A 111,944-nucleotide genomic window follows, 5' to 3' on the forward strand; every position below is an offset into this window, starting at 1 on the left:
CGATTCCGAGGCGCGTGACCGCGACACCAAGCCGCACAAGTACGCCCGCGCAGGCATCGAGCACTACTGGCTGGTCGACGCCTCCGAGGGATGGCACCACCCCGTCGTGCAGGTCTTCGAACTCGACCACGACAAGCGGGTCTACAACCTCGCAGGCGTCTATCACGACCGCCTGGTACTCAGTCGGCCGTTCCCCGTGGAGATCGACCTCACGGCCATCGATCAGCTGTAGCTTTCCGGTCCGGGGCGCGATGCGGGACACTTGGGGTTTGGCCATCGCCCGGCACCGGAGGAGAGACGTACGTGAACGACGGGCCGCTGATCGTCCAATCCGACAAGACCCTGCTGCTGGAGACCGGTCACGCCGACGCCGACGCCTGCCGGCGCGCCATCGCGCCGTTCGCGGAGCTGGAGCGGGCGCCCGAGCACGTGCACACCTACCGGGTGACGCCCCTGGGCCTGTGGAACGCGCGTGCCGCCGGGCATGACGCCGAGCAGGTCGTGGACGCGCTGGTCACGTACTCGCGCTACCCCGTGCCGAACGCGCTGCTGGTGGACGTCGCCGACACCATGGACCGATACGGCCGGCTGCAGCTCAGCAAGCACCCCGTGCACGGCCTGGTGCTGACCACCACCGACCGGCCCGTGCTGGAGGAGATCCTCCGGTCGAAGAAGATCATGCCGCTGGTCGGCCAGCGGCTGGACCCGGACACCGTCGTCGTGCACCCCTCCGAGCGCGGCCAGATCAAGCAGGTGCTGCTCAAGCTCGGCTGGCCGGCCGAGGACTTCGCGGGCTACGTGGACGGCGAGGCGCACCCGATCGAGCTGGACCAGGACGGCTGGGAGCTGCGGCCCTACCAGGAGCAGGCCGCCGAGGGCTTCTGGCACGGCGGCTCCGGCGTCGTCGTGCTGCCCTGCGGCGCCGGCAAGACGCTGGTCGGCGCGGCCGCGATGGCCAAGGCGAAGGCGACCACCCTGATCCTGGTCACCAACACCGTCTCCGCCCGCCAGTGGAAGCACGAGCTGGTCAAGCGCACGACCCTGACCGAGGACGAGATCGGCGAGTACAGCGGCGCCCGCAAGGAGATCCGTCCGGTCACCATCGCGACGTACCAGGTCATGACGACCAAGCGGAAGGGCGTCTACCCGCACCTGGAGCTGTTCGACTCGCGCGACTGGGGCCTGATCGTCTACGACGAGGTGCACCTGCTGCCCGCGCCGGTGTTCAAGTTCACCGCCGACCTGCAGGCCCGCCGCCGGATCGGCCTGACCGCGACGCTGGTGCGGGAGGACGGCCGCGAGGGGGACGTGTTCTCGCTGATCGGGCCGAAGCGCTTCGACGCCCCGTGGAAGGAGATCGAGGCGCAGGGCTACATCGCTCCGGCCGACTGCTGCGAGGTGCGGGTCACCCTCACCGACCACGAGCGGCTCGCGTACGCCACGGCGGAGCCGGAGGAGCGCTACCGCTTCTGCGCCACCACGGCGACCAAGCGGCGGGTCACCCAGGCGCTCGTCGAGAAGCACCGGGGCACGCCCACGCTGGTCATCGGTCAGTACATCGACCAGCTGGACGAGCTGGGCGAGGCGCTCGGCGCGCCGGTGATCAAGGGCGAGACGACGAACGCGCAGCGCGAGAAGCTGTTCGACGCCTTCCGTGAGGGCGAGATCAGCGTGCTGGTGGTGTCCAAGGTCGCCAACTTCTCCATCGACCTGCCCGAGGCGACGGTGGCGATCCAGGTGTCGGGGACCTTCGGGTCCCGCCAGGAGGAGGCCCAGCGGCTGGGCCGCGTGCTGCGTCCGAAGGCGGACGGGCACATGGCGCACTTCTACTCGGTCGTGGCCAGGGACACCATCGACCAGGACTTCGCCGCGCACCGGCAGCGGTTCCTGGCCGAGCAGGGCTACGCCTACCGGATCATCGACGCGGACGACGTGCTGTAGCGGGCGTGCGGTAGCGGGCCGGTCGGTCGCCGGCCGGCTGGTCAGTCCTTGTGCAGGAGGTCCTCAGGGAGGCCGTCGTTGCCGAGCAGGACGACGGAGAAGGCCGTGGTGGCCACGATGCCGACGCCTCTGGCGCAGGCGGCGAGGGGGTTGCGCGGGCGCCGTTCAGCCCTCGTGGCGCCACGGGCGACGACGGGAGGGTGACTGCGGACGCGGGGCTGGGGACGGGTTTCGACGTGTGCGGTAGCCATGTCTCCACCGTAGATTTCGGGCCCCGCGAAGTCGTCAGACCACGGATCGAATCCCCGGCCCCCACCAGCTCATCCCCGAGAGGTACCGCACCTCATCCGTCCATCAGGGTTACCCCTGATCTGCTCGGAATAAATGATTCGCCTGCCACCCAGGCGCGGGTATAGGGTTTCCGGTCTGCCGCCTCCCTGGGACGCACGTGGGGAGGCGCCGCCCGGACGGCAACCGGGCGGCTCTCAAATTCCACCGCAGACCTTTTGAGACCGCTGCGCGCCGGGCACCCCCCGGTCCTCGCGCAGCCGGGAAGGCTTCTTCGTGCCTGCGCACTCCCCTGCAACCGCCAATCCCCTCGACCGCGAGCGTGCTCACCTCGCCTCCTCCCGCGCCGCGCTGCGCGCCATGCGCGAGGACGTCCAGGCGCTCGACATCCGCGACGTCACCGGCAACTGGGTCAACGCCGCGATCCTCGCCCGCGAGATCGACGACCGGATCAAGGCCCTGGCCGACCTCGCCGACACCCCGCTCTTCTTCGGCCGGCTCGACTTCCTCCACGCCCCCGGCGCGGACCTGGCCGAGGGCAGCGAGGGCGAGCGGTTCTACATCGGCCGCCGCCACGTCCACGACCACGACGGCGATCCGATGGTCATCGACTGGCGCGCGCCGGTCTCCCAGTCGTTCTACCGCGCCAGCAAGAAGGACCCGCTGGACGTCGGCCTGCGCCGCCGTTTCGGCTACACCGGCGGCGAACTCACCGCCTACGAGGACGAACACCTCACCGACCCCGAGGAGCAGACGGGCACGAGCGCGCTGCTCGCCGCCGAGATCGAGCGCCCCCGCGTCGGCCCGATGCGCGACATCGTCGCGACGATCCAGCCCGAGCAGGACGAGATCGTCCGCGCCGACGTGCACGGCACCGTCTGCGTCCAGGGCGCCCCCGGCACCGGGAAGACGGCCGTCGGCCTGCACCGTGTCGCCTACCTGCTCTATGCCCACCGCGAGCGGCTGGCCCGCACCGGCACGCTGGTCGTCGGCCCGAACCGCTCCTTCCTGCAGTACATCGAGCAGGTGCTGCCCGCCCTCGGCGAGCTCGACGTCGCGCAGGCGACGGTCGAGGAACTGGTCGCGCACGTGCCGCTGCGCGGGCAGGACAGCCCGGAGGCGGCCGGCCTCAAGGGCGACGCCCGGATGGCCGAGGTGCTGCGACGGGCGGTGCGTTCCGGCATCACGATGCCGACGGAGGGCTGCGTCGTGGTGCGCGGCTCGCGTCGCTGGCGCGTCGCCTCCTACGAACTGGAGGAGATCGTCCGGGAACTGATGAACCGTGATATCCGCTACGGCGCGGCGCAGGCGGCCCTTCCGCAGCGGATCGCGCACGCCGTCCTGGTGAAGATGGAGCAGGCGAGCGAGGCCCCCGACGACCGCGTCCAGGACGCCGTCGCGCGCAGCGCCTCCGTCAAGGCGACGGCCAAGGCGCTGTGGCCGCCGGTGGATCCGGCGAAGCTGGTGCTGCGCCTGCTCTCGGACCCGGAGTTCCTGGCACGGTGCGCGGAGGGGCTGCTCACGCCGGAGGAGCAGGCGGTCGTGCTCTGGCCCAGGCCCGGGCGCAGCGTGAAGACGGCGGCGTGGACGCCCGCCGACGCGGTGCTGGTCGACGAGGCGCGGGACCTGGTCGAGCGGACGCCCTCGCTCGGTCACGTGGTGCTGGACGAGGCGCAGGACCTCTCCCCGATGCAGTACCGGGCGGTCGGCCGCCGCTGCACCACGGGCTCGGCGACGGTGCTCGGCGACATCGCCCAGGGCACGACGCCCTGGTCCACGGACACCTGGGCGACGGCCCTGGAGCACCTGGGCAAGCCCGGCTCCCGCGTCGAGGAGCTGACGACGGGCTTCCGCGTGCCCGGCGAGGTCATCGAGTACGCCTCGCTGCTGCTTCCGGAGATCGCACCGGACCTCGCCCCGGCCACCTCGATCCGCGACACTGCCGACTCGCTCGCGATCCGGCGCGTGGCCCCGGTGACCGGCGCGACCGGTGCGGAGGACGCGTCGGCGCTCGACGCGGCCTGCGCGCTGGCCCCGGCGACGCCGCCGGCGCTGACGGACGCCGTCGTGGAGGCCTGTGTCGCGGCGCTCGGGCACGAGGGCTCCACCGGCCTGATCGCGGCGGACGCGCGGATTCCCGTGCTGGCCGCCGCGCTGGAGGCGGCGGGCCTGCCCTTCCTCGACCCCGGCTCGGAGACCTCCGCGGACGCCCGACTGACCCTCGTCCCCGCGTCGCTGGCCAAGGGCCTGGAGTACGACTACGTGGTCCTGGACGAGCCCGCCGCGATCGTGGACGGCGAGGCCGACCTCCGCACCGGGCTCCGCCGCCTCTACGTCTGCCTCACCCGCGCCGTCTCCGGCCTCACCGTCCTCCACGCCCGCCCCCTCCCCGAGGCGCTGGCCCTCTGAGGCTCCGGGCCGCCAGGGCCTTCAGCCGCCGACAGCGGGGAATCGCCTCGCAGTCCGGCCACAGGCTGCAGCCGCCTTCGGAGGCCCCACCGTGACCGGACTCCCTGGAGACCGAAAGGCCGCGGACCGGCCAGGGGCTGGGACTGGGGCTGGGACTGAAGCCCGAGGTCGGGGGCGAGGGGAGAAGTGAAGCCCGAGACGCAGACCAGGAATTCGGCCGGCGCCAAGCGCCGAAGCCGAAGGCCCGAAGCTTGGCCTTGAGCCGAACCGAAGGCCGGGCCGGGGCCCGGCCCGGCCCGAGTTCGGACGCCGAGGGGCGCCCCAGTCGGAGACGGCCCAGCCCTGGCCCCGGGCTCGGGGCCCGGCGGCCTGGGCTCGGCGCCGGGGGTCAGCGGAAGGCAGCGAGATGGCGGGCGGCCCAGTCGCCGAAAGACTGGGCCGGGCGGCCGAGGACCTGTTCGATGTCGCGGGCGGTCGCCTGCTCGGCCGGGAGTGGGCGACCGAGGATGTCGAGGGTGCCGCCGACGAGCTCCTGCGGCATGAACCGGGCCAGGTGCTCGGCGGCCTGCGCCTCGGAGAGCTCCACGAACGCGACCGGCTCGCCCAGGGCCGCGGAGAGCGCCGCGGCCTGGCCGCGGGGGCTGATCGCCTCCGGGCCGGTGAGCTCGTAGGTCCGCCCCGCGTGGCCGCCGCCGCGGAGTGCGGCGGCGGCGACCTCGGCGATGTCCGCCGGATCGACGACGGGCAGCGCCACGTCCCCGAACGGCGCGAGGACGGTGCGCGTCGCACGCACCGACTCGGCCCAGGCGAAGGCGTTGGAGGCGAAACCGGCGGGACGCAGGACGGTGAAGTCCACACCGGAGGCGCGGACCGCCGCTTCGAACTCCCTGAGCCTGGCATGCGAGGGGGCGTCCGGGCGGGTGGCGTTGATCTGCGAGGAGAGCAGGACGACCCGCTTCACCGCGGCCTGCTCCACCACGTCCAGCAGCGCCTGCGGGCTCTCGCCGCGGCCGTTCAGCTCCCCTCCGAGCAGGACGAACAGGGCGTCGGCGCCCTCCAGGACCGGCCGCATGCTCGCCGCCTCCCCGAGATCCGCCCGGGCATGGCGCACTCCGGCGGGGAACCCGGCCGGTCGCGACTGCCGCGAGACGGCCACGACCTCCTCCCCCGCCTCGGCCAGCAGCGGCACCAGCGTCCGCCCGACGTTGCCGGTCGCACCCGTGACCACGATCATGACGATCTCCCGAGAAATAAGTTAGTTGGCTGACTTAGAGAGACCGTAGCACGGCGAAGCGGGGCGCTGTCTATAGTTGGTTGGGTGACTGACTCAGTTAAGCCGCGGGGAACCCGGGCCGCGGACAAGCGCCGACGCCTCACCTCGGCGGCGGCCACGGTCCTGCACGAGCAGGGCGTCGAACGGACCACGCTCGCCGACATCGCGCGGGTGGCCGAGGTCCCGGTCGGGAACGTCTACTACTACTTCAAGACCAAGGACGAGCTGGTCCAGGCCGCCCTGTCGGAGCACCGCGCCCACCTGGACGAGCTCACCGGCGCGCTGGACGGGCTGCCCGACCCGCGCGAACGCCTGAAGGGGCTGATCGACGCCTGGGTCTCCCAGCGCGACACGGCCGCCCGCTTCGGGTGCCCCACCGGCACCCTCGCGGCGGAACTCGACAAGCGGCCCGAAGGCGGCCTGGACGCGGAGGCCGCCGCGGTGATCCGCAGACTCCTCGACTGGGCCGCCCGGCAGTTCCGCGCGCTCGACCTGCCGGACGCGGAGGACCTCGCGCTGACCCTCGTCTGCGGGTACCAGGGCATGTCCCTGCTGGCGAACGCCCTGCGCGACCCGGAGGTCATGACCCGCGAGGGCGCGCGCCTGCGCCGCTGGCTCGACTCGCTCTGAGGGGAACCGGCCGAGGACTACGCCGCGAGGGGCGCGGCGTCGAGCAGCCGACGCCACTGCTGGACGCGACCGGCGTCCAGCGGGCTGTTCCAGCCCGCCTCGCGGACCATGGTGCCGACGTGGAAGCCGTCGATGCCCGCGGCGCGCAGCCGCGGGACGTGCTCGGTCTTGAGGCCGCCGCCGACCAGGATCCGCGGGCCGTATCCCGGCTTGCCCGACCGCGCCACCTCGTCCTCGAGGACGTCCATCCCGGCGACCACGCCGGCCGCCGAACCGGCGGTCAGCACGGTATCCAGGCCGGGCAGCCCGTCGATCGCCGCACGGACCTCGTCACGGGAGACCGCGTTGTCGAGCGCGCGGTGGAAGGTCCACCGGCAGCCGGGGATCGCCTGCAGCACGGTCCGCACGGTCGGCAGGTCGACCGAACCGTCAGGGGTCAGGAAGCCCAGGACGAACTCGTCCGCGCCTTCCGCGCGCAGCGCCTCCGCGCGGGCGCAGAGCGCGTCGACGTCGCGCACCAGGAAGCCGTCGCCGTCCCGCAGCATCACCCGGAGTGGCACGTGGACCGCCGCGCGGATCCGGGCGAACTCGGCGAGGTCGGGTGTCAGCCCGTCGGCCGCCATGTCGGTGCACAGTTCGAGGCGGTCGGCCCCGCCCGCGGCCGCCGCTACGGCGTCCTCCGCGGATGTAGCGATGACCTCGAAAATCGCCCGATCACTCACAGTGCAGCCCTTCCGTTCCGCGCCCAGCCTTCGTCAACAGGTCTAGTCCAATACAGCCTAGTTGCTCAGGAGCACGAAACGCACCCCCGTGGTTGGCGCGAAGACCGCGCGGGCGCTCCCGTCCGTACCACAATGGCTGTATGCCCCAGCCGTCGCATCCCGACCAAGCCCTCGCCGATGCCCTGCTGTCCCGCTGGACCGCGCTCTTCGCCACGCCCGAGGCGGAGCCGTACGGCGAGCAGCTGATCCGCCGCTGGTCGGAGCCGCAACGCAGGTATCACACCCTGCGTCATCTCGCCGCGACCCTCTCCGTCGTCGACCGGCTCGCCGCGCACGCGGAGGACGCCGACCTGGTCCGCCTGGGCGCCTGGTTCCACGACGCCGTCTACGCCCCGGACCGCACCGAGAACGAGGAGCGCAGCGCCCGCCTGGCCGAGCGGGTCCTGCCCGAGCTCGGCGTCTCCGACGAGGCCGTCGCCGAGGTGGCCCGCCTGGTCCGGCTGACCGCCGACCACGACCCCGCCGCCGGCGACCGCAACGGCGAGGTCCTGTGCGACGCCGACCTCGCGGTGCTCGGCGCGCCGCCGGAGATCTACGCCAGCTACGCGGCGGCGGTGCGCGCCGAGTACGCCTTCGTGCCGGACGACGAGTTCCGCGCGGGCCGCACCGCGATCCTCGAACAGCTGCTCGCCCTGCCGGCGCTCTACCGCACGCAGGCGGGTCAGTCCGCGTACGGGGAGAGAGCGGTCGCGAACATGCGTACCGAGCTGGCGCGGTTGCGCGATAAGGTGCCGCCCATCGCATGACTCGACCGGGTGGGGCGCATGGATATCGAGGCCGATTTCGAGTACGCGCGCGGCGAGCTGCGCAGCCACTGGCTGCGCACCCGCGCCTGGGTCCACGCGCTGTGGCTGTCGCTCGGGCTGGCCGGCCTGGTGATCGCGCTGGCCTCGCATCCCGTCTCCGCCTCGCACGGATTCCTGGCCGCGCTCTCCCTGCTGCTGCTCGGCACGCACGGCCAGTCGCTGGAGCGGCGCCTGCGACAGCTGAACACCAGCACCGAGCTGTCGCTGCGGTTCACCGACGTCGGCCTGTCCTGGCGGAACCAGTTCGTCTCCCACCAGGTCCGCTGGCCGGCGGTGCGCCGGGTCCGGCGGAGCCGCGGCTGGCTGGTCTTCGAGGGCACCCGGGGCGTGGACGACGTGGTCTTTCCCGCACGGGCCCTGAGCGAGGTCCAGATCGAGGAACTCACGAAGTGGCTGACCGCGCAGAAACTCATGCGCTGATCCCCTCCGGGCGCGGGTCTCCGCTCGATTCACTGCGTGCGCGACAGGCCGCCCATGAGCAGGTGGCCTCCGACGCGCGAGGCCGTCCGCATTCCGTCGTTATTCGCGCAGTTCCTCGCGCCCCCGGAGGGCTTTCCTGCGGCGGAGACCCGCCCCCGTGAGCCGTGCGACGATCTCCCTGCTGCGGACCGGCGTCGCACCCAACTCGACCGCCGCCGCGTACAGCCGTTCCGGCACGTCGTAGTGGTCGCCGTCGAAACCTCGTTCGGGCACACCCAGGCGGCGCGCGAAGGCGTGCAGCTCGTCGAAGGACGCGTCCGAGACCAGGTGCGACCAGAGGCGGCCGTGGCCGGGCCAGCTCGGGGGGTCGATGAGGATCACGGGGTCAGCTCGCCGACCGCCGAGACCACGACGCCCTCCTTGCCGCAGACCCAGTGCGGGTCCGGGCCGAGCTCGGGCTCGACGCTCAGCGCGTGCGGGTCGCCGTCGGCCGCGCACACCGTGCAGAGGGGCCAGCGGCCCCAGCCCTCCAACAGGCCGTCCTGCACGTCCTGGGCGACCAGACCCAGGACGTAGTCCACCCCGTCCGGCCACTGCTCCACCCACCAGCGCCGCTGCGCGATCGCGTCCTCCAGCAGCGAGACGACCGCGGCGTCCGCGACGTCCCGCGCGGTCAGATCCCGCACCAGCGCGCTCCGCGCGCCGTGCAGGGCCGTCTCCAGTGCGTTCTCCATAGCGTCCAGTCTCCCGCATGCCCCCAGGGGCGCGAGGCTCTCCTGACATGCGCCTCGGGCGCGGGAGCGCGACAGGTGACGACGGAGGGCTGTTGACACTGTCCAGGGGCGCGGGGCTGAGCCGACATGCGCCTCCGGCGCGTGGGCGCGACAAGCCACCCACGCAGGTGGAGCCCCGAAGGTTCAGGCCCATCCGCATGTCAGTGGTTTTTTGCGCAGTCCCCGCGCGCCTTGGGCACTGCCTGGTTTCTCGCCTGCGCGCCGCTCCCCTGACGGTGCCGCCAAAGGCCGAAGGACGGCCCACCCGGCAGGGTGGGCCGTCCTTCGAACGTCAGGCAGGCTTTCCGATCCGTCAGGATCAGAAGTCCATGTCGCCGCCCGGCATGCCGCCACCGGCCGGGGCGCCGGCCTTCTCGGGCTTGTCGGCGATGACGGCCTCGGTGGTGAGGAAGAGCGCGGCGATCGACGCCGCGTTCTGCAGCGCGGAGCGCGTCACCTTGGCCGGGTCGATGATGCCCGCGGCGATGAGGTCGACGTACTCGTTGGACGCGGCGTTCAGGCCGTGACCGGCGGGCAGGTTGCGGACCTTCTCCACCACGACGCCGCCCTCGAGGCCGGCGTTGGTCGCGATCTGCTTGATCGGGGCCTCGAGCGCCACGCGGACGATGTTGGCGCCAGTGGCCTCGTCGCCCTCCAGCTCCAGCTTCTCGAACGCGACACCGGCCTGCAGCAGCGCCACGCCACCACCGGCGACGATGCCCTCCTCGACGGCCGCCTTCGCGTTGCGAACGGCGTCCTCGATGCGGTGCTTGCGCTCCTTGAGCTCGACCTCGGTGGCCGCGCCCGCCTTGATGACGGCGACGCCACCGGCCAGCTTGGCCAGGCGCTCCTGCAGCTTCTCGCGGTCGTAGTCCGAGTCGCTGTTCTCGATCTCGGCACGGATCTGCGCCACGCGGCCCGCGACCTGGTCGCTCTCGCCGGCGCCGTCCACGATGGTGGTCTCGTCCTTGGTGACGACGACCTTGCGGGCGCGGCCGAGCAGCTCCAGACCGGCGTTCTCCAGCTTGAGACCGACCTCCTCGGAGATGACCTGGCCGCCGGTGAGGATGGCGATGTCGCCCAGCATGGCCTTGCGACGGTCACCGAAGCCCGGGGCCTTGACGGCGACGGACTTGAAGGTGCCACGGATCTTGTTGACCACCAGGGTGGAGAGCGCCTCGCCCTCGACGTCCTCGGCGATGATCAGCAGCGGCTTGCCGGACTGCATGACCTTCTCCAGCAGCGGCAGCAGGTCCTTGATGCCGCCGATCTTGGAGTTGGCGATCAGGATGTAGGGGTCCTCGAACGAGGTCTCCATGCGCTCCAGGTCGGTGGCGAAGTACGCCGAGATGAAGCCCTTGTCGAAGCGCATACCCTCGGTGAGCTCCAGCTCCAGACCGAAGGTCTGGGACTCCTCGACGGTGATGACGCCTTCCTTGCCGACCTTGTCCATGGCCTCGGCGATGAGCTCGCCGATCTGGGTGTCAGCGGCGGAGATGGAGGCGGTGGAGGCGATCTGCTCCTTGGTCTCCACGTCCTTGGCCTGCTCGAGCAGCTGGGCGGAGACGGCCTCGACGGCCTTCTCGATGCCGCGCTTCAGAGCCATCGGGTTGGCGCCGGCGGCGACGTTGCGCAGACCCTCGCGGACGAGCGCCTGGGCCAGCACGGTGGCGGTGGTGGTGCCGTCACCCGCGACGTCGTCGGTCTTCTTGGCGACCTCCTTGACGAGCTCGGCGCCGATCTTCTCGTACGGGTCCTCGAGCTCGATCTCCTTGGCGATGGAGACACCGTCGTTGGTGATCGTGGGGGCGCCCCACTTCTTCTCCAGGACGACGTTGCGGCCCTTGGGGCCCAGCGTGACCTTGACGGCGTCGGCGAGCTGGTTCATACCGCGCTCGAGGCCACGACGGGCCTCTTCGTCGAACGCAATGATCTTGGCCATGGAAGCGGTCCTCCTGGACAGACTGGCTGCTTCGGACCGCGCTGGCGCCCGCGACGGACGGCACCGGCCTTCGGCGGTTCCTTCCCGCCGCGCCCAGAGCCTCACCGACTCGGCCCGTTGTCACTCTCTACCTCAGAGTGCTAACGCCAATGATTAGCACTCGACCCCCCTGAGTGCAAGCGACTCAGCATGCGACTCAGTACGCAGCCCGACGGCAGAACGGCCCCCACCCGTGCGGGTGGGGGCCGTTCAGGAAGACCTGCGTGGATGCATCGTTTCGCCGGGATGAGCTGGAACGAGCTCTGCGGGTCCTGATTCAGTCAGCGGTCGCCGGCTGCCGTGGGTGCGTTACGCGGTCACGCGGACCATGTCCGCCTGCGGGCCCTTCTGGCCCTGCGAGATCTCGAACTCAACCCGCTGGCCCTCTTCGAGCGACCGGTACCCGTCCATCTGGATCGCGCTGTAGTGGACGAACACGTCCGCACCACCGTCGACCGCGATGAAGCCGTACCCCTTCTCCGCGTTGAACCATTTGACGGTGCCCTGAGCCATTCCAAACTCCCCTATTGTGCTGGCCCTTTCACGGTCCGCACACCGCGAACCGGACCGGGCGGAACGCTGCGGGCTGCAGACGCCAAGCCCCGATCGACGCTGAATGTATCCACTCCGCTGCCCTGAGCAACAGAGCACAAGCCGGGGAATTCTCAGGAGAAGTTAAGAGACATTCGCAGCATCAACCCGCAAAGGGGAGCAATTCGGGCCGGACATATCGGACGGGTCCGACATATTGCCGCTCGAAAAAGAATGGATCGACCGCCTCGACGGACGGGACAGGAGCACTCTACTCCTCTTAAACATCAGGAAATGACGAAGTCGGTGCACCCCTGCCAGGGGTGCACCGACTTCGTGCGCCTGTCGGCGAAGCTGTCAGCAGCCGCCGGCGACCGCCGGGATGATCGACACGCCGGCGCCTTCCGGCGTGGCCGTCTCCAGGCCGTCGGCGAAGCGCACGTCGTCCTCGTTCACGTAGACGTTCACGAAGCGGCGCAGCTTGCCGTTGTCGTCCAGCAGCCGGGCGGCGATGCCCGCGTGGTTGGCCTCCAGGTCCTTGATCACCTCGGCCAGCGTGGCGCCCTCGGCCTTCACCTCGGCGCTGCCGCCGGTGTAGGTGCGCAGGATGGTGGGGATGCGGACGTTGACGCTCATGCGAGGCCTGCCTCTCGGAACGAGTCAAGGGTGGGGCGGATGACGGCGGTCGGGCGGGCGGCGTCCGCCACGGCCTCCAGGGTCTTCAGGCCGTCGCCGGTGTTGAGCACGACGGTCTCGGCGGCCGGGTCGAGCACACCGCTCTCGATCAGCTTGCGCAGCACGCCGACGGTCACGCCACCCGCAGTCTCGGCGAAGATGCCCTCGGTGCGCGCCAGCAGGCCGATCGCGTCGACGACCTGCTCGTCGTCGACGTCCTCGACGGCGCCGCCGGTGCGGCGGACGATGTCGAGCACGTAGATGCCGTCGGCCGGGTTTCCGATGGCCAGCGACTTGGCGATGGTGTCCGGCTTCTGCGGGCGGACCACGTCGTGGCCGGCCTTGAAGGCGGCGGAGACGGGCGAGCAGCCCTCTGCCTGGGCTCCGAAGATCTTGTAGGGCTTCTCTTCCACCAGACCGAGGGCGATGAGCTCCTTGAGGCCCTTGTCGATCTTCGTCAGCTGCGAGCCGGACGCGATCGGGATCACCAGCTGGTCCGGGATCCGCCAGCCGAGCTGCTCGCAGATCTCGTAGGCCAGCGTCTTGGAGCCCTCGCCGTAGTAGGGGCGCAGGTTGACGTTGACGAAGCCCCAGCCCTCGCCGGCCGGGTCGCCGATCAGCTCGGAGCAGAAGCGGTTCACGTCGTCGTAGTTGCCGTCGATGCCGACGACGTCGCCGCCGTAGATCGCGGCCATGACGACCTTGCCGGCCTCCAGGTCGTGCGGGATGAAGACGCAGGCGCGCAGCCCGGTGCGGGCCGCGGCGGCGGTGACCGCGCCGGCCAGGTTGCCGGTGGAGGAGCAGGAGAGCGTGGTGAAGCCGAAGGTGCGGGCGGCCTCGACGGCGATGGCCACGACCCGGTCCTTGAAGGAGTGGGTCGGGTTGCCGGAGTCGTCCTTGACGTAGAGGGAGCCGGTGACGCCGAGCTCGCGGGCCAGGTTGTTCGCCTTGACCAGCTTGGTCAGGCCCGGGTTGAGGCTGGGGCGCTCGGCGACGTCGGGCGAGACGGGCAGCAGCGGGGCGTAGCGCCAGATGTTGGCGGGGCCGTTCTCGATCTGCTTGCGCAGGCCCTCCGGGTCGCCGGCCGGGAGCTCGTAGGCGACCTCGAGCGGCCCGAAGCACTCGGTGCAGGCGAAGTCGGGGGCGAGGGGGGTGCGTGCTCCGCACTCGCGACAGGACAGGGCCACAGCGGGGCCGAAGGCGTCGGGGGCGACGGTGTGGCTGACAGGAGCCATGATGGCGAGAACCTCTCTCCTCATCTTCCCCGGGGCGCGTTTCGCCACGGGCCGGAATTGGCACCTTCCCGACCTGGGCCACGCGGCGTGTGTACGCTGCGGGGCGACCTGGCAGGGGGGTTGCCGGGACTTCGACGGGCCGTTCCCTCAGTCCCTCTGGATGAGCGCTATGGCGTCGCGCGTTCGCGCGCGGCGCATTTGTTCGAGCCGGACCCCAATGTGCGAGCGGTCCGCCTCGTCCTCAAGACTGTAACCGAAGGCCCACCGACCGCTCATTGCCGTCCGAGACGCGAGACGACGGACGCCGACCGGGCAGGATCACCACGAGAGATGGGGAGACCCGTGCTGGACCAGGTCGAGGACTGGCTGCGCCGCCGCTCGTGGAGCGCGGCCGACCGGCCCCTGCCCGAGTTGCTGGACGCGAAGCGACGCAGCGGGGCGACGGTCAGCGTGGTGCTGCCCGCGCTGGACGAGGAGGAGACCGTCGGCGAGATCGTCGCCGCCATCCGCCGCGACCTGATGGAAGCCCTGCCCCTGGTGGACGAGCTGCTCGTGGTCGACTCCGGCTCGGTGGACCGCACCGCGGCCGAGGCCACCGCGGCGGGCGCCAGGGTGGTCCACCGCGACGAGATCCTGCCGCGGCTGCCCGTCGAGCCGGGCAAGGGCGAGGTGCTCTGGCGCTCGCTGCTGGTGACGACGGGCGACATCGTCTGCTTCGTCGACTCGGACCTGCGCGCCTTCGACTCGACCTTCGTCTCGGGGATCGTCGGCCCGCTGCTGACCGATCCCGGCGTCTCCTTCGTCAAGGCCATGTACGACCGGCCCTTCGACACCGAGGCCGGCTCCATCCCGGCAGGCGGCGGCCGGGTCACCGAGCTGGTGGCCCGCCCACTGCTCAACCTGCACTGGCCGCTGCTGGCCGGCTTCGTCCAGCCGCTCGGCGGCGAGTACGCGGCACGGCGCTCGCTGCTGGAGAGGCTCCCCTTCCCGACCGGCTACGGCGTCGAGCTCGGCCTGCTGGTCGACGCGCTGGGGCTGGTCGGCCTGGACGCGCTGGCCCAGGTCGACGTCGGCGTCCGGCACCACCGCCACCAGGACGCGCCCGCGCTCGGCCGGATGGCGGCGACGATCTACCGGACCGCCCTGGACCGTCTCAAGACGCCGGACGAGCTGGTCACCCCGGAGCTGGTGCAGTTCCACCGCACCGCGGCCGGCTTCACCCCGAGCACCACCGAGGTCGCCCTGGTGGAGCGCCCGCCGGTGGCGACCGTGCCGGAGTACCGCCGTCGGCGGCCGCAGGGGGCCCACCCGGCGGAGTGAGGTTTGCCCGTACCCGTCCGAGGCAAGGTTGACTGACATGGCCCGAACCACGACCGCCACAGCCGCCACGACCGCGCCGATCGTGCTGGCGTCCAACCGAGGCCCGGTCTCCTTCACGATCGAGGACGACGGCACGCTGACTCCGCGCCGCGGCGGGGGCGGTCTGGTCTCCGGCCTGTCGGCGATCGGCACCGAGCAGGAGAGCATCTGGGTCTGCGCGGCCCTGTCCGACGGCGACCGCGCGGCGGCCCGGCAGGGCCTGACCGACCCGGACGTGCACATGCTGGACATCGATCCCGGCACCTTCACCCGGGCCTACAACGGCATCGCGAACTCGACCCTCTGGTTCGTCCACCACCTCCTGTACGACACGCCGACCAAGCCCGTCTTCGGCGCGAACTTCCGCCGCGAGTGGGCCTCGTACGAGGCGTACAACCGCGCCTTCGCGGACGCGCTGGCCACCTGCGCGGCGCCGGGTGCGGCGGTTCTCGTCCAGGACTACCACCTGTCGCTGACACCGAGCCTGCTCCGCGAACTCCGCCCCGACCTGCGGATCGGCCACTTCTCGCACACTCCGTGGGCGCCGCCGGACTACTACCGGCTGCTGCCGGACGACGTGGCGGCGCAGGTACTGAGCGGGATCCTCGGCGCCGACCGGGCCGGCTTCCTCACCGAGCGCTGGGCGCGGACCTTCGCCCAGTGCTGCGAGGCCGTGCTCGGAGCGACCGTCAGCGACTCACTGGCCGTCACCCACGAGGGCCGGACGACGCAGCTGGGCGTGCACCCGCTCGGCGCGGACGCGGACTTCCTGCGCGAACGCAGCCACAGGCCCGACGTGGACGCCAGGCTCGCCGGGCTGCGCGAGGCGGTCGGCGACCGGCGCACGATCGTCAGGGTGGACCGGACCGAGCTGAGCAAGAACATCGTCCGCGGGCTGCAGGCCTACCAGCACCTGCTGCGCACCCGGCCGGAGTGGCTGGACCGGGTGGTGCACATCGCCTTCGCCTACCCCTCGCGGCACGACCTGCCGGAGTACCGCGAGTACACGGCGGCGGTGCTGCGCACGGCCCAGGAGATCAACGACGAGTTCGGCACCGCCTCGTGGCAGCCGGTGATCCTGCACGTGAACGACGACTTCCCGCGCTCGCTCGCCGCGTACCGGCTGGCCGACGTGGCGCTGGTCAACCCGATCCGCGACGGCATGAACCTGGTCGCGAAGGAGGTCCCCGTGGTCTCCGACACGGGCGTGGCGCTGGTGCTCTCCCGCGAGGCGGGCGCCCACGCCGAGCTCGGCGAGGACGCGCTGACGGTCAACCCCTACGACGTGATCGCCACGGCGGACGCCCTGCACGCGGCGCTGAACATGCCCCAGGAGGAGCGGGCGGCGCGCACCAAGCGGCTGGCCGAGGCCAGCACGGCGCTGCCGCCCACCGGGTGGTTCCTGGAGCAGCTGCACGCCCTGACGGGCGATCAGCCCGAGGTGCAGGAGTAGTCGAAGGAGGTCGACGGCTTGATGGCGGGGTGGCCGAGCACCAGCAGGGTCGCCGTGCCGTGGAAGTCGCCGGGCCCGGAGAGGGTCCAGATCAGCGGCAGTTCGACCTGGTGCGTGCCGGAGGCGACGGTCTCGGTCAGGGTGCCGCTGTCGGTGCCGTCGCTGCGGAGCCAGTGGTACTGGAAGCTCCCCGCCTTGCCGTCGGTGGTGACGGTGGCGGTGATGGTCGCCTTGCCGTTGCAGGTCACGGCGGTGGGCTCGACCGTGATGCTCGCCCCGGTCAGTCCGACGGTGGACGGGGTGAGGAACCTGAGCAGCCACCAGGCCAGCAGCGCCAGAAAGACCAGCAGCACCGGCACCCAGAACAGCCAGGCCCGCTTTTTCCGCTCCTCGGTGGGCTGGGCGGCGGCTTCGGGCGCGGCCTGGCCCTTCCAGACGGCGATGGTGCGCGCGGTCTTCGGGTCCGGCACGCCGGGCCCGAAGCGGATCAGCCCCGGGTCGGCGGCGGGTGCGGCCTGCACCGCCGGTGCGGCCACGGCCTCCTCGGCCGCCGACGCGGCCATCACCGAGGCGATGTAGCCGACCGGCTCGGGCTCCGGAGCCAACGGCGGCACGCCACCGAGCCGCACGGTGCCCTGATCGGCCTGCGGCGGCACGTTCCCCAGCCGCACGGTGCCCCGTTCCGGCTGCTCGGGCACGTTCCCCAGCCGGACGGTGCCCTCGTCCGGCAGCGACGCGGCGTCCATCGGCGGCGCGTCGTGCGGCGGGAGCTTCAGGTGCATCGTGCCCTCGTCAGCGGGCACGGAGTCCTCGGGAGTCATGTGCTGCTGACCTCTCTGGCTAGCCGATGTTGCACTGGAGCGTGAGACTGATCTTCGTGTCCGGAAGCAGGTACTGGCGCGCGTAGGCGGGGCTCTCGCTGGTCACGACGCCGCCGTAGCTGCACGACGTCATGGTGATGTTGCCGGAGCTGAAGCCCGCCGCCACCAGGGCCTTGAACGCCTGCCCGCCGTCCGTGCCGGTCACGTAGGGGTACGCGATGCAGGTGTTGGAGGTCGCCGTCAGCTGGAACTGCGCCGTCGGCTTGGCCTTGCTGCCGCCCGCCGGGGTCTGGTCATGGACCGTGAAGATCTTCTGGCGAGCCGTCAGGCAGTCCGGGACCACGGTCACGTTGTTCGGGTTGAAGCCCGCGGCCTTGATCGCCGCGTCGGCCGCGGAGACGGTCAGGTTGAGCACGTTCGGCACGTTCAGCACGGCCGGAGGCGTCGGGGTCGCCGTCGGCGTGGGGGTCGGTGTGGGGGTGGGGGTCGGCGTCGGGGTGGAGCCGGAGGGCGGGGACGCCGAGTGGCCCGCTGTCGGTGAAGGGCTCGCGCTCGGGCTCGCCGAGGTGGACGGCGAGGCGCTGGCGCTCGGGCTGGCCGAGGCCGTCGGCGAGACACTGACGGGGCCGGTCGGGGTGATCGAGGTGACCGCGACCGGGGTCGGGCCGCCGGTGATCTTCGGGTTGCCCGCGTTGCCGCCCGCGAGGGCGACCCCGCCGAGGACGCCGACCAGGACGATGCCCGTCCCGGTGCCGACCAGGATCTTCCGCGGCAGCCGCCTCGGCGCGGACGACAGCACCGTGCGCGCCAGCGCGGTCGTGCCGCTGGTCGGCGCGCCGCCGCCGGCCGAGGGGAAGAGCAGCGGCAGCGCCGCCGCCAGCGCGGCCAGCTTCTTGCGGCCGCGCTCCTCCCACTCCGGGCCGTAGGCCGCGCCCGCGACCGCCTCCAGCTCGTCGACGAAGGCCGCCGCGCTCTCCGGGCGGTCGGTCGCGTGCTTGGCCAGGCCACGGCGGATCAGCGGACGCACGCCCTCGGGGGCGAGCTCGTCCGGGATCGGCGAGGTCGTGTGCTGGACGACCAGCTCGGCGAAGGTCACGCCGGGGAACGGACGCGAGCCGGTCAGGCACTCGAAGAAGGTCGCCGTCGCCGCGTAGACGTCCGCGGCGGGCGAGGCCGGGTCGCCGGTCCACTGCTCGGGGGCCATGTACGGAGGGGTGCCCGCGATGCCGCCCGCGTCGCCGGTCTTGACCGCGATGCCGAAGTCGACCAGCTTGGACGAACCGTCGGCCGCGACCAGCACGTTCTCCGGCTTGTAGTCGCGGTGCACCACGCCCAGCGCGTGCGCCGCCGCCAGGCCCAGCAGCGAGCCCTTGAGCACGACCAGCGCCGCCTCCGGACCCGTCGCGCCCGCCTGCTTCAGCAGCGCGCGCAGCGCGATCCCGTCGACCAGCTCCATCACGATCGCCGCGCCCGCCGGGCCCTCGACGTACTCGTAGAGCCGCACCACGTAGGGCGTCTCCAGGTCGCCGAGCAGCCGGGCCTCCTCGCGGAACTCCGCCAGGAAGTCCGGATCGGCACGCAGGTCGTCGCCCAGGTACTTCACCGCGACGGGCGTGCCCGTCTCCTCGTGCAACGCGAGCACCACGCGGCCGCTCGCGCCCGATCCCAGCTCCCGGGTGTGTCGGTACCCCGGAACGATCCAGTCCATCCCCGTCCCCCCTACTCGGTCAGAGAAAATAGCGCCGAACCGGGCGAAACGCAGCCGCTGTGACAGGCCGGTTACCTGCTTGGAGTGGAACGATGATGCTCCGCACACGCCCCCTTCGTGTGCCGACGAAGCCCGCCCGGGCCTGTTCGAACGAGGCCGGTCGGGCGGCGGGCACCGGCTATGGTCGTGGGCATGGGTATTCCCGAGCCGAGCACCCCCGCAGGAGCCGCCGGCCTGGCCGCGCTGCTCGCCGCGCCCCAACGCGCGGTCGTCGCCCTCGACTTCGACGGGACGCTGGCCCCGATCGTGGCCGACCCCGACCAGGCCCGCGCCCATCCCGGGGCGGCCCCCGCGCTGGCGCGGCTGGCGCCGCTGATCGGCGGCGTCGTCGTGGTCACCGGCCGCCCGGCCGCGCTGGCCGTGCGGTACGGCGGGTTCGCCGGGGTCGCGGGGCTCGAGCAGCTGACCGTGCTGGGCCACTACGGCGCCGAACGCTGGGACGCCCGCAGCGGTGCGGTCAGGGCGCCCGCACTGCACCCGGGGATCGCCGCGCTCCGCGGGGAGTTGCCCGGCGCGCTCGACGCGGCCGGGGCCTGGCAGGGCACCTGGATCGAGGACAAGGGCCGGGCCGTCGCGGTCCACACCCGCCGCGCCGAGGACCCGGACGCGGCCCTCGCCGCGCTGGAGGCGCCGCTGCGCGCACTGGCCTCGCGGCACGGCCTTGCGGTCGAGCCGGGCCGGATGGTGCTGGAACTGCGGCCGCCCGGCATGGACAAGGGCGTGGCCCTGGCCGACTTCCTGACCGAGCAGCGGGCCGGATCGGTTCTGTACGCGGGCGACGACCTGGGCGACGTGGCCGCGTTCGACGCGGTCGACAAGCTGCGCGCGGGCGGCCTGCCCGGCGTGCTCGCCTACAGCGCTCCGGCGACGGGCGAGCCGCCGCTGGCCGCGATCGCGGACCGCGCGGACCTCACCGTGCCGGGTCCGGCCGGGGTCGTCGCGCTGCTGGACGCGCTGGCGGACGCGATCAGCGCCGGGCCCGCTGCTGCTCCCGGATCCGCCGCAGCCGGTTGACCAGCACGGGCTCCTGCGCGAGCGCGGCCTCCCGGTCGAGCAGGGCGTTGAGCACCTGCGTGTAGCGCGTGGGCGACAGGCCGAGCTCCTCGCGGATCGCCGCGTCCTTCGCCCCGCGCGTCCGCCACGGACGCCCCTCGAAGGTCAGCACCGCGCGCTCCCGCGCGCTCAGCTCGTCCGCCACCCGTGCCCCTCCACTCCGACAGCTCCGGTCCGACAGCTCCGTCTACCCGACCATACGACTTGTCATTCTGCCGGTCCCCTCTGACGCACTCTGCTGCTCCCCCGCCCCACCTGCACGGACTACCGTCGGAACCATGACCAGTTTCGCCGTACACATCCCCGACGCCGAACTCGAGCCGGACCCGCTCGACCCCGGCCAGATCCTCTCCGGCACGCCGGAGGTCTCCGGCAAGGTCCTGTGGGAGTCGGAGGACGGCAAGCAGATCCGCGGCATCTGGCAGATCACCCCGGGCGTCGTCACCGACACCGAGGCCGACGAACTGTTCGTCGTCGTCTCCGGCCGCGCCACCATCGCCGTCTCCGGCGGCCCCACCTTCGACGTCGGCCCCGGCGACGCCTGCGTGCTCCGCGAGGGCGACGAGACCACCTGGACCGTCCACGAGACGCTCCGCAAGGCGTACCACATCACCCTGCCGTAGGACTGCGGCGGAACGACAGAGAGGGAGGGGCGGCCACCCGCACAGTGGCCGCCCCTCCCTCTCTGCATTGTCCCTGTGTCAGCTCATTTCACGGATCCGGCGGTGAGGCCGGAGACGACGTGGCGTTCGATGGAGGCGAAGAGGATGACGACGGGGATGATCGCGACGACGGAGGCGGCGAACATGTAGTTCCACTGGGGGTTGTAGGCGCCGATCATGGAGTCGATGCCGACGGTGAGGGGTTGTTTGGAGGGGGTGTTGATGAGGATCAGGCCCATGATGAATTCGTTCCAGGCCGTGATGAAGGTGAAGATCACGCAGGTGACGACGCCGGGGAGGGCGAGGGGGAGGGTGACCTTGAAGAGGGCGCCGATGCGGCTGGTGCCGTCGATCATGGCGGCCTCCTCCAGTTCGGCGGGGATGGAGGAGATGTAGGCGGACAGGATCCAGACCGCGAAGGCGAGGTTGAAGGCGGCGTTGGCGATGATCAGGGTGAGGTCGGAGTCCATCATGCCGAGCGAGGTGAATTCGCGGGCGAGGCCGACCTGGAGGGCGGCGGGCTGGAACATCTGGGTGACCAGGACCAGCAGGAGGAAGAGTTTGCGGCCGCGGAAGCGGATGCGGGCGGTGTAGTAGGCGGCCGGGAGGGCGACGAGCAGGGTCAGTGCGGTGGCGCCGGCGGCGACCAGGAGGGAGACCTGGAGGTTCTGGCCGATGGTGGTGTGGGACCAGACGTCGAGGAAGTTGCCCCATTGGAAGTGGTGGGGGAGGTAGCCGTTGTCGCGTAGTTCGCCGGCGGGGCGGACGGCGGTGAGGACCATTTCGGCGTAGGGGGCCAGGAAGGCCAGGGCCAGGAGCCAGGCGAGGGTGGCCAGGGCGGTCTTCTTGAGGGTGGCGGGCATGGTCAGCTCTCCTCGTTCCAGCGGCTGACCTTGAGGAAGAGCAGCACCATGGCGATGACGACGGCGAAGTTGACGACGGACATGGCGGCGGATTCGCCGACGTCGGTCTGGCCGAGGATGAACATGAAGACCGTCGAGGTGGAGGTGTCGGTGTTGGGTCCGCCCTGGGTCATGCCCCAGATGACGGGGAAGGAGTTGAAGACGTTGATGAGGTTGATGACGAGGGCGACCAGGAAGGAGGGGCGGAGCAGGGGGAGGGTGATTTTGAGGTAGGTCTGCCAGGTGGTGGCGCCGTCGACGCGGGCGGCTTCGTAGACCTCGCCGGGGACGGTCTGCAGGCCGGCGAGGAGGGTGTAGGTGGTGAAGGGGAGGGAGACGAAGACGGCGACCAGGATGAGCCAGGGTTTGGAGTGGGCGGCGTCGCCGGTCCAGTTCTGGGCGCTGTGGATGAGGTGGAGGTCGAGCATGAGGCGGTTGAGGACGCCGGCGACCTCGTCGAGCATCCAGCGGAAGCCGATGGAGGTGACGATGACGGAGGCGGCCCAGGGGATGATCAGGGCCCAGCGGGTGTACTTGCGGCCGGGGAAGTTCTGGTTGTAGAGCTGGGCCAGGGCCAGGGAGATGACCATGGTGAAGCCGACGACCAGGACGGTCCAGACCAGGGTCCACAGCATGACGGTGCCCAGGCGGGGGTCGCTGAAGAGTTTCTGGTAGCGGCCGATGCCGTTGAAGCCGAAGTCGATGCCGAGGCCGCTGATCTTGTGGGTCGAGGTCAGCACCATCTCGACGACGGGCCAGACCACCACCAGCAGGATCAGCGCGATGCACGGACCGATCCAGGGCAACGGACCCAACCGGGCCAGACTGTTACGCCCACCGGCAGCGGTGGGCTTGGCGGCCTTGGGCGCCTTTGCCGCCTTCGCGGACGGGGCCGCGGCGGGCGCGGCGGTCTTCTGGGACATGGGACGTGAGACTCCCCTGTGCGGAGATGCGAGGCGGATCGGGCCACCTGGGGCCGGAGGGACGGCCGCCCGACGGGGCGACGACGGGCGGCAGGCGAACGCGGCGGGACGGCGTGGGGGCCCGTCCCGCCGCGGCTCAGGTGACCGGCCCTCGGCGGGAGGACCGGTACCGGTGACTGCTTACTGGCCGGCCGAGGTGGCGGCGGTCTGCAGGGTGGTCAGGACGCCCTGCGGGTCCTTGAGCGCGCCGCCGATCTGGGTCTTGACCTGCGCGTTGACGGTGTCCCAGGCCGGGTTGGAGACCGGCACGAACTGCGCGGCGGGCAGCGCCTTCAGGAACGGGACCAGCGCCGGGACGTCCGAGCTGACCTGCGTGACAGCGTCGTTGGTGACCGGGAGGAGGTTGTACTCCTCGTCGAACTTGACCTGGTTGTCCTTCTGGAAGGCGAAGTCGAGGAACGCCTTGATCTGCGCGGCGTGGCCGCCCGACTTGAAGCCGTAGATCCAGTCGCCCACGCCCAGGGTCTGCGGGGTGCCGCCGGCCTGCGCGGTGGGCAGCGACGCCCAGGTCACGTCCAGGTTGTTCTTCTTGATGTCGTCCAGCTGGATCGGCATGCCGTTGAGCATGCCGACCTTGCCCGAGGCGAAGTCGGCGTACAGGTCGGTGCGCTTGACCGAGCCCGGGTCCTTCTCGGTCAGGCCCGCGTCCACCCACTTGCCCAGCTGCTTGAACGTGGCCACGTTCGCGGCCGAGTTGATCACCCACTTGCCGCTCGCGTCGACGTAGCCGCCGCCGTTGTTCATCTCCCACATGAACGACTCGGCCTGCGCCTCCTCCGAGCCCAGCGGCAGACCCAGCGGGATCGACACCCCGGCGGCCTTCATCTTGGTGGCGGCGGTCTCCACGTCGGCCCAGGTCTTCGGCGCGACGGCCTGGTTGCCGTTCATCGGCAGACCGGCCTTCTTCCACAGCGCGTTGTTGATCAGGAACGCGCGGGAGGAGGAGACGAACGGGACGCCGTAGGCGGTGCCGTTCTGCTGGCCGGCCTTGGCCAGCGCGGGGATCAGGTTGCTCTGGACCGAGGAGTCCAGCACGTCGTTGACCGTGTAGAGCAGGCCGCTCTGCGCGAAGCTCGCGTAGCCCGGGCCCTCGACGATGTCCGGGTACTGCTTGTTCTGGACCATCGTGGCGAGCTTGGTGGAGATGTCGTTCCAGTTGATCACCTGGAGGTCGACCTTGACCTTCGGGTTCGCCGTCTCGAAGGCCTTGACGACGCCGTCCCAGTACGCCTGGCTGGGGTTCTGGCCGTTGGACCCGTAGTCCGCGGCCACGAACTTGATCGTGGTGACACCGTCCGCGGAAGAGCTTCCGCCGCCGTTGCCGCTGCTGCTACAAGCCGTCAGCGCAAGGGCACCGACGACGCCGACTGCCGAGAGGGCGAGCATACGACGCTTCAACGCAACTACCGCCTTTGGTAAGCGAGCCCGGTCCTGGTCGGGCTGGGGGTGCGGCTTAGTCTCCCGACGGCCCAGCAAGAGGTCTACACCATTTATCGAAAAGCAGGACTTCATTGCATCCTGTGCAACGGCAATTCGGACAGTTGGTGATGAACCTCGCCAATTGTTCGCCCTTGATGAGGCATCAGATTTCCCTCGGTGATCGGGCGGGAAAGTTGACGTGAATATTTTCGCGAAGCCTCTTGCCTATTCGACTCCCCGTTGACCTGCGGTTCCACTTGGTCTAGACCACAAAGGTCCAAACCAATACATGCGTGCAGGTCAACCAGCCCAACGCCCCACGGCTACTCTCCATAGTGGCATGGGTCAAATCCGGCCAACCGGGGCAAACGAAGGGGTAGATTGAGCATGGACCAGACCAATCTGCAAACTGGACTAGACCTCTGTGCCCCAGAGGAGGGAGACTGCTGCGTCGTGAAGCACGTCATCGCTCTCGACGTCGGCGGGACCGGCATGAAGGCCGCCCTGGTCGCCCCCGACGGTTCTCTGCTGCATGAGGACCGCCGCCCAACCGGCCGCGACCAAGGCACCTCCGCCGTCGTGGCCGGCATCCTCGACTTCGCCGCGGACCTGCGCGACGAAGGACGGCGGCGCTTCGGCGTGACCGCCGAGGCCGCCGGAGTCGTGGTGCCCGGCACCATCGACGAGGCCGAGGGCGTCGCGGTCTTCTCCGCCAACCTGGGCTGGCGGGACCTGCCGATGCGCAAGCTGCTCGGCGAACGCCTCGGCATCCCCGTCGCGCTCGGCCACGACGTGCGCACCGGCGCACTCGCCGAGGGCCGACTGGGCGCCGGGCGCGGGGTCTCCCGTTTCCTCTTCATCGCGCTGGGCACCGGCATCGCCGGCGGCATCGGCATCGACGGGAGGATCGAGTCCGGTGCCCACGGCAACGGCGGCGAGATCGGCCATGTCGTGGTCCGTCCCGGCGGGCCCGACTGCGGTTGCGGCGCCCGCGGCTGTCTGGAGACCATCGCCTCCGCCTCCGCCGTGGGCCGTGCCTGGGCCGCCGCGTCCGGCGATCCCGCCGCGACGGCCGCCGACTGCGCCCGCGCGGTGTCGGCCGGGGACCCGCGCGCGGTGACCGTCTGGACCGAGGCGCTCTCGGCGCTCGCCGACGGGATCGTGATGGCCCACAGCCTTCTCGACACCGGCACCGTGATCATCGGTGGCGGGCTCGCCGAGGCCGGCGACACCCTCTTCGCACCCCTGCGCGTCGCGGTCACGGAACGGTTGTCGTTCCAGATGCCGCCCGCGCTCGTACCGGCGATGCTCAAAGACACCGCCGCTTGCCTGGGTGCGGGACTCCTCGCCTGGGATCTGCTCTCCTTGGAGGTGACCGCGTGAGCAACGCGGAGCGCACTGTGCTGGCCGGGGCCAGGCTCGTCCTGCCCACCGGCGTCGTCGAGAACGGGAAGATCGCCGTCGAGAACGGGACGATCACCGAGATCGCGGCTCCGGTCACTCCCCCCGACGGTGCGGCGCCCGCCCTCGACCTCACCGGCTTCACCGTGGTCCCCGGCTTCGTGGACATGCACGTCCACGGCGGCGGCGGGGCGTCCTACCACTCCGGCACCGCCGAGCAGATCATCAAGGCGGCGCGCACGCACCTGGAGCACGGCACCACCACGACGGTGGCCTCGACGGTCACCGGCGAGATCGACCACCTGTGCCGTCAGGCCGGGCTGCTGAGCGAGCTGGTCGAGGACGGCGTGCTGGCCGGGATCCACTTCGAGGGCCCCTTCATCAGCACCAACCGCTGCGGCGCGCACGAGCCCGACCTGCTGCGCGACCCCGACCCCGCGCTGGTGCGCAAGCTCGTCGACGCGGCGCGCGGCGCGGCGCGCATGGTCACGCTCGCCCCCGAACTCGAGGGTGGCATCGAGTCGATCCGCCTGCTCGTCGACCGAGGCGTGATCGCGGCCATCGGCCACACCGACGCCAGCTACGACAAGACGCTGGCCGGGATCGACGCCGGCGCGACCGTCGCCACCCACCTCTTCAACGCGATGCCGGGCCTGGCCCACCGCGCCCCGGGGCCGGTCGCCGCACTGCTGGAGGACGAGCGGGTCACCGTCGAGCTCATCGGCGACGGCGTCCACCTGCACCCGGCCGTGGTGGACCTCGCCTTCCGCGGCGCGGGTGCGGAGCGCGTGGCGCTGGTCACGGACGCGATGGACGCGGCGGGCTTCGGCGACGGCGACTACATGCTCGGCCCGATGGCCGTGAAGGTCCGCGAGGGTGTCGCCCGTCTCGCCGAGGGGGGCTCGATCGCGGGCTCGACGCTGACCCTGGACGTCGCGTTCAAGCGCGCGGTGAACGTCAACGGGCTGGCGCCGGAGGTGGTCAGCCGGATGCTGTCGCTGAACCCGGCCCGCCAGTTGGGGCTCGCCGACCGGCTGGGGTCGCTGGAGGTCGGCAAGCGCGCGGACCTGGTGGTCCTGGACGGCCAGTACGACGTCGTCGCCGTGATGCGCGAAGGCGTCTGGGCCGTGGGCGCCGACAAGCTCACGGACCGGGTGCCGGTGCCCAACTGACGCACCACAACCCCGGACATGACACCGGCCCGCGCTCCGAGGGGGAGCGCGGGCCGAGTCGTCGTTCAGGCCGGGGTCACCAGGGGCTGACCTTGTCGGTGGTCAGCGCGAGCTGGTCGATGGAGATCGGCGGCTGGCCGTCGTCGCCCTGGATGGTGATCTGCACCTGTCCGGCCGTCAGGTCCGGGGTGTTGTAGGTGCGGTACCAGGCGTTGGCCGGGTCGGTGGTGTCGCTGTAGGTCTTGAAGTCGATGTCACGGCTCTTCTTGCCGCTCACCAGCAGCGTGCCCTTGGCCGCCTTGTTGCCCGGGTTGTCGTAGCGGATCCAGAGGTAGTACTTGCCGTCCGCGGGGACGTTGACCGTCCAGGTGACGCTCTGGTTCGCGCCCGTCAGCGGCACCGAGCTGCCGCCGGCTGCCTTGGCGCCGGGCACCGTGGTCGTCGCCGCGGTGTTCTGCAGCGTCATGGTGGCCGCGTCCGCGGCGCCGGGCAGGGTGGACCCGGGGGACGAGGAGGCGGACGCGGAGGCGCCGCCCGTCGCCGCCGCGGTCTGCGTGGTGCCGGAGCCGGTGGCGGAGTCGTTCTTCTTGCCGGTGTTGCCGAAGAGGGCGAAGCCGATGCCGATGGCGATGGCGACGACCACGGCCACTGCGCCGATCATCACGCCGCGGCCGTTCCCGCCCGCGCCGCCGCCGGACCGGGCACCGGCGCGACCGCCGTCCACGGGCGGGGCCGGGGCGTCTGGTGCGGGACGGTCGGGTAGCCGTAGGCCTGCTGGGCCTGCGGCTGCTGCGGGTAGCCGGGCTGGGCCCCGTACTGGGTCCGGCCGACCTGCGTGGCCTGCTGGTAGGAGGTGCGCGGCACCCCGGGCATCGGCTGCGTGGGCGCGACGGCCTCCGCCCCGGCGGCGTCGCCCTCGGCGCGGTACAGATACGCGAAGGGGTCGTCGTCCTCGGGCACGCCGTTGTTCTCGGCTGTCATCGAGTTCTCAACTCCCGAGTGTGTTGCGTGGATGTTCGGCTTCGCGCCCGGATTACCGCACAGCAGGCACGCGTATCCACCGCACACTACCCCGACTGGGTGACGTGGCGGTAAGAGCGAGGGGTGCGGGTGTGACGGGTGATACGTGCGGGATCAGCCCGCGCGGCGGTGCGAGCGGGCGCCGCCACCCGCACGGGCGCGCTTTTCGACGTACATCAGCTCGTCGGCCGTGTGGAGTACCTCGTCGATGCTCATCCCGCAACCGGCCCAGCCGATGCCGATGCTCACGCCCACCCGCAGGGTGCGGTTCTCCCAGCGGATCGGCGGGGTGACCGCGGTTCTCAGCCGGTCGGCCAGGTCCTTGGCCCGCTCGCGGTCCACGCCGTCGGCGAGGACCACGAACTCGTCGCCGCCGAGCCTGGCGACGGTGTCGCCCTCGCGGACCACGTGCTGGAGCCGCCGGGCGACCTCGATCAGGGTGGCGTCGCCCGCGTTGTGGCCGTGGCGGTCGTTGATGCCCTTGAAGCCGTTCAGGTCGCAGAAGAGCACCGCCAGGGCTCTGCCGCCCTGAGCGGTGCCGTCGGCCTCGTCGGGGAGCACCGCGTGGACGTGGTCGTACCCACCGCCCTCCCCCGCGGCCGGATGCCCGTACGCGTGCGCCGCGCCGCCGTCGGGGAGGGCGACACCGAAGCCCGCGTGGTCCGCGAACCCGCCCGGGTCCCCCTCCTCGTAGCCGCCGTAGCCGCCGAACGCGCCGAGGCCGCCGGGGCGGTGGGCGACGGCGGGCAGCAGGACGTTCGGGTGGTCGCACAGCCGCAACCGCAGCCGGGCCTTGAGCTCGGCGGCGTTGGGCAGGCCGGTCAGCGCGTCGTGGCTGGCCCGGTGGGCCAGCTGCAGCTCGTGGCGCTTACGGTCCTCGATGTCCTCGACGTGGGTCAGCAGGTACATCGCGCCCTCGGTGGCGTCGGAGACCACGGAGTTGCGCAGGGTGACCCAGAACCAGCCGCCGTCGCGTCTGGCGAGTCTGACCTCGGCGCGGCCGTTCTCGGTCGCGATGCCGCGCAGCTTGGCCGCGTCCTCGGGGTGCACCAGGTCGGCGAAGGACTGCCGGTGCAGCGCGGACCTGGACCGGCCCAGCAGTCGGCACAGGGCGTCGTTGACCCGGGTGAGCCGCCCCCGCTGCTCGCCGTGCAGCTCGGTCAGCGCCATGCCGCTCGGGGCGTACTCGAAGGCCTGCCGGTAGCTCTCCTCGCTGGCGAGCAGCACCTGCTGCTCGCGCTCCAGCCGGATCAGCGCCCGCTGCATCTCCGCGCGCAGGCGCGCGTTGCCGATCGCGATGCCGGCCTGCTGGGCGAACATCTCCAGCGCCTCGCGCGTCCACGGGCCGGGCCGGCGCCCGTTGCGCGGCCGGTCCACGGAGAGCACGCCGAGCAGCTCGCCGCCGAAGCTGTACATCGGGGCGAGCAGCATGTCCTCGGGGTGCCAGGCGCCCTGCACGGCGTAGCCGGTCCCCCCACCCCAGGTGGGGATGTCCACGGATCTGGCCCAGCCGCGGTCGTGCGGGACGAAGACCAGACTGCCCCAGACGTCCCCAGCGTTGAGCAGCCGGTTCCACGACTCCCGCGAGCCGATCTGGCCCAGCAGGCTGTTGATGCCCTCCTCGGCCTGGCCCTCCGTGCCGATCTCCCAGACGGCGGCGACCACGAGCTCCCCGTCGGGCCGGACCATGTTCACCACGGCGCTGTCGAAGCCGAGACCGGTCACGGCTCCCTCGACGACGGCCTGGAGGGTTCCCGCGAGGCTGCGGGCGGCGTTCAGGTCGGCGATGATGCGGTGGAGGGTGCGCAGCGTCGCCAAGCGGACGTAGGGCTCCGGGTCGGTTTCCAACGCCTTGCCTCCCTCCCTCGATCGGAACCGCGTGCAGATGGTCCGACTGCCAGACAAACTGAATCACAGGGAGCACATCGATCGACACTCTGGGTCAGCAAATCGTTGTCACTTGTGACTCAACTCACACGCATGGCAGGTGTAACCCTTGATCGAACCACTGCCTCGAAGGCAACGTGAGCAATCAGACGTCCGTCCTACGCCCAAGGGCCGATGCGACCAGGGGCCCGCGAAGATAGCGTGACTGACGTGTACGACGCAGCGACCACCGCCACCACAGTCCCCGCGACCGCCGAGGCCTCCCCGGAGGAGTTCCGGGCCGCCCTCGGGCAGCTCGCCTCAGGCGTGGTCCTGGTGACCGCCCACGACGAGGACGAGGGGCCCCGGGGTGAGGACGTCGGCATGACCGCGACGGCGTTCCTCTCGGTGTCCCTGGAGCCGCCGCTGGTGATGGTTTCGGTCCGCGAGGACTCCCGGATGGAGGAGGTCCTCGGCCGGGTCGACCGCTGGGCGGTCTCCGTCCTGGCCTCGGACCAGCGGACGACCGCGGCGCGTTTCGCGATGAAGGGCCGCGTCTCGGACCGCCTGCTGTTCGCGGAGCTCCCGCATCGCCGCGGCGCGGAGTCGGGCGCCCCGCTGGTCGACGGCGCGCTGGCGACGGTGGAGTGCCGCACGGTGGAACGCATACCCGCGGGGGACCACGTCCTCGTCATCGGCCACGTCCTCTCCGCCCACGTCGGCGCCCCGACCGGCGGCCCCCTCACCTACTTCCGCGGCCAGTACCGCCACCTGGCCTGACACTCCGCGCCCGCGACGACGTCGCGACGGCGAGGCAGTTGCACCACCCCAGAGGCGCTTCGCGATGGCGGTCAGTTGCACGACCCCAGGGGCGCGGGGAACTGCGCGAGGAACCACCCAGTGCGGATGGCCCTGCGCGATGAGGACCATCCGCGCGCCAGTGGCTTGTCGCGCCCGCGCGCCGGAGGCGCATGTCAGCGGAGCCCCGCGCCCCTGGGTGTTGCAACTGGCCCTCTGCTGAGAAGTGCAGCGCCGGAGGCGCGCAGTTCCTCGCGCCCTGGATGGGTGCAACGTCAGTCGAAGGGGCGGCGGCGGGTCTGCTTCAGCAGCGACGTGCGGCGCTTGTTCTCGAGGCGGCGTTCGATCATGCCGCGGGAGGGCTTCGTCGCGCGGCGGGCGCGGGGTGGCGGTGCGACCGCCTCGGCGAGCAGCGCCGACAGACGGACGGCCGCCGCCTCCCGGTTGCGCCACTGCGACCGGTGCTCGCTCGCGTGGACCACGATCGCGCCGTCCATCAGCCGGTCCGCCAGCCGTTCCAGCGCGCGCTCGCGCCACACCGGCGGGAGCGCGGCGCTCGCCGCCAGGGCGTACCGCAGCTCGACCCGGCTGTCGCTCGTGTTCACGTGCTGGCCGCCGGGGCCGGAGGAGCGTGAGAAACGCCACTGCAGCTCGGCGTCGGGGACGACGACGCCCCTGACGGTGACGGCGACCGGGTTCGTGGACATGCGCCCATGATCCCGCCCAAGGCGTGAACCGGCGAACGCTTTTGTCACAATGGGGCGTGATCGAGCTCGGCTACTCCCTCTCCAACCGCTTTCCCGACCCGCCGCAGACGGACTACGCGACCGCGCCCGTCCGCAGCCTGCGGCACGACCTCTTCTGCGGGGACGTCTTCGTCGAGGGCGACGGCGGGGTGGACCTGTCCACCCGGTGGGGCTGGGTGCCCGTGCTGGACTTCGCCTGGGCACTCTGCGACATCGTGGAGCAGCTCGACGCCGTGCTGCCAGGACGACGGCAGCCGCGCGCCGAGCTGGACTTCACCGAGTCCAGCGACCGGCTGCGCTTCTCCCGGCGGGGCGACTGGGTCGAGCTGCACGCGGACTGGGTCCGCGACGAGCGGCCGCTGATCGTCGACCACGGCGTGCTGCGCCGCGAGGCGCGGGACTTCCTCCAGGACGTGCTCGCCGACCTCGCCGACCTGCACGACGGCCTCGCCGACAACCTCACGGTCTGGGAGCTCACCGCCCGCTATCCGCGCCTGCCATGAGCGTGTCGCGCCCGAGCACGACGAGGCCCGGCACCGGCCGGGCCAGCTCGGTGAAGCCGAGCCGGTCGTAGAACGCGCGCGCCGCGACGTTGCGCACGCCCATCCCCAGCTGCACCCGCAGGACCCCGCGCTCGCGCAGCGCGCCGAGGAAGGTGCGCATCAACTGCCGCCCCAGGCCCTGCCCCTGGGCCTGCGGCAGCAGGTCGATGTGCAGGTGGGCGGGGTACTCGTCGACGCCGGGGCCGAGCATGACCTCCGGGTGCCGCAGCTCGCTGCCGCGGCCGCCGTCGTCGGGGTAGCGGTCGACCACGCCGGGAAGCCACTCGGCGAGGTAGCGCGCGACGAAGCGGCGGGTGTCGGAGGTGCCGAGGATGTAGCCGAGCGCCCGGTCCTCCCCCGCTGTGTCCGCGACGACGAAGGCCAGTTCAGGCTCCTGGGCCAGGTACGGCCCGACGAAGATGTCCGGCAGGACGCGCGGGTCGGGGTACAACGAGGTCGCGTCCGCACCGTTGTCGCCGGTGCGGACGCAGATCTCGTACAGGTCCTCCCGGTCGCCCGGTCGGTAGGAGCGGATGCTCAGCTGCATCCGCTCAGGCTAGCCTCGGGCGCAGGCTCAGCCCAGGGACTCCCACTCGGGGCTGGTGACCAGAGCCTTGAGCTGGACCAGGCTCAGCACGGGAAGAGTGCGGTCCGCGTTCTCGCCCTGCCGCGCCTCGTTGAACTCCATCGCCGCCACGCGCAGGCCGTTCGGGTGCAGCACGTCGACGATCCACTCGACCACGCCCGAGCCGCCCTTCTCGCCGCCGGTCTGGTGCACGGCCACCTTGGTGCCGTCCGGCAGGACGGTCGCGCCGGCGTAGAGGTCCGCGAGGGTGGCCTTGTCCGAGACGGGGTTCCACTGCTGCACGTTGACCCCGATCAGGCCGACGCCGTGGTGACCGTCCTTCAGCTGCTCCTCGGCGTAGCCGTCCTGGCCGTTCTTGTTGATGCCGGTGACGCCGTGCGGCAGCAGGCTGTCGAGGACCTTGAAGATCGCGGCGCCGGTGGGGCTCGTGCTGGTGCCGCCGCTCTTCGGCCAGGCCTTCGGCGCTGGCATGGCCTTCAGCAGCGGATCCCAGACCGGGCTCTGCACCACGGCCTTCATCTGGTCGGCGCTCAGCGGCGGGGTCGCCCGGGTGACCGGCGAACCCTTCTCCGCCGCCGCGTTCCACTCGTACACCGACACCTGGGAGCCGTCGGCCCTGGTCAGGGTCCCGGCCCAGGCCTTGGTGCCGGTGCCCTTGGAGGGGTACTCGTAGCCCTGGTCCACCCACAGCCACGCGCCGCCGGGCAACCGGGTGACGTGGCAGACGTCGTTCGGCACGTAGGTGGGGTTGTTCGGGCAGCTGGGCAGCGTGATCTGGCTCGGCGAGGCCTTGGCCAGCGAGACCTCGATCTGGGACGCACCCCGGCCTTCGTCGTAGACCAGGGCCGCCAGCGGCGCGATGTCGGTGCGGCCGCCCGCGCCCATGCTCCAGCGCCCCTGCGCCTGAGTGATCTTTCCCTGCGGAAGCAGCCCCTCCAGCGCCGCGAGCATCTGCTTCGACCGCTGCGCGTCACCGACCGGCGCGTGCGACGACGAGGCGGCCGCCTGGGTGTGGCCCTGGGCCGCCGGGTCGGACTTCAACAGGGCGGGCGTCAGCGCGCCGCCGACCGCGATCAGGGCGAGGGCGGCCGAGCCGCCGGCGACGGCGGCGTTGCGGCGACGGCGGCGCTTGCGGCCGTCGGCGAAGCCCGCCGAGACGAGTTCGGTGATGTTGCCGTGGGAGAACTGCTCCCCCGTGTCGCGCAGGGTCTGCGCGACCTCTTCCTCAAAAGGCATGGGATGCCACCGCTTCCGGGTGTCGAAGGTGTCGGTGCGTCAGGAGCGGGCCAGGTCCGGCAGAGAGTCGCCGAGCACCTCGCGGAGGCGTCCCAGCGCGCGTGAGCTCTGGGTGCGCACGGCTCCGGCACTGATCCGGAGTGTGTGCGCGGTCTCCTCGATGCTGCGGTCCTCCCAGTAGCGGAGCACCAGCACCGCACGGTCGCGCGGGCGGAGCCGGGCGAGTGCGTCGAGCAGGGTCAGCCGCAGGGTGGCGTCCCCCTCGGCCGCCACCCCCTCCGGCAGCTGCCCGGTGGGATGCTCCGCCGTACTTCGTCTGCGGCGGTGGCTGAGAAAGACGCGCGCCAGCACGGTGTGCGCGTACGCGGCGGGGTTGTCGGCTCCGGCGACACGACGCCAGTGGACGTACATCCTCCCGAGCGTCTCCTGAACCAGGTCCTCGGCCAGATGCGGGTCACCGACGCTGAGCAGGCTCGCCGACCGGTACAGCGCGCCCGCCCTCGCGGCGGCGAACTCCAGGTAGTCCCGTTCGTCGTCCGCCTTCATCCGCGCCCCCACCGAAGTCCCGAATCGTTGCGTGCTTTCCGTTCCTGCCTCTTTGACGCCGATGGCCTGACCGGACGTTACAGGCCGCGCGAAAGAGCCCCCGCCCGGAGTCGGGCGGGGGCTCTGACGCTGCCGCGGCTCAGTCGTTGGGACGCAGCTGGGCCGGGTTGAGCAGCGAGAACGCGGTGGCCCCGTCGGTGGCCTCGCGCAGGAAGTCGGCGTGGCCGGCGTGCCGGCCGATCTCCTCGACCAGGTGCAGCAGGATCCAGCGGCCGGAGCGGCGGGCGCCCTTGGGGTTCCAGGGACGGTCGGGCAGCGGCACGGTGTCACTGAGGTCCGCGAGGCCGGCGACGATCTCGGCGGTCTCGGCGGCGACCTCGTCCCAGTGCTTCAGGACGTCCTCGATCTCCTCGCCGTCCAGCAGCCGGAAGGTGTCGGCCCAGTTGCTCTCGTCGGCCGTGGCCAGGGGCTCGCGTCCGGCCAGGACGACCCTGGTCCAGTTGCTCTCGACGAAGGCCAGGTGCTTGGGCAGACCGCCCAGCGTCAGCTCGCTGCCGGTGGGCCGCGCGACCAGCTGCTCCCTGGTCAGCCCGCCCACCGCGCGCCGCACGGCGGCCCGCTGGGCCTCGATGAACTGGAGCAGCGCGTCGCGCTCGTCGGTCTCGGCGTTGACGACGGTCGGCATGGGAACCACCTCTGCTTGTGGGCTCGTCGGCTTCAAGTGCTTGAGTGGTTCCCACGGTAGGCGGGATGTAGGACGGATTCGGTCCTATTTCAACGTGGCGGGGGAAGTCTGCTCAGGAACACCTCGAATGCGGTCGGTTCGACGTGGGTGACGCCGGTGAACGGGAAGTCCATCTCCTTGATCAGCAGCAGTGAGACCACCACCAGCGCGGTGAGCGTCAGCACCATCAGCCCGTGGGCCAGGGTGTTGGAGAGGCCGAAGAGGTAGGTGAAGCCGACGGTCAGCAGCGCGCCCGCGATCAGCGCCACCCAGAGGATCGAAGGGACCGAGTCCCCCACCTCGGTCAGCCGCTCCCGCCGCTCGGAGGCCAGCTCCTCGACGTGGGCGACGGCGTGCTCGTAGAGCACCTGCTGTCTGCTGTCGGCCGGGGTGTAGCCGAAGACCTCCGATCGCATGGCGTAGACGAGTTGGGTGGCCTGCGGACTGCTGCGGTGCTCCGCCATCAGCGGCCACTCGGTGTCCTGGACGGTGTGCGCGTACTCCAGCGCGTTGTGCTCCAGCTCCGCGCCGACCGGCAGCGGCATCTCGCGGGAGATCCAGTAGACGCCTGCCAGCGCGTCGGCCTCCTTGAACGTCGTCTGCCTGGCGGAGTCCAGGTTCTGCCAGACGGCGATCACGACGAAGGCCAGCAGCACCGCGTACATCACGCCGACCGCGGCGAAGATGAACCCCGCCACGTCGTTGTGCGTCTCCCGCAGCCGGTGCGGGACGAAGTGCTGCAGCAACCACAGCGCGACGGCGGACGCCGCGAGGGTGCCGAGCAGGATGAAGACGTCGGTCCAGCTCACGAGCCGAGCCCCTCTCCCCTCCCTCAGTCCCTCGGCCGCGCGACCTCGACGTTCTCCAGCACCCCGAGCGCGTCGGGGATCAGCACGGCGCAGGAGTAGTAGGCGCTGACCAGGTACTGGATCACGGCCTTCTCGTTGATGCCCATGAACCTCACCGAGAGGCCGGGCTCGTACTCGTCGGGCAGCCCGGTCTGGTGCAGGCCGACGACGCCCTGCTCGTTCTCGCCGGTGCGCATCACCAGGATCGAGCTGGTGTGGCCGCCGTTCACCGGGATCTTGTTGCACGGGAACATGGGCACCCCGCGCCAGGAGGGGATCCGGTGGCCGCCGATCTCGACCGAGTCCGGGTAGAGCCCCCGCTTGTTGCACTCGCGCCCGAACGCGGCGATGGCGCGCGGGTGCGCGAGGAAGAACTTGTTGCCGCGCCGCCGGGCGAGCAGTTCGTCCAGGTCGTCGGGGGTGGGCGGGCCGCCGTGGGTGTGGATGCGCTGGTCGTGGTCGGCGTTGTGGAGCAGGCCGAACTCGCGGTTGTTGATCATCTCGTACTCCTGGCGTTCGCGCAGGGCCTCGACGGTCAACTTGAGCTGCTGCTCGATCTGGTTCATCGGCTGGTTGTAGAGGTCGGCGACCCTGCTGTGCACCTGCAGCACGGTCTGCGCGACGCTCAGCTCGTACTCGCGCGGCGCGAGTTCGTAGTCGACGAAGGTGCCGGGCAGCTCCGGCTCCCCCTCGTGGCCCGAGGCCACGTCGATGGCCGCCTGCCCGTGCGAGTCCTGCGCGGCCTCGCCGGCGGCGACGTAGGCGTCGAACTGCGCACGGAGCTCGGGTGAGCGCCGCAGCAGGTCCGCGAAGGCCTCCCGCGGCAGGGTGAGCAGGGTTCCCGCGGTGGCGGCCTTGGCGGTGTACTCCCACAGCGCGTTGTCGCCGGTCAGCGACTCGTCACCGAAGTGGTCGCCGTTGGCGAGCACGCCGAGCACGGCGTGGGTGTCACCGAACTTTCCGGTGCCCACCTTGTGCACCTTGCCGTGGGCGATCACCAGCACCTGGTCGACGACCTCCCCGTACTCGGCGATCACCTCCCCCGGCGCGAACTCCCGCTGGGTGAAGCGGGAGGCGAGCTCGGTCAGCAGGGCGGCGTCGCCGAAGCCCCGCAGCAACGGCAACTCCGTCAGCGTGGGCGGCACGATCCGGGTCTCCGCCCCGGTCTGCGCGAACCCGAGCCGACCCCGGCCCGTGGCGTAACTGAGCCGCCGGTTCACCCGGTAGGTACCACCGGACACCTGCACCCACGGCAGCATCCGGAGCAGCCACCGGCTGGTGATGCCCTGCATCTGCGGCGGCGTCTTGGTGGTGGTGGCCAGGTTCTTCGCGGCGGCGGTACCGAGCGCGGACGGCGACTGCGGCTGCGCCGAGGAGTTCGACGAAGCGTCAATTCCCGCGTCGACGGTCATATCTGGGGTCCTCCCCTGGAGTTGATCGACCTCCCCAGAGTGACGGCGCGCCCACGCCCCGGACCATTCCCCGAAAGAGCGGGACTGCGGGGGCCCCGGGCCGGGTATCCGCGGCCTTCTGCCTTTCCCAGAACGGAAGTTGCACTCAGCTCAGGGACGCGAGGGCTGCTGCGCGCGGGCAAGTGCCCGGGGGCGCGAGGAACTGCGCGAGCAACCACCCACTGCGGATGGCCCTGCTCGGTGAGGACCATCCGCTCGTCAGTGGCTTGTCGCGCAGTTCCTCGCGCCCCTGGGGTAGTGCAAGTGCCCCTTCAATGCGAGGTGCCGCGACCGCGCGCCGGGGGCGGTCAGCCCTCGAGGGCCGTGCGGAGGTGGGGGAAGGCGGTGGAGGTGGGGTCGATGAGGCCGTAGTGCTCCATGTCGGGGAGGTCCACCACCGTCACCGCGTCCCCCTTGTCGCGCGCCATGCGCGCGTACTCGCGGGACATCGACGGCGGGACCGTGTCGTCGTCGCGGCCGTGGATCAGCGTCACCGGGACGCCCAACGGCAGCAGCGCGGCCGGGTCGCAGTCGGCGTAGCGGTCCCTGAGGGTGTCCACGGAGCCGCCCATCATCGCGCGAGCCGCGCCGTCGCCCAGTTGCCACTCGTCCGTCAGGCGGAGCGACGCACAGCCCGCCAGGGAGACCACCGCGTCCGGGCGGGTGTCCGAGCGCCACGGCGAGCCCGCCGGCAGACGGTGCCGACCAGCTGCCCAGAGCGCGAGGTGGCCACCGGCCGAATGGCCCATCAGGACCGTGCGGCGCGGGCGCAGCCCCTCCGCCGCCGCCATCATCGACAGCGCCTCGACGCAGACCGCCACGTCGTCGAAGATCTCCGGCCAGCCGTTCGTCCGGCGGTACTCCGGCACCGCGACCAGGTAGCCCTCGTTCGCCAGGGCCCGCGCCAGCGGCGCGGTGTGGTGGCGATCCCAGCGCGGACGCCAGTAGCCGCCGTGCAGCAGCACGACCATCGTCTTGCCACCCCCGCCCGGGCCCTCCCCGCTCGGCAGCAGGAAGTCCACGACCTGGTCCTGGTGCGCGCCGTAGGCGTGCGTGCGGTCCGCCGTCAGCCGGACCTTGCTCAGTTCGTCCTCGTCCATCAGGGTCCCCTCCCCGTTCACACCGGTTCGACCGGCCGCCAACGCACCGGACTCGAGAGAATCATCGTGCTGGACGGCTGCCCGTACTCGGCCAGCCGGTCGATCAGACCTTCGAACTCCGCCATGGTGGCCACGGCCACCATGAGCACGCAACAGGCGCCGCCGGTGACCCGGTGCAGTTGCAGCACCTCCGGCCACTGCGCCACGGCCGGATCCCGCAGCACGCAGCGCGGGCCGTAGCACTGCACCTGCACCAGCGCGCTGACCACCCGGCCGGCCCGACCCAGGTCGACCTCGGCGTGGTAGCCGGTCAGCACGCCCGCCGCCTCCAGGCGGCGGACCCGCTCGGCCACCGCCGGGGAGGAGAGGTTCACCCTCCGGGAGAGCTCGTTGTAGGAGAGCCGGGCGTCCTCCTGCAGTTCCGCCAGCAGGCGCCGGTCCACCGCGTCCAGCACGGCACTCCCCTCGTCCAACACGCTTTGCGATCGCAAACCCGTTTCTCGAATCTGCCTTTCCCAGACTAAGCCGGATGGCCCCGCGACCGCGCGTTGCCCATTCAGTCGGAGGCCGCTTCCACCGCAGAATGGCAGTGCCCCACCGCGCCTGGAGGATCACCATGCCTGCGACGCCCGCAAGCCCGACGCTCGACGAGGCGACCACACCCAAGGTCGACTTCGCCGAGGCCACCACCCCGTACGCCGCCTATGCCGGGATCGACACCCTGCACACCCTGCTGCAGCCCCGCAGCAAGGAGCCGGCCGAGACCTCGTTCATCGTCGCCACCCAGGTGATGGAGCTGCTGTTCGGCCTGATCAGGCACGAGTGGCTGCGCGCCCAGGAGGCCATGCGCGCCGACGACCTCACCGAGGCGAAGGCCGCGCTGCGCCGCGGCCTGGACGCGCAGGACGTGCTGGTCAGCTCCTGGGACCTGCTGGCGACCATGTCACCGGTGGAGTTCAGCGCGTTCCGGCCGGTGCTCGGCGAGGCCAGCGGCTTCCAGTCGTACATGTACCTGCACCTGGAGTTCATGCTCGGCAACAAGGTGGAGCGGCTGCTCCGGCTCTACGCGGGCCACCCGCACGTCCACGCCGAGCTGAGCCGGACACTGGAGGCGCCGAGCCTCTACGAGGACGCGGTCGCCGTGCTGGAGCGACGAGGGCTGGACACCACCGACCCGGTGGCCGCCTGGACCGCCGTCTACTCCGACCCGGCCACGCAGGACCTGCAGGCGCTGGGCGAGCTGCTGCTGGACGTCGCCGAGCGGGTCACCCGCTGGCGGCAGCGTCACCTCGCCTCGGTGAAGCGCTGCATGGGCTCGAAGCCGGGCACCGGCGGCTCCAGCGGTCTGAGCTGGCTGCGCCACGCCGCGGAGCAGGACGTCTTCCCCGACCTCTGGGCCGTCAGGAACGCCCTGTGACCGCGTCGGCCGCCGCGCCGACGCGCGAGGAGGCGCTGGCCCTCGACGCCGCGGACCCGCTGCGCAGCTTCCGCGAGCGGTTCACCCTGCCGAAGGACGTCCTCTACCTCGACGGCAACTCGCTGGGCGCGCTGCCGGCGCACACGCCGGAACGGCTGCGGCGGATGGTCGAGGAGGAGTGGGGCAACGGGCTGATCCGCAGCTGGAACGAGGCCGGCTGGTACGACCTGCCGCGCGGCCTCGGCGACCGGATCGCCCCGCTGGTCGGCTCCGCGCCGGGCCAGGTCGTGGTCTGCGACTCGACCTCGGTGAACCTCTTCAAGGTGCTGACGGCCGCGCTGCGGCTGCGGCCCGGGCGGACGACGCTGGTCAGCGAGCTGGGCAGCTTCCCCACCGACCTCTACCTGACCGAGGGCGTCGCCCCGGCCCGCCGCCTGCTGCTCGGCCGCGACGGCGACACCCTGGACGAGCTGCTCGACGCGGACACCGCCGTCGTCCTGCTCTCCCATGTCGACTACCGCACCGGCCGCCTGCAGGACATGGCGGCGGTCACCGAGAAGGTGCACGCCGCGGGCGCGCTGATGGTCTGGGACCTGTGCCACTCCGTCGGCGCGCTCCCGGTCGAACTGGACGCCTGCGGCGCGGACTTCGCGGTCGGCTGCGGCTACAAGTACCTCAACGGCGGCCCCGGCGCCCCGGCGTTCCTCTACGCCGCCGCCCGCCACCACGACGCCGCGCGGCAGCCGCTGACCGGGTGGTTCGGGCACGCCGAGCCGTTCGCCATGTCCCCGGAGTACACGCCTGCGGCGGGCATCGGCCGTTTCCTGACGGGCACCCCGCCACTGCTGAGCTTCGCCGGCCTGGACGCGGCGCTGGACGTCTGGGCGGACGTCGACATGGCGCTGGTCCGCGCGAAGAGTCTCAGCCTGACCTCGTTCTTCCTGCGGGCGACGGACGCGCTGGGTCTGCCGACGGTGACCCCGAGGGCGGAGTCCGAGCGCGGCAGCCAGGTGTCCCTCCGGCACGAGTCCGCCTACGCGGTGGTCCAGGCCCTGATCGCGCGCGGCGTGATCGGCGACTTCCGCGAGCCGGACATCATGCGGTTCGGCTTCACCCCTCTCTACGTCAGCCACGCCGACGTCCTGGACGCCGCCGACACCCTCCGCGACGTCCTCGCCTCCGGCTCCTACCTCGACCCCCGCTTCTCGACCCGCTCGGCCGTCACCTGATCTCAAGGATCTGGCTGCAGCCTCCAGGGGCGCGAGCAACAGCAGCGTCCGGGTGAGACGCCACTGTCGTTTCGGGGAAACCGCTGCGAGAATCGCAGCATGCACAGCCCTGCCTCCGCATCCGCGCGTTCCCATCGCAGTCTCGGCCTCAGCCTCGCGCTGGTCAGCGCCTTCGCCTTCGGCGGCTCCGGCGTGGCCGCCAAGCCGTTGATCGAGGCCGGGCTCAGTCCGCTGCAGGTCGTGTGGGTGAGGATGGCCGGATCCGCCCTCCTGCTGCTGCCGGTCGTCGTCCGCCACCGCGACCTGCCGCGGCGGAAGCCCTGGCTGCTGCTCGGCTTCGGACTGCTCGGCGTGACCCTCGTGCAGGTCTCCTACTTCTTCGCGATCTCCCGGGTTCCCGTCGCGATCGCCATGCTGCTCGAGTACCTCGGGCCGACCCTGCTGCTGGGCTACGTCCGCTTCGTGCAGCGACGCCCCGTGACCCGCGCGGCCGCGCTCGGCGCCCTGACCGCGACGGTCGGGCTCGCGCTCGTCGTGCAGGTGTGGACCGGGCTCGGCGGGCTGGATCCGCTCGGCGTGGTGTTCGGACTCTGCGCCGCCTGCTCGCAGGTGGGCTACTTCGTCATCTCCGAGAAGGCCGGTCGCGCCGGCGCCTCCGCCGATCCCGCCGACCACATCGACCCGATCGCCCTCAGCGGCTACGGCCTGCTGATCGGCGCCCTGGTGGTGACCCCGATCGCCCAGCCGTGGACGCTGCCCTGGCACGTGCTCGGCGGCGAGGCCGCCATGGGCTCGCGTCACGTGCCGGCGATCGGGCTCGCGCTGTGGATGGTGCTGGTCTCGACCGTGCTCGCGTACCTGACCGGGGTGGCCTCGGTGAGCCGGCTGTCCGCGCCGGTCGCGGCCGTGGTCGCGTTCCTGGAGGCCGTGGTGGCGACGGTGCTGTCCTGGTTCCTGCTCGGCGAGCACCTCTCCGGGCCGCAACTGCTCGGCGGCGCGCTCGTCCTGGTCGGCGCGTTCGTCGCACAGACCAGCCGTCCGTCCGAGCCCACGACCGTGGTCGCCCTCGGCGTCGAGCCCGTGGCCCCGCTCACCGAGCACGCGCCGCGCGAGCGGGCCACCGCGGACTGAACCCGTCCGGCCGCTTACCCCCGCTCCCGACATGCGGGCCGTGGCCACTGCGCGCATCGTGGTGCCATGACAGCTATGACCTCGTTCACCAACAACTTCCGGCCGAACGTCCGGCTCATCGCGGCCGGGGCCGCGTTGACGGGCATCGGCACTGTCGTGGCCGCCACCGGCGCGGCCCTCGTGGGTCTCGCCCTGGCCACGGCCGGTCGCCGCTGGTCCCAGACCTGGGAGACCCCTCCCGCCGAACTGGCCCAGCGCACCTACAACCAGGCCAAGACCGCCTCCCAGGCCGCCTCGCAGGCGGGCCTCGCCGCCTGGCGCAACGGCGCCCCCTCGATGAACTGACGCTCCCCGACGCGCTGCGACGACCCCCGGTCGGCGCGGCGCTTCGGCATGCCCGCGGCGCGCGCGTCCACGCGGCGGGTCGGCCTTCAGGGAGTATCAGAACGGAAATTGGCGGTAGCGGGGCGGTCTCGGTTCCAGTTCGATGAAGGGCGCGTTTTTGCTGGCTCCGTCCTGCATCTGGTCACCCTTGGCGCGCGATCCTGCGCGAGCGCGGAATCGGGCTGCACGTCATCGAGCAGGGCATCGACACCTCCAGCGTCGAGGGCCGCGCGATGTTCGGCATGCTGTCGGTGCTCGCCGAGCTCCAGCGCGAGCTGATCGTCGCCAACACCATGGACGGCCTCGCCTCCGCCCCCGTCGGCGGCCGGCGCCCCGCCTGAGCCCCGAACAGGCCTCACTCGCCCAGCAGCTCTGCGACGCCCGCGAGAAGACCGTCAACAGAGGGCCCGCAGCTCCTTGCGGAGCCCGTCGACCGTGCGATCGGGCTGGGGAGCGGAGTATTTCGCGGCTCAATGCCCTGCGGTGACGCCGTCAGGTGCGCAGTCGGTCCAGCAGGTTCCTCGTTGCCCGCTGGATGTGCGGGTCTGTTGTGACGGAGGTCCAGGCCGGTGTCGCGGAGGAGTGCAGTGTGGGGTTCCACCCGAGTGCGGGTGTCCAGCCGAAGGTGCCGGCGTTGAACACCCATGCCCCGCTCCTGGCCTGGTAGAGGCTGGTGTTCTGCACCAGGGTGCCCTCGGCGCAGGGGAAGGGGGAGGTGGAGAGGAGGGTGTGCTCGGTGGTCCCGCTGGGGCCGGGCATTTTGGCGGTGACGCCGTCGGCTTCGCCGGCGACCACGTCGGGGAGTCGGTCGCCCTCCGCGAGGCCGGTGCCCGTCCACAGCCAGTGCTTGGCCTCGCTGACCACCAGTGGGGTCCGCTTGAGCACGACGGCCTGGTACTGGGAACCGAGCAGCACCTGCTCGGCACTGCGGTGCTTCGCGGCGACGTCGCGCCACTTGCGGGTGGCGCCGGTGCCGTCGTCCGCCGGGTCGGGGTCGCTCTTGTAGCAGGTGACGGTCGAGAAGCCGGCTTGGTCCACTCCCGCGCGGATCTTCCAGTACACGCTGTTGCCGCCGAGGTAGGCCAGGCTGGCGCCCTTGGCGACGGCCGACTCGGCGGCGGTGCGCATCTCCTGCGACCAGTACTCGTCGTGGCCGCTGAACAGCAGCCCGGCGTAGCGGGAGAGGTCGACGCGGCCCTCGTGGAGGTCGAGGCTGCTCGCGTAGCTGACGTCCAAGCCCTGCGACTCGGCCCAGAAAACGAAGGCCTGGTCCAGTTCGAAGAACTTGGGCAGGCCGTCGTCGGAGTAGGGGCGGCGGAAGGAGACGGTCCGGGCGCGGTGCGGGTAGTGCCACCAGAAGGGGGAGTCCGGCATGCGGGAGACCGGATAGGTGTGGCCGTCCGGCGAGGTCTGGGTGCCGATAGCGGCGCGGTCGCCCTGGACGAAACCGTAGTAGAGGCTCTTCCCGGTCCGGCCGTCGACGGGGTAGGTGTTGTAGGCCTGGTAGGTGGTGAACGGCAGCACCACCAGGAAGTCGCTCGGGCGGTCGTCCCTGACCGCGAAGGGGACGGCCGTGCGATGGCCGTCGGCGGTGGTGACGGTGGCGAGGTAGAGGCCGGACAGCCACGTGGTGGGGACCTCGAGCGACCACGAGGCGTCCCAGGGGCAGCTGATCTCGCCCGTGGTGTCGGATATCACCGGGGCGGCCTGCGGTGAGGCGGCGAGCCGGGGGCTGGTGGTGAGGAGTCGGCCGCCGGCGCCGCGGTAGTGGCCGAGCCGGTGGACGGCGACGGTGCAGTCCTGGCGCCTGGCGGTGGAGAGGTAGAAGGTGATGCGCTCGCCGGCGGTGTAGCTCGACTTCGAGGCGAAGGCGGAGACCTGGCCGAGGGCGTCCTGGTTCGGTTTGGTCCCGTCCGCGGTCCGCATCCAGCCCTGTGTTCCCGCGGCCTGGTTCTCGTCCCTGACCAGGGTCGACGCGTGCGCGGGCCGAGGGCTGCGCGAGCCGCGCGCGGTCGGCACGCGTGTCTGATTGCTGCCGCAGGCGGCGGTTCCACCGAGCACGCCCAGCGCTCCGAGCGCCCCGCCGCCGAGCACGGCCCGCCGAGACAGCTGCCCCATTCCATCCGCCCTTTCGCGTCCCCGAGTGCAGGGAGCAACTATGCCATTCGAGCGCCCCAGGGTAGGCACACGGACGGCCAGGTCACGGACGGCTCTTACCGTCAGACCGCAGCCTTCGGCTGCGGCTGCGGGCACGACCTGCGACGGGAGTCTTGAGGCGGTCCGGTCCGGGTCAGGGGGAGGCGGGGCCGGCCGGCAGGCCGGGCCCTCGATACGTGCCCTGGTCTTCCCGACGCGGAAGCGGTTGGCGACGGTATCCGCCCCGCACGGCTGCGGATCCTGGGGTCAGAGCCAGCCTTTTTGAGCGGCTTTGATACCTGCTTCGAACCGGCTCGTGGCGTTGAGGCGTTCCATGATGGAGGCCATGTGGCGCTTGACGGTGCGGGAGGAGATGCCGAGTCGTTGGCTGGCGGTCTCGTCGGTGACGCCGGTGCCGAGCAGGCGCAGAAGTTCGCGTTCAGTGGCGCTCAGGCCGGTGGTGGGGTCGTCGGCGCGAGTGGCACCGAGGGGGACGGCGGTGGACCAGGCCTGGTCGAAGAGGCCGCACAGGGCGCCGACGATGCCGGGCTCGGCGACGTGGAGGGCACCCTTGCGGGTGTCGGCGGGATCGATGGGGACCAGGGCCTGAGTGCGGTCGAAGATGACCAGGCGCTGGGGGATGACGGGGGCGGTGCGGACCTCGCCACGCTTGCTGATCAGCCACTGGGCGAACGTGGTGGTGTGGGGGTCGTTCCGGGTCGCGTCCTGGTAGAGGACCTTCAACGTCACGCCGCGGGCCATGGCTTCGGTGTCGGCGGCGCGGCCTGCGGCGAGGTCTTCGGGGCGCTGCGCGGCGCCGGGGTGCACCCCGAGGACTTCGCTGGTGGCGCCGCGACCGAGGAGGTCGAGCCGTGTCTGGATGGCGTCCATGCCCAGGAGGCGTTCACCGTGGGTGGCACGGCTGTCGGCGCGGTCGGCGACCATGCGGGTCACGGCCGCACGGGAGGCGGCGAGCTTGGCCTGGCGGGCGGCCAGTTCCACCTCCTCGCGCACGAGCATGTCCGCGAGACCGATCTCGGGGGAGACGGCCCGCATCTGCCCGGGGTGCTCGGTCGACGCGCGCACCAGCATCAGCTGGGTGAGTTCGTCCAGGCAGTCGTGGACCTGCCCGGGTGTCAGATCGCACAGAGCCGCGAGCTCGTCGACGCCGTGGCCGGGATGATCGAGCATCGCCTGGTAGACGGCCCCGGCTCTCGCGTTCAGGCCCAGTGATTCCAGCACTACGGCGCACCCCCTGCTTGCAGCACCACCCCCCTGGCGGCCCTGATGCGTTCATGATCGCAGTCGGCCCGACCCCCTTCAAGATCGGCTATGTGGGTCTTCGCTGCAGCTCAGGGCATATGAACGGGGATTCCCATTGGCGGCTACTGGGCCGATTTCGTCGTTGTGCGCCCGCTCCGGAAACGGACTTCCTGATACATAGCAGACATGACAGGAACATGACAGCATGTCTTGATCACGCCTGGCCCCTTGGCGACATCGGGAAGCCCTTCCAGGCAGGTTGATCTGCGACGAAGCTATTGCCTGCCAGCAGGGAACAGCCCGAAGGCAACCGGACGAAGCGTCACCGCGGGATGCGAGACCGGAACAGGACACCCCGTCACTTCTCCAGCAAAGGACCACTGTCATGATCCGCACCCGTCTCGCCCAGGCCGCCGCGGTCGCCACCCTCGCCGTCGGCACCGTCATCCTCCTGCCCACCGCCGCCAGCGCCGCCCCCGCCGTCCAGGCCGCCGCCGCTTCGGCCCCCGTCCCCGCCGCCGGCGCCACCGCCTCCCCCGACGTCATCAACTGGGGCTAAGCAACATGGACATCGTCTACAGCAGCCTGACCCGCCGCTCCGCGGCAGGTCCGGACCCTGCGGCCGAGGTGACGGAAGTCGTCGACACCCTGTGGGCCCACGCCGTCCCCGGGGACGGCCTCGAACACGCCGGCGGCCGGACGGAACAGGACCGGATCGACCTGCTCCTGTTCCTGCGCACCCCCCACGGCCCCGATCCGGACGACGCACAGCGGCGAGCAGCGGCCCTCCTGCACCGCAGCCACCTCGCCTCACCCCTCCTCAACCGCCGCTACCTGCCCCCAGCCCCCCTGCCCGACCCGCCCCACACGCACGACGTCCGGCCGACCGGCCACCACTGACCCCGCCGCCGGCCGAAGCAGCCGGCCCGCAACACCGCGCACCGGCGCCACGCACGTTGACGACCGCTGTTCCTGCAGGACAGCCGTCCAGTCGAACCCAACTGCCCGGCCACAGGGGGACCAAGGCGGACCCTCTCACGCCTACCGAGCCGCCTCCCGCCCAAACGCGCAACCCGCCCCCCGCTCCACTGCTTCCTTCCCCCAGCTTCCGCTCGCGCCTTGCTGTCTCTTCCAGGACGACCGTTCCTGCAGGCCAGCCGTCCGGCCGGGCGCCCCGTCAGCGGATTCGAGCTGGGCCACCACTGATGCACCACCAACCGACCGCACCTCATCTTCAGGAGTCTGTCATGACCATGACCCGCCGCAGCCGCAAGTTCCTCGCCCTGTCCGTGGCTGTCGCCGCCACCGCCGGCATCGCCCTGGGCACCTCCTCCAACTCCTTCGCCGCCGACTCGGCCGGCACGAACACCGACGCGGTGGTCTCCTCCTCGACCGCGAACACGCTCACGGTGGGCTCCGAGGGGACCATCACCACGAGCATCGCCAACCCGGAGACCGCGACCAGCGCCCAGGTGGCGGCGGACTCGTCCTCCTCGGTCACCGACTCCACCACCACCAGCTCCACCGGCGGCTACCAGGCCTTCTCGATGTCGGACGCGGCCGTGACCAAGGACGGCAAGATCGACCGCGCCACGGTCCTCGCCCGGGCACAGTCGTGGGTCGACGAAGGAGTGCCCTACAACCAGGGCCGCAGCAAGACCGACCAGAACGGCACCTACCGCGAGGACTGCTCCGGCTTCGTGTCGATGGCCTGGAACCTGTCCTGGAGCCGCTCCACCGTCACGCTCGACGACCGCTCCGTCACCACCGTCCTCAGCAGCCGCTCCGACCTGCTGCCCGGCGACATCCTGGACTACCCCGCCGACCACACCATCTTGTTCGCGGGCTGGAAGGACCAGGCGGCCGGCACCTTCTACTACTACGCCGAGTCCAACCCGACTGTGCGCACGAACGAGTACGTCGGCAACTTCAACAGCAGCAGCGGCAAGATCGCGGGCTGGGCGATCGGGGACTACAAGTTCCTGCGCTTCAACAACATCGTCGACACCCCGGTCACCATCCCGCCGACCACCATCACCACCGGCACCCACACCACGCCCAGCTACCACGACGTCAACAAGGACTCCCTCGACGACCTGCTCGCGGTCAACGCCTCCACCGGCGCGCTGACCATCTACGGCGGCAAGGGCGACGGCACCTTCAAGACCCCGACCACCGTCGGATCCGGCTGGAACGGCATGGACAAGGTCTCCATGGCGGACTTCAACGGCGACGGCAACGCCGACATCGTGGCGACCAACGCCAGCAACGGAAACCTGTACCTCTACCTCGGCAAGGGCGACGGCACCTTCCAGGCGCCCCTCCAGATCGGCAACGGCTGGGGCGCCATCTCCAAGATGGTCGCCGGCGACCTCGACGGCGACGGCAAGGCCGACATCCTGGCCGTCAACGCCAGCAACGGCAACCTGTACTTCTACAAGGGCACTGGCACCGACGTCGCGTCCGGCGTCCAGATCGGCAACGGCTGGGGCGGCATGACCCAGCTCGGCATGGGCGACTTCAACAAGGACGGCAAGGCCGACCTGGTCGCCGTCAACGGCAGCAACGGCAACCTGTACCTCTACTCCAGCACCGGCACCGACGTCGCCAGCGGCGTCAAGATCGGCACCGGCTGGGCCAGCATGGACAAGTTCACCGTCGCCGACATCAACAACGACGGCATCGCCGACATCGCTGCCACCAACGGCCAGACCAACAACCTCTACATCTACGCCGGCACCGGCTCCGGCACGGTCAAGAGCGGCGTCTACGTCGGCGGCGGCTGGAACACGATGAACCGCCTCATCTGATCCCGACGGCCACCGCCCGCACGGGCACACCATCTGACCGCGCACCCTCCCAGTGCCGAACTCCGAAGGAATAACTGTCATGCCCATTGTCATGCCGCTCCTGAAGAAGTCCGCCGCCGCCACTGCCGTCGCCGCTTCCGCCGTCATCGGCCTGACCGCTCTGCCCGCACACGCCGACACCGGCTCACAGATCGTGCAGATCGCCCAGGCCAACCTCGGCAAGGGCCCCTGCGACACCAACAGCGCAGGCGGCGCCTCCTACGGGTCCTCCTGCACCGGCAACGGCGGCAGCCCGGAGTTCTGGTGCGCCGACTTCGTCAAGTGGGTCTGGGGTCAGGACGGCGTCAACGTCAGCGGCCTGACGCCGGCCGCGGGCAGCTTCGGCCAGTACAACGGCGGCCTGTCCAGCACCCCGCACGTCGGCGACGCGGTCGTGTTCAACTACAAGGGCGGCGGCGTCGCCGACCACGTCGCGATCGTCAGCCAGGTCAACGCCGACGGCACCATCGTGACCATCGGCGGCGACGAAGGCGGTGTCAGCGGGAACTGGGCCGCCACCGCCCACGTCCACGGCGACGGCCCCTACAGCGGCGCCATCGGCTACAGCTCCTACATGGGCATGAACATCAGCGGCTACGTCTCCCCGATCGGCGGGAACAGCGGCGGCACCGTCACCACGCCGGCCCCTGACCCCGTCACCACCGCCCACGTCTTCATGGTCGGCTCCGGCAACACCCTGTTCAACCAGGACGGCAACTACGCCAAGGGCACCTGGTCCGCCCTGCAGTCCGTTCCGGGCGGCGCCGCCGGCGTCACCAAGGTCGCGGCCGCTAGCACCGGCAAGATCACCCGCCTGTACGCCATCGGCTCCGACAACTCGATCTACACCAACGACGGCAACTACGCGACCGGCACGTGGGGCACCTGGCAGAAGATCCCCGGCACCACCGGGGCCCGCGAACTCACCGCGGTCGCGATCGGCAACACCGTCCACCTCTTCTACATCAACTCCAGCAACACCATCTCCAACGTCGACGGCGACTACACCAGGGGCACCTGGTCCTCCGTCAAGCAGGTCCCCGGCGGCGCGGCCGGCGTCCAGAAGATCGCCGTCACCGCCCAGGGCAACGCCGTCCACCTGTACCTCACCGGCTCCGGCAACACCCTCTACAACATCAACGCCGACTACAACGCCGGCACCTGGTCCTCGCTCATGGCCCTGCCCGGCGGTGCCTCCGGCGTGCAGAACCTCACCGTCGCCACCGTCGGCAGCATCGACCACCTCTACTACACCGGCGCCGGCAACACGCTGTTCAACCAGGACGGCGACTACGCCAAGGGCACCTGGACCGGCGTCATGACCGTCCCCGGCGGCGCCTCCGGCGTCGGCTTCCTCTCCGCCGCCGCCATCGGCTCCACCGTCCACCTGTACTTCACCGGCTCGGACAACACTCTCTACAACATCGACGCCGACTACAACGCCGGCAAGTGGTCCAGCGTCTACCACATCCCCGGCGGCGCGGCCGGCCTCGGCGCCATCACGACCAGCACCAACTGATCACGAGCAGGCCCACCCGAACCACGCGCTGTGGCCCTCCTGCCAAGGCAGGAGGGCCACAGCGCGTCATTCCCCACCCACGCTCCCACCACGGTGTCACCAGGGGACTGTCGAGACCCCATGTGCACGCAGCGAGCCGTCGGCCAGGACGCGCCGATCGACCTGACCGCCCACCGACCCAAGCGGGTCAGACTGACGGAGGACTGAGCGGTGACGCCGGAGGAGTACGAACGCTGGCACATCCGCACGTGCTCACGCTGCGGCCGACGGGCGGCGGAGTCCATGCGAGCGCACCAGTCCCGGAAGCCGGGTCTGCGCGAACCATTGACGGCCCTTCAGACCCCCGGCTATACCTTCCTGTGCACGACAGAAAGGAAAGTTTCCTAACAGGATTGCCGGAGGCCCCCACATGCGACCGTCCGTATCCCGCCGTCCGCTCCGCACCGCTCTCGCCACCTCCCTCGCCGCGCTCGGCCTGGTCGCCGGCGCGGCCGCGACCGGCGCCCCCACCGCCCACGCCGCGACGACCGTGCCCGCGCACCTCTTCGCCCCCTACTTCGAGGCCTACTCGGGCGACGACCCGGCGACCGTCGCCGCCCAGTCCGGCGCGAAGTGGCTGTCCATGGCGTTCCTGCAGACCCACAGCAAGGGGTCCTGCACGCTCTACTGGAACGGCGACACCAGCCAGCCGATCTCGTCCTCGACCTACGGCACCTCGATCAGCAAGATCCGCTCGGCCGGCGGAGACGTGATCCCCTCGCTCGGCGGCTACACCGCCGACACCACCAACACCGAGCTCGCCGACAGCTGCACGAGCGTCAGCTCGATCGCCTCCGCGCTCGAGCACCTGATCTCGACCTACAACCTCAAGCGCGTCGACTTCGACGTGGAGCAGGACTCGCTCACCAACTCGGGCGGCATCGACCGGCGCAACAAGGCGATCGCCCAGGTCGAGAGCTGGGCGGCGACCAACGGCCGCTCGGTGCAGTTCTCCTACACGCTGCCGACCAACACCGACGGCCTGGACTCGGGCGGCACCGCGGTGCTGAAGAACGCCGTCGCGAACCACGCCCGCATCGACGTCGTCAACATCATGACCTTCGACTACTACACCGGTGGCAGCCACGAGATGGCCACGGCCACCGAGACCGCCGCGCAGGGCCTGGTGAACCTGCTGGGCTCGCTCTACCCGAGCAAGAGCTCCGCCCAGAAGTGGGCCATGGTCGGCGTGACGGAGATGCCCGGCATCGACGACTACGGCAAGCCGGAGACCTTCACCACGGCGGACGCCAAGACGGTCTACAACTGGGCCGTCGGCAAGGGCATCGACGAGATCTCGATGTGGGCCAGCGAGCGCGACAACGGCGGCTGCGTCGGAACGGCCGGCTCCGACTCCTGCTCCGGCATCTCCCAGTCCACCTGGTACTTCAGCCACACCTGGGAGCCCTTCACCTCCTGAGCCCGGGGGACGCCTGCCCGCCCCGCCGAATCCGGCGGGGCGGGCAGGCGCATCAGGGAGGACGGCGGATCAGGCCGACGAGTCAGGCAAGGGCCAGGAAGAGCTTCTCCAGCTCCTCCTCGCTCATCGGCGCCTCGTCGGGGTCGGCCGCGGCCAGGCACTGGCGCATGCCGCTGGCCACGATCTTGAAGCCGGCCCGGTCCAGGGCCCGGGAGACGGCGGCGAGCTGGGTGACCACGTCCTTGCAGTCACGGCCCGCCTCGATCATGGCGATGACGCCCGCGAGCTGGCCCTGGGCGCGGCGCAGCCGGTTCAGTACGGGCGCGGTCGCGTCCTCGTCGATGACCATGATGTGAACCCTTCTGGCGTTGACGGCCTGATCCCGATGGTACCCGGCGGGGTATCCAGCCCCGTATGTCGCCGGTGTCAGTCGTGCGAGAAACGGATGTCCGGCAGGACCCTGCGCAGCCACCCCGGGGACCACCAGGCCGCCCGGCCGGTCAGCCGCAGCAGCACGGGCAGCAGCACCAGCCGGACCAGCGCCGCGTCGAGCAGCACCGCCGTGCCCAGCACGATGCCCATCTCCTTGGGCGGCAGCGGCCCGGACAGGGCGAAGGTGAAGAAGACGGCGACCATGACGGCGGCGGCCGCGAACACCACCCGGCCGGAGTGGGCGAGTGCGCCGGTCACCGCCCTGTGCGGGCTGCCGCTGCGCTCGAAGTGCTCCTTGGCGGAGGAGAGCAGGAAGACGGTGTAGTCCATCGCGATCGCGAAGATCATCGCGAAGAAGAACACGGGCGCCCAGCCGTCGAGGAACCCCTGGGGCGTGAAGCCGAGCAGGCCCGCGCCGTGACCGTCCTGGAAGACCAGACGCGCGGTGCCGAACGCGGCGGCGGTCGACAGCAGGCTGGTCACGGTGCCGATCAGCGCGATCAAGGGGGCCTGCAGGGCGAACACGAGCAGCAGGAAGCCGAGGGCCAGCACGACCCCGATGACCAGCGGCGTCTTCGCGTCCAGCGCCGACTGCAGATCGAGGTTCTCCACGGCCGCGCCGCCGACCAGGGCCCGGTCGGGCAGCCTGTCGCGCAGCACCTCGACCGTCGCCTTGAGCGCCGGGTCGGAGGGGTCAGCGGCGGGAACGGCCTGGATCATGGCGAGGCCGCTGCCGTCCGCGGCCTGCTGAGCGGGCATCACCGCGGCGATGCCGGCGGTGTGCCGCAGCACCTCGGTGGCGCGGGCGGCCTCAGCGGCCGGGGCGACGATCTGCAGCGTGCCTGGGGCACCGGGGCCGAAGGCACGCTGGACGGCTTCGTAGCCGGTGCGGGCCGAGGAGTCGGCGGGCACGACGGTGATCGAGGGCATCGCGGTCCGCAGTCCGACGACCGGCGCGGCGAGGGCCAGCAGCACGACGAGAGCCGGGACGCCGTAGCGCAGCGGGTGCGCCCAGAGCCGGCGGCCCCAGGCGGCGAAGCGCGGCGAGGCGCCGTCGTCGTCCGGCGCGGCGGCGCGGGCCCGGCGACGTACCCACGGCAGGGCGGCGCTGTTGACCCTGGCCCCGAGCCGGCCGAGCACGGCGGGGAGCAGCGTGAGCGTCGCGGCCAGCACGAAGCCGACGGCCAGCATGATGCCGAGGGCCATGGAACGGAACGCGGGCGACGGCACCAGCATCACCGCGGACAGGCTCACCAGCACGGTCACGCCGGAGAGCGCGACGGCCTTGCCCGCGGTGTCCATGGTCTCCCCCACCGCGCGGCGGGCGTCGCCGTGCCGGGCCAGCGCGGCGCGGAAGCGGACGACGAGGAAGAGGGCGTAGTCGATCCCCAGCGCCAGGGCGAACATCATGGCGAAGTTCATGGCCCAGATGGAGGTGGGCGTCAGGTGGTTGAGCAGCACCAGGGCCCCGGCGGAGGCGGCCAGCCCGGCGACGGTCAGCAGCAGTGGGAGTCCGGCGGCGACCAGTGAGCCGAAGGCGAGCACCAGGATGGCCAGCGTCACCGGCCAGGAGAGCAGTTCGGACGTCATCATCGCGTCGTGGTTGGCGGCGTTGAAGTCGCTCCACAGCACCGAGGCGCCGGTGGCGTGGACCTGGATGCCCGGTGCGGACAGGGCCGCGAGCGGTCCCTTGAGGGCGTCGGCGGCGCGCACCATGTCGTCGGCCCCGGAGCGGGCACCGGCCAGCAGGATCGCGGTGCGGCCGTCGGGGCTGACGGTGGCGCCGGGCTGCGGCGCGACCACCTCGGAGACGCGGGGGTCGGCCCTGAGCAGGTCCGTGGCCCGGTGCAGGACCTGCTGGACGGCCGGATCCGTGACCGGCCGGTCGGCGGCGACCACGACCTGCAGCGCGGTGGCGGCGTTGCCGCCGAAATGAGCCCGCGCCAGATCCCTGACCTGCACCGACGCCGACCCGTTGGCCTGCCAGCCGGCCCCGGCCAACTGCGAGGTCACCTGCGGCGCGAACGCACCCAGCCCCGCGACCAGCACCAGCCACAACACGGTGACCACGCGCAGGTTCCCCGCCGCCCACAGCCCGAGCCGCCCGAGCCTGCCGGTGCGCGCCTGCGCGGCGGCTGGTTCGTGTCGGCCCGTGTCCGTGGGCGGAGCGTCGGCGGTGGTCATGCGGCCTCCTTATTAGATACCCCGGGGGGTAATTGGTTCGAGGGGCACAACATATACCCCCACCGGTATATTTCCCGCCGGGAGACATCAGGGCCGCGAACCCGGAGCGTGCGAGCCCGGCGGGGTCGGGCAGCCGGGGGTGGCCCGTGGCGACCGGGAAGACTCGGGCGGGCCGAGCCGCGCGAGCTGCGGCGCTTCGGAGCCCCGGGTGACCACCGAGCCCCGGAGGCGGAGGCGGGCCAAGCCAACGAGGCCGGAAAGCCACGGGGACCGAAGGGACCCGGGAAAGCTCGGATGGGCCGAGCCACGCGGGCTACGGCGCCTCGAAGCCCCCGGGCGCTCGCCGGGGCAACGGATCCGGGGGGAGCCGAGCAAACGGGGCCGGAGAGCCGAAGTGGGCCCAAGGGAGCCGGAAAAGCCCGGGCGGGCCGAGCCGCGGGGCTGCGGCGCTTGGGAGTCCAGGGCGGTCGCCGGGGCCGCGGAAGCGGGGGCGCGGAAGCGGGGGCGACACGGAGCCGTACGAGTGCGATGGGCCGCGGGGCCGCCGCCGGGCCGCTCGGTCGCCGAACCCTGGGAGCCGGGCGGACGTCCCGAGGGAAAATTACCCCAGGGGGTATCCTGGCAGGGCGGGAAGCAGACCGCGCCCGCCCCAACCGCACGCTTGCCGAAGTGAGGAAGCCATGTCCTTCGACCGCACCGTCCAGGTGGACGGCGATTTCGCCGCCACCGTCGAGGCCGTCCGTGCGGCCCTCGCCGAGCAGGGGTTCGGCGTGCTGACCGAGATCGACGTCACCGCGACGCTGAAGACCAAGCTGGACGTCAAGATGGAGGACTACCTGATCCTCGGCGCCTGCAATCCGCCGCTCGCCCATCAGGCGCTGACCGCCGACCGAAGCATCGGACTGCTGCTGCCCTGCAACGTCGTCGTCCGTCGTGAGGGCGGGCACACGCTCGTCCAGGCGATGGACCCGCAGGCGATGGTCGCCATGACCGGCCTGCCGGAACTGCAGCCCGTCGCCGACGAGGCCGCCGCCCGTCTCGACGCCGCGCTGGCCTCGCTCGTCGGCCGCGCCTGAGGCGAACGGCCAGGTGGGAGGGGTCGGCGAGGCCTGCGCGGCTGGCTATCATGCCGTCCACAGCCGCACCGGGAAGTTCCAGGTGCTCCCGCGAAAGAGGTCCCCGTGCGCGCCTTCCTCCGCACCGCGCAGGCGCTCGCCCTGTTGCTCGGTTTCTACGCGCTGATCCTCGGTCTGCTGGCCGCGATCGTCGCCCTGGACATCGGCACCACCGCCGCCGCCGGCGCCCGCGGCGGCATGATCCTGGTGGAGGTCTGGGCGGTCAGCCTCGCGCTGGCGTACCCGCTGCTTCGCGGCCTGTTCATCGGCGGCGGCAACCGGCGCCGGCCGGCCGGGGTCCGGGTGCACCGGACCGAGCAGCCGCGACTGTGGCAGCGGGTCGACCACGTCGCCGCCGCGATTAACACGGTGGCCCCCGCGGAGATCTGGCTGGTGGACGACGTGCAGGCCGCGGTCTCGCAGAGCTCCTGGCTGCTGGGGCTGATCCCCGGCCGACGCCGGATGCTGCTCGGGTTGCCGCTGCTCACAGGGCTGACGACGGCCGAACTCGACGCGGTGATCGCCCACGAGCTCGGGCACTACGGCCACGGCGACACCCGCCTGGGCGGGATCGTCGCCCGTAACCGGGCCGGTCTGCAACAGGTTCTGGCCCGCTACAGCGCCGAGGAGGGCGGCTGGGGCCAGTGGATCGGCTCGCTGTTCCGTCGCTACGCCCGGTTCTGCCTGCTCAGGAGTCAGGCGTCGGCGCGACGTCAGGAGCTCGCCGCCGACGCCGCGGCGGCGAGGGTCGCCGGACGTGAGGCGACGATCAGCGCACTGCGGGCTCTCGCACCGCTCGACGAGGCTCATCAGCGCTTCGGCCGCGACTACGCCGGGATGGGCTGGGCCCTGGGCCTGCGCCCGACCGCCGAGGAGGTCGTCCCCGGCTTCCAGGCCTTTCTGCGCAGCGAAGCGTGGCGGCAGGAGCACGCCCGGCTGCTCGCCGACCCGCCGCGCCGGAAGCAGTCGCCGTACGACTCCCACCCGCCGACGGCCGAGCGCATCGCCGCGCTCCAGGCCCTGGCCGGGGTCCCCGGCCCGCGCGGCGCGGACGCCGATCCCGACGCGCGCGCCGACGCCCTGCTCGACGATCCCGTGGTCACCGCGGGCCTGGTCGTCTCCGCCCGGCCGGGCGCGGCCTCGCGCACCCAGCTGGGCTGGACGGAGCTGGCCGCCGCCGCAGGCAACGCCGAACTCGACCAGGAGTCCGCCGCGCTGCGCACCGCGGCGAAGGCGGTCCTGCGCCGCGAGGTCGACGTGCCGCTGCTGCTCGACGTGATCGACGCCGGTCGCTGGTCCGACGTCGTCGACTGGATGCCGCGCGAGGGCATGTCCCGCACCGTCACCCCGGCCGCGGGCCTCTCCATGAACGGCGCCGCCGCGTCCGACTGCCTCTACTCGATGCTGCTCGCCGCCTTCGTGGGTCAGCGGCGCGGCCGTTGGACGCTGGACTGGGAGTCCGGCCGCCGCCTCGTCCTGGACGAGGGCCTCGACGCGGCGATCGGCCCCGCCCTGGACGCCGCCTGCGCGCCGGAGGGCTCCGCCCCGCCCACGACCGCGCCGCTGCGCGAGCTGTTGCGGCTCACCGCGGCGCGGAGTTCCTGAGCGGACGTCAGGCGGGCTTGGACATCGAGAGCGCGGTCACCGTGACGACGTTGTCGCAGGTGGCGAAGATGGAGCCGTCGTCCATGCCGATCTGGTGTCCGCCCGCGCCGGGCAGGCCCAGGACGATGGTGGGGTTGGTGGCGGGCGTCGCGCCCGAGACGCAGTAGCCGTCGGCCTCGCCCTGCACCTGGACGAAGGTGAGCTTCACCCAGGCCCGACCGCCCGGGGAGAGCGGGACCGTCACGGCGGATCCCTTGTGACGCACGGTCAGCGGCTTGTTGTGGTCCGGCGCGCCCTCGCCCGCGGCCGCCACCGTGGGGAAGCCCCGCAGCGAGCAGGTGTGGGAGGAGGTGTTGGTGACGGCCACGACCACCGCGCCGGTCCCGGTGCCGTTGGGTCGGACGGTCGCCAACTTGGCGGAGCCCACGCTCACGTCGGTGATGGCGCAGTGCGGCATGGTGTCGGACGTGGTCGTGGTGGTCGTGGTGGTCGTCGTGCCCGTGCCCGAGGTGCTGGTGGGCGTGGAACTCGCCTGCGGCGACGGGGAGGTCTGGCTGTTGACCGCCACGGCGGAGCTCGTCGGCTGGGACGCACCGGCCGTCGCGGCCGGGTCGCACGCGGCGGACAGGCCGACGACGGTTCCCGCCACCATCATCGCCACGGCTCCGCGGACCAGGTCAGTGCGCTGCATTGTCTTCCCCCACACGTTCGGGCCGGAACATCCGGCGCTTCTCGCGGGAGAACACACGGTCCGGCGCGCGCCGGTTTCGCATTCCGCTCGGGTGTGACAGAACAGTGACGATCCACCAGAACCCCTGCGCATACGGACAGATCGCCGCGAGCCGCCGGACGGCGCGGACGCGGAGATGTCCTGATGCCGGGATGCCCGGGTCAGCGCCCGGCGGCGTCGGCCAGGATCGCCGTGAGGCGGGAGCGGCACTCGGCCACAAAGGCCGGAAAGGTGTGCCAGTAGTAGGAGACCCCGCTGACGCCGACCGCCACCGCCCACGCGCGGGCGCGGATCCACGTCGCGTCGTCCAGGCCCAGCGCGTCCCAGTACGCGTGCCGGGCCTGCGGCGGCAGGTCCCAGACGGCGGCGTGCTCGGCGTCGGGGGAACCGACCGAGAGCGCGCCGAAGTCGATCACCGCGCGCAGGCCGCCGTCGCGGGCGAGCAGGTTGGTGGGTTTCAGGTCGCAGTGCAGCCAGACCCGGGGGGCCGGGGAGTCGGGACGTGCGAGTCCGGCGCGCCACATCCGCTCCAGGGCGTCGACGTCGAGCTCGGCGCCGACCAGGGCGCGGCAGTCGTCCAGAGCACGGCCGACCCAGGCGTCGCAGGGCGCCAGGCTGCCGCCGCGGTACCAGCTCAGGCCGTCCGCCCGGGTCGCGCCCATCAGGTCGACGGCGTGGAGCTCGGTGACGAACGCCGCCAGATCGGCGCCGAAGGCGGGCCAGTCCGCGACGCTGTCCGGGCCCGCCTCCTCGCCGTCGATCCACCGGTACACCGACCAGACCAGCGGGAAGTCCTCGGTGGGCGTTCCCGTGTGGACGGGTTCCGGGATCGGCAGGCTCAGCCGCGGGGCGAGGCGGGGAAGCCACTCCTGCTCCTTGCGGACCGACCGCCCGTTCTCCGCCGTGCGCGGCAGCCGCACCAGCAGGTCCTCGCCCAGCCGGTACATGGTGTTGTCCGTGCCCGCGCCCGCCGGGGAGAGCCGCAGCCCGGCCCACTCGGGCCGCTGGGCCGTCAGCAGGGCGCGGACGAGTGTCTCGTCGGCGGGGATCTCGTTCTCGTGCAGCGTCACCCCGGCAGTCTCGCCGCGACGGGGACCGGTGTGCCAGCGGATTCCGCCCGGCCCGCTCAGAGGTCGGTGTCCACCAGGACGTCGGCCTGGACGTGGGCGTTGTCGTTCCAGCGGTGCAGGGCGGGGGTGCCGTGGTACCAGCCGAGCACCGACAGGGAGGCCGGGCCCAGGCGCAGCTGCCCGGCGAAGGAGACGTCCTGGCCGAGCCAACGGGCGGCGACGGCGCACAGGATGTGGCCGTGGGCGAAGACCAGCTTGTCGGCGGTGCCGGCGACGGCCCAGGCCACGACCCGGTCGGCGCGGGCGCTGACGGCGTCGAGGCTCTCGCCGCCGGGGCAGCCGTCGCGCCACAGCTGCCAGTCGGGGCGCTGCTGGTGGATCTGCGCGGTGCTGAGGCCCTCGTAGTCGCCGTAGTCGACCTCGACGAGCGCGTCCCAGTCCGCGGCCCGGTCGCCGAAGCCGACCAGTTCGCAGGTGCGGCGGGCCCGCTGGAGCGGGCTGGTGCGGACTTCGAAGTCCGGCAGGCCGTTCCAGGGTGCGGCCTGCAGGCGGGCGCCGAGCAGGCGGGCCCGGCGCTCCCCGAGCGGCAGCAGCGGCACGTCGGTGCGGCCGGTGTGCTGCCCGGTCCTGGCCCACTCGGTGAGGCCGTGGCGGACCAGGAACAGCCGGGGCTTGGCGTCCTCAGGCATCGATCTTCTCCCAGCCGCGACGCGGCGGACGCTCGGCGACCTGCCCGGCCGGGCGCGAGCGGTAGACCAGGTAGGGGCGGAAGAGGTAGAACCACGGCGCGCTGAACATGTGCACGAGCCGGGTGAACGGCACGATCGCGATCACGACCATGCCGACGACGGCGTGCACCTCGTACATGGTGGGCACGGCGTCCCACACGCCCAGGTTCGGGTGCAGGGTGAACAGGCTGCGGGCCCAAGGGCCGATGGTGGTGCGGTAGTTGTAGCCGCTGTGCAGGTTCGAGTTGGTCAGCTTGGCGTACAGGCCCAGGCAGATCTCGCCGAACAGCAGCAGGTACATCACCTTGTCGTTGACCGTGGTCGCCTTCAGCACGGGCATGTTGCTGCGGCGCCGGTACAGCAGCGTCGCCAGGCCCAGGATCGCGAGCACCCCGGCGAACGTGCCGCCGATGAGCGAGAACAGGTGGTAGGTGTGCTCGCTGATGCCGATCTTCTCGGTCCAGCTCTCCGGGACGAACAGGCCGATGAGGTGCCCGGCCAGGACGAAGAGGATGCCGTAGTGGAAGGCCGGCGAGGCCCAGTTCAGGATCCGCCGCTCGTAGACCGCCGAGGAGCGGGTGGTCCAGCCGAACTGGTCGTAGCGGTGCCGCCAGATCAGTCCGGAGACCAGGGAGAAGAAGGCGAGGTAGGGCAGCACCCCGAACAGGAAGGTGTTCATCAGCGGCCTCCGGTGGCCAGGACGGGGAGCTGGGCGAGATGCCCGTAGGGCGGCAGTTCGCCGCCGAGGCCGACGTCCTCGCGCGGCGGCCCGGAACGGGCCAGCGCCAGGGCCTGGGCGCGGTCGGCGGGACTGGGCCCCGGCAGCGTGGCGCAGACGGCGACCAGGACGTCGGCGTAGGGGGTGCCCGCCTCGGACAGCGCGAGACGCAGCAGTTCCAGGCCGGCCCGGTGTTCGCGCAGCAGCGTGTCGTCCCTGGTGCGCGCGCTGAACTCGAGGACCGCGGGCAGGAAGTCGGGCAGTTCCTCGTCGGTCGGCGCGTAGCCCGCGGCGCGGTAGGCCTGCTTGAAGGCCAGCAGCGCGGCGCCGCGGCGGCGGGTGTCGCCGTCGCTCCACCAGCTCAGGTAGAGGCTGTGCCGGTGGCCGAAGTCGAAGACCTCGGTGTACTGGTAGGCCAGCCCGGCCACGCCGGTGGCGTCGGCGTGGTCGATGAACCCGCCCAGCTGCGCGGCGGCCGGGCCGCGCACGGCGCCGACGGCGGCGCGCAGCAGCGGCAGGTCCGCGGCCAGGTCCGCGTCGGGGTAGGTCAGCAGCCAGGCGGCGGCCTGGTGGACGACGGCCGTGTCGAAGGAGGTCCGGCTCATCGGGCGTCCTCCTCACGGTCGGAGGTCTGCCGTCTGCGCAGTGCGTGGAAGGACTCGATGGTCACCATCGGCAGCTTCTTCCGCTTCGCACTGCGCGCCGAGTTCTCCCCGAACGGGCCCGAGTCGTACGGGTCGTCGGCGTCCAGATGCCCGACGCTGCATTCGGAGGGGACCGCCGACTCCTCCAGCGCCCGGGCGTCGCCGAGCGCAGCGGTCGGGATGACGTAGCGCTCCTCGTACTTGGCGACGGCCAGCAGCCGGTACATCTCCTCGACCTCGCGCGGGGTCATCGCCACCGCCTGGGCGACCGACGGGTCGGGCGCGTCGCCCAGGTTCACCGCCCGCATGTGGGCGCGCATCGCCGCGAGCTTCTCCAGGGCGGCGCGCACCGGGACGTCGTCGCCGGCCGTGAACAGCTCCGCCAGGTACTCCACCGGGATGCGCAGGGTGTCGATCGCGCCGAAGAGGTTGTCCGCGTCCTCGCCGTCGAAGCCGGTCTCGGTCAGCGCCTCGACCACGGGCGAGAGCGGCGGGACGTACCAGACCATGGGCATGGTCCGGAACTCCGGATGCAGCGGCAGCGCCACCTGGTACCGGCTGATCAGCGCGTGCACCGGGGAGCGGCGGGCGGCCTCGATCCAGTCGTGGGCGACGCCGTCGCGCTCGGCCGCGCGCTGCACCTCGGGGTCGTGCGGGTCCAGGAAGACGTCCAGCTGGGCCTGGTAGAGCTGCTTCTCGTCCTTGGCCGAGGCGGCGGCGGTGACCCGGTCGGCGTCGTAGAGCATCACCCCGAGGTAGCGCAGCCGCCCGACGCAGGTCTCCGAGCACACGGTCGGCAGGCCCACCTCGATGCGCGGGTAGCAGAAGGTGCACTTCTCGGCCTTGCCGGTCTTGTGGTTGAAGTAGATCTTCTTGTACGGGCAGCTGGTGACGCACTGCCGCCAGCCGCGGCACTGGTCCTGGTCGACCAGCACGATGCCGTCCTCGTCCCGCTTGTACAGCGCCCCCGAGGGGCAGGAGGCCACACAGGCCGGGTTGAGGCAGTGCTCGCAGATCCGGGGCAGGTAGAACATGAAGGTCTGCTCGAAGGCGAACTTCACCTTCTCCGCGGCCTGCTCGCGGACCTTCGCCACCAGCGGGTCGGCGTCGCCGTGCTCCGGCATGCCGCCGAGGTTGTCGTCCCAGTTGGCGCTCCAGTTGATCTCCGTCGGCCGGCCGGAGAGCAGCGAGCGCGGGGCGGCGACGGGGTAGTCGTCGCCGAGCGGGGCGTTGGTGAGGTTCTGGTAGTCGTACGTCCACGGCTCGTAGTAGTCGCCGATCTCCGGCAGCACCGGGTTGGCGAAGATCTCGGCGAGCCTCCTGATCCGGCTCCCGGCGTTCAGCGTGAGCTGCCCGCGGCGGTTCAGCCGCCAGCCGCCGCGCCACTTCCGCTGGTCCTGCCAGCGGCGCGGATAGCCCTGGCCGGGGCGGGTCTCGACGTTGTTGAACCACACGTACTCCACGCCGGAGCGGTTGGTCCAGGTCTGCTTGCAGGTCACCGAGCAGGTGTGGCAGCCGATGCACTTGTCGAGGTTCATCACCATCGCGATCTGGGCCTTCACGCGCATCAGTACCGCACCTCCTGGGAGCGGCGGCGGAGGACGGTGATCTCGTCCCGCTGGTTGCCGGTGGGCCCGAAGTAGTTGAAGCCCCAGGACAGCTGCGCGTAGCCGCCGACCAGATGGGTGGGCTTGAGGACGACCCTGGTCAGTGAGTTGTGGACGCCTCCGCGCCGCCCGCTCTTCTCGGTCCTCGGGACGTTGACGGTGCGCTCCTGGGCGTGGTGCATGTAGACCGTGCCGGCCGGCATGCGGTGCGAGACGACGGCGCGGGCGACGACGATCCCGTTGCGGTTCTCCGCCTCGATCCAATCGTTGTCACGGACCCCGATCGCGGCGGCGTCCCGGTCGCTCATCCAGATCAGCTGGCCGCCGCGGGAGAGCGAGAGCATGAACCAGTTGTCCTGGTACTCGGAGTGGATGGACCATTTGTTGTGCGGGGTCAGGTAGCGGACCGTCACCTCGTGCTGCCCGTCGGGTCCCAGCCTCGGCTCCCCGCTGTGCAGATCGTCGCCTCGCCGGCGCTCACCGAACAGCCGGTGCATGTCCAGCGGCGGCCGGTACACCGGCAGCGCCTCGCCCAGCTCGTGCACCCAGTCGTGGTCGAGGAAGAAGTGCTGGCGGCCGGTGAGCGTGTGCCAGGGCTTCAGATGCTCGGTGTTGAGCGTGAAGGCGGTGTAGCGGCGGCCGCCCGACTCGCTGCCGGACCACTCCGGGGAGGTGATCACCGGGACCGGTGCGGCCTGGGTGTCCGCGTAGCTGATCCGCTTGCCCTCGTGCTCGGCCGCCAGGTGGGCCATCTCCTGGCCGGTGCGCTCGGTCAACGTCTGGAAGCCCTGCACCGCCAGGCGACCGTTCGTGGTGCCGGAGAGCATCAGGATCGTGTCGGCGGCCTTGACGGCGGTGTCCAGCAGCGGGCGGCCGTCCGTCGGGCCGCCCTGGGCGGTGCCGTTCTTGGCGGCGAGCGCGGCGACCTCCGCGTCCGGGCGCAGCGCGATGCCCTTGGCCGGCAGGCCCAGCTTCTCGGTCAGCGGTCCCAGCGCGGCCATCTTCGCGCCGATCGCCGTGTAGTCGCGCTCCACCACGGTCAGCGTCGGCAGGGTCTTGCCCGGCACGGGCTCGCACTCGCCGCGCCGCCAGTCCAGGGCGACGCCGCCCGGCTGTGCGATCTCGCCGGGGGTGTCGTGCGCCAGCGCGGTCGCGACCAGGTCGCGCCGGGTGCCGAGATGGGTGACCGCCAGTTCGCTGAGCTTGGAGGCGATCGCATGGAAGGCGTCGAAGTCGGTACGGGCCTGCCAGGGCGGGTCGATGGCCGGGGTGAAGCAGTGCACGAAGGGGTGCATGTCCGTGCTGGACAGGTCGTGCTTCTCGTACCAGGTCGCCGCGGGGAGGGTGACGTCCGAGAGCAGTGTCGAGGAGGTCATCCGGAAGTCGAGCGACAGCAGCAGGTCGAGCTTCCCCTCGGGCGCCTCGTCGTGCCAGGTCACGTCGCGCGGCCGGACCCCCTCGTCGGCCTCGGTCGCGCGCAGGTTCGAGTGGGTGCCGAGCAGGTGCTTGCTGAAGTACTCCGCGCCCTTGCCGGAGGAGCCCAGCAGGTTGGCCCGCCACAGGGTCAGCACCCGCGGCCAGTTGGCCTCGGCGTCCGGGTCCTCGCAGGCGAAGCCGAGCGTCCCGGCCGTGAGACCGGCGACGGCCGAGGCGACAGGGTCCTCCGCGTCGCCAAGGTCCAGCGGGTTGCGGTCGAACGTCGGGTAGGAGGGCATCCAGCCCGAGCGCGCCGCCTGGGCCAGGCAGTCCGCGCCGGTCATCCCCGCGAAGCGGCCCTCCCCCAGCGGGGAGGCCAGCACGTCGGCCCGGAAGTGGTCGTAGCGCCACTGGTCGGTGTGCAGGAAGAACCAGCCAGTCCCGATCATCTGCCGGGCCGGGCGGGCCCAGTCCGCCGCTCCGGCCAGCGTCGCCCAGCCGGTGATCGGGCGGCACTTCTCCTGCCCCACGTAGTGGGCCCAGCCGCCGCCGTTGCGGCCCTGGCAGCCCGTCAGCTGCAGCAGCGCCAGGAAGGACCGGTAGATCGTCTCGGAGTGGAACCAGTGGTTGGTGCCCGCGCCCATGAGGATCATGCAGCGGCCCTTGGACTTCTCCGCGGTCCGCGCGAACTCGCGGGCGATGCGCGCGCAGGCCGTCGCGGGCACGGACGTGTGCTCCTCCTGCCAGGCCGGGGTGCCGGGCTGCGCCGCGTCCTCGTACCCGGTCGGCCACTCCCCAGGCAGCCCCTCACGGCCCACCCCGTACTGCGCCAGCAGCAGGTCGAAGACGGTGGTGACGACCGGGCCCTCCTCCCCGCCGATCCGGAAGGCGGGGACGCCGCGCCGCATCACCTCACCGCGGCCCTGGCCGTGCTCGCCGCCCTCGGTATCGAAGCGCGGCAGCAGCACCTCGACGCCCTTGGCGGCCTGGTTGCCGTGCAAGGTCAGGGCAGGCCTGATCCCCTCCAGGTCCAGGTTCCACCTGCCCTTGCCGGACTCGGTCCAGCGGAATCCCAGCGAGCCCGAGGGGACGACGGCCTGGCCGGTCCGCTCGTCCAGCACCACCGTCTTCCACTCGGCCCCCTCGCCGCGGTCGGCGATGTCGGCGGCGCGCAGGAACTTGTCCGGCACCCAGGCGCCGTCCTTGGCGGTCAGGGTGACCAGGAACGGCAGGTCGGTGAACTGCCTGACGTAGTCGTCGAAGAACGGCACCTGCCGGTCGACGAAGAACTCCTTCAGCACCACATGGCCCATGCCGATGGCCAGCGCGGCGTCGGTGCCGGGGTGCGGGTGTAGCCACTCGTCGGCGAACTTGGCGTTGTCGGCGTAGTCGGGGGCCACCACGACGACCTTCTGGCCGCGGTAGCGGGCCTCGGCCATCCAGTGGGCGTCGGGGGTCCGGGTGACCGGGACGTTGGAGCCCCACATCATCAGGTAGGCCGCGTCCCACCAGTCGCCGGACTCCGGCACGTCGGTCTGGTCGCCGAAGACCTGCGGCGAGGCGATGGGCAGGTCCGCGTACCAGTCGTAGAAGCTCAGCATCGGCGCGCCGATCAGCGCGTGGTAGCGGGCCCCGACGGCGTGCGAGACCTGCGACATGGCCGGGATCGGCGAGAAGCCCGCGATCCGGTCCGGGCCCCAGGTCTTGATGGTGTGCACCTGGGCGGCGGCGACGATCTCCACCGCGTCGTCCCAGCTCGCCCTGACCAGCCCGCCCTTGCCGCGGGCCCGCTGGTAGCGGCGGCGGCGCTCCGGGTCGCCCTGGATCTCCGCCCAGGCCAGCACCGGGTCGCCGCCGTTGCGGGCCTTGGCCTCGCGGAACATCTCCAGCAGCACGCCGCGCACGTACGGGTAGCGCACCCGGGTCGGCGAGTAGGTGTACCAGGAGAACGCGGCCCCGCGCGGGCAGCCGCGCGGCTCGTACTCGGGCCGGTCCGCGCCGACGGAGGGGTAGTCGGTGGCCTGGGTCTCCCAGGTGATGATCCCGTCCTTGACGTAGACCTTCCACCGGCACGAGCCGGTGCAGTTGACCCCGTGCGTCGAGTACACGATCTTGTCGTGACTCCACCGGTCCCGGTAGAACACGTCGCCGGCCCGGCCGCCCTCGACCTCCACCCGGTGCAGGTCCGCCGAGGGCTCCCCCTTGTGGAGGAAACGCCCGGCCTGCAGCAGCAGCGCCCCCGGCTCCGACGTGGCGTCCCGCACACTGGCCTCCTGACGACGACACCGACACCTGGTGCTTCGTCATCCAAGCCGCAGACCCGCCCCCGGTCGCCTCGCCGCACCACAACGGGTGGCAACACCACCCACCCGGCCCTTGCCACTGGCGCGGCTCCCCACACGCGACTACGGTCCGAGCCTCCGACCGCCGTTCACCGCTCCCCGCCCCGGCAGATCCCGCCGCGACGGACGGCCTCACCGGGTCGGGAGGTGCCGACCGGTCGGGCCCGCCGACGCGGATCGGTCCGGGAACCGGCCGGTCGGCTCAGCCCCAGGAAAGACCCCGGCTCCCGACGCGGAGCGGCGCGGGCCCGCCACGGGTGTCAGCCGGGCGGGTCAGCACGGGACGTCGTGGAGGCCGCGGACCAGCCCAGGTGGGCCACGCGATGCCCCCGGCGACGACGGACCGGTTCCCCGGGACGGGCGGCGCGGGGCGGCTCCGGGGCGTCAGCCGGGCGGGTCAGCGCGGGACGTCGTGGAAGGCGCGGGCCATCGGTTCGGGATGTCATGGTGGCCATGAATCAGACGGCGTCGACCGCGACCACCGAGCCCGCCGCGCCGACCGGCTGGTGGGCACGGCTGCCACCGGCCGCCGGGTCCGCCGTGATGGCGACAGGCATCGTGTCCGTCGGTCTGCACCTGGTGCACCAGGACCTCCTGTCCGAGGTGCTGCTGGTGGTGGCCGCCGCCGTCTGGGTCCTGCTCGCGGTCGCCTTCGCGCTGACCTTCCTGCGCGACCGCCGGCGCTGGGTGGCCAACGCCGACACCCCGCCCGCGCTGACCGCCGTGGCGGCGACCACCGTGCTGGGCACCCGGCTGTCGCTGTTCGGCTGGCAGACCACCGCCGCCGTCCTGCTGGCGATCGCCGCCGTGGCCTGGCCCGGCCTGCTGGCCGCCGTGCTGCGGCACTGGCAGCACCATCTGCCCGGCGTGGCGTTCCTGGTCTGCGTCGCGACCCAGGGGCTCGCGGTGCTCTCCGGCACCCTCGCCCTCGCGCACCGCGGCGACTGGCTCGTCCGGCCCTGCCTCGCCACCTTCGTCCTGGGCCTGGCCCTGTACGTCGCCGCGCTCACCCGATTCGACCTGCGCCAGGTCGACAGCGGTTCGGGCGACCAGTGGATCGCCGCCGGCGCACTGGCGATCTCCGCCCTGGCCGGCTCCAAGCTCACCTCCTGGCCGCACTGGACCGGCGCGCCCCACGCCACGCTGCGCGTCGTCACGCTGGTCCTGCTCGCCCTGAACCTGGCCTGGTACGTCGTGCTGCTGGTCGCGGAGATCCGGCACCCGAGGCTGCACTACAACATCCGCCGCTGGGCCACGGTCTTCCCGCTCGGCATGACCGCCGTCGCCACCCTGTCAACCTCCACGGCCGCGGGCGTCTCCTGGCTGCACCCGCTCGGCCAGGTCCTGCTCTGGATCGCCTGCGCCGCGTGGCTCGTGACCGCGGCCCTGCTCGCCGCCACCATGACCGGCCGCGTCAAGGACTGAGGCCCCGTCGCGGACTCAGCAGGCTCAGCCGTCCAGCCTGGCGAGCAGCAGCGCGACGTCGTCCGTCCGGTTGGCCGGAGGCAGCGTGTCCGCCAGCAGCCGGTCCGCCAGCGACTCGAGCGACTCCGGCGAACGGGGGCCCACCTGCCTCAGCACGGCCTGCAGGCGGTCGATGCCCTCGTCGATGGCGATGCCCGGGCGTTCGACGAGGCCGTCCGTGTAGAGCGCCAGCACGGACCCGGGCGCCAGGCTCAGCTCCTGCACCGGGTACCGGAACGACGGGTCGACGCCGAGCAGCACGCCACCGCCCAGATCGAGCACCTCGGTGCGGCCGTCGGGGTGACGCAGCACCGGCGGCAGGTGTCCGGCCCGTACGCCGCGCGCCCGCCCTGACGCCGGGTCGAGTTCCACCAGGCAGCAGCTGGCGAGCAGGCGCGAGTCCAGGTCGGGCAGGAGCCGGTTGAGGTGTTCGAGCACCTCGCCCGGCGGGAAGCCGCTGGCCACGAAGGCCCGGACCGCGCTGCGCAGCTGCCCCATCAGCCCGGCCGCCGCGACGCTGTGCCCCTCGACGTCGCCGACCACCAGGCACAGCCCACGGGTCGTCACGATCACGTCGTACCAGTCGCCGCCGATCTCCATGCCGAGCGTCCCGGGCAGATAGCGGGCCGTGACGCCGACGCCCTCCAGCCGGGGCAGCGCGTGCGGGAGCAGCGCCTGCTGCAGCCCCCGGGCGAGCGCGAACTCCGCGTCGTAGAGCCGGGCGCGTTCGAGCGCCTGCGCGATCAGACCGCCGAGTGCGGTCAGGACCGCGCGCTCGTCCGGGGAGAAGCGGTGCGGTTCGTCGAAGCCGAGGATGCAGCTGCCCACCGGACGCCCGGAGGCGATCAGCGGCAGGAACGCCCAGGCGCACATCTGGTCGAGCGCGATGTCGGGATAGGCGCTGGACAGTTCGTCGACCGAGGCGAAGAAGATCGGGGCGCGGGTGGCCAGCGCCTCCGCCCCCGGCACCCGGGCACGGACGGGGGTGCCCTCGAAGGCGTCCAGAAAGCCCTCGGGGTAGCCGACCTGCAGGATCAGCCGCAGTCTGTGGTCCTCGGCCAGGTAGATCGCCACCTCCTGGCCGCCGAACGCGGGGAGGATCTGCTCGGCGACGACCCCGCACACCTCGCGCACCGAGACGGCCTCCGCCAGGGTGCTCGCCAGTTGCAGCAGGTGGTAGATGACCCCGGCGCCGGGCCCGGGCGCGACCGTCTCCGTGGCGCCGCCGTCCTGCCCGTCGTGCGCGTCGGTCGCGTCCCGACCTGGTTCCCCGTCCCGTGGCCCCTCCTTGGGCCCCTTCCGTTCCGGGTGGTCGCCGGCGACCACGGTTCCCGTCATGCCGTGGGCGTCGGGGTAGAGCCTGAACGCCAGCCAGCGGTCGGGCGGCCGACGGGCCAGGAAGGCGGTCGGCTGTCGGGAGATCACCGCCGCCCGGTGCCGGTCCTCGTAGGAGGGGTCGGCCAGCCAGGGAAACGCCTCCCAGAGCCGTCGGCCGATCAGTTCCTCGCGGCGGATCCCCAGCAGCAGCTCGCTGCCGAGGTTCGCGTAGTCGACCCGGCCTTCGGGGTCGAGCGAGAAGACGCCGCGGCGCATCCGCTCCACCGCCTGCGCCGCGGCCGGCACGGTTCCGATGTCGAGCACCGCGCCGGCCAGGTGCCGTCCGGAGCGGCCGTCCCCGCCCTCGCGCACCTGTCCCCAGACCTGGACCGGGCGGGACCGCTGGGTCTCACCGGTGACCTGCAGCCGCAGGGGCCGGAAACGGCCGGTTCGGGCCGCCCGGCGCAGCGCCGTCCGCAGCCTGGACAGGTCGCCGGGCTCGATCGCGGCGGCCACCGCCAGGGTGAGGGCGTCCACCCCGAAGGCGTCGGCCGCGCCGCCTCCTGCGGTCTCGGCTCCGGTGCCTGGTCGGGTGCCTGGTCCGGAGCCCGGTCCGCTGTCCGGTCCGGTGCCTGGTCCAGTGCCGGCTCCGGTTCCGGTGCCAGCTCCGGTGCCGTTGCCGGTTCCGGCGTCGGGCGCGAGCCCGAGGATGGCCCGCACCTCGTCGTCGACCGTGAGGACGCGCGTCTCCAGGTCCAGGTCGAACAGCCCGAGCCGGATGCCGGGGTCGGGCGGCCAGGGCAGCTCGGCGACCGTGCGCCGGCCTTCCACCTGCCCGCCCTCCGCGGCCAGCAGGTCCAGTTCGGCGCCGAACCTGCGCGCGGTCCGGCGCAGATGCCTGAGCGCCGCGGCGGGCACGCCGTCCGGAGTGGCGGGCCACAGCGCGCACAGCACGCCGTAGGTCTCCTCCCGGCCGCTCACCGGCACGTACGCCGAGGCGAAGGCGTAGGGCAGGCCCACCAGCAGCTGCGGGAAGCGCCGCATGGTGTCCTCCGCTCCGGACAGGTGCACGGTCCGTCCGGACCGGTAGGCCACCGGCGCGGGCAGCACCCCCAGCACCGACAGGCGCCGGAACGGCCCGAGGACGGCCAAGGGAAGCCCGGCGATCGTGCTCAGCATGAGCGAACGCCGGTCGCGGGACCGCAGGTAGACCAGCGCGCCGTACGCGCCGCTCCCGGTGATCGCGCGCTCCACCGCGTCCGCCTGCAGATCGTCGCAGCTGCGCTCCGCACCGGGCACGTCCTTGTCCTTCCCGGCCGAGCGGTGCAGCCTCTCCGGCCCACCTAGGTGCATCTCTTCTCTGTACGCCCGCCCCTCCCACCTGTCAAGGCGAAACCGCAGGTCGCAGGCTCCGTTCAGCCTGGTGCGGAGGGGCGTCCCCTCGTCACGGCGGGCGACGGCCGGAAGCGGGTTCAAGCGGGTTCAGGTGTTCGGACGCCCGGAGGCCAGCGCTGACGAAGATCCGTTATCGTCCGCTCAGCGGCCCAACCGACCGGCGGCCCCTGCGGAGGAGAAGCCCATGACGGACAGCAGGCGCGGCACGGCGGGCCTGGCGCTGATGATCGGCGCGCTGGGCGTGGTCTTCGGCGACATCGGCACCAGTCCGATCTACACCCTGCAGACGGTGTTCAACCCGGACGACCCGCACCCCGTGCCGGTCTCCGACGCGAACGTCTACGGCGTCGTCTCGCTGGTCTTCTGGTCGGTGGTGGTCATCGTCCTGGTCACGTACGTGCTGCTGGCCATGCGCGCCGACAACGACGGCGAGGGCGGCATCATGGCGCTGATCACCCTGCTGCGCCGGTCCACCTCCGCCCGGGGCCGGAAGACCGCCGCCGTGCTGGCCGCGCTGGGGATCTTCGGCGCGGCGCTCTTCCTCGGCGACAGCATGATCACGCCGGCGATCTCGGTGCTGTCCGCGATGGAGGGGCTCAAGGTCGTGGAGCCCTCGCTGGACAGCGCGGTGGTGCCGGGCACCGCCGCCATCATCGTGGTGCTGTTCCTGGTGCAGCGGCGCGGCTCGGGGACGGTGGGCAGCCTGTTCGGGCCGGTGATGATCGCCTGGTTCGTGGTGATCGGCGCCTGCGGCGTCACCGGCATCGTCGACCACCCGCGGATCCTGCGCGCGCTCTCGCCCAGCTACGCGCTGAGCTTCCTCTTCGGGCACTTCGGCACCGCCTTCTTCGCCCTGGCGGCGGTGGTGCTGGCGGTCACCGGCGCCGAGGCGCTCTACGCCGACATGGGCCACTTCGGCCGCCCGGCGATCACCCGCGCCTGGCTGTTCCTGGTCTTCCCGGCGTGCGTGCTCAGCTACCTGGGCCAGGGCGCGCTGATCCTGGCCGACCACACGAACATCAGCAGCCCGTTCTTCCTGCTCGCGCCCGGCTGGGGACGGCTGCCGCTGGTCATCCTGGCGACCGCCGCCACCGTGATCGCCTCGCAGGCGGTGATCACCGGCGCGTACTCGGTCGCCGCGCAGGCGGCCCAGCTCGGCTACCTGCCGAGGCTCCGCATCGCGCACACCTCGGAGTCGGAACGCGGCCAGATCTACGTCCCGTGGATCAACTGGCTGCTGCTGGTCTCGGTGCTGACCCTGGTCTTCGCCTTCCGCAGTTCGGCCGCGCTCGCCTTCGCCTTCGGCATGGCCGTCACCGGCACCATCACCATCACCACGCTGCTCTTCTTCTACATCGCCCGATCCCGCTGGAACACCCCGCTGTGGCTGGTCGTCACCGGAGCGACGGTGCTGCTCACCGTGGACCTGCTGTTCGTGGCGGCGAACGTGACCAAGCTGGTCCACGGCGCGTGGCTGCCGCTGCTGATCGGCTTCACCGCGTTCACCGTGATGACGACCTGGCAGCGCGGACGGCAGCTGGTCACCGCCGAGCGGGAGCGGCAGGAGGGCCCGCTGCGGGGCTTCGTCGACCGGCTCCACTTCCGTGAGGTCCCCGCGGCGCGGGTGCCCGGCACCGCCGTCTTCCTCAACCGCGGCAACACCACGACCCCACTGGCGATGCGGGCCAACGTCGAACACAACCACGTGCGGCACGAGCAGGTCGTGATCCTCTCCCTGGAGACCGACACGGTGCCGCGCGTCCCGGCCGAGGAGCGGATCACCGTCGACAACCTCGGCTACAGCCAGGACGGGATCATCCACGTCTCCGCGCGCTTCGGCTACATGGAGACCCCCGACGTGCCGGCCGCGCTGGCGCTGCTGGATCCGGCGGCCACCGAGGGGCCGCTGGACCTGGAGAACGCCTCCTACTTCCTGTCCACGATCGAGCTGCGCCGCGGCCAGGCACCCACCATGGCGGCCTGGCGCAAGCGGCTGTTCATCGCCACCTCCCACATCACCGCCGACGCCGCGGAGTACTTCGGCCTGCCGCGCGACCGCACGGTCATCATGGGCTCCCACATCGAGGTGTAGGCGGGAGCCAGGCGTCCGCCCGAGCGGGCGAGGCGTCCGGCGGGCAGGGCGTCGGGCGGGCAGGGCGTCGGGCGGGCGGGTCGAGCGTCGGCCGGACGGGCGGAGCGTCGGGCAGCCACGGCCGTCCGGGGGTTTGTCCGAGATCCCTCCGGGGTCCGTCCGGCGTCAGGACGGCGTCAAGGTCCGCGCCGGGCGCGTACGGGACGCGTCAGGAGAGCTCCGTCCGTCCCCGCACCGACGTGCAATGGAGGCGGGCCCGGGGACGGACCGCGGGCCGGACGTGCGGAAGAAGCGTGGGCCATGACCGAGACCTCCCGAGTGATCGTCGGAGTGCGCGACCGGGTCGGCGACGCGGCGCTGCTGCACCGCGCGGCCGCGGAGGCGCGCCGGCGGAACGCGCTGTTGGTGCCCGTCCTGGCGTGGACGCCGACCGGCGGCGAGGCGCTCTACCGCAGCCATCCCTGCCCCGAGTTGGAGGACGCCTGGGAGCGCGAGGCCTGCGCCGAGCTCGACGAGCTGGTCACCGACACGTTCGGCCCGGAGGAGCCGGTCCGGGTCCACCCGGTCGTGGTCCGGGCCGCGAGCCTGCGCGACGCCGTCGCCGCGGTGGCGGTGCGCGACGGCGACACGGTCTACGCCGAGCCGTCCCACCTCTCCCTGCTGGAGCGCCTCGGCCTGCACCACCACGGCGCGGCCGCGCACGGACACCGCGTCGCCGTCGTCGGCTAGCCGCGCCCGGTCGACCTCCTCGGACCGGGGGCTCAGCCCGGATACCCGCTGCGGGTCAGCGCAGTCGCGGTACGGGCGGCCTGGTCGAAGGGCGCGATCGAGCCCGCCGCCCGGCAGAGCACGTGCGCGCCTTCGAGCAGGGCGAGCAGGGTGGTGGCCAGGTCCGTCGCCGCGGGCGTGGCGAGTCCCGCGGTGTGCAGCCGGTCGGCCAGGGCCTCGGTCCAGGAGCCGAAGGCGGTCGCGGCCACCTCACGCAGCACGACGTTCTCCGCCGACTCGCCGGAGGCGACGGTGAGCGCCGCGACCGCGCACCCGGCCCCGGCGGCGGAGGCCTCGACGACCGGGCGGACCAGCGCGAGAAAAGCCTCGACCAGGGTGGTCGGATCGTCCGCCGGAAGCGCGGCGAACCGGTCGCGGACGTCGCATCCGTTCCTGGCTGCGGCCTCGGCGACCAGCTGTCCCTTGCCGCCGGGGAAGTGATGGTAGATCGCACCGCGTGCGGCGCCGCTGTCGCGCAGCACCTCGGTGAAGGACATGCCCGCCACCCCGCGCCGCTGCAGCGCCTCGACGGTGGCGTCGATCATGCGCTCCCGGGTGTCACCCGCCATGCCCGTCCGCTCCTCGCCGTCGTTCCCGCTCCGCCACGCCTTGACTAGTACGGCCATCCTAGCCGATGGTGGAAGCATCACTAGTACGGACGTACTACCTAGTCGTCCGTCCGGAGCGAAGGGGATCCCCATGCCCATCACCGTCACCGCACCGCGCGGCGTGCTCACCCCCGAGGGCGAGCGAACCGTCCTGCCCCGCCTCACCACCGCCCTCACCGAGGCCAGCGGCCTCGCCGGGAACCCCGCCTTCCTCGCCGTCGTCGGCGGCACGGTCCACGTGCTCCCGCCCGAGTCGGTCTACGCGGGCGGCGCCAACCGTCCGGTCGTGATGGTCGAGCTGAAGCTGCCCGACGTCGGGCTGCCGACCCTGGAGTCCCGCGCCGCGTTCATCAAGGCGGCGACCGGGATCGTCGCCGAACTCACCACGCCGGGACACCGCCCGGAGGACACCTGGGTCAACATCCTCAACGCACCTGACGGCGCGTGGGGCATCGGCGGCGAGGCCCTCACCGGGGAGCGGCTGGTCGCCCTGCTCACCGCGAGCGGCAGCTGAACCGAGCGCCTCCCGCGCGGACGGCGGACGCCCCGTTCCGGGCCTCCGCCGTCCGCGCCCCGCCCCATCGACCTGCTGCCCCCGAGGCGGCCGCGGACTAGCGTGGTCCACGCGACACCGGACCGCCGCCGCGCAAGCCTGGAGCGACCATGACGGACAGCGCCGACCCGCAGGACCCCCACGACCTGCGCGCGTTCGCCGACCGCCTCCGCCAGGCGATGGAATCGGCCGACCTCGGCCTCTTCGGCGCGATGCTCCACCCGGACGTCCGCTGGGGCGGCGAGCAGGAGACCCCGGAGACCTGCCACTCCCGCTCCGACGTGCTCGCCTGGCACGGCCGCCTCCACGCCGCCGGAGTCCGGGCACACGTGCACGAGGTGATCCTCCGCCCGCACGCGGTCGTGCTGGAACTGGCCCTCACCGGTCCCTCCGCCGGCCCGCGCGGTCCACGCCCCGACCGCGTCTTCCAGGTGTTCCGCCTCACCGACGACCGGATCGCCGACATCCGCGGCTTCCCCACCCGCGACGAGGCCCTGTCCCTGGCCGACCGGCCATGGCAGCCCGCGCAGCACCGATAGCCTCCCGCCGCAACCATCTCCCCTCGACCCGGCCGCCGCCAGTCGATGCCCGAGGTGGCCACGGCGCGCGGCGCGCCCAAGCCGCCACTGGCGTTGCCCGGAGATGACCGCTCCCCGCGCTCGTGCGCGGTTTCGCCGCCCTGCTGAACCCAGCGCCTGAGAATGCCATCCACCTCACCGACTGGATCCGCCGGACACGGGAGGCCGACCTCCCCTTTGCGCACTCCTACGCCACAGGTCTGGAACGCGACCAGGCCGCGGTCACCGCAGCACTCACCCTGCCTTGGCACAACGGGCGCACCGAAGGCGTCAACCACAAGATCAAACTGATCAAACGCCAAACATACGCCCGAGCAGGCTTCCCGCTTCTCCGCCACCGCATCCTGCTCAGCTGACGCTCACGCTCCAAGCATCAACGCCTAGGAAAGTCTTTAAAGGGCCAAGGATCAGACACTCCCGGCCGGACGGACCTCTTCAACCGCCTCAGCTGAGGCAGTCATGTCGCCGATCAGGTGCTAGACGTGCAGCGCGTAGTTTTCGGATGCTCATGCGGGTACGTCCTCGATGTAGTGGTTGTCCATCAGCCGCTGGACGATCATGAGCCCGTGGGTGCCGAGGACGCTGTACCCGAAGGGCGGGTGAGAACCGGGCTGGGTTGTTCGGTCTGGAGGGCCTGCCACTGGGCTGGGGTAAGCCGGGGTGGGACCGTGCGAGGGCTGGTCAGGTACTCGAAGACGTAGGCACATGCCTCATCCTCGGCGGTGAAGCGGAGATGGTATTCGGGCTGTGCGCCCGGTCGGCGACTGCCGGTCACCCAGCATTCGTCGTATCCGTCCCAGGCGAGGAGAAAGTGGTCCGCGGGCCAGGGCTCAGTCTCCTGGGATTCCCAGGTCTCGTCGCTGTCGGGATCGAAATCGGGCACGATGACCGGGTCGGCTGGCCCGGGGTCGATCCAGTACGGCTCGAAGGTGCCGGCCACTTCCGCGGCGCGGCGCAGTTCATCGCGCGTCATCAAAGGGGCCCCCGACGCGCGTCGCTCTTCCCACTCGCGGTGCCAGCGAGCCCGCTCGGTGGCACGCTCCGGGTGCTGACGGGCGAGCTCGGTCTCCGCTTGGGCGCGCAGTTCTTCGGCGGTCTCCACCCAGCGTGCCTTCTCCTGGGTGAAGGCACTCCCGTCCGGGCGGGTCAGCTCTGCGCAGAAGTACGCGCACGCCTGCGCCTCATCGGCGAACTCGCGCAGCACGGTGGGCCAGCCGGGAACCACGTCCTGGCCGCCCTTGACGTACCAGGTACCGGTGCGTGCACTCCCGGTGAGCAGCACCGCCTCCTGCGACGCGCGGGAGCCGGCCCCCGCCGCTGGGTCGGGTCGTCCCGCGATCCGGTACCGGTGCGGATCGACGCCCGCCTTGGCGAGGGTGGCGGCCAACTGTCCTGCATCCATCCTTCGTTCCCTTGCCCTCGCTTCGGTCTGCGGCCCGTTCAATGGGCCAACCCGTCGTATTCGATCGTCCATCCCTCGCCCAGCTCCTGTCTGAGCGACGCGGCGAGCCGCGCGCCCCACTTCGTGAGCTCCTGCTTGGAGCGGACTGGTGCTGCCGGTTCCGCGGCCGGGTTGAGCGACGCCTGGACCATGTCAGCAACTGAGCGGGACCAGTCGTAGAGGTCATCGATCAGTGCCTCGCTGAGCCCGAGTCCGATCACCGGGTCGTCCGGCGCGAAGTCGCTGCGCGCGTCGAATCGCAGCGGCCAGTGTCCGTACTCGCCCAGCAGGCGGATGCTCCGCGGATGGTCGACGGCTCCGTGGGGCTGTGAGCGCCAGTGGAAGCCGCCGCAATGCCAGCAGACGAGGGTCGAGGTGCCGTGTACGGCGTCGTAGTAGTTCAGCGCCCACTGCCGTCCCAGCTCGGCGGCCAGCTTGGTGGCGAGCGCCAGGCCTTCCCGGTGGTGTGTCCGGTCAGGCCCAGCCATCCCTTCGCCCTGGGCGGGCGTGCGACGCGACCAGTCCCACAGGTCGACTGTCAGGTCGTGGGAGAGTGCGAGCTCGGGGGTGTCGAGCAGAATCTCGACACGCTGGTCCGTCGCCTTTCGCAACGGCGAACTGTCGCCGGCCTTCAGCAGAATTCTCCGCGCTGTCATCGTGTTCTCCACGCTCATGCGAGGTTTGCCCCCACCACGAAGCCATTGTCCCCGACCGTGATCGCCACATGGCGCTCCACGCCCTTGTACAAGATCTCGTAGATGGGGCGTCCCATGTCGTTGCCCTGGTAGCCGATGACCTTCCCGTCCGTGAGTGCCTGCCGGATCAGGTCCGGGACTTCCCGCAACGTGATGCCGTTATCAGCGAACTCCACGCCGTGTCGCGCGACGACGTGGATGAGGCCGGCGTTGATGTTGCCGGTCTCCAGGAACGCGAGCTGCCCTCCTGGCATCGAGGTGACCCACAGCAGGTCCTTCCGGCTGAAGGTGATCCCCAGCTTCTGCAGCTTGTCCACCAGCTTGGGGTCGACCGAGCGATCGAAGCGGGCCAGTTCGGCGGCCCGCTGGGCGATGTCGGCGTTGAGCCCTGCGGCGACGGCGCCGTTGATGTTTTTCGCGGCGAGGGCCTCCCGGACCGCGGCGAGGGCGTCTTCGAGGCCTGCGCTGGCCTGGATGGCGTCCCGAACCGCGGCCGCGACCCGGACGGACTCAAGGATCTTGTTCGCCGGTACGAAGGCGGAAGCGGCCAGCACGCAGTGGAGGCCGTTGCCGGCGAGGCACTTGGTGACGTCGCCCTTGAAGTCGTCCCACATGGCCTGCAGGATCAGGTTTTCGGCGTCGCCGAACTGGTCCTGGATGTGGTCGAAGCTGGTGGTCTGCGTGCTGGGAGGTGCCGTGTCGAGGAGGAAGGTGTCCGAGGCGGGGCAGCCGCTCGCGGTGGCCGGGGCGTTCAGGTCGGCGCAGTAGAAGAAGTCGACGGTGACCTGGTAGGTGATCGTGTAGGTCTGGGTGCACAGGCCGTTGCTGAGCCAGATGGGCTTGCAATCGCCGGTCGCTGTGGCGGTGCCCGGGGTGATCCGGGCCATGGCGAAGACGTGCGGGATGCCGGTGGCGCCGCCGTCGTCGATCGCGGTGGTGTCCTGTTGTTCTTCGGCGGTGGTGGCGGCGGCCTGGGCCTGGGCGGCCTGGTTCTCGGCGTCCTTGGCTGCTGCGGCGGCGGCTGCGGCGTCCTGGTCGGCCTGGGCGGCGTCCTGCCGTGCGGCCGTCGCTGCTGCGGCGGCGGCGGTGGCGGCTTGCTGGGCGGCGGCGGCGTCGGAGTCGGCGGCGGTTGCTGCGGCCTTCGCGGCGGTGGCGTCGCCCTGGGCTTGGTCGGCGTCGGCTTGGGCGGTGGCCTGGGCGGCGGCGGCCTGGTCGTCGTACTGCTGCGCCGCCGCGTCGGCGGCCTGGGTCTGGTCGGCGTACTGGCGGGCGCGGTCGGCGCTGGCGACGGCCTGCGCCGCCGACACGGTCGCTGCTGCTGCCTGGGTGGTGGCGTCGGCGGCCGAGGTGGCCGCGGCTTTGGCGTCCGCGCTCGCGGTGGCGGCGGAGGCCTGGGCCTGCTGCGCGGCCTGCTGGGCGGCGTTCGCGCGGGCGGCAGCGGTGGCGGCCTGCTGCTCGGCGACCGTCTTGGATGCCTGCGCGGTCAGCACCGCGAGTCCGGCCGCGCTGTCGGTGTCCTGGTAGGGGGCGCCGAGCTGGACCGCGTCATTCGCCGGTGCGGCGACCTGCAGCGCGGCATCGGAGGCGGCGGTGGCCGCCTGGGCGGTCGCGTACGCATACCCGGCCGCCGTGCTGGCTGTGGTCTGCGCCTGTGCGGCCTGGGTCCTGGAGGCGGTCGCGTCCGCATGTGCTTTCGCGGCCTGCGTTTTGGCGGTCGCGGCGTCTTGCTGTGCCGTGGCGGCCGCCGCGGCGGCGTTCTGGGAGTCGCTGATGGCCTTCGCTGCGGCCTGGTTGTCCATCGCGACGGCCTGGTCAGCGGCCGCCTTCTGCGCGGCGGCGTCCTTCGCCGCTGCACCGGCGGCATCGGCTGCCGCCTGCGCCCGCGTGGCGGCGGCGTCCGCAGCGGCAGCCTTCGACGTGGCGTCGTTCGCCGCGGTCTGCGCGCTGGTGGCTGCGGTGGTCGCGTCCGCTGCGTCCTGGTCGGCCTGGTTCGCCGCATTGCGCGCGTCGGCGGCATCCGAGTTCGACGACTCCGCGTCCGCGTAGGCATCGGCCGCCTGTGCCTTCGCCTGAAGCGCGTTCTGCTGCTGCTCGGCAGCCCACGCCTGCTGCCGGGCCGCACGGGCCGCACTGTCCTGGGCCTGGGCGGCCTGCTTGGCCGTGTTCGCGGCGGTCTCGGCCTGCTGGGCGTCCTGCTGCTTCGCGGTCGCCGTCGCGGCATCGGCCTGAGCCGTCGACGCGTCGGTGGCGGCCTGGGCCTGGTCGGTCTGGGCCTGCTGCATGTCAGAGGCCGCGTTGGCGAGCTGGGTGGCGGCGGTCTGCTGGTCGGCCTGGGCCCGTTGCGCGGCTTGCTGGGCGGTGGCTTCGCCGGCCTGCGCGGTGGCGAGCTGCGTCTTGGCGTCCGCCTCCGCCGCCGCTGCGGCCTTTGCCTGTCCGGCGGCGCCGGCTGCGGCGTCCTTGGCCTGCTGATCCGCTGCGGCTGCGGCGGCGGCGTCGAACGCGGCCTTGCTCTCGTGCGCCTGCGTGAGGGCGAGCGCCTGAAGGGTCTGTCCCTGGTCGGCGGCGGCAACGGTGGCCTGGTAGGCGGTCGTGCCGGCCTTGTGCACCGCGTCGAGCGCCGCAGCGCTCGCGGCGGTGACCTGCGCCTCCTGCAGGGCGGCGAGCAGGCCGCGCCCGCGCGGGGCGCCCTGCTGGTCGGCGATCACGTAGGCCTGCTGCTGTGCCGACTGCACCTGGGCGGCATCGGTCTGGGCGGTAGTCAGTTGCTGGGCGAGGTCCGCCAGCCGCGCCTTCGCCTCCGCTTGGGCGCCGCTCAGGCCTGCGGCGACGCTGGTGAAGGTCGCCTTGGAGGGGTAGCTGGGCGAATTGACGCCCGTGGCCCCGGTGCCGGAGTCGTCCTGGACGGCGGTGAAACGCTGGCTGGCACCGGCGTTGCAGGCCGCGACCTGGGCGTACTGCTTCACATCGGGGGTGGGCAGGTCCAGGCACAGACCGGTGCCGAGGTTCTTGACTTCGGTGCCGCCGACGGTGAGGTCCCACCTTTGGGAGGCGCTCTTGTTGCAGTTCCCGAGCTGGACAGCGGTGCCGGGTTTAGGGGTGCCGTGGGTGCCGTCCATGTCCATGCACAGGTGGGCGGCCTGGTCGGTCAGCGCCTGCGTGGTCTGGTCGTAGGTCCAGCTCTGGCCCGCCGTGCTGTTGCACGTCCACAGCCACAGCCGGGTCCCCGGAGTGTGGCTGGCGGCCGGGTCGTCCAGGCAGCGGCCCGGTGAGGCGGTGTCGTGGAAGGTGATCGGGGCGACGCCGACCTTGCCGGGCCCGGTCCAGTACTGCTGCCACGTCGCCAGCCGCCCCGCCTGCCACGAACGCCCCAGGAGCTCGCCGAGGTCCTCGGACGCCTTGGCCAAGGCGGCGGTCGCTGATTGCGACGAGGCCAGAATCGAGTCGCGCTGGGCCTGCTGCGAGGAGACTTCGTGCTGCCACTCCGTGGCGGCAGTGTCCACCACCGGCCCGAGGACGCTGTTCGGGTCGCCGGGGTTGCGCCAGTCGCAGGACGCGAAGCGGGCCTTGAGGTCCTCCACCGCGACCCGGAAATCGACACTGCCCGCAGCGGGGGCAGTAGCGGGGAAACCGCCGTCCTCCAGCAGCATCCGCGCGTCGTCCGCCGCCAGCGGATAGTCCGCAAGGTCGGAGGTCAGCACCCGCCACGCGCTCTGCTCCGCCATGCTGCCAGCGCCGCTGGTGTAGCGGGCGTTGCCGAGCGCGACCACCGCGCCCTGCGCCGCCTTGTCCGCCACCGGGATCACAGGCGCCGTCAGACCCGCCTGGTCGGGCGAATAGTCGTTCGCCACCCAGGCGTTCAACCCGACCGTATCGAAGAAGTTCGGCGCGAAGCCCCACTGCGCCTGCGTGAAGCCGGGCGGGAGGCTCATCGGAACCGACTGCTGCCACACCTGCGTGCGGCCCTGCAACCGGTGGCTGATCGCGTTCGCGCCCTGGAAGTCGCCGTCCCAGGCCTTCTGCAGCGCCGAACCTGTGGCGTCCGAGGCGACCGCGCGCAACTGCGCGGGCGAGCCGTCCAAGGCCTGCGCGGCCACGGCCTTCTCCGCCGGGCCGCCGATCCGCAGCACGGTGCCCATCACGCACTGGTCGGCGCGCAACTGCTCCGCACCGGTGACCGCGGACGTGGTGCTCGCCGTCACCGGCAACGCAGCGGCCGACGCTGGTGCGGTCGAGGCGGTCAGGGCCGCCGCGGTGGCCATGGCGGTGGCGGCAGTCATCCGCCGCCACGCCCCCCGCGCCCGGGCCGAGGCCGGGCGCACAGTCGATCTCGTCAACGTATCGATGTCTCTGTGCTGGGCGCGCGGTCCGGGCAGCCGGACACACGCACCCCGAGCCACACACCAAAACGATGAGGACACACCCCACCCGCGTATCGCGCGTCGCGTCGAGAGCCCCCCGGTTCCCCCCGGGAACACACACCCCGGAAAGGCGGTCACAGTCTCCGGACAGCATCACCGCACGTCAACGCCCCCGAACGACGGGGACCACCCCCGCCACCCGGCGCCCCACCCAGCCACCCCAAGCCTCCGCCGTACACCGACAACCAGCACCCGAGACACACATCACACCGCCGCAATCGCCGCGCGACACCGGGATCGCCGCCCAGCAAGGCGCGGGTCTGTACAGGCAGCGGTGTAACTCGGGTGGTGTGAGTTACCGGCGGCCGACGGAGAGTCGGCCGTCGGAGGCGATGTCGAAGGCCTGGAGTGCGGGCTTCCATCGCATGGTCCAGCGCTTGCGGCCCTGCCCGGTGGGGTGGTCCAGGCTCATGACGGCCATGTAGACGCACTTCAGCGCCGCGGCCTCGTTCGGGAAGTGGCCGCGAGCTCGGACGGCCTTGCGGATGCGTGCGTTCACGCTCTCGATCGCGTTGGTACCGAGTATGAAAGGCGGTGGGTGCCTGCGTCCTGTCCCCGTGGCAGGAGTCTCTCCTGGTTCTTGACGGGTTTAGTGCTGCATCCAGATCCGACGCAGCACACTGATCGCGGGCAGTTCCCGCAGCCAGGACGGGGCGTCCGGAGAGAACACCGCGGTCAGCAGGGTGAACCCGTCGGCACCGATCGTCAGGGCGTATTCGAGGCGTGGTCCGTCGCCGACCGGGAGCCGGAAGGCGTCGGCCTTGCGCTCGTAGCGGTCGAACCACCTGGTCGAGGCGATCCTGGTCAGCCATGCGGACGCGGTAACCGCGAGTGCTTCCAGGGCTGCCCGCATGGTCTCGGTGACCAACTCCAGGCGGTTGAGTGTGCGCACCGCGGCCAGGACTCGAGTGGAATCGCTGCGAGCGCGGTTGCCGTTGCCGAGCACACCGGCGTCCTTCAGCCGGGTCAGCAGGACGTCAAGCAGTCGCTCAGCGGTGTTGTCATCCAAAAGCCGTGCACGGAAGGCGCACAGCACCGAGGCGTCGAAGCCGGCGTCGGTCAACGGGAGTGACAGGGCGTACTTCCAGTCGAGCTGGGCCCGAACCGCGTCCGCAGCCTGGCGATCCGTCAAGTTTCCGCGTATTGCAGCACGCTCACCAACGCGAGCCGGCCAGGAGACAACAACCGATGCCCACGCTGCGCAAAGAGGTGGGCGAACTGCGCGTCCTCGAAGATCGGGCCCAGGCAGTCCCGGATCCGCATGGCCATAGCGCCCCCGGAAACGCCTCGCGGGCGACGCGCTTGGTGAACTCGGCAATGGCCTGCATCGTCCTTGGCCACGACGACATGGCGGGTCACCCCTCTCCCCCAAGTCCCGACGCAGGCGCGTCATCTCGCTGCCCGCGATGTGCGTGCCCCCGCTGCGCTGGCAGCGCATGCGCGAGGCGGAGCAGCGGCGCACAGCCGGCGACAATTGGGAGGCGAGCGACTACGTCTTCACCACGCGGACCAGCCGCCCGGTCGAACCGCGCAACCTGTTCCGATCCTTCGATCGGATCACGAAGGAGGAGTCGCTACCGAAGATCCGCCTGCACGACACCGGCACGGCCGCGCGACGCTACTCTCCGCCGCCGGCGTCGCCCCGCGGGACCTGATGGCCATCCTCGGGCACAGCCAGATCGCCGTCACCATGGAGATCTACGCGCACGTCGTGCAGGAGCACCAGCGTGAGGCCATGAGCCACATGGACCGGCTCTTGAAGCGGCGCCGCAAGACCGGCTGATGTCACCTGGTGATGTCACAAGCGCCCCGGACCTGTCCGGTCCGGGGCGCTTCGGTGCGTGTCTGTCCGCTGACGTGCAGCAGAGCTGAGAGCCCCCTGTCGGGTTCGAACCGACGACCCCCGCTTTACAAGAGCGGTGCTCTGGCCAGCTGAGCTAAGGAGGCGCGGTTGGCAGTGTACCGGGCGGGCGAGGTGGGTGGGGTGCGGATTTGTTGCCCGGAGGGGGCTGACAAGCGCATGGTCCGACAGGTAGCGTCACCTGAAGTTCACATTCCAACGTGGACTAGACCTCTCAGTGAACCGTGCCGCTCCGGCGGGCTGGTACGGCGTGCGGGAGGGCCAGAACCTCATACCCACCCCTTTATTTCGGATCGTCCGGCACGTTCCTGCCGGTGAAGGAGAGCAGAGCACCATGCCTACGGTGACGTTCGACAAGGCCACCCGGATCTACCCCGGTGGCGAGAAGCCCGCGGTCGACGCGCTCGACCTGGAGATCGCGGACGGCGAGTTCCTCGTGCTCGTCGGCCCCTCCGGCTGTGGCAAGTCCACCAGCCTCCGCATGCTGGCCGGTCTGGAGGACGTGAACGGCGGAGCCATCCGCATCGGTGACCGTGATGTCACCCACCTCCCGCCCAAGGACCGGAACATCGCCATGGTGTTCCAGAACTACGCGCTCTACCCGCACATGACCGTCGCCGAGAACATGGGCTTCGCCCTGAAGATCGCCGGCGTCAACAAGGCCGAGATCCGCACCAAGGTCGAAGAGGCCGCGAAGATCCTCGACCTCACCCAGTACCTGGACCGCAAGCCGAAGGCGCTCTCCGGCGGTCAGCGCCAGCGTGTCGCCATGGGCCGCGCCATCGTGCGTGAGCCGCAGGTCTTCCTCATGGACGAGCCGCTGTCCAACCTGGACGCCAAGCTCCGTGTGCAGACCCGTACGCAGATCGCCTCGCTCCAGCGCCGCCTGGGCATCACCACGGTCTACGTCACGCACGACCAGGTCGAGGCCATGACCATGGGCGACCGCGTCGCGGTGCTGAAGGACGGTCTGCTCCAGCAGGTCGACTCCCCCCGCAACATGTACGACAAGCCCGCCAACCTCTTCGTCGCCGGCTTCATCGGCTCGCCCGCGATGAACCTGATCGAGGCCCCGCTGGTCGACGGCGGCGTGCAGTTCGGCGACTCGGTCATCCCGGTCTCCCGCGAGGCGCTCGCCGAGGCCTCCGCCAACGGCGACACCACGCTGACCCTGGGCGTCCGCCCGGAGCACCTGGACGTCGTCTCCGAGGGTGACGCGGCCGCCAAGGGCGGCTCCGGCCTGGCCGTGACCGTCAACGTCGTCGAGGAGCTCGGCGCCGACGGCTACGTCTACGGCACCGCGAAGGTCGGCGGCGAGGACAAGGACCTGGTCGTCCGCGTCGGCGGCCGCGCCGTTCCGGCCCGTGGCGAGGTGCTGCACGTGGTGCCGCGCACCGACGAGCGTCACCTGTTCTCCACCAAGACGGGCGCGCGCCTCAGCGACTGAGCCGAGCCCCCGCAGAACCCGAACCCACGGCGACGCTGACGACAAGTCGACAGCGGACCCGCGGGTTCCGGAAGCCGTCCGGATCATCCGGGCGGCTTCCGGCATTCCGGGAGAATTCCGACACCATGCTCACTCATTGGAGTGACGCAATGTCGCCAAATCATTACCCCTCGCTAGCATCCCCGTTGTGAAGCAGCTAGCTCGCCGCATCGGCCGATCTCTCGCCTTCGTCCTGCCGCTCGTCCTCGTGACGACCGGCACCCTCGCAGTCGCGCGCGTCTCCTGGGCTCCGCCGGCCACCGCCGACGTCCAGTCGCTGACGGCGGCCTCCGACGCCCAGCCGCCCGCGCAGCAGGCCGCACCGGCCGCCCAGGGCGGCTCCGTGGCCCCGCAGGACGCCCTCCGTGGCCGTCTGCTGCGGGAGTTGGCCACCAGGAACCCCACCGTCGCCCTGAACGACCTGGAGCGCACCATGGACAGGGAGCCGTCCCTGCGCCAGTTCTGCTCCACGATCGCCAGGGATCTGGGCCGCGCCGCCGTGCGCAAGTACCACGGCGACGAGCACAAGGCGCTCTCCTACGCCCGCCCGGTCTGCGACGCCTCGTTCGCCGCGGGAACGCTCGCCGGCGCGAACTGACCCGCCGGCCACCGGTCGGCGGTGAGCCGTCCGCGCCCACCCGCGAACCGTGCGCGTGCCGTCTGCGGTCGTCCCCGAACGACTGCGGGCGGCCGCGGACGGTTCGCAGACGCCTCGCGAACGGTCCGCCGACGGATCGCACGCGACCGCGGAACAGCGGCCACGACCGCGGGCCGCATCGGGTGACCACCGGGTTGACGTGGGGATTGAGGCGCTCCGGATTACCCCTAGGGTGATGCCATGACCGCTGAACCGCTCATCCCCTCCGCCGGGGACTCCCCCATGGCCGCCCCGACGGTCACGCAGGCCGTGATCCTGGCCGGGGGCCAGGGCTCCCGGCTGCGCCCGTACACCGACACCCGCCCCAAGCCGATGATCGAGATCCCCGGCACGGGCATCCCGATCATCGGTCACCAGCTGCAGTGGCTGGCCGAGGAGGGCGTCACCGACGTCGTCGTCTCGTGCGGACACCTCGCGGACGTCCTGCAGGACTGGCTGAAGTCCGCCGACCTGCCGCTCAACATCGAGACCGTCGTGGAGACCGAACCGCTGGGCCGCGGCGGCGGTCTGAAGTTCGCCGCCGCCTCGCTGCCGCGCAAGGGCGAGGCCTGGTACGCCACCAACGGGGACATCTGGACCCGCTTCGCGCTCCGCGAGATGGCGGCCTTCCACACCGCCCGTGACGCGCACGCGACGCTCGCGCTGGCCCGCCCGCGCCTCCCCTGGGGCACGGTGGACGTCGACCAGTTCGGCAACATCCTCGACTTCATCGAGTCGCCGCCGTCGCCGTACCTCATCAACGCGGGTGTCTACGTCTTCTCCTCGGACTTCACCGCCATGCTGCCCGACCTCGGCGACCACGAGCGTTCGACGTTCCCGCGCCTGGCTCGTGAGCGCCGCCTTTCCGGCTACGAGCTGCCGCAGGGCGTCTACTGGCGCGCGATCGACACCGCCAAGGACCTCAACGAGGCCGCCAAGGAACTCGCCGCGGCCCGCGCGGCGGCCGAGCACTGACGCAGCGCGACACGACCGACGCACGCGAGCGGCCGCACCGCCGCCGGACGTCCGCGCCACGGCCCCACGACCGCACCGCCGCGCGAACGCCGCAGGGGACCCCGGCCGCGTGGGCCGGGGTCCCCTGTCGTCGGTCCGTTGGGCCGGTCAGCCGCCGAGGAGGCCGCCGATGACGCCCTTGCCGCCCGTGGGGGTCGGCGCCGGGGCCGGGTTGTTGGAGTGGTTCGGCGGGGCCGTGGTGCCGGAGCCGCCGGTGCCGCCGCCCGTGCCGTGGGTGGAGCCGTGGTGGCGGTGTGGCGTGCCCGACGGGGACGCGGACGCGGCGGGCTTCGACGCGGCAGGAGCCGTCGGGTGGGCGGTCGTCGGAGCCGTCCTGACCGGCGGGACCGGGACGACGCCGGTCGGCCACGCGCCCAGCGGCAGCGGCTGGGTGGGCGACGCGGTGGGCGTTCCGCTCTCGCTCGGGACGGTGGTCGTCGCGCTGATGTGGGAGTCGCGCACCGCCGCGCCGAGGACCGAGCCGGCCAGCAGCGTTCCGCCGATGACCACGGTGGCCACGACCACCCCGCGCCGCACGACGCGGCGCCGCAGCTGGGTCACCCGGGCCTGCTCGCCCAGTCGGCGCCAGGCCTCCAGGCGGAGCCAGCCGTCCAGGGAGAAGAGCGGTGCGCCGGCCAGCAGCAGCGGGCTCCAGGCGGCCAGGTAGATGATCTCCGGTGTGTCGTAGACCGGCACGGTCCGCCAGCTGACGGTGACCAGCAGGGCGAAGGCCAGCAGCATCGCCACCGCCGCGCACAGCCGCTGCCACAGGCCGAGGATGGCCAGCACGCCCACGTTGATCTGCACGAAGGCGACGGCCAGACCCGCGCCCACCGGGTGGGCCATCGCCAGCGCCAGCAGCGGCTGGGCGACGCTCCACGGGTGCAGCGCCTCCAGCCAGTGCATCATCGAGCCACGCGCGCCGCCGTTGAAGTACACCGGGTCGCACAGCTTGCTGAAGCCCGCGTAGAGCGAGAAGCAGCCGAGGAAGACGCGCAGCGGCAGCAGCACCAGGCCGAGGTCGACGCGCTTACCCGGATGCCAGGCGTGGTGCTGCGAGGCGGCGACGCCGTCCGCCACGTCCGGCAGCGGGGGCCGCCTGGCCGGCGGCTCGAAGACGCGGACGCCGTCGTAGTCCGGGTAGCCGTCGGCGTCCTCGTAGGCGTCCATCTCCTCGAAGTCCGCCAGTGACATCGGCTGGGTCGACTCCAGCTCCTCCGTGGCGGGCCCGTGACCCTGCGCGGGAACGCCTGGGACGCCCGGCACGCCAGGCCCGCTCGGCGGCACGTGGGGGACGGCGAGGTCGAGTTGGCCGGTCCAGGTGATCGGCGTGACGCGTCCGCGCCGACGCGGCGTCGCGCCGATCGTGCCGACCGCGGGGGCGACGGCGGGCAGGACCCCGGCCATCGCGCCGACCAGCACCGGCTCGCGCAGGCCGGCGCCCGCGCCGGCGTTCACGCCCGGCCCGAACGCGGCGCCGATGCGCATCGCGCCGGCGTCGATCAACGAGGCCGGGGGCGGGGTGAAGCGGACCCGGAAGCTCGCGGTGGTGGTGTTCAACCGCGCCGGGTCCGACGGCACCTTGACCGTGTTGAGCAAAGGCTCGCCGCCGTCTATCCCACCGGCGTTCGCCGCCTCGGGACGGGGACGGGTACGTGTTCTGGTGTCCACACTCCACTAACCGGCCGAAGGCCCGGAAGGACACTCCCGGTTGACAGAGTTGACGACCGCCCTCCGGCGGAGACGACGACGGACGGGGCCGACGAGGACGTCAGTCCTCCTCGACGCACCGTCCGTCGAACCGCGGAAGCGGGCCCCGACCGGCCGTTCGACGTCGCCCGCCGCCGGCCCGATGAGAGGTCCGCAGACGCCGCGTCAGCTCTCGTCGGCCTCAGTGGCCTTGGCGTCCTCGGCGGCCTCCGTGGCCTTCGCCGCCTTGGCGGCCTTCGCCTCCTTGGACGCCTTCGCGCTGCGGGCCGCCTTCTCGGCCTTCGCCGCATTCGCCCGCAGACGGGCGGCCTCGTAGAGCACGATGCCCGCCGCCACGCCGGCGTTGAGCGACTCGGCCTGACCCGGCATCGGAATACGGACCGTCAGATCGCAGGTCTCGGCAACGAGTCGGGACAGGCCCTTGCCCTCGGAGCCGATCACGACCACGACCGGGCCGGTCAGCGCGTCCAGGTCGACGACCTCGTGCTCACCGTCGGCCGCCAGGCCGACCACGAAGCAGCCGGCCTTCTGGTAGGCCTCCAGCGAGCGGGTCAGGTTGCTGGCGCGGGCGACCGGGACGCGGGCGGCCGCGCCGGAGGAGGTCTTCCACGCGCCGGCGGTCATGCCGGCCGAGCGGCGCTCGGGCACCACGACGCCGTGGCCGTCGAACGCGGCCACGGAGCGGACGACCGCACCGAGGTTGCGCGAGTCGGTGATCCCGTCCAGCGCGACGATCAGCGCGTTGTCGCGGTTGACCGAAGCCGCGGCGAGCAGGTCGTCCGGGTGCGCGTAGTCGTACGGCGGCACCTGGAGGATCAGGCCCTGGTGGTTGTGACCCTCGGCCAGGTTGTCGAGCTGCGCGCGCGGCGCCTCCTGCAGCGGGATGCCCCGCTCGGTGGCCAGCGCGAGGGCGTCGCGCACGCGGTCGTCGTTGTCGATGAACTGCAGCACGTAGAGCGCGGACGCGGGCACGCCGCCCTGCAGCGCCTCCAGCACCGAGTTGCGGCCGTAGACCAGCTCCGCACCGGACTTGCCGGTGCGGCCCTGGACGCCGCCACGCTTCATGCCGCCGCGCGCCTTCGCGTCGGCGGCACGCTTGGCGGCGGCGTTCGCGGCACGCTGCTTGGGGTGACCCTTGCGCGCCTCGGCAGGCGGCGTCGGGCCCTTGCCCTCCAGCGCCCGACGGCTGTGGCCACCCGTGCCGACCGACGCGCCCTTCTTCGATCCGGGGTTGCGACGGTTCCTGCGCTGGCTGTTGCCGGCCATGGGTGCTGTCCTGCTTCCTTCGTGTGCTACTGCGGGTTACTGCGTGAGGTCATTTGCTGAGAGTCCAGCGCGATCCGTCCGCGCGGTCCTCGATGGTGAGCCCGGCCTGGGCGAGCCGGTCCCTGATGGCGTCGGAGGTGGCCCAGTCCTTGCGCTCGCGCGCCGCCTGGCGCTGCTCCAGCAGCAGCTTGACGAGCGAGTCCACCACGCCGTGGAGGGCGTCGCCGGACCCGGCTCCCGCGGCGGCCCACTGCGGGTCGAGCGGGTCCATGCCCAGCACTCCGAGCATCGCACGGACTTCGGACAGACGCGCGACCGCGCTCTCCTTGTCGTCCGCGGCGAGCGCGGCGTTGCCCTGCCGGACGGCGGTGTGCACGATCGCCATCGCGCCGGGCACGCCGAAGTCCTCGTCCATCGCCTCGGCGAAGGCCGGCGGCACGTCGGCGGCGGGCTCGACCACCCCGTGCAGCTCGACGACGCGGTCGACGAAGCCCTCGATCCTGGCGAAGCCGGTCTCGGCCTCCCGCAGCGCCTCGGGGCTGTACTCGATGGTGGAGCGGTAGTGCGGCGTGCCGAGGTAGTAGCGCAGCACGATCGGCCGCCACTGCGTCACCATCTCGGAGACCAGCACCGAGTTGCCGAGCGACTTGCTCATCTTCTCGCCGCTGAGCGTCACCCAGGCGTTGTGCAGCCAGTAGGTGGCGAAGTCGTCGCCGTACGCCTTGGACTGGGCGATCTCGTTCTCGTGGTGCGGGAAGATCAGGTCCCGGCCGCCGCCGTGGATGTCGAAGGACCGGCCCAGGTACTTGTGCACCATCGCGGAGCACTCCAGGTGCCAGCCGGGACGCCCCTCGCCCCACGGGGTGGGCCAGCTGGGCTCGCCGGGCTTGGCGGCCTTCCACATGGCGAAGTCGCGCGGGTCGCGCTTGCCGGTCTCGCCCTCGCTCTCGGGCTGACGCAGGTTGTCCAGCTCCTGGTGCGAGAGCGCGAGGTAGTCCGGGTAGGAGGTGACGGAGAAGTAGACGTTGCCCTCGGGCGTCGCGTAGGCGTGGCCCTTGGCGATGAGCGCCTGCATCATCTCGATCATCTCGGGCACGTGGCCGGTCGCCCGCGGCTCGCCGGTGGCGGGCAGGCAGCCGAGGGCGTCGTAGCCGTCGTTGAACGCGCGCTCGTTGGCGTAGGCGATCTCCCACCAGGGCAGCCCGAACTCACGCGACTTGGCGATGATCTTGTCGTCGATGTCGGTGACGTTGCGCACGAACGTCACGTCGTAGCCGCGGTGGGCGAACCAGCGGCGCATGATGTCGAAGTTCAGCCCGGACCGGATGTGACCGATGTGCGGCGCGGCCTGGACGGTCGCTCCGCACAGGTAGATCGACACGCGGCCCGGCGTGTTCGGGACGAAGTCGAGGACCTGGCCGGAGGCGGTGTCGTGCAGGCGAATGCTCACCACACCAGGGTAGTGGGCGACGAGCGGTGCACAGAGCCGTTATCACTTCAGGGGCGCGAGGCTCTGTTGACGTGCGGCTCCGCCGCGTGGGCGCGGGCAACCACCCAAGGGGGTACCCCCGGCCGAAGGCTGGGGGAGGCCGGCCCTGCGCGCCGCGGACCCTCTGCAAGCCGGTGGCTTGCCGAGCCCGTGCGCCGGAGGCCCACATCGACGGGGTCCGGCGCCTCTCGGCAGGTGTGACGACCTGCGGGAGCGATCAGGAACGTCAGTAGACCAGCGCGGTGGCCACCGCGGTCAGGCCTTCCTGGCGGCCGGGGAAGCCGAGGCCGTCGGTCGTGGCGCCGGAGACGGAGACCGGGGCGCCGACCGTCTTCGTGAGCAGTTCCTGTGCCTCCGCGCGGCGCTTGCCGATCTTGGGAAGCGGGCCCACCAGCTGGACGGCGACGTTCCCGATCTCGAATCCCGCCTCGCGGACGATCCGCGCCGCCTCCGCCAGCAGCGTCAGGCCGGACGCCCCGGCCCACTCGGGACGGTCCGTCCCGAAGTGCGCGCCGAGGTCGCCGAGTCCGGCGGCCGAGAACAGCGCGTTGCAGGCGGCGTGGGCGACGACGTCAGCGTCGGAGTGGCCGGCCAGGCCGAAGGAGTAGCCCTCCCAGAGCAGGCCGGCGATCCACAGTTCGCGGCCGTCCGCGAAGGCGTGGGTGTCGACCCCGATGCCCGTGCGGGGCAGCCGGAAGCCGTCGGGACGGGTGGGCTCAGTACTCAACGCGGGACCTCCGGCGGGCCAGCACGGCCTCGGCCAGGACGAGGTCGAGCGGGCGGGTGACCTTGAAGGCCTCCTCGTGGCCCGGCACGACGACGACGCGGCCGCCGAAGCGCTCGACCAGACCCGCGTCGTCCGTCGCGTCGACACCCTCGGCGACGGCCTTCGCGTGGACGCGGTCGAGGATGTCACGGCGGAAGCCCTGCGGGGTCTGCACCGCGCGGAGCGTCGACCGGTCGGGGGTGGAGACCACCGGTTCGGGGGTGCCGGCCACGGACGCCGGGTTGACCTGCTTGACCGTGTCGGCGAGCGGGACCGCGGGGACGACCGCCTGGGCTCCGTCGGCGACGGTGCGCGCCACGGCGTCGACGACGTCGACGGGGACGAGCGGGCGGGCGGCGTCGTGGACGAGCACGACGTCGATGTCGGCGGGGAGCGCGGCGAGGCCGGCCCGCACGGACTCCTGCCGGGTCTCGCCGCCCGGCACCACGACGAGAGCGGCGCTCTCGCGTTCACCGAGCGCGTCGGTGAGCAGTGCTCTCACCTCGGCGACGCCGTTCGCCGGCGCCACGACGACCACCAGGCCGACGGCGCGCGAACGTGCCAGCGCGCGGACGGCGTGGACCAGGATCGGCACCCCGCCGAGCTCGCGCAGAGCCTTCGGGGCGCCGGGCCCCAGACGTTCGCCCCGCCCCGCGGCGGGAACCACTGCTGCGGCGTTCAGGTTTGGTCCCTTCAGGGATGTGGGTACGGTCAAGGCGTGCCGGGCTCAGCGCCCTTCCGTGAAGCGCCAATTGACGCCACGCCCGGCACTTGTACCCGTACCGCCTTCACGCACGCCTCAGCGCCCGGCGACGCAACCGCCAGGCGCTGGGACGAACGAAGAAACACAGTGCTGAGACAGAGACAGTTGTGACAGGAAAGTCCGCGACTCAGCGCTTTTTCAGGCCCGAAGCCATGACGGCGTCAGGCTCGGACATGCTCCGGCACTACGAGGCGAGCACCTCGTCGAGCAGCGTTTCCGCCTTGTCCTCGTTGGTGTTCTCCGCGAGCGCGAGCTCGCTCACCAGGATCTGCCGTGCCTTCGCCAGCATCCGCTTCTCGCCTGCGGACAGCCCGCGCTCGCGCTCACGTCGCCAAAGGTCGCGCACAACCTCCGCGACCTTGATAACGTCACCCGAAGCAAGCTTCTCCAGGTTCGCCTTGTAGCGGCGGGACCAGTTGGTCGGCTCTTCGGTGTACGGTGCCCGCAGCACCTCGAAGACCCGGTCCAGGCCGTCCTGGCCCACTACGTCGCGCACGCCGACGAACTCAGCGTTTTCTGCGGGCACACGCAAGGTCAGGTCGCCTTGCTGCACCTTGAGCACCAGATAGGTCTTGTCCACACCCTTGATCTGGCGAATTTCGATGGCCTCGATCAGCGCGGCCCCGTGATGGGGGTAGACCACGGTGTCGCCAACCTTGAACGTCATGTGACAGGTACCCCTTCCGTGGCTTTCCAGAGTAACACGCGCACGGCCGTATCAGAAGGGCGTTTTCGCAGGTCAGAGCTGGTTCGCAGGCTTGACAACCGGCACGATTCCATGCTGCGACCCCTGTTCGAGGGGCATTTCCCGCAGGTCGGAGCGGTTGTCCACGAACCTGCGCACACACCGTCAGGACGCAATGATCTTGCGCTCAGTGCGTTATCAAACCGTGATCTGATCTTCGGCCGGGAGGGTCTGCGGTGCCTCGCGGACGCGACACGGGCTACCCCGTGTGGAGCGGATAAGCGCCCTCGGTAATCTGAACGCGGCCAGAACCATCGAAACGTTCAAGGAGCACCCTCCGCCGTGAGCCGCACTCTTCGTCGCGGCGCGGTCGCCGCCGTCATCGTCGCGATCGCCCCCGTCCTCGCCGCCTGCTCTGCGGGGTCCAGCGCGGCGACCCTCGAGATCAAGCCCAACGTCGCCGCCACCACGCTGCAGATCCCCGGCGGCGGCCAGCTGAAGCTGAACGGCATCGCGGTCGTGACCGACGCGAACGGCAACGCGCCGGCCAACGTGGTCGCGAACATCGCGAACAACGAGAGCCAGGACGACAACCTGGTGTCGGTCACCGTCGGCACCACCGCCGCCACCCTCACCGGTAACACCAAGATCCCCCAGGGCGGCAGCATCCTGCTGAGCACCCCGGGCGTGGGGAACCCGATCGCCCAGGTCGCCACGCTGGCCGAGCCGGCCGGCGCCACCGTCCCGGTGACCTTCGGCTTCGCCAACGGCGGCCCGGTGACCATCTCGGTCCAGATCCAGCTGGGCACGGGCGACTACGCGTCCTACGCGCCCGCCACCCCGCCGCCGGCCCCGGTCGTCTCCCAGGTCGCGGCCGCCCCGGCCGGCACGTCCACCCCGAAGGCGGGCGCCGGCCACAAGGCGTCGCCGACCGCGACCCCGACGCACTGACCGGTCGGCCCTGACCGGTACGCAGTGACGAGAACGGCTGAGGCCGAACCCGTCCCGGGAGGGACGGGTTCGGCCTCAGCCTCGTTCGGGTGAATCCGGGTGAGCCCTCCGGGCAGGGAGGGCTCACCCAGGCCTGGTCACGGCTCGAACTTGTAGCCCAGCCCGCGCACGGTCACCAGGTAGCGCGGCGCGCCCGGGTCCGGCTCGATCTTCGCGCGCAGGCGCTTCACGTGGACGTCCAGCGTCTTGGTGTCGCCGACGTAGTCCGCGCCCCAGACCCGGTCGATCAGCTGCATCCGGGTGAGCACCCGGCCCGCGTTGCGGAGCAGCATCTCCAGCAGGTCGAACTCCTTGAGCGGCAGGTCCACCTTCGCGCCGTCCACGGTCACCACGTGACGGTCGACGTCCATCCTGACCGGACCGGCCTCCAGCGCGCCGGGGCCGCCGGCGGGCTCCTCCGCCTCGCCGCGGCGGCGCAGCACCGCGCGGATCCGGGCGACCAGCTCGCGGGTGGAGTACGGCTTGGTGACGTAGTCGTCCGCCCCTATCTCCAGGCCGACGACCTTGTCGATCTCGCTGTCCTTGGCGGTCACCATGATCACCGGGACGCTCGACTTGGCGCGCAGCTGGCGGCAGACCTCGGTGCCGGGCAGGCCGGGCAGCATCAGGTCGAGCAGCACCAGGTCGGCGCCGTTGCGTTCGAACTGGTCCAGCGCGTCGGGGCCGGTGGCGGCGATGGCCACCTCGAAGCCCTCCTTGCGCAGCATGTAGGACAGGGCGTCGCTGAAGGACTCCTCGTCCTCTACGACGAGCACACGGGTCACGGCATTGCCTCCGGGGCGGCGGTAAGGGTGGGAGCGGATTCGTGGTTCTGCGGGTCCTGCTCGGACAGCGCGGCCTCGTCGGACGGCGGCTCCTGGCCGACCGCCTTCCCTGCGGGCAGGCGCAGGGTGAAGGTCGATCCCTGTCCCTCGACGCTCCACACGCCCACGGTGCCGCCGTGCGAGGCGGCCACATGCTTGACGATGGAGAGTCCGAGGCCGGTCCCGCCGGTCGCACGGGAGCGGGCGGGGTCGACGCGGTAGAAGCGTTCGAAGATGCGTTCGCGGTCCTTCTCCGAGATGCCGACGCCCTGGTCGGTCACGGATATCTCGACCGAGTCCTGCTTGGTCCCCGGCAGCCTGCGGGCGGCGATGGCCACCCGCGTCCTGGCGGGGCTGTAGTTGACGGCGTTCTCGACGAGGTTGCCGAGGGCCGCGGCGAGCTGGCCGCGGTTGCCGTAGAGGTGGAGTCCGGCGATGCCGCCGGCAGCCATGGTGATCTGCTTGGCGGCGGCCTGGTGCCGGCAGCGGTCCATCGCCTCGGCCACCAGTTCGTCCACCGGGACGGGCTCGGCGTCGACCAGGCGCTCGTCGTCCTGGACCCGGGAGAGCTCGATGATCTCCTGGACCAGGCTGGTGAGCCTGGCCGACTCGATCAGCATCCGCCCGGAGAAGCGGCGCACCGCCTCCGGGTCGTCGCTGGCGTCCTGGACCGCCTCGGAGAGCAGCGACAGGGCGCCGACCGGCGTCTTCAGCTCGTGCGAGACGTTCGCCACGAAGTCGCGGCGGACCGCCTCGATGCGGCGCGCCTCGGTCAGGTCCTCGACCAGCACCAGCACCAGCCGGGAGCCGAGCGGGGCGACCCGCACGGAGACCGCGAGCACCTCGCCGCCGGCGGAGCGGCGCGGGATGTCGAGGTCGGCCTGCCGTATCTCTCCGTCCCTGCGCGTGAGTCTGGCCATGACCAGCATCGAGTCGACGGCGATCGCCCCTCCGCGGACCAGCCCGAGGGCATACGCGGCGGAGCTCGCCTTGATCACCTGATCGCTCTCGTCCAGCACGACAGCGCAGGAGCGCAACACCGACAGCACGGTGTCCACGCCCGGCGGCAGGGCCGGTTCCTCCTGCTGATCCGCGCGCTTCGAGGGCAGGTGCTCCTTCTCGCTCCAGCGGAAGGCGAGCGCGGCGGTGAGGCCGACTCCGAGCCCGACGAGCGCGCTCACGGAGGCGGCGGCCACGTTCACGTCCATATGTTCAGCCTAAGCGCACGATGATGACCTGCGGTGACCCCGCGGGAATGCGCTCAGCCGGAGGATGCCGAGAATTCACCTTGACGTCTCCGGTGGTTCACTCCTCCTGGGCGCGGGGGACGTCCGAGCGGCGCACAGTAGGTGCCGAACACCCGTCCAGGAGGATTGAGACAAGAATGCGCGACGCTTACCACGAGGAACTCGACTCCATCAGCGACGGCCTGGTGGAGCTGGCACGCCTGGCCGGGTCGGCGATGGGCCGGGCGACGACGGCACTGCTCGACGCTGATCTCGAACTGGCCGAGAGCGTGATCGCCGCCGACGAGAAGCTCGACACGCTCCACCACGACCTGGAGAACCGGGCCATCGCCCTGCTGGCCCGGCAGCAGCCGGTCGCCACCGACCTGCGCATCGTCGTCACCTCGCTGCGGATGAGCGCGGACCTGGAGCGCTCCGGCGACCTGGCCCGCCACGTGGCGAAGCTGGCCCGGCTGCGCTACCCCGAGTCGGCGGTCCCGCAGGACCTGCACCCGATCATCCTGGAGATGGGGCAGCTCGCGCAGCGCCTGATCGCCAAGGCCGGCCAGGTCATCGCGACCAAGGACGTCGACGAGGCGCTGGAGCTGGAGCGCGACGACGACCGGATGGACGAGCTGCACAAGCTGCTCTTCGCCCACCTGCTCGACGACCGCTGGCACCACGGTGTGGAGACCGCGGTCGACGTCACGCTCTGCGGCCGCTACTACGAGCGCTTCGCGGACCACGCGGTCTCCGTCGCCAAGCGCGTCGTCTTCCTGGTGACCGGCGAGCACGCGGACGACTTCGTCCCCGAGGCCGGCGACCAGTAACCGAAGGACCGCCGCCACCGGCCGCCACCGGGCCCGCACTGGCCCTCGCCGGCCGAAACGGCGCGCGGACCCGCTCACGGGCGTACGGGATGATCCCGTACGCCCGTTGACGCTCCGTACACGGGCGGTTTCACTGGGAGACAGGTCAGGCGGGCAATCGTGCCGCGCCGGCCGCGCCAGAGGAGGGCCGTACGCCATGACCCAGACTCCGACTCCGCCGTCCCCCACCCCACCCCCCGTCACCGAGGCCCCCCGACTCCCCGTACTCGCCGCCTGCGGCTGCGGCTCGGGCTGCGGCTGCGGCTGCCAGTCCGGCGCCGCCTGCAAGTGCGGCGGCTGTCGGCACTGACGCGCTGACCCACCAACACCGACCGATCACCACACCCGGACCCCCGTCCGCGCCACCCGCGCAGACGGGGCTCCGCCGTGACGTCCGCTCCTGGCTGGGCGGCTGATCACCGGCAGCCCACGCCGCCTGGAAGCGGAACGGACGCGACCGGACAGATGGACGTGCAGACATCGATGCACGCTCGCACACGGGCGTTCAGCCGGGTCGTCGAGGACCGTGCCGGCTCGGCATTGCCACGAAGGGAATCCGCAGGCCCGGCCGCCACCCGCCGCCCCAGCAGACACTCGCGAAACTGCCGCCGCGCGAGGTCGTGCCCGACTTCCTGCCACGTTGGCGAACCGCGAAGCGCATCGCCAACGTGGAGGAGCTCACCGGGGCGACGGCCATCGCGGAGAAGTAGTCAAGCGGTTCGCTTGATACCGACCCGCGGACCGAATCGCAACCTCAGACGCAGATAGATCATGTATTCGAAGAATTTTCGAGCTTCGATTCCCGACACCAAGGCTTGACAGGCGCCGTTCAATGACGGGATTATAGGCTCCCGCGCGCGCGACGCCAAACTCGCATGGCTCAACCTGGGGGGTTGCCATGAGTCAGTGCCCAAATATGTCGGAATTCAATATCACGGTGACCGCCGGGCACTATTCCACCCTTGCTGCAGTGCTCGCCGGATTTGCATTCACTGCTCTCATGTTCCTGGTCAGCAATCGTCGCGACGGCGAGCACCACAAGCATTTCGGCAATGCATACCTGGTGCTCATCGCGGCATTTCTGAGCTTGATTCTGTCGAGCCTGGGATACTCCGTCCTCGCCGGAGACCAAGAATCGAGCGGGCGGGCCTCGGTCGAGGAAGTCGTCCTCGGCATCGGGTTCGCACTCTCGGGAGTACTGGTGGTCTATGCCATCGTCCTGACCCTGGACGCGTCGGCAGCACACAGCGCCGCGGTGAGCGGCGGCACTGTCTCGAAGGAGGATGCGGTTGCCGCCTACGCCCGCAACGTTCTCGCCGTGTTCATCAATCCCCTCGCAACGCTCTATCTTTTCCTGGGCATGGGCGACTACCAGAGTGCGCGCTACGGGCCGTCGCATCCCTACGCCGAACCATTGCAGATTTACGGATGGACGCTCGTCGGACTGCAGATCATGGCCAGTGCGCTACTCTATTGGCGGTGGTACAAGAAGGCTGGCGCGTGGACTGGATCGAGGCAGGACAAGACAGTCAAACTGCTCAGTAAGACATTTCTCGCCATCACACTGCTCTCGGCGGTCGGATTCGCAATCATCGAATCCCAGTTCAGCGCCTGCGGGACACTCAGCCCTGTTATTCCTGCCGCAGTTCTCACGGTTGCAGTTCTCGCAACCGGTACTTTCACATACGTCCTGGCCCACACGCACCCGGGGTAACGCCCGGCCGGTTCACCCGGAAACAGATCGGCTCATCACCAGCGACATTCTCGCCGGTGATGAGCCCATTATTTCTGACCTACTTCTTGCCCTGGTTCTTGACCGCCTCGATCGCGGCAGCCGCGGCGGCCGGGTCGAGGTAGCGGCCGCCCGGGGTGAGCGGCTTGAAGTCGGCGTCGAGCTCGTAGACGAGCGGGATGCCGGTGGGGATGTTGAGACCGGCGATGGCCTCGTCGGAGATGCCGTCGAGGTGCTTCACCAGCGCGCGCAGCGAGTTGCCGTGGGCGGTGACCAGGACGGTGCGGCCGGCGGCCAGGTCCGGGACGATCGCGTCGTACCAGTACGGCAGCATGCGGTCGACGACGTCCTTGAGGCACTCCGTCTGCGGGCGGATGTCGGCCGGGAGCTCCGCGTAGCGGATGTCGTCGGCCTGGGAGAACTCGGCGTCGTCGGCGAGCGCGGGCGGCGGGGTGTCGTAGCTACGACGCCACAGCATGAACTGCTCCTCGCCGAACTCGGCGAGGGTCTGGGCCTTGTCCTTGCCCTGCAGCGCGCCGTAGTGGCGCTCGTTCAGGCGCCAGGAGCGGTGCACCGGGATCCAGTGGCGGTCCGCGCGGTCCAGCGCGATCTGCGCGGTGCGGATCGCCCGGCGGAGCAGGGAGGTGTGCAGAACATCGGGAAGAAGACCCTCGGACGCGAGCAGCTCGCCGCCGCGTAGAGCCTCCTTCTCGCCCTTCGCGTTCAGGTCGACGTCGACCCAGCCGGTGAAGAGGTTCTTCTCGTTCCACTGGCTCTCGCCGTGGCGGAGCAGGACAAGACGGTAGGGAGCTTCAGCCATGGCCCCGAGCCTAAACCAGTCGCTTATTCGCTGGCGCGCACGTCCATCCGACGAGTAATGTCCGGGCTGCTGATCTGACACTTACCACCCCTGGTCGGAGCCCTATGCGCACGCCTGCCCCCGCCCGTCTGCGAATTGTGCTGCGTGAGACGGTGGGCGGCCTGCCGACCACGTTCTGGTGGCTGTGGACCAGCACCCTGGTGAACCGGCTGGGCAGTTTCGTCGTCACCTTCCTCACCCTCTATCTGACGGCCACCCGCGGCTTCTCCCCGGCCGTGGCCGGGCTGGTCGTCTCCGCGTTCGGGCTCGGCGGGGTCTTCGGCGCCGTCGCCGGCGGGATCGCCGCGGACCGGATCGGGCGGCGGCCGACGCTGGTCGCCGCGCAGACACTGGCCGCCGTGTCGACGGTACTGCTCGGCTACACCCGCTCCCCGGCCCTGATCGCGCTCGTCGCCGCCCTGCTCGGGCTGACCCGCAACGCCGCACGGCCGGCCATCTCGGCGATCATGGCCGACCTGGTCCCCGGCGCCGACCGGGTCCGGGCGTTCTCGCTGAACTACTGGGCGATCAACATCGGCTTCGCGGTCTCCGCCTCCGTCGCGGGCGCGCTGGCGGCCCACGGCTTCCTGATCCTCTTCTACGGGGACGCGATCACCACGCTGCTCTGCGCGCTCGTCGTCTTCCTCCGCATCCCCGAGACCCGGCCCGAACGTGCCACCGAGGACCGGCCGACCGGCCAGGAACCGGGGCCAGGGATCGGCATGGGGACGGTCTTCCGCGACGGCCCCTACATGGGCCTGGTCGGCCTCACCTTCCTGCTGGCGATGGTCGTCGGCCTCGGCCAGGTCGCCCTGCCCGTCGTGATGGGACGCCAGGGCTACTCCGCCTCCGACTTCGGGCTCGTCGTCGCGATCAACGGCGTGCTGATCGTCTTCGGGCAGATCCCGCTCACCCGGCTGATGCGGAACCGCAGCCGCACCGGCGTGCTGATCGCCGCCGCGCTGCTGCACGGATTCGGCATGGCGTTGTGCGCCTTCGCCGGCGGAATGGGCTTCTACGCCCTGACCGTCGCCGTCTGGACCCTCGGCGAGATCCTGTGGACGCCCGCCAACCAGGCGCTGGTCGCCGAGCTCTCCCCGGTCCACGGCCGCGGGCGCTACCAGGGCGTCTTCTCGCTCGCGTGGCAGACGTCCTCGTTCCTGGCGCCGCTGGGCGCCGGCGTCATGCTGGCGTGGTGGGGCGCGGACTCCGTCTGGGGCGTCCGCGCCGCCCTCGGCCTGGTCAGCGCCGCCGGTTACGTCGTCCTGATGCGCGGCCGCGCCGGACAGCGCGCCAACATCCCGGCGGCCTCGGCCGACGAGCCCGCCCTTACCGCAGACGCCGCCCCCGCCGCCGCCGCCACGAACAATTCGGGTGCCCCCGTCGCGGCAGGCTCCTAGAGTGCCGACCATGGGACAGCGTCAGAGCAACGGCACCGCCACAAGCAACGCCTCGAACAGCGCCTCGAACGACTCCACCGCGACAGGCGCAGGCCGCACGGCGGCACGGATCGACATCCGGGTCATCACCGACGACGAGCTGCCCGCCTGGGGCCAGGCGCTCAACGCCGGGTTCATGCGCCCCAAGGGCGACGGCGACGCGGACTGGCTCCGTCAGCGCTTCGAGCTCGGCCGCGCCCTCGGTGCGTTCGACGGTGAGCGCTGCGTCGGGACCTTCCGCAGCTTCGCGAAGGAGTTGACGTTGCCCGGTGGCGCGACGGCCGTGGCGGACGCGGTCACGAACGTGACGGTCTCGGCCAGTCACCGCCGCCGCGGCCTGCTCACCCGGATGATGCGTCAGGACCTCGACGCGGCCGCCGCCCGCGGAGAGGCCTTCGCCATGCTGATCGCCGCCGAGTTCGGCATCTACGGCCGCTACGGCTTCGGTCCCGCCAGCGCCCAGCACGGCAAGCTGATCGACAAGCAGGTGGCCGGCGGCATCCGGGTTCCCGCCGAGGCGGAGGGCGGCAGCATCGAGCTGCTGACCATGGCCGAGTACGCCAAGATCGGTGCGGAGCTGCACGACCGCTTCCGCCGCACCCGTCCCGGCGCGGTCGGCCGCGACACCGCCGTCTGGCGGATCCGCAGCGGCGAGTCACCGCTCCCCGGCACCTCCTTCAAGGAGCCGCTGGTCGCCCTCTACCGCGACCCGTCCGGCACCCCGGCCGGGCTGCTCAGCTACGTGGTCTCCGACGACGAGTGGCGCAACTGGCTGCCCAAGGACGTCGTGCTCAAGGTCAAGGACTACTTCGCGGTCGACTGGCCCGCCGAGGCAGCGCTGTGGCGCTTCGCGCTGGAGATGGACTGGATCCAGCGCATCGACGTCTGGGACATCGCCCCCGACTCGCCGCTGCCGCTCGCGCTGCACAACCAGCGCGCCTGCGTCGACAACAACGACAGCACCGGGGACTTCCTGTGGGTCCGGATCCTCGACGTCCCGCAGGCCTTCTCCGCCCGCACCTACGACGCGCCGGGCCGGGTCGTCTTCGAGGTGGCCGACGCGATGGGCTACGCCGCCGGGAGCTACCAGCTCGACGTCGCCGAGGACGGGACCGGCCGCTGCACCCCGGCGGATCCGGCCGCCGAGGTCGACTTCGCGCTCGACGTCAGCGACCTGGCCGCCGTCTACTTCGGCCACCAGCCGCTGGAACGGCTGCAGGCCGCCGGGCTGCTGACAGAGCGCCGCGCCGGTGCGGTGCGCGCCGCGCAGCGCATCCTGCGCACCGACCGCGCGCCCTGGTGCCCGGACGTGTTCTGACCCGGAGATCGTCCGCCGCCACGGGAACCCGTCCGACGTCACCGGAGCCCGTCCGCCGCAAGCGGACTGCGCGCCGTCCCGGCCCGGCGGGTCCGATCCGCCGTCCAAGGCTCGGTCTCCGGCGCGCCCCGGCCCGATCCGGCCCCATCCGATCCGGCCCGGCCGCGGTCAGCCCGCGCCGGCCTCGGCGCGCAGCCGCTTCAGGGTCCGGACGTCGGCGGCGTGCCCGAAGCCGGGCGCCGCGCTGCGGTCGGGCGTCTCCAGGATCAGCGGCACCCCGCGCGTCGCGGGGTGCCGGAACAGCTCGGCGAACGCCTGCGTGCCGATGTGCCCGTCGCCGATGTTGGCGTGCCGGTCCTTGCGCGCGCCGACCACGTCCTTGGAGTCGTTGGCGTGGATCAGCCGCAGCCGGTCCGGCCCGAAGACCTCCTCCAACAGGTCGAGGGCGGCGGTGACCCCGCCCGGCGCGGCCAGGTCGTGTCCGGCGGCGAAGACGTGGCAGGTGTCCAGGCAGACGCCGAGCCTCGGGTGCCGGTCCAGCGCGTCCGCGTAGGCGGCCAGGTCCTCGATCCGCGAGCAGAGCGACTCGCCCTGACCGGCGGTCGGCTCCAGCAGCAGCCAAGGGACCTCGCCCCGCTCCTGCCCGTCCGCCGCGGCGGACGCGTCCAGCTCGTCGAGCAACGGCCGCACATCCTCCCGCACCTGCCGCATCGCCTCCGCCCGTCGACCCGCGCCGATGGCCGACCCGGTGTGCACGACCACACCGCGGGCGCCGATCGCGCCGGCGCGGTGCAGCGAGTGCCGCAGCGACTCGGCCGAGCGCTCGCGGGTGGCGGCGGTGTCCGAGCCGAAGTTGATCAGATAGGGCGCGTGGACGTACGCGGGCAGCCGCCGCTCGGCGCAGGCCTCGCGGAAGGCCGCGTCCTGGGCCGGGTTGCCGACGGGGGTGGCCCAGCCGCGCGGGTTGGCGACGAAGACCTGGACCGCCTCCGCCCCGATCTGCTCCGCGTAGGCGATCCCCGTTCCCACCAGACCCCGTGCGGCGACCGGCACATGGGCGCCGATCGGGTTCCGGCGGCGGGCGGCCTGCTCGTCTGCGTCCTGTTGGTGCACCCGTGCAGCATGCCACCCGGCACGGCGCCCGACGTCAGCCGGCCTTCTCCACCGGGATCCACAGCTCGGCCGCCGCGCCGCCGCCGTCCGGTGCCGCGCCGACCTTGAGCAGCTCGGGTCCCGGGCGGTAGCGGTAGGGGTTGGAGGGGAACCACTGGGTGAACACGTCGCGCCACAGCTCCTGCAGGGCCTGCGGGAACTCGCCCGAGTTCGCGAACACCGCCCACGTCCCCGGCGGGAGGCTGAGCACGTCCAGGTCGTCCGGCAGGGCGTCGGCGGCGGCTCCGCTCACCACGCCGTGGTAGTAGTCGACGTCGCTGCCCTCGGCCCGGTTGGGGTCGTGGAGAACGGTCGCGGAGATGACGCCCGACGGCTCCTGGTCCGACAGCGCGGCGATCCGCGCCATCGTCCCTGGCCCGATGCTCCTGATCATCTCGGCGATGCCGGGGTTGATCCCCTCGTGGACCAGCGGCACCCGGGCCGACCTCCCCACCACCCGGAACCCGTCCCGCTCCACAATGCGGTACTGCATGGTGCTACTCCCTTCGACGACGAGCCGGAAGGACATCCGCGGCTGGGCCTGCAGCGCGGCGCCGGTGCGTCGCGCCTCCCCGGGCCCGATCCCGTGCAGCGCCCGGAACGCCCGGGCGAAGGCCTCGCCCGAGCCGTAGCCGTACCGGACGGCGATGTCGAGCAGCGTCCGATCCCCGGCCAGCACCTCGGCTCCGGCCACCGTGAGCCTGCGCCGTCGGACGTACTCCGACAGCGGCACCCCCGCGAGCGCCGAGAACGTCCGCCGCAGGTGGTACTCCGAGGTGAGCGCGATCCGCGCCAACTCGGAGACGTCGACGGTTCCGTCGAGGTGGTCCTCGATGTGGTCCATCGCCCGGTTCAGATGCTCCAACAACTCCGGATCCCTTCCTTGTCCTTACGTCACCGAGCCTAGGAACCCTCCCCGGCCGACACCCGACATCCTGTGCCCGCTCCGGTCGGGTGGGCCGCGCCGCGCTCACCGCCCGCCGGTCGGCTGCGCCGGGCTCCGGTGGTAGACGCAGGCGACGCCGTCGTCCGGGTCGCCGACGGTGGCGACGAGAACGAAGCCGTGGCCGTCACGGCCGTAGTCGAGCGCGTAGCCGTCAGTGCCCAAGGTGAGCTGCACCGACGCGGGAATGTCGGTGCCGGCCAGTCCCGGGTCCTGACGCCAGCTCACCGGCCCCGTCGCCGTACGGGTCACCTGGAGGAGGTCGGGCGCGTCGTCGATGGGGAAACGTCGGACCCGGCCGGAGCCGTCCGCGGCCAGGTCCATGGTGGTGTGCGGGCAGCGGCTGTCGGCCGTCCAGTGGCCGACGAGTTGGCTCAGCCGGACCGGTTGGCTCAGCGGCTCCACCCCGACTCCCGCCAACGCGCACCCGCTCGTCGCCGCCATGACGGCGACCGGTCCGACGATCCCGACTGTCCAACGCCACACCTGGCTGCGCCCGTTCATCGTCTTCCCCTCGTTCTTCGTCGTTCGTTCGTCGTGGCCGACATCAGGCCGAGCGGCGGCCGTCCTCTGCGTCTTCACGTCCTCACAGGAGCAGCCACGCCCATCCGAGGTGCTCCGAGCCGTGTGCCCAGAGCCCCTGGTCACCGAGCGGACGGAGTGTCCTCGCCACAGCGGCCAGGTCGTCGTCGGCGCGGGCGGAGTCGGCGGAGAGGATCAGCAGGACGCCGTCGCGGCGCTCCGCGAGGCCGCGCCATCCCGCGTCCGTGGACAGCTCCCAGCTGCCCGGCCCGGTCTGTCGGCACTGCGTCACCGGGATGGTGACGATCGATCCGGTGTCGTCGGCGGAGCCGTCCATGTCGCCGTCGGAGATCACCGCCAGCGGCCCGCACGGCTGCGTCGCTGCCGGGGCGACGGTGACCAGCCCGTCAGCGAAGCCGTCGATGGTGCTGTCGGCGAAGAAGACGTCGGTCCGGAGCATGTGCCGGCCGAGGTCGAAGCTCTCCTGGTGTCCCCCGGGCCAGTCGACCGTCTGCAGCAGACGCCGGTCCACGCCCGGGTGTTGGCCGCGCCACAGCGTTCCGGCCAGCCACTCCTGGCCCGCCCTGACCGGCACGACGCACAGCACGAGCAGGACCGTCGCGCCCACCGCCGTCAGCGCCGCCCGTCGGCCGATGGAGTGGAGCAGGGTGAACACGATCGGGTAAGGCAGGCAGAGCAGCAGGACCGAGAGCGCTCCGAATCCGGGGAACGACGCCCCGGCCGTGAGCACCGAGTTGAGCCCGAGCATGCCGACCCCACCGAGCAGCAGTGTCACGAAGGCCGCGCCGACGGGCCGGCTCGGCGGCTCGGCCAGGTCCTTGGCGCAGGCGGTGACGGCGAGCAGGGCGAAGACCTGGCAGCCGCCCGCGACGGCGAGGACGAACAGGGCACCGAAGGCCGCGGTCCCCCCGCCACCCGAGTACGCGTAGGCCTGCATCTCGGCGCGCACCGCGCCGATGCCGAAGGCGGAGAGGAAACCACCGCACCACACCCCCGGCAGCGTCACCCACAGCGGGTGGGTGGGCCCGGCGGTGAGTGCGATCCGGGGCCGGTAGTGGGTCAGCGTGTTCATCGTTCCCCTCCGCGGCGGCGCGGAGGGGACCCGTGGGCTCAGCCGCGCCGTAGGCGCCTGACGGTCTTCTTCGGTTGGTCGGTCTTGTCGGTCTTCTGGGTCTTCCCGGCCGTCCGGGTCTTCCCGGCCGTCTCCGCCGTCTCGACCGTCTCGGCCTCCGCGGCGGGCGACTCCGTCGCATCGGACCGTGCCGTCGCGCCGGTCGGCCTCGACGCGGTCGTCTTGCCGATGGTCGGCAGGACGAAGTCCTTGATCATGTCCACCGCGTCGCGGACCAGCGGGCGGAAGACCCGGTAGCGCGACAGGGTGACGAGCTTGGCGACGAAGGGTGAGCAGCGCTTGACGAAGGCACGGGTGCGCTCGGTGTCGTCGGTGCGGTCGAAGACCCAGTACAGGACCACGACCATGAGGTGCAGCCAGAGCAGGTCGGGCAGGAGCTCGTCCAGCTCGGGGTCGATCTTGGGCCCGAGGTCCGACCCGTCCAGCACCTCGCGGAAGAGCTGGACGGCCGTCTCGCGGGCCGGGTGGGACTCGTTGGAGAAGGGGCTGAGCGCGCTGTTCGGGTCGGCGGCCGTGCGGAAGAACTGCGCGGCGAACTCGTGGTACGGCGCCGCGCAGTCGACCCACGAGTCCAGCGCGATGCAGAGCCGCTCCGAGAAGTCCCGCTCCCCCGCCATCCGCTGCCGGGCCTCCACCAGATGCTCGTGCGTCATGCGGTCGTAGAACCCCTGGATCAGGAATTCCTTGCCCTCGTAGTAGTAGTAGGCGTTGCCGACCGAGACGCCGGCCTCCGCCGCGATCGCCCGCATGGTGGTCTTCTCGTAGCCCCGCTCCTGGAAGAGCCGCATGGCGGTCTCCAGGATCAGCGCCCGGGTGCGTTCGCTCTTCGCCTTCTTGGCACTCTCGGCCGCGCCCGCCTTCTCGGCGGGTTCGGGGGAGGTATCGGTCGGCAGATCGTCGGTCACGGGTCGAGGCTATCCGGAGCGGGGCCCGCGCCGAGCGCCGCAGGCGGAGTGCGGGTGCGGCTTCGCGGGGTTCGGTCGGGTGGCGGGGGCACCGGCCGCCCCCTGCACGGTCGGTGCCCCCGCCTCCCTTTCGCGCCGCCGGACCGGCGCGTCGCTGGCACCCGGGTCCGGCGCGCTCCACGGCACGGCTCAGGCCCGCGGGACGAGTCCGCCGGGCGGTCCGGTTCCACCGTCGGGCGGCTCGGAGACGTGCGTGATCACGTTCGGGTTCAGGCTCGGGTTCATGCTCGGGTCCATGGCGCAACAGCCCTTCACCACACGTCGCACTACTTCTTGAACGCGTTCAGTTTCGCGTCGATGCGACTGTAGCCATGTTTTTGAACGCGTTCAAGTAGCGTGGGAGGCGCGAGCGAAACCCAAGGCTCAGATCTGGATCAAGTCCGGTGTCGGCCGCTCGCACCCCGGGCACAGTGGCGATGACGCGGCGGGAACCGCCGCCGAACGGGCCCGACGGGGCCGAGCAAGGGGGACTGATGGTCAGCATGGCGCTCGTGGTGGCGGTGCCGATCGTGTTCTTCGGCGGGATTCTCGCGGTGGTGGTGACCGTGGTCCGAAGGGCCAACGGGGCGGTCCAGGGCGGAGCGGTCCGGCGGAGCGGCTCGTCGTGGCGGCCGGGAACGTCCGACGGCCTCGCCTACCTGCCCGACGCTTCCCCGTCGAGCGGCTACGCCGACAACGGGTCCACGCATCACGGGGGCCACCACCACGGCGGGCATCACGACACCGGGGGCTCGTCCTGGTCCTCCGGCTGGGACTCGGGGAGTTCGGGCGGCGGCTTCGACGGCGGTGGCGGGCACCACCACGGCTGACACGACACACACGGAGGGGCCGCGCCGACGGCGGCGCGGCCCCTCCGGCCCACGCGGGTCCTACTTCAGTTGGTACTCGTAGGGTGTCGTGGTCGCGAGCTGCGCGAAGCCGAGCCGGGCGAGGATCGGCCGGCTCTGGTCGGACGCGTCGACGAAGAGGTAGCGGTAGCCGCGCTCGACGGCGATCCGCGCCCGGTGACCGACCAGCGCACGGTAGATCCCGCGCCCGCGCCACGCCTCGACCGTGCCACCGCCCCAGAGACCGACGAAATCGGTGCCCGCGTTGAAGTCCATCCGCACGGCACAGACCGGCTCGTCCCCGGCCATCGCGACGAACGCCCGCACGCTCTCCGGCGCGCTTTCGAGCTGCGCGAGCAGCCGGACCTTGATCCGGTCGCCGACTCCGTTGTCGAAGGCCTGGTCGTGCACCCGGGCAAGCAGCTCGACGCCGGCCGCGTCGGTCACCGGCACGAACTCGACGCCCTCCGGCGCGGGCGCGGGGATCGCCGCGATCGCCGCGGCTTCCGCGACCATCAGCGCCTCGGAGTCCTCGGGCACGAAGCCCGCCGCGCTCAGCCGCGCGCCCAGATCGGCGGGACGGTCGTGGCTGTAGAGCTTCCACTCGAAGCTCTCCACGTCCCCGAGCGCGGCGTAGTCCCGTACCTGCTGCGCGATCACCGCGTCCGCGTCCTCGCCCGCGTCGACCGCCAACCCGGACCAGAGCACCCCGTTCCACATCTCCCCCGGCCCGACCTGCCGCGTCACGGCGCCCACCCGCTCCACCCGCGTCAGCGGATGATCGGGACGCGCCTCCCGGCGCATCTGGCGGTCGAAGTCGTCGAGTGCGCGCTGAGGATCCATGGACTCCAGCGGATCACGCCCACCGTGACCTGGGCAAACGAATATCCTCCCGCGCCTGGCAGCACCGGCGGCACGCTGAGAGCCGGTCAGACCCCTGTCACGCCGTCGACGCCCTCGCGGAGGAAGTCGGCGTGGCCGTTGTGGCGGGTGTACTCCAGGAGCATGTGGAGCATGACCGCTCGCAGGGTCACGTCGGACTCCCAGCGGGCGGCGTGGACCGTCAGGTCCAGCGACTCCGCCTCGCGCTCGATCCGGCGGGACTGTTCGACCTCGGCCTGCCAGGCGGCGAAGGCCTCCTCGCGCGTCGACGTGCTCGCGTCGTAGGCGACCTGGAAGTCGCCCTCCGGGGACCAGACCAGCGGGAGGTCCGTCTCCTGGTTGATCGTCCGCCGGAACCAGGCGCGCTCGACCTCCGCCATGTGCCGTACCAGGCCCAGCAGCGAGAGCGTCGACGGCGGCATGGACTGCTGCCGCAGCTGCTCGTCGGTCAGGCCGTCGCACTTCATCGCGAGTGTGGCGCGGTGGAAGTCGAGCAGGTCGCGCAGCGACTGGCGTTCGTCGCTGGTGGTGCTGGGCGAATTCCGTACTGTCGGAGTCCACTTGGAGGTCTCGTCTGTGGCCACGGCTGAAGATCCCTTCATGTTCGAGGGCGACAGACTACGTCGTGGACGCCCCACCCTCAGGGACGTCGGACCGGCTGACTATCCTCCTGCAACGGATCACAACGCGGCGCGTCCCAGGGCGCCGCCAGGAGGGGGACCTGTGTTGCATCGACGCCCTGCCCGAACGACGGCGACAGCCATCGCCGCCGCAGCCGTACTGCTCAGCGCCGCGTGCGCGTCCGGCCCCCAGGTGACCGCGGCTCCCGCCGGGGCGCCGAAAAGCGCGTCGGCGCCGGCGACCGCGCCGGCCACGCCCACAACGGCGGCCGCCACCCCGCTCGCGCAGCAGCCGCAGCAGGCGCCTCCGGCTCCGATACCGGCCCACTACGACGGGACCCGGAACGCCACGGCCGACATCAAGGCCGCGCTCGCGGCGTCCGCGAAGGACCATCGCGAGGTACTGCTCGACTTCGGCGCGAACTGGTGCCCCGACTGCGTCGCCCTCGACGCGCTCTTCCGCTCCCCCGGCGTGATGCCGCTGGTGCAGAAGAACTACCGCGTCGTCGCCATCGACGTCGGCAAGTTCGACCACAACCTCGACGTCGCGAGCGCGTACGTCAATCTCAACACCAGCGGCATCCCGGCACTGGTCGTGCTGACCGCCGACGGCAAGGTGCGCACCGCCACCAACGACGGGGCGTTCTCCAACGCGAGGACGATGGACGCCGCCCAGGTCAGCGCCTTCCTGACGCGCTGGTCCGCCGGCGACGCGCAGTGACCCTCCGTCGGACGAGGATGGTCGCGCCCCTGGTCCTGGCGGCCTCGCTGCTGGCCGCCTGCGCTTCCCCGACCGCCGGTGCGCCGCGTTCGGCCGCATCGCCCGCGTCGGCCGCATCGGCCGCATCGGCGGTCGCGGGAGCGTCGCTGGAGCTGAACGGGGTCCGGGTCGCGCTCACCCTGCACGGCCGGACGCTCACCGCCACGTTCGCGCCGGAGCGCAAGGGATTCCACCTCTACAGCGCCGCGCTGCCCGCCGGCGGGGTCGACGGCCTGGGGACGCCGACCAGGCTCGCGGTGCGGGGCAGCCTGACGGCCACCGGGCCGGCCACGGCGAATGTTCCCGTCCGCACCCTGCACCTCGACGCGCTCGGCGTGGACCTGCCCGTCTACCCCGACGGTCCGGTGACGCTCAGTCTTCCGGTCCGCAGGAACGCGGCCTCGGGCGGTGCGGAAGCGGTCGTGAGCTTCGGCGCGTGCAGTGAGACGCAGTGCCTCGCACCGGTTCTGGATCACATCGTCCCCGTCCCTTCGTCGGACTGAATCCGCTGAACCCAGGCGGCGCGGACGCTAGGCTCCCACGCCATGACCGAAGCGACCCGTACGAACGACCGGGCCGACTCCGACGAGTCGCGCTACCTCGGCATCACCCGCTCCTCCTACGACAAGGTCGCCGGCGCCTACGCCGAGCTCGTCGCCGACGCGCTCGACAGCAGGCCGCTGGACCGGGCCCTGTTCGGCGCTTTCGTGGAGATGGTCGAGACGGCGGTCAGGGTCGGCGCGGAGATCGCCGACATCGGCTGCGGCCCCGGGCACGTGACGGCGCATCTGTGCGGGCGCGGCGCGAACGCGTTCGGCCTGGACCTGTCGCCGGAGATGGTCGCGGTGGCCCGACGGCGGCATCCCGACATCCGGTTCACCGAGGGCTCGATGACGGCGCTGGACCTCGCCGACGGGAGCCTCGGTGGGGTCGTCTCCTGGTACTCGATCGTCCACACGCCGCCGACGTCGCTGCCCACGGTCTTCGCCGAGTTCCACCGCGTGCTCGCGCCCGGCGGACAGCTGATGCTCGGCTTCAAGGCCGGGGAACGTCTGCGCCACCTCGACCACGCCTACGGCCACGACCTCTCCCTCGACGTCTACTGGATGCCGCCGGACCGGATCGCCGCACTGCTGGAGGCGGCGGGCTTCACCGTCGACAGCCGCGTGATCCGCGAGCCGGGCGAGGCGGAACGCGCCGCGGGGCAGGGGCGGCAGGCCGTCCTTCTCGCTCACCGTTCCACCGAGCCGCAGGAGGGCTGAGCACCATGGAGATCTTCACCTTCGACCGGGACGAGCGGATCGTCACCGCGCACGGCAGCGTCGGCCTGCATGTGACCCGCGTCGCCTCCGGCGCCCCGGAGGACACCGGCGGGCACCCGACGTTTCTGGCCTTCCTCACGGTCGAGCCCGGGGGCACGATCGGCACGCACCCGGCCACGGGACCGCAACTCCTCCTGGTCACCGCCGGCTCGGGCTGGGTGGCCGGCGCGGACGGCGAACGCGTCCCGATCACGGCCGGCCAGGCGGTCCGCTGGGACAAGGGCGAACTCCACACCTCTGGCACGGACTCCGGCTTCTCCGCCCTCGCCCTGGACGGCCCGCACCTCACCCCCTTCGCCCCCGAAGGCCCATGACGGCCGCACCTCGGTGGCGTTGACGGTCTGGTCCGGAGCCCCG

The 111,944-nt window shown here is 71.7% G+C and carries 103 protein-coding genes, 1 tRNA gene, 4 pseudogenes and 1 riboswitch (1 of these 109 running past the window's edge); of the genes and pseudogenes, 46 read left to right on the plus strand and 62 right to left on the minus strand.

What is annotated here, in order from left to right; translation table 11 throughout:
* Positions 1 to 232, plus strand: the 3' end of a protein-coding gene (locus tag BS83_RS40215; protein ID WP_037608318.1) for a Uma2 family endonuclease. Its footprint begins 350 nt before the window's first position; 232 of the gene's 582 nt are visible here — the last part of the coding sequence; its start codon lies off the left edge, out of view; its stop codon occupies positions 230 to 232.
* 71 nt (positions 233 to 303) lie between these two features.
* Positions 304 to 1,941: a DNA repair helicase XPB gene (locus BS83_RS40220; RefSeq protein ID WP_037608320.1), complete on the plus strand. Its 1,638-nt coding sequence runs from the start codon at positions 304 to 306 to the stop codon at positions 1,939 to 1,941.
* Positions 1,942 to 1,982: 41 nt separating this feature from the next.
* Here the strand turns inward: BS83_RS40220 and BS83_RS40225 are convergent, their stop codons facing one another.
* Positions 1,983 to 2,192 carry a hypothetical protein gene (locus tag BS83_RS40225; protein ID WP_037608322.1) on the minus strand — a complete coding sequence of 70 codons (210 nt, stop codon included), beginning with the start codon at positions 2,190 to 2,192 and terminating at the stop codon, positions 1,983 to 1,985.
* Positions 2,193 to 2,505: 313 nt separating this feature from the next.
* Between BS83_RS40225 and BS83_RS40230 the strand changes: the two genes are divergently transcribed.
* Entirely contained in the window at positions 2,506 to 4,638 is a 2,133-nt protein-coding gene (locus BS83_RS40230; protein ID WP_037608324.1) for a HelD family protein, read from the plus strand.
* Positions 4,639 to 5,026: 388 nt separating this feature from the next.
* Here the strand turns inward: BS83_RS40230 and BS83_RS40235 are convergent, their stop codons facing one another.
* The gene (locus tag BS83_RS40235; RefSeq protein ID WP_037608325.1) at positions 5,027 to 5,872 is read right to left on the minus strand and encodes an NAD(P)H-binding protein; all 846 of its coding nucleotides are present in this window, start codon (positions 5,870 to 5,872) and stop codon (positions 5,027 to 5,029) included.
* Between the two features lie 84 nt (positions 5,873 to 5,956).
* On the opposite strand from BS83_RS40235, the gene BS83_RS40240 reads away from it, so the two are divergent.
* The gene (locus BS83_RS40240) at positions 5,957 to 6,541 is read left to right on the plus strand and encodes a TetR/AcrR family transcriptional regulator (RefSeq protein ID WP_037608327.1); all 585 of its coding nucleotides are present in this window, start codon (positions 5,957 to 5,959) and stop codon (positions 6,539 to 6,541) included.
* A gap of 17 nt (positions 6,542 to 6,558) precedes the next feature.
* Here BS83_RS40240 and BS83_RS40245 read toward each other — a convergent pair whose 3' ends face one another.
* On the minus strand, positions 6,559 to 7,263 hold the full coding sequence (locus tag BS83_RS40245) for a copper homeostasis protein CutC (RefSeq protein ID WP_037608328.1): 705 nt from the start codon (positions 7,261 to 7,263) through the stop codon (positions 6,559 to 6,561).
* Between the two features lie 140 nt (positions 7,264 to 7,403).
* On the opposite strand from BS83_RS40245, the gene BS83_RS40250 reads away from it, so the two are divergent.
* Together BS83_RS40250 and BS83_RS40255 are read left to right on the plus strand one after the other, a co-directional pair.
* Positions 7,404 to 8,069, plus strand: coding sequence for an HD domain-containing protein (locus BS83_RS40250; protein WP_037608330.1), 666 nt, complete (start codon positions 7,404 to 7,406; stop codon positions 8,067 to 8,069).
* Positions 8,070 to 8,087: 18 nt separating this feature from the next.
* The gene (locus BS83_RS40255; protein WP_037608333.1) at positions 8,088 to 8,549 is read left to right on the plus strand and encodes a YcxB family protein; all 462 of its coding nucleotides are present in this window, start codon (positions 8,088 to 8,090) and stop codon (positions 8,547 to 8,549) included.
* 99 nt (positions 8,550 to 8,648) lie between these two features.
* Here the strand turns inward: BS83_RS40255 and BS83_RS46060 are convergent, their stop codons facing one another.
* The 6 genes from BS83_RS46060 to thrC all read right to left on the minus strand — a co-directional run bounded on the left by BS83_RS46060 (position 8,649) and on the right by thrC (position 13,768).
* A complete protein-coding gene (locus BS83_RS46060) occupies positions 8,649 to 8,930 on the minus strand; it encodes a DUF4031 domain-containing protein (RefSeq protein ID WP_037608334.1) in 282 nt (93 codons plus the stop codon).
* A complete protein-coding gene (locus tag BS83_RS46065; protein ID WP_037608337.1) occupies positions 8,927 to 9,283 on the minus strand; it encodes a hypothetical protein in 357 nt (118 codons plus the stop codon). The genes BS83_RS46060 and BS83_RS46065 overlap by 4 nt, the downstream gene beginning before the upstream one ends.
* A 358-nt stretch (positions 9,284 to 9,641) precedes the next feature.
* Positions 9,642 to 11,264, minus strand: coding sequence for a chaperonin GroEL (gene groL, locus BS83_RS40270; protein WP_037608339.1), 1,623 nt, complete (start codon positions 11,262 to 11,264; stop codon positions 9,642 to 9,644).
* Between the two features lie 348 nt (positions 11,265 to 11,612).
* Positions 11,613 to 11,816: a cold-shock protein gene (locus tag BS83_RS40275; RefSeq protein ID WP_009189266.1), complete on the minus strand. Its 204-nt coding sequence runs from the start codon at positions 11,814 to 11,816 to the stop codon at positions 11,613 to 11,615.
* Positions 11,817 to 12,191: 375 nt separating this feature from the next.
* Complete coding sequence (locus tag BS83_RS40280; protein ID WP_037608343.1) at positions 12,192 to 12,470, minus strand: MoaD/ThiS family protein; 279 nt, start codon at positions 12,468 to 12,470, stop codon at positions 12,192 to 12,194.
* Positions 12,467 to 13,768, minus strand: a complete 1,302-nt coding sequence (thrC, locus tag BS83_RS40285) for a threonine synthase (protein WP_084714843.1) — start codon at positions 13,766 to 13,768, stop codon at positions 12,467 to 12,469. Before thrC ends, BS83_RS40280 begins: the two co-directional genes overlap by 4 nt.
* Positions 13,762 to 13,911: riboswitch (SAM riboswitch) on the minus strand. Its footprint overlaps the gene before it by 7 nt.
* A 175-nt stretch (positions 13,912 to 14,086) precedes the next feature.
* Here thrC and BS83_RS40290 point away from each other — a divergent pair.
* Positions 14,087 to 15,064 carry a glucosyl-3-phosphoglycerate synthase gene (locus tag BS83_RS40290; protein WP_037608347.1) on the plus strand — a complete coding sequence of 326 codons (978 nt, stop codon included), beginning with the start codon at positions 14,087 to 14,089 and terminating at the stop codon, positions 15,062 to 15,064.
* Positions 15,065 to 15,101: 37 nt separating this feature from the next.
* The gene (locus BS83_RS40295; protein WP_037608349.1) at positions 15,102 to 16,556 is read left to right on the plus strand and encodes an alpha,alpha-trehalose-phosphate synthase (UDP-forming); all 1,455 of its coding nucleotides are present in this window, start codon (positions 15,102 to 15,104) and stop codon (positions 16,554 to 16,556) included.
* Here BS83_RS40295 and BS83_RS42660 read toward each other — a convergent pair.
* Positions 16,535 to 17,377, minus strand: coding sequence for a SprB repeat-containing protein (locus BS83_RS42660; RefSeq protein WP_051945207.1), 843 nt, complete (start codon positions 17,375 to 17,377; stop codon positions 16,535 to 16,537). The genes BS83_RS40295 and BS83_RS42660 overlap by 22 nt on opposite strands.
* Positions 17,378 to 17,396: 19 nt before the next feature.
* Positions 17,397 to 19,085, minus strand: a complete 1,689-nt coding sequence (locus BS83_RS40305) for a serine/threonine-protein kinase (RefSeq protein ID WP_051945210.1) — start codon at positions 19,083 to 19,085, stop codon at positions 17,397 to 17,399.
* A gap of 192 nt (positions 19,086 to 19,277) precedes the next feature.
* On the opposite strand from BS83_RS40305, the gene otsB reads away from it, so the two are divergent.
* Positions 19,278 to 20,159, plus strand: coding sequence for a trehalose-phosphatase (gene otsB, locus BS83_RS40310; RefSeq protein WP_051945846.1), 882 nt, complete (start codon positions 19,278 to 19,280; stop codon positions 20,157 to 20,159).
* Here the strand turns inward: otsB and BS83_RS40315 are convergent.
* Positions 20,113 to 20,343, minus strand: a complete 231-nt coding sequence (locus tag BS83_RS40315) for a DUF3263 domain-containing protein (RefSeq protein ID WP_332262387.1) — start codon at positions 20,341 to 20,343, stop codon at positions 20,113 to 20,115. The two genes, otsB and BS83_RS40315, sit on opposite strands and share 47 nt — an antisense overlap.
* A 133-nt stretch (positions 20,344 to 20,476) precedes the next feature.
* Between BS83_RS40315 and BS83_RS40320 the strand changes: the two genes are divergently transcribed.
* Entirely contained in the window at positions 20,477 to 20,821 is a 345-nt protein-coding gene (locus BS83_RS40320; RefSeq protein WP_037608351.1) for a cupin domain-containing protein, read from the plus strand.
* An 83-nt stretch (positions 20,822 to 20,904) separates the two neighbouring features.
* On the opposite strand, the gene BS83_RS40325 is transcribed toward BS83_RS40320, so the two are convergent.
* The 3 genes from BS83_RS40325 to BS83_RS40335 form a co-directional block, all read right to left on the minus strand.
* Positions 20,905 to 21,723 (minus strand): carbohydrate ABC transporter permease, encoded by an 819-nt coding sequence (locus BS83_RS40325; protein ID WP_037605956.1) that lies wholly within the window; start codon positions 21,721 to 21,723, stop codon positions 20,905 to 20,907.
* Between the two features lie 2 nt (positions 21,724 to 21,725).
* Positions 21,726 to 22,685 (minus strand): carbohydrate ABC transporter permease, encoded by a 960-nt coding sequence (locus BS83_RS40330; RefSeq protein WP_037608353.1) that lies wholly within the window; start codon positions 22,683 to 22,685, stop codon positions 21,726 to 21,728.
* Positions 22,686 to 22,865: 180 nt separating this feature from the next.
* Complete coding sequence (locus BS83_RS40335; RefSeq protein WP_198035407.1) at positions 22,866 to 24,143, minus strand: extracellular solute-binding protein; 1,278 nt, start codon at positions 24,141 to 24,143, stop codon at positions 22,866 to 22,868.
* Between the two features lie 474 nt (positions 24,144 to 24,617).
* On the opposite strand from BS83_RS40335, the gene BS83_RS40340 reads away from it, so the two are divergent.
* Both BS83_RS40340 and nagA read left to right on the plus strand, forming a co-directional pair.
* Positions 24,618 to 25,547 (plus strand): ROK family protein, encoded by a 930-nt coding sequence (locus BS83_RS40340; RefSeq protein WP_037608357.1) that lies wholly within the window; start codon positions 24,618 to 24,620, stop codon positions 25,545 to 25,547.
* A complete protein-coding gene (nagA, locus tag BS83_RS40345) occupies positions 25,544 to 26,737 on the plus strand; it encodes an N-acetylglucosamine-6-phosphate deacetylase (RefSeq protein WP_037608359.1) in 1,194 nt (397 codons plus the stop codon). The genes BS83_RS40340 and nagA overlap by 4 nt, the downstream gene beginning before the upstream one ends.
* A 76-nt stretch (positions 26,738 to 26,813) precedes the next feature.
* Here nagA and BS83_RS42665 read toward each other — a convergent pair whose 3' ends face one another.
* The 3 genes from BS83_RS42665 to BS83_RS40355 all read right to left on the minus strand — a co-directional run bounded on the left by BS83_RS42665 (position 26,814) and on the right by BS83_RS40355 (position 29,605).
* The gene (locus BS83_RS42665; RefSeq protein ID WP_232248806.1) at positions 26,814 to 27,398 is read right to left on the minus strand and encodes a CBM35 domain-containing protein; all 585 of its coding nucleotides are present in this window, start codon (positions 27,396 to 27,398) and stop codon (positions 26,814 to 26,816) included.
* The gene (locus BS83_RS42670; RefSeq protein ID WP_051945217.1) at positions 27,398 to 27,718 is read right to left on the minus strand and encodes a hypothetical protein; all 321 of its coding nucleotides are present in this window, start codon (positions 27,716 to 27,718) and stop codon (positions 27,398 to 27,400) included. Before BS83_RS42670 ends, BS83_RS42665 begins: the two co-directional genes overlap by 1 nt.
* A gap of 153 nt (positions 27,719 to 27,871) precedes the next feature.
* Positions 27,872 to 29,605, minus strand: a complete 1,734-nt coding sequence (locus BS83_RS40355) for a sensor domain-containing diguanylate cyclase (RefSeq protein ID WP_037608361.1) — start codon at positions 29,603 to 29,605, stop codon at positions 27,872 to 27,874.
* 249 nt (positions 29,606 to 29,854) lie between these two features.
* On the opposite strand from BS83_RS40355, the gene BS83_RS40360 reads away from it, so the two are divergent.
* Positions 29,855 to 30,403 carry a flavin reductase family protein gene (locus BS83_RS40360; RefSeq protein WP_037608363.1) on the plus strand — a complete coding sequence of 183 codons (549 nt, stop codon included), beginning with the start codon at positions 29,855 to 29,857 and terminating at the stop codon, positions 30,401 to 30,403.
* 293 nt (positions 30,404 to 30,696) lie between these two features.
* Here the strand turns inward: BS83_RS40360 and arfB are convergent, their stop codons facing one another.
* A complete protein-coding gene (gene arfB, locus BS83_RS40365) occupies positions 30,697 to 31,128 on the minus strand; it encodes an alternative ribosome rescue aminoacyl-tRNA hydrolase ArfB (protein WP_037608365.1) in 432 nt (143 codons plus the stop codon).
* Between the two features lie 56 nt (positions 31,129 to 31,184).
* Between arfB and BS83_RS40370 the strand changes: the two genes are divergently transcribed.
* On the plus strand, positions 31,185 to 31,670 hold the full coding sequence (locus tag BS83_RS40370) for a hypothetical protein (RefSeq protein ID WP_037608367.1): 486 nt from the start codon (positions 31,185 to 31,187) through the stop codon (positions 31,668 to 31,670).
* Here BS83_RS40370 and BS83_RS40375 read toward each other — a convergent pair.
* The 8 genes from BS83_RS40375 to BS83_RS40410 all read right to left on the minus strand — a co-directional run bounded on the left by BS83_RS40375 (position 31,642) and on the right by BS83_RS40410 (position 38,676).
* Positions 31,642 to 32,256, minus strand: coding sequence for a GNAT family N-acetyltransferase (locus BS83_RS40375; protein ID WP_037608369.1), 615 nt, complete (start codon positions 32,254 to 32,256; stop codon positions 31,642 to 31,644). The genes BS83_RS40370 and BS83_RS40375 overlap by 29 nt on opposite strands.
* A 27-nt stretch (positions 32,257 to 32,283) precedes the next feature.
* Positions 32,284 to 33,531, minus strand: a complete 1,248-nt coding sequence (locus BS83_RS40380) for a hypothetical protein (RefSeq protein WP_037608371.1) — start codon at positions 33,529 to 33,531, stop codon at positions 32,284 to 32,286.
* A gap of 39 nt (positions 33,532 to 33,570) precedes the next feature.
* Positions 33,571 to 34,077 (minus strand): SigE family RNA polymerase sigma factor, encoded by a 507-nt coding sequence (locus BS83_RS40385; protein WP_037608373.1) that lies wholly within the window; start codon positions 34,075 to 34,077, stop codon positions 33,571 to 33,573.
* 139 nt (positions 34,078 to 34,216) lie between these two features.
* A complete protein-coding gene (locus tag BS83_RS40390) occupies positions 34,217 to 34,762 on the minus strand; it encodes a DinB family protein (protein WP_037608374.1) in 546 nt (181 codons plus the stop codon).
* Between the two features lie 89 nt (positions 34,763 to 34,851).
* The gene (locus BS83_RS40395; protein WP_037608376.1) at positions 34,852 to 35,610 is read right to left on the minus strand and encodes a bestrophin-like domain; all 759 of its coding nucleotides are present in this window, start codon (positions 35,608 to 35,610) and stop codon (positions 34,852 to 34,854) included.
* Positions 35,611 to 35,633: 23 nt separating this feature from the next.
* Positions 35,634 to 37,061: a family 2B encapsulin nanocompartment shell protein gene (locus BS83_RS40400; RefSeq protein WP_037608379.1), complete on the minus strand. Its 1,428-nt coding sequence runs from the start codon at positions 37,059 to 37,061 to the stop codon at positions 35,634 to 35,636.
* A 347-nt stretch (positions 37,062 to 37,408) separates the two neighbouring features.
* Complete coding sequence (locus BS83_RS40405) at positions 37,409 to 38,200, minus strand: alpha/beta hydrolase family protein (RefSeq protein ID WP_051945223.1); 792 nt, start codon at positions 38,198 to 38,200, stop codon at positions 37,409 to 37,411.
* A gap of 17 nt (positions 38,201 to 38,217) precedes the next feature.
* Positions 38,218 to 38,676 (minus strand): Lrp/AsnC family transcriptional regulator, encoded by a 459-nt coding sequence (locus tag BS83_RS40410; protein WP_232248665.1) that lies wholly within the window; start codon positions 38,674 to 38,676, stop codon positions 38,218 to 38,220.
* A gap of 140 nt (positions 38,677 to 38,816) precedes the next feature.
* Between BS83_RS40410 and BS83_RS40415 the strand changes: the two genes are divergently transcribed.
* From BS83_RS40415 to BS83_RS48140, 5 genes are all read left to right on the plus strand, one after another.
* Positions 38,817 to 39,617, plus strand: a complete 801-nt coding sequence (locus BS83_RS40415; protein WP_051945226.1) for a tryptophan 2,3-dioxygenase — start codon at positions 38,817 to 38,819, stop codon at positions 39,615 to 39,617.
* The gene (gene kynU / locus BS83_RS40420; protein ID WP_037608384.1) at positions 39,614 to 40,846 is read left to right on the plus strand and encodes a kynureninase; all 1,233 of its coding nucleotides are present in this window, start codon (positions 39,614 to 39,616) and stop codon (positions 40,844 to 40,846) included. The genes BS83_RS40415 and kynU overlap by 4 nt, the downstream gene beginning before the upstream one ends.
* A 99-nt stretch (positions 40,847 to 40,945) precedes the next feature.
* Positions 40,946 to 41,977, plus strand: a complete 1,032-nt coding sequence (locus BS83_RS40425; RefSeq protein WP_037608386.1) for an EamA family transporter — start codon at positions 40,946 to 40,948, stop codon at positions 41,975 to 41,977.
* A 66-nt stretch (positions 41,978 to 42,043) separates the two neighbouring features.
* Positions 42,044 to 42,322 (plus strand): hypothetical protein, encoded by a 279-nt coding sequence (locus BS83_RS40430; protein WP_051945228.1) that lies wholly within the window; start codon positions 42,044 to 42,046, stop codon positions 42,320 to 42,322.
* A gap of 242 nt (positions 42,323 to 42,564) precedes the next feature.
* Entirely contained in the window at positions 42,565 to 42,702 is a 138-nt protein-coding gene (locus BS83_RS48140) for a recombinase family protein (protein WP_232248807.1), read from the plus strand.
* A gap of 151 nt (positions 42,703 to 42,853) precedes the next feature.
* Here BS83_RS48140 and BS83_RS40440 read toward each other — a convergent pair whose 3' ends face one another.
* On the minus strand, positions 42,854 to 44,479 hold the full coding sequence (locus BS83_RS40440) for a N,N-dimethylformamidase beta subunit family domain-containing protein (RefSeq protein WP_157597504.1): 1,626 nt from the start codon (positions 44,477 to 44,479) through the stop codon (positions 42,854 to 42,856).
* 285 nt (positions 44,480 to 44,764) lie between these two features.
* Entirely contained in the window at positions 44,765 to 45,739 is a 975-nt protein-coding gene (locus BS83_RS40445; protein WP_037608390.1) for a helix-turn-helix transcriptional regulator, read from the minus strand.
* Positions 45,740 to 46,145: 406 nt separating this feature from the next.
* On the opposite strand from BS83_RS40445, the gene BS83_RS46070 reads away from it, so the two are divergent.
* From BS83_RS46070 to BS83_RS40465, 5 genes and pseudogenes are all read left to right on the plus strand, one after another.
* On the plus strand, positions 46,146 to 46,319 hold the full coding sequence (locus BS83_RS46070; protein WP_157597505.1) for a hypothetical protein: 174 nt from the start codon (positions 46,146 to 46,148) through the stop codon (positions 46,317 to 46,319).
* Positions 46,320 to 46,324: 5 nt separating this feature from the next.
* Positions 46,325 to 46,660 carry a hypothetical protein gene (locus BS83_RS46075; protein ID WP_037608392.1) on the plus strand — a complete coding sequence of 112 codons (336 nt, stop codon included), beginning with the start codon at positions 46,325 to 46,327 and terminating at the stop codon, positions 46,658 to 46,660.
* Positions 46,661 to 47,007: 347 nt separating this feature from the next.
* Positions 47,008 to 48,570 carry a C40 family peptidase gene (locus tag BS83_RS42675; protein ID WP_051945230.1) on the plus strand — a complete coding sequence of 521 codons (1,563 nt, stop codon included), beginning with the start codon at positions 47,008 to 47,010 and terminating at the stop codon, positions 48,568 to 48,570.
* A gap of 79 nt (positions 48,571 to 48,649) precedes the next feature.
* Positions 48,650 to 50,128, plus strand: coding sequence for a CHAP domain-containing protein (locus BS83_RS40460; RefSeq protein ID WP_084714853.1), 1,479 nt, complete (start codon positions 48,650 to 48,652; stop codon positions 50,126 to 50,128).
* Positions 50,129 to 50,537: 409 nt separating this feature from the next.
* Positions 50,538 to 51,581 (plus strand): annotated as a pseudogene (locus BS83_RS40465) (chitinase); the annotation flags it as partial.
* 88 nt (positions 51,582 to 51,669) lie between these two features.
* Here BS83_RS40465 and BS83_RS40470 read toward each other — a convergent pair.
* Both BS83_RS40470 and BS83_RS40475 read right to left on the minus strand, forming a co-directional pair.
* The gene (locus BS83_RS40470) at positions 51,670 to 51,936 is read right to left on the minus strand and encodes a metal-sensitive transcriptional regulator (protein ID WP_037608396.1); all 267 of its coding nucleotides are present in this window, start codon (positions 51,934 to 51,936) and stop codon (positions 51,670 to 51,672) included.
* Between the two features lie 77 nt (positions 51,937 to 52,013).
* A complete protein-coding gene (locus tag BS83_RS40475; protein ID WP_037608397.1) occupies positions 52,014 to 54,203 on the minus strand; it encodes an MMPL family transporter in 2,190 nt (729 codons plus the stop codon).
* A 680-nt stretch (positions 54,204 to 54,883) separates the two neighbouring features.
* Here BS83_RS40475 and BS83_RS40480 point away from each other — a divergent pair.
* Both BS83_RS40480 and BS83_RS42680 read left to right on the plus strand, forming a co-directional pair.
* The gene (locus BS83_RS40480) at positions 54,884 to 55,279 is read left to right on the plus strand and encodes a DUF302 domain-containing protein (protein ID WP_037608398.1); all 396 of its coding nucleotides are present in this window, start codon (positions 54,884 to 54,886) and stop codon (positions 55,277 to 55,279) included.
* A gap of 105 nt (positions 55,280 to 55,384) precedes the next feature.
* Positions 55,385 to 56,923: a M48 family metallopeptidase gene (locus BS83_RS42680; RefSeq protein ID WP_051945234.1), complete on the plus strand. Its 1,539-nt coding sequence runs from the start codon at positions 55,385 to 55,387 to the stop codon at positions 56,921 to 56,923.
* A gap of 7 nt (positions 56,924 to 56,930) precedes the next feature.
* Here the strand turns inward: BS83_RS42680 and BS83_RS40490 are convergent, their stop codons facing one another.
* From BS83_RS40490 to BS83_RS40520, 7 genes are all read right to left on the minus strand, one after another.
* Positions 56,931 to 57,614 (minus strand): DUF4232 domain-containing protein, encoded by a 684-nt coding sequence (locus tag BS83_RS40490; protein ID WP_037608399.1) that lies wholly within the window; start codon positions 57,612 to 57,614, stop codon positions 56,931 to 56,933.
* 200 nt (positions 57,615 to 57,814) lie between these two features.
* Positions 57,815 to 58,723 carry an aminoglycoside phosphotransferase family protein gene (locus BS83_RS40495; RefSeq protein WP_037608400.1) on the minus strand — a complete coding sequence of 303 codons (909 nt, stop codon included), beginning with the start codon at positions 58,721 to 58,723 and terminating at the stop codon, positions 57,815 to 57,817.
* 56 nt (positions 58,724 to 58,779) lie between these two features.
* On the minus strand, positions 58,780 to 59,412 hold the full coding sequence (locus tag BS83_RS40500; protein ID WP_037608401.1) for a histidine phosphatase family protein: 633 nt from the start codon (positions 59,410 to 59,412) through the stop codon (positions 58,780 to 58,782).
* Positions 59,405 to 60,130: a respiratory nitrate reductase subunit gamma gene (narI, locus tag BS83_RS40505; protein WP_037608402.1), complete on the minus strand. Its 726-nt coding sequence runs from the start codon at positions 60,128 to 60,130 to the stop codon at positions 59,405 to 59,407. The genes BS83_RS40500 and narI overlap by 8 nt, the downstream gene beginning before the upstream one ends.
* Positions 60,130 to 60,774 (minus strand): nitrate reductase molybdenum cofactor assembly chaperone, encoded by a 645-nt coding sequence (narJ, locus tag BS83_RS40510; protein ID WP_037608403.1) that lies wholly within the window; start codon positions 60,772 to 60,774, stop codon positions 60,130 to 60,132. The genes narI and narJ overlap by 1 nt, the downstream gene beginning before the upstream one ends.
* A complete protein-coding gene (gene narH / locus BS83_RS40515) occupies positions 60,771 to 62,381 on the minus strand; it encodes a nitrate reductase subunit beta (RefSeq protein ID WP_037608404.1) in 1,611 nt (536 codons plus the stop codon). The genes narJ and narH overlap by 4 nt, the downstream gene beginning before the upstream one ends.
* Entirely contained in the window at positions 62,381 to 66,100 is a 3,720-nt protein-coding gene (locus BS83_RS40520) for a nitrate reductase subunit alpha (protein ID WP_037608406.1), read from the minus strand. Before BS83_RS40520 ends, narH begins: the two co-directional genes overlap by 1 nt.
* 531 nt (positions 66,101 to 66,631) lie before the next feature.
* Between BS83_RS40520 and BS83_RS40525 the strand changes: the two genes are divergently transcribed.
* Complete coding sequence (locus BS83_RS40525) at positions 66,632 to 67,603, plus strand: tellurite resistance/C4-dicarboxylate transporter family protein (RefSeq protein ID WP_051945852.1); 972 nt, start codon at positions 66,632 to 66,634, stop codon at positions 67,601 to 67,603.
* A 24-nt stretch (positions 67,604 to 67,627) separates the two neighbouring features.
* On the opposite strand, the gene BS83_RS40530 is transcribed toward BS83_RS40525, so the two are convergent.
* Positions 67,628 to 70,312 carry a SpoIIE family protein phosphatase gene (locus BS83_RS40530; protein WP_232248666.1) on the minus strand — a complete coding sequence of 895 codons (2,685 nt, stop codon included), beginning with the start codon at positions 70,310 to 70,312 and terminating at the stop codon, positions 67,628 to 67,630.
* Between the two features lie 226 nt (positions 70,313 to 70,538).
* Here BS83_RS40530 and BS83_RS40535 point away from each other — a divergent pair, with 226 nt between their 5' ends.
* Both BS83_RS40535 and BS83_RS40540 read left to right on the plus strand, forming a co-directional pair.
* Positions 70,539 to 72,446, plus strand: a complete 1,908-nt coding sequence (locus BS83_RS40535) for a potassium transporter Kup (RefSeq protein ID WP_037608410.1) — start codon at positions 70,539 to 70,541, stop codon at positions 72,444 to 72,446.
* Between the two features lie 300 nt (positions 72,447 to 72,746).
* Complete coding sequence (locus tag BS83_RS40540) at positions 72,747 to 73,175, plus strand: hypothetical protein (RefSeq protein WP_051945235.1); 429 nt, start codon at positions 72,747 to 72,749, stop codon at positions 73,173 to 73,175.
* A 32-nt stretch (positions 73,176 to 73,207) separates the two neighbouring features.
* Here BS83_RS40540 and BS83_RS40545 read toward each other — a convergent pair whose 3' ends face one another.
* On the minus strand, positions 73,208 to 73,840 hold the full coding sequence (locus BS83_RS40545; RefSeq protein WP_198035408.1) for a TetR/AcrR family transcriptional regulator: 633 nt from the start codon (positions 73,838 to 73,840) through the stop codon (positions 73,208 to 73,210).
* Between the two features lie 73 nt (positions 73,841 to 73,913).
* On the opposite strand from BS83_RS40545, the gene BS83_RS40550 reads away from it, so the two are divergent.
* The 3 genes and pseudogenes from BS83_RS40550 to BS83_RS48145 form a co-directional block, all read left to right on the plus strand.
* On the plus strand, positions 73,914 to 74,336 hold the full coding sequence (locus tag BS83_RS40550) for a tautomerase family protein (protein WP_037608414.1): 423 nt from the start codon (positions 73,914 to 73,916) through the stop codon (positions 74,334 to 74,336).
* Between the two features lie 149 nt (positions 74,337 to 74,485).
* Positions 74,486 to 74,914 (plus strand): nuclear transport factor 2 family protein, encoded by a 429-nt coding sequence (locus BS83_RS40555; RefSeq protein WP_037608415.1) that lies wholly within the window; start codon positions 74,486 to 74,488, stop codon positions 74,912 to 74,914.
* 94 nt (positions 74,915 to 75,008) lie between these two features.
* Positions 75,009 to 75,309 (plus strand): annotated as a pseudogene (locus BS83_RS48145) (transposase); the annotation flags it as partial.
* 200 nt (positions 75,310 to 75,509) lie between these two features.
* Here the strand turns inward: BS83_RS48145 and BS83_RS40565 are convergent.
* The 5 genes and pseudogenes from BS83_RS40565 to BS83_RS46895 form a co-directional block, all read right to left on the minus strand.
* Positions 75,510 to 76,355: a hypothetical protein gene (locus BS83_RS40565; RefSeq protein ID WP_037608416.1), complete on the minus strand. Its 846-nt coding sequence runs from the start codon at positions 76,353 to 76,355 to the stop codon at positions 75,510 to 75,512.
* 38 nt (positions 76,356 to 76,393) lie between these two features.
* A complete protein-coding gene (locus BS83_RS40570; protein WP_157597506.1) occupies positions 76,394 to 77,068 on the minus strand; it encodes a hypothetical protein in 675 nt (224 codons plus the stop codon).
* The gene (locus BS83_RS40575) at positions 77,065 to 81,366 is read right to left on the minus strand and encodes an RICIN domain-containing protein (protein WP_084714855.1); all 4,302 of its coding nucleotides are present in this window, start codon (positions 81,364 to 81,366) and stop codon (positions 77,065 to 77,067) included. Before BS83_RS40575 ends, BS83_RS40570 begins: the two co-directional genes overlap by 4 nt.
* Positions 81,367 to 81,802: 436 nt before the next feature.
* Positions 81,803 to 82,033 (minus strand): annotated as a pseudogene (locus BS83_RS40580) (transposase); the annotation flags it as partial.
* Positions 82,034 to 82,096: 63 nt separating this feature from the next.
* A complete protein-coding gene (locus BS83_RS46895; protein ID WP_198035409.1) occupies positions 82,097 to 82,639 on the minus strand; it encodes a transposase in 543 nt (180 codons plus the stop codon).
* Positions 82,640 to 82,874: 235 nt separating this feature from the next.
* Between BS83_RS46895 and BS83_RS48150 the strand changes: the two are divergent.
* Positions 82,875 to 83,290: pseudogene (locus BS83_RS48150) on the plus strand (tyrosine-type recombinase/integrase); the annotation flags it as partial.
* A gap of 90 nt (positions 83,291 to 83,380) precedes the next feature.
* Here BS83_RS48150 and BS83_RS40595 read toward each other — a convergent pair.
* A tRNA-Thr gene (locus tag BS83_RS40595) sits at positions 83,381 to 83,454 on the minus strand.
* A 248-nt stretch (positions 83,455 to 83,702) separates the two neighbouring features.
* Here BS83_RS40595 and BS83_RS40600 point away from each other — a divergent pair.
* From BS83_RS40600 to BS83_RS40610, 3 genes are all read left to right on the plus strand, one after another.
* Positions 83,703 to 84,815 carry an ABC transporter ATP-binding protein gene (locus BS83_RS40600; RefSeq protein WP_037608421.1) on the plus strand — a complete coding sequence of 371 codons (1,113 nt, stop codon included), beginning with the start codon at positions 83,703 to 83,705 and terminating at the stop codon, positions 84,813 to 84,815.
* 187 nt (positions 84,816 to 85,002) lie between these two features.
* Complete coding sequence (locus BS83_RS40605; protein WP_037608424.1) at positions 85,003 to 85,452, plus strand: hypothetical protein; 450 nt, start codon at positions 85,003 to 85,005, stop codon at positions 85,450 to 85,452.
* Positions 85,453 to 85,692: 240 nt separating this feature from the next.
* Positions 85,693 to 86,466: a nucleotidyltransferase family protein gene (locus BS83_RS40610; RefSeq protein ID WP_198035410.1), complete on the plus strand. Its 774-nt coding sequence runs from the start codon at positions 85,693 to 85,695 to the stop codon at positions 86,464 to 86,466.
* A gap of 147 nt (positions 86,467 to 86,613) precedes the next feature.
* Here BS83_RS40610 and BS83_RS40615 read toward each other — a convergent pair whose 3' ends face one another.
* From BS83_RS40615 to BS83_RS40640, 6 genes are all read right to left on the minus strand, one after another.
* A complete protein-coding gene (locus tag BS83_RS40615; RefSeq protein WP_157597507.1) occupies positions 86,614 to 88,065 on the minus strand; it encodes a TQO small subunit DoxD in 1,452 nt (483 codons plus the stop codon).
* 315 nt (positions 88,066 to 88,380) lie between these two features.
* Complete coding sequence (rlmB, locus tag BS83_RS40620; protein ID WP_084714859.1) at positions 88,381 to 89,481, minus strand: 23S rRNA (guanosine(2251)-2'-O)-methyltransferase RlmB; 1,101 nt, start codon at positions 89,479 to 89,481, stop codon at positions 88,381 to 88,383.
* Positions 89,482 to 89,530: 49 nt separating this feature from the next.
* Complete coding sequence (cysS, locus tag BS83_RS40625; protein ID WP_037608426.1) at positions 89,531 to 90,931, minus strand: cysteine--tRNA ligase; 1,401 nt, start codon at positions 90,929 to 90,931, stop codon at positions 89,531 to 89,533.
* A gap of 265 nt (positions 90,932 to 91,196) precedes the next feature.
* Positions 91,197 to 91,697, minus strand: coding sequence for a 2-C-methyl-D-erythritol 2,4-cyclodiphosphate synthase (ispF, locus tag BS83_RS40630; protein WP_037608428.1), 501 nt, complete (start codon positions 91,695 to 91,697; stop codon positions 91,197 to 91,199).
* On the minus strand, positions 91,687 to 92,451 hold the full coding sequence (ispD, locus tag BS83_RS40635) for a 2-C-methyl-D-erythritol 4-phosphate cytidylyltransferase (protein ID WP_051945249.1): 765 nt from the start codon (positions 92,449 to 92,451) through the stop codon (positions 91,687 to 91,689). The genes ispF and ispD overlap by 11 nt, the downstream gene beginning before the upstream one ends.
* Positions 92,452 to 92,683: 232 nt before the next feature.
* Complete coding sequence (locus BS83_RS40640) at positions 92,684 to 93,166, minus strand: CarD family transcriptional regulator (protein WP_030255707.1); 483 nt, start codon at positions 93,164 to 93,166, stop codon at positions 92,684 to 92,686.
* A 360-nt stretch (positions 93,167 to 93,526) separates the two neighbouring features.
* On the opposite strand from BS83_RS40640, the gene BS83_RS42695 reads away from it, so the two are divergent.
* The gene (locus BS83_RS42695) at positions 93,527 to 94,135 is read left to right on the plus strand and encodes a hypothetical protein (RefSeq protein WP_051945251.1); all 609 of its coding nucleotides are present in this window, start codon (positions 93,527 to 93,529) and stop codon (positions 94,133 to 94,135) included.
* Positions 94,136 to 94,272: 137 nt separating this feature from the next.
* On the opposite strand, the gene BS83_RS40650 is transcribed toward BS83_RS42695, so the two are convergent.
* Positions 94,273 to 94,959, minus strand: coding sequence for a response regulator transcription factor (locus BS83_RS40650; protein WP_037608430.1), 687 nt, complete (start codon positions 94,957 to 94,959; stop codon positions 94,273 to 94,275).
* Positions 94,956 to 96,206 (minus strand): sensor histidine kinase, encoded by a 1,251-nt coding sequence (locus BS83_RS40655; RefSeq protein ID WP_037608432.1) that lies wholly within the window; start codon positions 96,204 to 96,206, stop codon positions 94,956 to 94,958. The genes BS83_RS40650 and BS83_RS40655 overlap by 4 nt, the downstream gene beginning before the upstream one ends.
* 176 nt (positions 96,207 to 96,382) lie before the next feature.
* Between BS83_RS40655 and phoU the strand changes: the two genes are divergently transcribed.
* Together phoU and BS83_RS40665 are read left to right on the plus strand one after the other, a co-directional pair.
* Complete coding sequence (gene phoU / locus BS83_RS40660; RefSeq protein WP_037608434.1) at positions 96,383 to 97,054, plus strand: phosphate signaling complex protein PhoU; 672 nt, start codon at positions 96,383 to 96,385, stop codon at positions 97,052 to 97,054.
* A 976-nt stretch (positions 97,055 to 98,030) separates the two neighbouring features.
* Positions 98,031 to 98,807 carry a hypothetical protein gene (locus tag BS83_RS40665; RefSeq protein WP_157597508.1) on the plus strand — a complete coding sequence of 259 codons (777 nt, stop codon included), beginning with the start codon at positions 98,031 to 98,033 and terminating at the stop codon, positions 98,805 to 98,807.
* A gap of 79 nt (positions 98,808 to 98,886) precedes the next feature.
* Here BS83_RS40665 and BS83_RS40670 read toward each other — a convergent pair whose 3' ends face one another.
* Positions 98,887 to 99,645 carry a phosphoglyceromutase gene (locus BS83_RS40670; protein ID WP_037608438.1) on the minus strand — a complete coding sequence of 253 codons (759 nt, stop codon included), beginning with the start codon at positions 99,643 to 99,645 and terminating at the stop codon, positions 98,887 to 98,889.
* Between the two features lie 104 nt (positions 99,646 to 99,749).
* Here BS83_RS40670 and BS83_RS40675 point away from each other — a divergent pair, with 104 nt between their 5' ends.
* Together BS83_RS40675 and BS83_RS40680 are read left to right on the plus strand one after the other, a co-directional pair.
* Positions 99,750 to 101,084 carry an MDR family MFS transporter gene (locus BS83_RS40675; RefSeq protein WP_051945252.1) on the plus strand — a complete coding sequence of 445 codons (1,335 nt, stop codon included), beginning with the start codon at positions 99,750 to 99,752 and terminating at the stop codon, positions 101,082 to 101,084.
* Positions 101,085 to 101,094: 10 nt separating this feature from the next.
* Positions 101,095 to 102,441, plus strand: coding sequence for a GNAT family N-acetyltransferase (locus tag BS83_RS40680; protein WP_157597509.1), 1,347 nt, complete (start codon positions 101,095 to 101,097; stop codon positions 102,439 to 102,441).
* Positions 102,442 to 102,609: 168 nt separating this feature from the next.
* Here BS83_RS40680 and BS83_RS40685 read toward each other — a convergent pair whose 3' ends face one another.
* The 5 genes from BS83_RS40685 to BS83_RS40705 all read right to left on the minus strand — a co-directional run bounded on the left by BS83_RS40685 (position 102,610) and on the right by BS83_RS40705 (position 107,116).
* Positions 102,610 to 103,554, minus strand: coding sequence for a deoxyribonuclease IV (locus BS83_RS40685; protein WP_037608440.1), 945 nt, complete (start codon positions 103,552 to 103,554; stop codon positions 102,610 to 102,612).
* A 34-nt stretch (positions 103,555 to 103,588) separates the two neighbouring features.
* Positions 103,589 to 104,461, minus strand: a complete 873-nt coding sequence (locus tag BS83_RS40690) for an AraC family transcriptional regulator (RefSeq protein WP_037608442.1) — start codon at positions 104,459 to 104,461, stop codon at positions 103,589 to 103,591.
* A 102-nt stretch (positions 104,462 to 104,563) separates the two neighbouring features.
* A complete protein-coding gene (locus tag BS83_RS40695; RefSeq protein WP_037608445.1) occupies positions 104,564 to 105,040 on the minus strand; it encodes a hypothetical protein in 477 nt (158 codons plus the stop codon).
* A gap of 82 nt (positions 105,041 to 105,122) precedes the next feature.
* Positions 105,123 to 106,151 carry a hypothetical protein gene (locus tag BS83_RS40700; protein WP_037608447.1) on the minus strand — a complete coding sequence of 343 codons (1,029 nt, stop codon included), beginning with the start codon at positions 106,149 to 106,151 and terminating at the stop codon, positions 105,123 to 105,125.
* Positions 106,152 to 106,189: 38 nt separating this feature from the next.
* Entirely contained in the window at positions 106,190 to 107,116 is a 927-nt protein-coding gene (locus BS83_RS40705; RefSeq protein WP_232248667.1) for a TetR/AcrR family transcriptional regulator, read from the minus strand.
* Between the two features lie 533 nt (positions 107,117 to 107,649).
* On the opposite strand from BS83_RS40705, the gene BS83_RS46900 reads away from it, so the two are divergent.
* Entirely contained in the window at positions 107,650 to 107,985 is a 336-nt protein-coding gene (locus tag BS83_RS46900; RefSeq protein WP_037608449.1) for a hypothetical protein, read from the plus strand.
* 60 nt (positions 107,986 to 108,045) lie between these two features.
* On the opposite strand, the gene BS83_RS40715 is transcribed toward BS83_RS46900, so the two are convergent.
* Together BS83_RS40715 and BS83_RS40720 are read right to left on the minus strand one after the other, a co-directional pair.
* Entirely contained in the window at positions 108,046 to 108,846 is an 801-nt protein-coding gene (locus tag BS83_RS40715) for a GNAT family N-acetyltransferase (RefSeq protein WP_037608451.1), read from the minus strand.
* A gap of 86 nt (positions 108,847 to 108,932) precedes the next feature.
* The gene (locus tag BS83_RS40720) at positions 108,933 to 109,391 is read right to left on the minus strand and encodes a DinB family protein (RefSeq protein ID WP_051945854.1); all 459 of its coding nucleotides are present in this window, start codon (positions 109,389 to 109,391) and stop codon (positions 108,933 to 108,935) included.
* A 217-nt stretch (positions 109,392 to 109,608) separates the two neighbouring features.
* Here BS83_RS40720 and BS83_RS42700 point away from each other — a divergent pair, with 217 nt between their 5' ends.
* From BS83_RS42700 to BS83_RS42705, 4 genes are read left to right on the plus strand one after another with little or no spacing between them, the layout of a single operon-like run.
* Positions 109,609 to 110,226, plus strand: a complete 618-nt coding sequence (locus BS83_RS42700; protein WP_051945256.1) for a thioredoxin family protein — start codon at positions 109,609 to 109,611, stop codon at positions 110,224 to 110,226.
* A gap of 17 nt (positions 110,227 to 110,243) precedes the next feature.
* Entirely contained in the window at positions 110,244 to 110,768 is a 525-nt protein-coding gene (locus tag BS83_RS40730) for a protein-disulfide reductase DsbD family protein (RefSeq protein WP_037608455.1), read from the plus strand.
* A gap of 42 nt (positions 110,769 to 110,810) precedes the next feature.
* Positions 110,811 to 111,527 carry a class I SAM-dependent methyltransferase gene (locus tag BS83_RS40735; RefSeq protein WP_051945258.1) on the plus strand — a complete coding sequence of 239 codons (717 nt, stop codon included), beginning with the start codon at positions 110,811 to 110,813 and terminating at the stop codon, positions 111,525 to 111,527.
* A gap of 5 nt (positions 111,528 to 111,532) precedes the next feature.
* Complete coding sequence (locus BS83_RS42705; RefSeq protein ID WP_051945261.1) at positions 111,533 to 111,901, plus strand: cupin domain-containing protein; 369 nt, start codon at positions 111,533 to 111,535, stop codon at positions 111,899 to 111,901.
* Positions 111,902 to 111,944 lie beyond the last annotated feature (43 nt).

The sequence above is a fragment of the Streptacidiphilus rugosus AM-16 genome (assembly GCF_000744655.1).
Taxonomy (GTDB): domain Bacteria; phylum Actinomycetota; class Actinomycetes; order Streptomycetales; family Streptomycetaceae; genus Streptacidiphilus; species Streptacidiphilus rugosus.

What these genes read in the sequence shown, in the direction of transcription:
- BS83_RS40320 (WP_037608351.1), top strand. Translation starts at nt 20,477, where the DNA reads ATGACCAGTTTCGCCGTACACATCCCCGACGCCGAACTCGAGCCGGAC.
- narJ (WP_037608403.1), bottom strand. Translation starts at nt 60,774, where the DNA reads ATGAGCCGGACCTCCTTCGACACGGCCGTCGTCCACCAGGCCGCCGCC.
- rlmB (WP_084714859.1), bottom strand. Translation starts at nt 89,481, where the DNA reads ATGGCCGGCAACAGCCAGCGCAGGAACCGTCGCAACCCCGGATCGAAG.
- BS83_RS40530 (WP_232248666.1), bottom strand. Translation starts at nt 70,312, where the DNA reads ATGCACCTAGGTGGGCCGGAGAGGCTGCACCGCTCGGCCGGGAAGGAC.
- BS83_RS42670 (WP_051945217.1), bottom strand. Translation starts at nt 27,718, where the DNA reads ATGACAGCCGAGAACAACGGCGTGCCCGAGGACGACGACCCCTTCGCG.
- BS83_RS40430 (WP_051945228.1), top strand. Translation starts at nt 42,044, where the DNA reads ATGACAGCTATGACCTCGTTCACCAACAACTTCCGGCCGAACGTCCGG.
- BS83_RS40535 (WP_037608410.1), top strand. Translation starts at nt 70,539, where the DNA reads ATGACGGACAGCAGGCGCGGCACGGCGGGCCTGGCGCTGATGATCGGC.
- thrC (WP_084714843.1), bottom strand. Translation starts at nt 13,768, where the DNA reads ATGAGGAGAGAGGTTCTCGCCATCATGGCTCCTGTCAGCCACACCGTC.
- BS83_RS40570 (WP_157597506.1), bottom strand. Translation starts at nt 77,068, where the DNA reads ATGAGCGTGGAGAACACGATGACAGCGCGGAGAATTCTGCTGAAGGCC.
- BS83_RS40730 (WP_037608455.1), top strand. Translation starts at nt 110,244, where the DNA reads ATGGTCGCGCCCCTGGTCCTGGCGGCCTCGCTGCTGGCCGCCTGCGCT.
- BS83_RS40670 (WP_037608438.1), bottom strand. Translation starts at nt 99,645, where the DNA reads ATGGCTGAAGCTCCCTACCGTCTTGTCCTGCTCCGCCACGGCGAGAGC.
- BS83_RS40735 (WP_051945258.1), top strand. Translation starts at nt 110,811, where the DNA reads ATGACCGAAGCGACCCGTACGAACGACCGGGCCGACTCCGACGAGTCG.
- BS83_RS40375 (WP_037608369.1), bottom strand. Translation starts at nt 32,256, where the DNA reads ATGCAGCTGAGCATCCGCTCCTACCGACCGGGCGACCGGGAGGACCTG.
- BS83_RS40275 (WP_009189266.1), bottom strand. Translation starts at nt 11,816, where the DNA reads ATGGCTCAGGGCACCGTCAAATGGTTCAACGCGGAGAAGGGGTACGGC.
- BS83_RS40550 (WP_037608414.1), top strand. Translation starts at nt 73,914, where the DNA reads ATGCCCATCACCGTCACCGCACCGCGCGGCGTGCTCACCCCCGAGGGC.
- BS83_RS40610 (WP_198035410.1), top strand. Translation starts at nt 85,693, where the DNA reads ATGACCGCTGAACCGCTCATCCCCTCCGCCGGGGACTCCCCCATGGCC.
- BS83_RS40235 (WP_037608325.1), bottom strand. Translation starts at nt 5,872, where the DNA reads ATGATCGTGGTCACGGGTGCGACCGGCAACGTCGGGCGGACGCTGGTG.
- BS83_RS40500 (WP_037608401.1), bottom strand. Translation starts at nt 59,412, where the DNA reads ATGCCTGAGGACGCCAAGCCCCGGCTGTTCCTGGTCCGCCACGGCCTC.
- BS83_RS40545 (WP_198035408.1), bottom strand. Translation starts at nt 73,840, where the DNA reads ATGGCCGTACTAGTCAAGGCGTGGCGGAGCGGGAACGACGGCGAGGAG.
- BS83_RS46075 (WP_037608392.1), top strand. Translation starts at nt 46,325, where the DNA reads ATGGACATCGTCTACAGCAGCCTGACCCGCCGCTCCGCGGCAGGTCCG.
- BS83_RS40715 (WP_037608451.1), bottom strand. Translation starts at nt 108,846, where the DNA reads ATGGATCCTCAGCGCGCACTCGACGACTTCGACCGCCAGATGCGCCGG.
- BS83_RS40400 (WP_037608379.1), bottom strand. Translation starts at nt 37,061, where the DNA reads ATGACCGTCGACGCGGGAATTGACGCTTCGTCGAACTCCTCGGCGCAG.
- BS83_RS40425 (WP_037608386.1), top strand. Translation starts at nt 40,946, where the DNA reads ATGCACAGCCCTGCCTCCGCATCCGCGCGTTCCCATCGCAGTCTCGGC.
- BS83_RS40480 (WP_037608398.1), top strand. Translation starts at nt 54,884, where the DNA reads ATGTCCTTCGACCGCACCGTCCAGGTGGACGGCGATTTCGCCGCCACC.
- BS83_RS40380 (WP_037608371.1), bottom strand. Translation starts at nt 33,531, where the DNA reads ATGCCTTTTGAGGAAGAGGTCGCGCAGACCCTGCGCGACACGGGGGAG.
- otsB (WP_051945846.1), top strand. Translation starts at nt 19,278, where the DNA reads ATGGGTATTCCCGAGCCGAGCACCCCCGCAGGAGCCGCCGGCCTGGCC.
- BS83_RS42675 (WP_051945230.1), top strand. Translation starts at nt 47,008, where the DNA reads ATGACCATGACCCGCCGCAGCCGCAAGTTCCTCGCCCTGTCCGTGGCT.
- arfB (WP_037608365.1), bottom strand. Translation starts at nt 31,128, where the DNA reads ATGTCCACGAACCCGGTCGCCGTCACCGTCAGGGGCGTCGTCGTCCCC.
- BS83_RS46065 (WP_037608337.1), bottom strand. Translation starts at nt 9,283, where the DNA reads ATGGAGAACGCACTGGAGACGGCCCTGCACGGCGCGCGGAGCGCGCTG.
- phoU (WP_037608434.1), top strand. Translation starts at nt 96,383, where the DNA reads ATGCGCGACGCTTACCACGAGGAACTCGACTCCATCAGCGACGGCCTG.
- BS83_RS40695 (WP_037608445.1), bottom strand. Translation starts at nt 105,040, where the DNA reads ATGAACGGGCGCAGCCAGGTGTGGCGTTGGACAGTCGGGATCGTCGGA.
- narH (WP_037608404.1), bottom strand. Translation starts at nt 62,381, where the DNA reads ATGCGCGTGAAGGCCCAGATCGCGATGGTGATGAACCTCGACAAGTGC.
- BS83_RS40640 (WP_030255707.1), bottom strand. Translation starts at nt 93,166, where the DNA reads ATGACGTTCAAGGTTGGCGACACCGTGGTCTACCCCCATCACGGGGCC.
- BS83_RS40540 (WP_051945235.1), top strand. Translation starts at nt 72,747, where the DNA reads ATGACCGAGACCTCCCGAGTGATCGTCGGAGTGCGCGACCGGGTCGGC.
- BS83_RS40490 (WP_037608399.1), bottom strand. Translation starts at nt 57,614, where the DNA reads ATGCAGCGCACTGACCTGGTCCGCGGAGCCGTGGCGATGATGGTGGCG.
- BS83_RS40280 (WP_037608343.1), bottom strand. Translation starts at nt 12,470, where the DNA reads ATGAGCGTCAACGTCCGCATCCCCACCATCCTGCGCACCTACACCGGC.
- BS83_RS40390 (WP_037608374.1), bottom strand. Translation starts at nt 34,762, where the DNA reads ATGCCGACCGTCGTCAACGCCGAGACCGACGAGCGCGACGCGCTGCTC.
- BS83_RS40700 (WP_037608447.1), bottom strand. Translation starts at nt 106,151, where the DNA reads ATGAACACGCTGACCCACTACCGGCCCCGGATCGCACTCACCGCCGGG.
- BS83_RS40255 (WP_037608333.1), top strand. Translation starts at nt 8,088, where the DNA reads ATGGATATCGAGGCCGATTTCGAGTACGCGCGCGGCGAGCTGCGCAGC.
- BS83_RS40385 (WP_037608373.1), bottom strand. Translation starts at nt 34,077, where the DNA reads ATGAAGGCGGACGACGAACGGGACTACCTGGAGTTCGCCGCCGCGAGG.
- narI (WP_037608402.1), bottom strand. Translation starts at nt 60,130, where the DNA reads ATGAACACCTTCCTGTTCGGGGTGCTGCCCTACCTCGCCTTCTTCTCC.
- BS83_RS42665 (WP_232248806.1), bottom strand. Translation starts at nt 27,398, where the DNA reads ATGATCGGCGCAGTGGCCGTGGTCGTCGCCATCGCCATCGGCATCGGC.
- BS83_RS40675 (WP_051945252.1), top strand. Translation starts at nt 99,750, where the DNA reads ATGCGCACGCCTGCCCCCGCCCGTCTGCGAATTGTGCTGCGTGAGACG.
- BS83_RS40440 (WP_157597504.1), bottom strand. Translation starts at nt 44,479, where the DNA reads ATGGGGCAGCTGTCTCGGCGGGCCGTGCTCGGCGGCGGGGCGCTCGGA.
- BS83_RS40415 (WP_051945226.1), top strand. Translation starts at nt 38,817, where the DNA reads ATGCCTGCGACGCCCGCAAGCCCGACGCTCGACGAGGCGACCACACCC.
- BS83_RS40325 (WP_037605956.1), bottom strand. Translation starts at nt 21,723, where the DNA reads ATGCCCGCCACCCTCAAGAAGACCGCCCTGGCCACCCTCGCCTGGCTC.
- BS83_RS46900 (WP_037608449.1), top strand. Translation starts at nt 107,650, where the DNA reads ATGGTCAGCATGGCGCTCGTGGTGGCGGTGCCGATCGTGTTCTTCGGC.
- BS83_RS40250 (WP_037608330.1), top strand. Translation starts at nt 7,404, where the DNA reads ATGCCCCAGCCGTCGCATCCCGACCAAGCCCTCGCCGATGCCCTGCTG.
- BS83_RS40600 (WP_037608421.1), top strand. Translation starts at nt 83,703, where the DNA reads ATGCCTACGGTGACGTTCGACAAGGCCACCCGGATCTACCCCGGTGGC.
- BS83_RS42705 (WP_051945261.1), top strand. Translation starts at nt 111,533, where the DNA reads ATGGAGATCTTCACCTTCGACCGGGACGAGCGGATCGTCACCGCGCAC.
- BS83_RS40295 (WP_037608349.1), top strand. Translation starts at nt 15,102, where the DNA reads ATGGCCCGAACCACGACCGCCACAGCCGCCACGACCGCGCCGATCGTG.
- BS83_RS40225 (WP_037608322.1), bottom strand. Translation starts at nt 2,192, where the DNA reads ATGGCTACCGCACACGTCGAAACCCGTCCCCAGCCCCGCGTCCGCAGT.
- BS83_RS40330 (WP_037608353.1), bottom strand. Translation starts at nt 22,685, where the DNA reads ATGTCCCAGAAGACCGCCGCGCCCGCCGCGGCCCCGTCCGCGAAGGCG.
- BS83_RS40305 (WP_051945210.1), bottom strand. Translation starts at nt 19,085, where the DNA reads ATGGACTGGATCGTTCCGGGGTACCGACACACCCGGGAGCTGGGATCG.
- BS83_RS40575 (WP_084714855.1), bottom strand. Translation starts at nt 81,366, where the DNA reads ATGACTGCCGCCACCGCCATGGCCACCGCGGCGGCCCTGACCGCCTCG.
- groL (WP_037608339.1), bottom strand. Translation starts at nt 11,264, where the DNA reads ATGGCCAAGATCATTGCGTTCGACGAAGAGGCCCGTCGTGGCCTCGAG.
- BS83_RS40555 (WP_037608415.1), top strand. Translation starts at nt 74,486, where the DNA reads ATGACGGACAGCGCCGACCCGCAGGACCCCCACGACCTGCGCGCGTTC.
- BS83_RS40680 (WP_157597509.1), top strand. Translation starts at nt 101,095, where the DNA reads ATGGGACAGCGTCAGAGCAACGGCACCGCCACAAGCAACGCCTCGAAC.
- BS83_RS40470 (WP_037608396.1), bottom strand. Translation starts at nt 51,936, where the DNA reads ATGGTCATCGACGAGGACGCGACCGCGCCCGTACTGAACCGGCTGCGC.
- BS83_RS42660 (WP_051945207.1), bottom strand. Translation starts at nt 17,377, where the DNA reads ATGACTCCCGAGGACTCCGTGCCCGCTGACGAGGGCACGATGCACCTG.
- BS83_RS40525 (WP_051945852.1), top strand. Translation starts at nt 66,632, where the DNA reads ATGAATCAGACGGCGTCGACCGCGACCACCGAGCCCGCCGCGCCGACC.
- BS83_RS40460 (WP_084714853.1), top strand. Translation starts at nt 48,650, where the DNA reads ATGCCCATTGTCATGCCGCTCCTGAAGAAGTCCGCCGCCGCCACTGCC.
- BS83_RS46070 (WP_157597505.1), top strand. Translation starts at nt 46,146, where the DNA reads ATGATCCGCACCCGTCTCGCCCAGGCCGCCGCGGTCGCCACCCTCGCC.
- BS83_RS40475 (WP_037608397.1), bottom strand. Translation starts at nt 54,203, where the DNA reads ATGACCACCGCCGACGCTCCGCCCACGGACACGGGCCGACACGAACCA.
- BS83_RS40565 (WP_037608416.1), bottom strand. Translation starts at nt 76,355, where the DNA reads ATGGATGCAGGACAGTTGGCCGCCACCCTCGCCAAGGCGGGCGTCGAT.
- BS83_RS40655 (WP_037608432.1), bottom strand. Translation starts at nt 96,206, where the DNA reads ATGGACGTGAACGTGGCCGCCGCCTCCGTGAGCGCGCTCGTCGGGCTC.
- BS83_RS40405 (WP_051945223.1), bottom strand. Translation starts at nt 38,200, where the DNA reads ATGGACGAGGACGAACTGAGCAAGGTCCGGCTGACGGCGGACCGCACG.